Consider the following 115,343-nt stretch of genomic DNA (forward strand, 5'->3'; position numbering starts at 1 on the left):
AGCTATTTTTCGCCACGTCCAAGCACGCCATTGTCGATTCGAAAATCTTGTGCGTGTATGCGTCTGGCCCATCATCTTCTTCAACGTTACGGTTAACGTAAGGAGTACCATTCGCCAAGCTTTGAGCTAGGTGAAGTTTAAAGTCCGGAAAGCCTTTTGTATCCAAGCGGCGGCAAAAACGGTTAACAGTAGGCTCACTTACATCAGCCATTTTAGCCAGTGTAGCGATACTAGAGTGAATAGCCGTCTGAGGAGAGGCCATTATAACTTCAGCGACTTTACGTTCGGACTTACTGAAGTTCTCTAGATTTTTCTGAATTTTTTCTAATGTGTTCATAGTGTTCACGAGGGTATAGAGAACATCTCACTGGATATACCAATCGAATTAATTCGAGAGAAAACAAGATGTTTCCTAAAAGGTAGTCTCAATCCAGCGCCATTGAGTCAGTATAAACCTAAGGCAAAGGTTTACTATAACTTTTCTCTGCTTAATTTAATGAGAATATGACAAGCCTCAAACTAAATTTTATGAAAACTACAAAAAACCGCACCAATAGGCGGTTTCTTGTGAAGATTGAGGCGAATATTTTTGGTCAAATTACAGTTCTAGAGAAAGAAACTTTCAACTTGCGTTGATTTTCTCGACAACTTGTTCGATTTTACCCATCAAGTTTGGCGCTTGTGCCGCGATGCATCTTTGCTCTTCCAGTACCGAGCCAAGGATATCTTTGCCGGTTAACGGGTTGGCAAGCACAACACGAAATACGATGGTGTTTAATCTATCTAAATGAATCGGGTTCAAGCGTGTGCGTGATACAAATGACTTACCCGTTTCACGCTGGCGTTTTTGGATGAACTTCGTCAATTCATTCAACAGTTCGTTGAGTTCCGCTTTCTGCTCTGAATTTGCTGCCATCAACGCTTGTCGAATATGTGCTGGTAAGTAGCGGTAAGTCAGAAGACACAGCTCAGGCTTGGAAACGAGTTCGAAGTCAGGTTGCGCTTCAATTAACTCAGCAAAGTACTTGGCCTTTTCGATACTCTGATTGATCAGTAATTCGTAGCCAGGGCGACTTATGATATGCATCGCCGCATAAACCAACATCGCCATGCCAGAGCGAGAGCCTTCCAACGTGTGGCTACCTAGGTCTTTAGAGCCCTTACGAAGGATGTATTGTGCATGATGTTCAATAGACTTCATCGCTTCAGGATCTTTGAACAACACCATGCCCGCACCCATTGGAATGTAAAGCTGTTTATGTGCGTCGATTGTTACCGAATCTGCCAGCTCAGTACCAGCTAGAAGGTGACGATAGTTGTTTGACATCAACGTCGCACCGCCCCAAGCCGCATCGACATGGAAATGACAGCCTTCTGCTTGGCAGATAGCTGCAATTTCTTGAAGAGGGTCAATTGTCCCTGTTTCAGTCGTACCTGCGACACCAATCACTGCAAATGGTTTGATGTTTTGCTGTTTAAGTTCAGCGATTTTCTCTTTCAGCGCAGCGGGGCAAATACGGTTGTCGTTATCGGTCTTGATCGCCACCAAGCCTTCTTGGCCAATACCCAGAACGTCCGCCGCTTTCTTCAATGAGTAGTGTCCGCGCTCAGAAACCAGTACTGCTAATCCTTCATAGCCGTAATGCCTCATTGCTTTGAATAGGCCTTCCTTTTCAACGCCTTTAAACTCGCCCTGAGCTCTCAGCGCATTATTGCGAGCGACCCAAAGCGCAGTAATGTTTGCAATGGTACCACCTGAGCAGAAAGCGCCAAGTGAGTGATTGGCACTGTGCATCCACTGAGCGTAGAAGTTATCGTCACGTTGATAAATCAGACGATGAAGCATCCCGAGCACTTGACGTTCAAGCGGAGTAAACGCTTTTGAAGTCTCGATTTTGACCAAGTTTTGGTTCAACGCGATCATGATTTTAGACAACGGCATCAAAAAGTAGGGAAGTGCCGACGTCATGTGACCAATAAAGCTTGGTGCAGAGGTATGAACCGAGTGAGAAACCAGAGTATCAAGCAGGTGTTGAGTGTGGTCTGAAACAAACTCAGGTTGTTCTGGAATCGAAGCGTTGGAGAAATCTTTTTCAATCTCTAACAGCGGCTTTTCTTCTGCGACGATATGTTCGCGAAGAAACTGGTTAAGATTGCGAGAGAGTTTTTCTTCGATTTGGGTTAGCGTTGAGTCTGGCCCTTCAGGTATTGTGAAGATTCGAAGCAAGCTCTCGAAGTTCACATCAGCCGTTCTATGTTCAGATACCATGCAGCTATATTGCTCTAATCATTTTTGTTGCAGGCTGGACAATCTAAACGAAAACGGGAGCAAAGTCCCGTCTTAAATTATCGAATCTTAGTTTTACCTAAGTGAAGCTTGTTTAGCTATCCCGTAAAGTTCTTGTTACTAACTATTTACAGGCAATCGATTCTAACTCTTTGATCGATTGGTTGTAGCGCTTAAGTGCTGAGTCGATTTTAGTTGGATGGCTGAGCAAATCTGCGAACGCTGAGCGTAACTCATAGTTCTTCTCATGCGGCTTAGATTGACGATCATTGAACGTTACTTGAGCAATTTGACCAAGTTCGTCGCTGCGAGACGCGAGCGTTTTGATGTCTTTCTGCTCGAGTTGTAACCAAGCTTCTACAGGCTGCTCAGTTGCGACTTTGGTTGCGTCTTTATCTAAGTAGTAGTGCACTGCGGCGCGGTTTAGTTCGAAATGGTTTTTTCTGCCTTCCAAGAACCACTCGCTTACCTCTTTAAGGTCTGGGTATTGCTCGCTAGTCAATTTGGTTAGGTCTTCATACCAATGAAGTGAGGCATCGATGTATGCGTCGTATTTCTTGGAAAGACATGCGTTGTCTGCTGCGGCAACCATGGAAGACGAAGCACCTAGCAATAGTGCAACAATTAGGCGTTTCATAATGAATCCTTTTGAAGAATAGTTATTATATGGGCTATATATTAGCTTTCGCTAAATCTTAAATCATGACTGCTGCCTAATATAGTGAATTTGAGCACAGAATCATGCGATCTAGCCTGCAAGTGAGACAAAGAATAACATCATTACTGGGACAAGCAGACTTAAAATAAAGCCACTGACTATTGCAATTGGCACACAACGTACACCGCCAGTGGTTTGTATGACGGGTAGTGTAAAGTCCATCGCAGTCGCTCCCGCGTATCCGATCGCCGTGCAAGGTTTAGTGCGAATAAACAGCGGAATGAGTACTAAAGCGATGAGCTCGCGTAGCAATTCAATCATAAACGAAGCGCCGCCATACACTGGGCCAAACGCATCACCCATCAAAATACCCGCCAGCGAGTACCAACCAAAGCCTGAAGCCATCGCTAAACCACGGTAGAGGTCAATATCGAGAATCATGGCCGCGATAGCGCCACCAACCATGGAGCTGACGATAATCAGCAGCGCGATAACCATGCCGTGCTTGTTGAGCAAAATTTGGCGAAGCGTGAGGCCGCTGTTGCGAAGCTGGATACCGATAAAGAACAGCAATAGGAAAAGGATCCATTCACTTGCGGTATCCACCCAACTGAGGTCTATAGGGATCAGTAGCCCCGCAATTAAACCGCCACCGACAACCAAAATTAGTTTTGCCGATTCAAGCGCCATGCTAGAGAGTGGTAGCTTAGTGTGAGTGTTGTCGGTTTTGATCGGCATCAGCTTGTCGACAAATGGCAGCACAGCCAAGTTGGCAAGCCCAAGACAAGTGAAGAACACCGCAGTAAACTTTAGGATGATTTGTAGATTCTCACCTAAGTTATCGAGAGCGGCCAGACTCAACCCCATCAAAGCTAAAATGACGTAGATTAAGTTAGATGTGGTGGTGTTGATCTTGTCGAGTAGTGACTTATTTGCAATAGATATTAAATACCCCACAACAAGTGGGGTAAAAATGAATAACATCCCTGAGAACATGGTACTTCCTGTATCGTTATAATCCGCTTGCGCTCATGAGTTCATCGACTTGCGCATTAAACTCAATATCACTTAAATTACTGAGTTTGTACAGTATATCGGCACCTGTTACATCAAATTTTACCGAATGTTCGTCTATTGCATCGTCTTGACGACGGAATAATAGTATGTGGTTGGCGATACGTGCTACATCCAAATAACTGACCGCAACACTGGAACGCTTGCGGAACTTGTTGGATGCCACTTCTATGAAGTCCTCATCGAAGCCCCAGCTATCAAGTACCAACTCACTGGCATTCGAGCAGAGTCGATCAAATACTTGGAAAGCAATGTCTTCAGCCAGATAGTTTCCTTGTTCCAAGTAGCAATGGTATTCGTTGACGATACAGAACAGACCAATGTCTGCAAGTAAACCAGTGAGCAACGCTTTGTCTGCTTCTAGGTTTTGGTAAGTCTCTGTGCCACTATCTCTAAAACCACGTACAACCATCACCATCGTTGCTGCAAGCTCGCGTGAGTTAATCGCGCTATTCATCAAAATGCGGTTACACGCACTGCTCAGGTTTACTGAGTGCTTTAACTGCTCAATGGCTTGGGCTGTCACGATATCGCGCACCCTTAGAATACCCAAACGCGAAACGGCAGTGACCAAATCGGTGCAGGTAATGTTTCGACGGTTGAATATGACCGAGTTGGCTACGCGGATTACAATCGCAGCGAGGCCCGGGTCTTCGAGTAGACAATCTGCCACGTCTGAAACAGTCGTATTATCTTGCGTACATAGTTTTTGAATCTTTAATACGACTTCAGGAATAGGAGGTAGGGCAATTTTTTTGCTAGAAACAGCGTGTTCCACTAATTGCGAAAACTCGGATTCGATACCTTTAACTAATAGGTCTTTGTTTTGAGGAAGCCAGTAAAATGATAAGTGATTCATAAAGTATTAGAAGTTTAAGTTGCCTTAGCTAGTTTAACTTTTATATTGATATATAGGCAATTACTAGCAATAAAATAATGATATTTTTTTCAACTAAATATATGTATCAAAGATAAGTAATATACTAATTTCTTATCTCATCATCGTGATACATGTCGCATATAAATGTGAATTTATTTCGCACGTTGTGACATATGCACAGACTTATTTTTAATCATTAATTATTATTTAGTCCAATTAGGTGATTTACTCACTTTTTACTAATAAATTTACATTACTTAAAGACTTTTCGCTTAAAACTGCTGCTATCTGGTGATCACAAATAATCGGGGTTATATGATTTGAAGGATCAATGGATATGACAGAGCAACATTTTATACAATACGTAAACAAGTTTGGGACGTTCCAAAAACGTTCTATGTTTGGTGGCACGGGGTTGTTCAGAGACGATGCCATGTTCGCTTTAATTAGTGCAGAGAAGATTTTTATCCGTGGTGGTGAACATCTAGATAATGAACTGACCAAGCTTGGATGTGAAAAATACCGTCACGTTAAAAAGCAAACTACTGCCACGGTAAACTACTACGATATTACAGAAATGTTTGAAGCACGTAATTCACGTATCGATGAATTGGTCGAGCAATCAATTAAATATTCTGTATCAGAACGTCAATTTAAACGTTCAGCCGCTAACCGCAGATTACGCGATCTACCCAATATGCAACTCACTTTAGAGCGTATGGTTAAAAAAGCTGGTATTGATGACGTAGAAACATTTGTTGAATTAGGCGCGCCAGCCGTGTTCTCTCGTGTGAAAGAGACTTATGGTAGCGATGTTGACGTTAAACTGTTATGGAAGTTTGCAGGTGCGATCGATGGCATCCATTGGAAACTGATTCAGGAACCACGTAAGCGCCAGCTATTAGCAAACTGCCAGTAATTAAGAACCAGTATTGCAAACAATAAAAACCGAGGCTATTGCCTCGGTTTTTTAATTGTTTTGCAAGGGTAGCGCAAAACTACCCTTAACATTTGCTCAGCGACTAGAACTTAAAGCGTGTAGTAAACATGACCTGTTCGCCGTAGAAATCGTTAATACGACCTTCAACACCGATTGAGAATAGCTCTGTAGAGTGGAAGCGTGCGTAAACAGAACCCAACCAGTCATCATCGTCATCGATTGATACGTAACCGACTTTACCGCCAACTTCTAGTTGAGGACCAAGCCACTGTCTTACACCTAGGTTTAGCTCTAGACCAGAATCTGTACCCGATGTGTCTTCACCATCGACTAAACGGAAAAGCATTTCACCAGTAAAGTCTGCCCAGTTGTTAATAGGAGCATGGAAACCAAAACCAGCGCCTGCATCGTAGTCACCTTCAAACTCAGAGTCGATACGAGCGATTAAGTGCGCGTTCGGGTGGACAGTCTTGCTAAATGCAGTACCGAAAGTAACAGGACTAGCACCGATACGAGCTTCAATGTAGTCATAACTAAAGTTGCTCATTACCGCTGGACTGTTTGGGTCAACCTGAGCAAGAGTTTGGCCAGATGCTAATACGAGTGCAGCAGCTAAGATTGTTTTACGCATACGGACGATAAACCTATATCTTGTTAAATTCCTTGGTCTTAAGCGACAATGCGCTATGGACATTGACCTATCATGATAATGCATCACAGCGGTTGTCACTATAGAAAATGTCGTTGTTTTGTCGAGTTTTAGCGAATCTTTGGTCAGTAAATCGCACTTTGAGTGCTTATTCGCCAAAATTTACGCGATTCTTTGCTAGTGCATCGAAAATTTTCTCAGTATCCAAAACTGAAGCCCAAGGCATCAGCTCTGGTTCATTCTCGATCATGTACTGGGTCAATTGCTCTTTTACCGTTGCTCGCAACGCATCACCTTTCCAAGGCTTAGCGATGTAAAAATCTAAACAAGAGTGATTCACCGCTTCCACTGTATCTTCTAGCCCAGCTTGTCCTGTTAACAGCAGTTTTCTAGTCGCTTGAGTGGCAGGATCCTTGTTCAGTTCAATAAGAAAACTGATGCCAGTTTGGTCGGGCATGATGTGGTCACACAGGATCAGGGCGAGTTTAGTTTCGTCTTGTTTAGCTTCTTCGAGGATGTCTTTCGCTTCCTGGACAGATTCCGCTGCTTCGAGGACAAAGTGCTCTTCAAAGCAATCCAGATCCTGAACAACACTATCTAGGACTTCTCTTTCATCATCGACACATAAGATTAGGTATTTACTCATTGTGATTTCCTCGTCGTGAATTAGGAATGGCCCAAAGGTAGCCAGACTGACATGCGCGTGTACTTACCTTGTTCTGAAGCCACTTCTATGTGGCCACCATGTTGATGAACAATTTGTTGGCAAACCGACAGTCCAATGCCCAATCCAAAATTCCCTTCTTTCTTGGTAGTAAAGTTGAGTTCAAATATTTGTTGTTGCAAATGCTCTGGAATGCCGTGTCCATTATCTTCAATCGACACCACAGCCCATGGTTTACCGTATTTACTCGCCTGTTGTGTAGTGATGGTGAGTTGACCTTTTTCTGGAAAAGCGTCGATCGCATTGGAAATCAAGTTGGTCCAAACTTGTTGTAATCCAGTAGGTAAACAGCGCACAGGAGGCAGCTCTGCGTAGCATTTTTCGACGTTATGCATTTTGAGTTTGTTTTCGAAAATGACCAGCGTATCTTCAATACCTTCGTGGATGTCCGTGGTATGGAAGCGTTCGTCATCGCCACGGGCGTAACCTTTCAGGCTTTTTACCAAGTCTGCAATTCTTTGCGCGCAGACATTAATTGAACGCAAAGTCGCACCAGCAAGTTGATAGTTTTCGAGCTGCTCGAGTTCTTCAAACAGTTGAGTATCTTGATCGCGTGCTCTTTCTATCCATTCGGGTTGGTTGTCTAAACCGAGTTTTACCAGCTTTTTGGTAATACGACGGTTACCAATGTGCTCGTCTACCGCTTTGACTAACTCCCGTTCAGCGGCGGTCGAGCGTGGTTTCGAAACCAATGCGCTGGTTAAGATCGCAATACTCTGGTGATTCGGAGCCGAATGTGGAGCTTCCACCAAAGTTTGGATCTTCTCGGTTAAGGTTTCTGTCCCGCGTAGTATCGCGGCGACTGGATTGTTCAGTTCGTGGGCGACACCAGCAATCAGTTGACCGAGCATGGCCATTTTTTCGCGTTCAATCAGTTGAAGTTGGGCAGTCTCTAAAGACTCCAACGTCTTCTGCAGTTCAAGTTTGGTTGTGATGCTACGTTGCAGTCTGCGGTTAAAATGGCGAAGCAACAAGTTAGTAAACAGAGGTAGCAGGGTAGTGTTGGAGTGCATGACTTTGGCGAACACTTCTCTGTCTAGCTTGATCACTTCAGTCGCAGTGAGGGTCAGAGCGGTCGAGAAAGACGGCTCGCCAGTCACAAATGACATCCCACCAACAATGTTACCTTGGGTGTAACGAACTACTTCACGTTGAACGCCTGTTTCGTCTTTCTTATACAGCGCGACTTCGCCTTTGGTGATAAACCATAAAAAGCGGTTTTCTTCGCCTTCTTTGGTTAGGAGATGGTCGGCTGAATACGTACGGCAGGCTCGGGTTTCATCTTTATCAGCGAAAAATCCAAACAGGGCGTCTGTGACTTGTTGTGCCAGTTCTTGGTCAGATAAACGGTGTTGCTCGGTGATGAAGCCTTCTCGGTAACTGCGCATCTTCTGATCGATATGCGCGCGCAGGAGTCGCTGCTGATCGAGAATTTGGCTATAAATCAGCAGATTTTCTTTATCATTTTCTAGAATAAAAGTAGTCAGTTCTTTTTGCGCGGTTTGCCTGACTAAGTTGTCCTGAAGAGGTTTGGTGAGACAGTGGTCGAGCCGACCGTCATTGACCGCAGAGAGGATAGCTTGAATGTCCTGTCCGCAACTGATTAATATCTTACGTGCACTTTGTGTATGTGGCGTTTTATCCAATTGAATCAAAAAGTCGGCGCCGTTAAAGCTTTCGTGATGACTTGCAATCACTAGGGCTACGACTTGTTTTTGTTCCGAGCAGTAGTCCAGCGCAGCCGTGGCATCTTCAAAAGAGTCCGCGGTATGCAGATCAAAGCGAGAGGCAAAAGGGGTCAGCTCTTTGCGCAGTTGCTCGATGCTAATTGGATTATTGTCTAAACAGAGTATGGCGAATTGATTCACTTGTTCGTCACTTATGGCATATACACACAGGCTACTGTAACAGGGATGCAAACAACTTATTGGGAGCTAGGTTTTAGAATTTTTGTGGATTTCTGTATTAAGACAATACTCTGATTTATCTCAATGTTTTTTGGTGTAAACTGGACAAAACACTCAAAGAAGAACTCTCATGCAGCAGCTTAAAAAAATTGGCGCTATTGGCGGCGCTATTTCACTCGTCTTATGTTGGCCTTTAGCCGTTGGTCAAATCGGCCAAAACGTTATTCGTGATGGTGTTGAACACCTGAATACTCCCGCTGTAACGGCAGAAGTCGTGAGCTACGATAGAGGTTACCTCTCATCTGAAGTGCAAACGCGTTATGTTGTCACTGATCCTGATTTAGCGTACCAGTTGGAGCTTGATGGTTTACCGAGCGAATACCTCGTCAATAGCCATGTAACACACGGACTGTTTAACGTTAGCGCGACGTCTGTTCTTGAAAACGTCAGTGATTTCCCGCTGCAACTTGACACGGTGACCCAGCTAAACGGCAATACTAACTACACCTTGACACTAGATACCTGGAACACCGCGATTAACGGTTCTGATGGTGCGATGGTGTCTGTTTCGGCATCGGAGCTGAAAGGTTATGTCACGGTGTTAGGTGAAATGACCTACGAGTTGACGATGCCATCAGTAGAAGTGGATTTTGTGTCTGGTGAGAAACTGTTGGTGTCTGGAGTTACGGGTTCCGGTGACGGTCGCATGCAAAACGGCTTTTGGCTTGGTGAACAAGAGATGAGTATCGCAGACACGTCTGTGGTTGAAACGTCTCAACAGCCAATCCTGACGATGAAAAATGCGCGCTACGCTTTCTCATCTGCGCTTGAAGAAGTATCAAAGCGCGTAAACAGCCAGCACGTTGTGACGATTGACAATGTCGTTATGCCACAAGGCGAAGCGGATAATCTCACGGTGGACTTTGAACTGGGTGATCTCGACGCAGATTCATTCGAATATTTGGTCAACATGTATCAAGACAACCCTCAGCTTACGCAAGCCGATATTGAAAGCGCTTTACCTTACATCGATACGTTGTTTTCGAAAGGCTTCTATCTTGCGATGAACAAGATGTCGCTGACTTTCGGTGGTAAAGGTGAGTTCGAAAGCAAGTGGAAGCTGCAGATTCCAGAAGGTACGGACAACATTACCCAAAGTCCAGACAGTATCATGACTGTGATGACAGGCAACCTCGAGACATTCTTCTCTGACGGCTTAGTTGAGTTATATCCATTTATCGAACAGGAAGTGGATAGCGCGATGGATGCCGGGTTTGTTCAGAAAATTGAGAAAGGCTATGAAGTCAAAGCAGAACTCAAAGATGGCAGTTTGGTGTTCCCTAACGGGCAGCAAATCCCTCTGCTGGCATTACTTCTTCCTGCGATGATGCATCAATAAGTTAGAGTTTTTCATGTTAACCGGGGAATGAGGTCTGAAGACCTCATTTCTTGCTTTTTATACGTCGGAAAACGTGGTATTAATCCTGTTAGTTGTTTAATTAAAGCATGAGCAAGGAAAGTCGGAATGGATAATGTGTACAACTTTAGTGCTGGCCCTGCGGGTTTGCCAAAAGCGGTTATGGAAAAAGCGCAGGCAGAGTTCATCAATTGGAATGGACTGGGCACTTCAGTGATGGAAATCAGTCACCGTAGTAAGGAATTTATTAAGGTAGCGGAAGAAGCAGAACAGGATCTGCGTGATCTGCTAAATATCCCTGATAACTACAAAGTACTGTTTTGCCAAGGTGGTGCCCGTGCTCAGTTTGCAGCCGTGCCACTAAACCTACTTGGAAGCGCAAAGAAAGCAACGTACATCGATGCGGGCTACTGGGCTGAAAGCGCTATCAAAGAAGCGAAGAAATACTGTGAAGTTGACGTTTACGACGCGAAAGTTGAAAAAGACGGTAAATCAGCCGTTGCGGACGCCAGCGAATGGAAAGTTGATCCAGAATCAGCATACGTTCACTTCTGTCCAAATGAAACTATCGACGGTATTGAAATCTCAGATCTGCCTGTAACAGATAAGCCAATCGTTGCGGATATGTCTTCAAACATCCTTTCTCGTCAAATCGATGTATCGAAATACGGCGTTATTTACGCAGGTGCGCAGAAAAATATTGGTCCTGCAGGGATCTGTATTGCGATTGTTCGTGATGATCTACTCGACCTCGCGAGCGATTTATTGCCAAGTTTCATCAGCTACAAAGTCCTTGCCGAAAAAGATTCAATGTTTAACACACCGCCAACGTTTGCTTGGTACCTGTCAGGTCTAGTGTTTAAGTGGTTGAAAGAGCAGGGCGGAGTACCAGCAATGGAACAAATTAACCGTGAAAAGGCTGAAATTCTTTACGGTTACATCGATAGCTCTAGTTTCTACAAGAACGATATCTACCCGGCGAACCGCTCACGTATGAATGTGCCATTTCAACTAGCAAAACCAGAGCTGGATGCGTTGTTCCTAGAGCAAGCTGAAGCGCGTGGACTGGTAGCATTGAAAGGCCACCGTGCCGTTGGTGGTATGCGTGCCTCTATCTACAATGCGATGACGGTTGAAGGCGTTCAAGCTTTGGTTGACTTCATGAAAGAATTTGAAGCAAATAACGCCTAATTTACCTTACCTTTATCGCAAAAAGCTTAGTCCAAATGGGCTAAGCTTTTTTGTATTTGAAGTATGAGGTTGGAAATAAAAAATCGCAGCGATGGCTGCGATTTTTTCATTTTAGCGACGTTTCGGTTGTCTGTTCGTCGTTGGCTTGTTGCCTTGAGTCGCTGGACGACCACCTTGACTCTTGCCGCCTTGCTTATGTTTCGGTTTGCCTGGCGCATTAGAGTTTTGATTCGCGCTGTTGCCACTTGGTTTGCGATTACCTGGCTTCGTACCAGACTTACGTCCTGAGCCATTCATCTTTTCAAAGCCAGGCTGGCTCTTGGTATGTTTAGTCGCAAAGCGATTTGAACCGTGACGACCAGACTTGCGGCGTTGAGCTGGTGTCAGCATGTCAGCGTCTTCTGCTGGCACTAAACAACTTGGCTTGTCACCGATAAGGTGTTTCTTACCCATGCTGATCAGGGCTTCACGGATAATCGGCCAGTTTGCTGGATCGTGGTAACGCAGCAGTGCTTTGTGCAAGCGGCGTTGACGTTCACCTTTCGCCACAGGAACCACTTCACGCTGTTTGTATTTCACGCGTTTAAGCGGGTTTGTCTCTGAGTAATACATCGACGTTGCGTTACACATCGGCGATGGGTAGAAGTTCTGTACTTGGTCACACTCAAAGTCATTGCTCTTTAGCCACAACGCAAGGTTAAGCATGTCTTCGTCTTCTGTACCCGGGTGCGCAGAGATAAAGTAAGGGATCAGATACTGCTTCTTACCTGCTTCAGCGCTGTACTTCTCAAACATCTCTTTAAAGCGGTCATAAGTACCCATACCTGGTTTCATCATCAAGTTGAGTGGGCCTTTTTCCGTGTGCTCCGGTGCAATCTTTAGGTAACCGCCAACGTGGTGCGTCACCAACTCTTTGACGTATTCAGGTGATTCAATCGCCAAGTCATAGCGTACACCTGATGCGATCATTACCTTTTTCACGCCTTTCACCTGACGAGCTGCACGGTACAAATCAATCGTGTGCTTGTGGTCGGTGTTCAGTTTGTTACAGATCCCCGGGAAGACACACGAAGGACGGCGACAGTTGATCTCGGCTTTTGGATCGCTACAGCCAAGGCGATACATATTTGCTGTAGGACCGCCCAAGTCAGAGATGGTGCCGGTAAAGCCTGGAACTTTGTCGCGGATCTCTTCCAACTCGTTAAGAATCGATTCTTGAGAACGGTTTTGGATGATTCGACCTTCGTGTTCGGTAATCGAACAGAATGAACAGCCACCAAAACAACCGCGCATGATGTTAACAGACGTCTTGATCATGTCATACGCAGGAATCTTCGCTTTGCCGTACATTGGGTGCGGTACACGCGCGTACGGTAGACCAAAGACATAATCCATTTCTTCTGTTGTCAAAGGAATCGGTGCTTGGTTTACCCAAAGCTCACGGTCACCATGACGTTGAATCAACGCACGTCCTGAGTATGGGTTAGTCTCAAGGTGCATGATACGGCTAGCGTGCGCGTAAAGAATTCGGTCGTTGTTCAGCTTCTCGAAAGGAGGTAGGCGAACGGCGGTAGTCGCGGCGTCATGGCGAGAAGGGCGAATCGTAATCGGCTTCGCTTCTGGCTCTTCTGTTTTTGCTTTCGTGTCACACTGTTCTTCCACCGCGTATGGGTTCGGTGGAATGAAGGCTTCTTTGCGCGGCTTTTCAATGCGTGAAGAGTCGACGATTGTGTAATTCTCAGGCTCGGCAGGTAGATTGACCGCTGTACCACGGACGTTAGTCATCGAACTAATCTCTTCGCCATCGGCTAAGCGGTGAGCCACTTCAACCAACGCGCGTTCTGCGTTACCAAACAACAGAATATCAGCTTTCGCATCGAACAGAATTGAACGACGTACTTTGTCAGACCAGTAATCGTAATGAGCTAAACGGCGCAGACTCGCTTCGATGCCGCCTAAAACGATAGGCACACCTTTGTAAGCTTCACGACAACGCTGTGAATACACCAACGTTGCGCGGTCAGGACGTTTACCACCTTCATTATTTGGTGTGTACGCGTCGTCATGGCGAAGCTTACGGTCGGCCGTGTAACGGTTGATCATTGAGTCCATGTTGCCGGCGGTGATACCAAAGAATAGATTTGGTTTGCCTAGCGACATAAAGGCATCTTTGTTGCTCCATTCCGGTTGGGCAATAATACCAACACGGAAGCCTTGAGCTTCAAGTAGACGGCCGATGATCGCCATGCCAAAACTTGGATGATCGACGTATGCGTCACCCGTTACGATGATAATGTCACAGCTATCCCATCCAAGGGCATCCATTTCCTTGCGGCTGGTTGGAAGAAAAGGTGCAGTGCCAAAGCATTCTGCCCAGTATTTCTTATGCTCGTGAATAGGAGTGATTTCGCTGTACATATTTTGTTCTCTGATTCAAGGAGCGCGAATTATAGCGGCTTGCAGCGCATCTATCTACCTCAACATATCCCTAGTTTGTTTAGGTCATTTCGCAGGTCAGTGTGTCACTGATGATAGTTTAATCATCCTTTATTTGTTTACTGTCTTGACCGTCAAATATCTATAGCGGTTGTGTAATCAGTTAATTACCAGAGCAAGTGGTTTGTGTAACCAGTTGCATTTGTGTGTGCCAAGTTCGTTATTGTCCTACAGTTAAATCAAGAGCAGTAAATTAGCTAGAGACAAAGAGGCGCAGCAGATGCTTGTTACTTCTCACAGGGATGCTGAACAAAATCAGCCACTCGACTCAATCGATTGGGTTTGGGACATACAGCAACATAAATTGCAGATCGACAAAGCTCAGTTGGAGCGTTTGCTCTCGACCACATTGCCGAATATCTCAGGCAACTTACTGCTGTCCTATTTGAGCTACGAAGACCAATGTGAATTGAGCTCGATGATCAATGCTGCGGCTCACGACCAACAGCCTCGCGTTTACGCGTGTTGTATGAATGTGCAAGATGGGCGCGCTTGTTGGGTATTGCTGTCCTTCTCCGCCTCGCAATCAGGAGTGGTGGCAGGGCAACTCACACCAATGCTCTGCCTATGCTCAGATTCGATAACCGTCAGTCATCTACTATCGCAACTGCTTGATATACCCGAATGCGGTGTGATTGTCGCAGACGACAACGGTCGTATCTTACAGTGCAATTCCTTATTGTTATCTCAAACGGGATACTCACGCGCGCAGTTACTCAACCACTCGCTGGAAATGTTGGCTTCCGCAAAGCACAGTGAGGCTTTTTATCAACAGATATGGCGAAACTTTGCGGCAAGTGGCTATTGGTCTGGAGTTTTACTCGTGCCTAATGCCGTTGGCGTAAACAACCCGCAAAAGGTTGTCATCAAGCGTATCCAACTTGCAGAGCAATCACTGGTGTTAGTGTTGTTTTATGATTTGTCGAAGCAACTCTATCGAATTGAAGATATCGAGAATGATGGGCTGGATATCAAGACTCAGTTACCGAGCGAAAGTCAGTTCACTCAGTTAGTTGTATCAACTCTAGAAAATGACCCGTTATGTTTGAGTTTTGTGGTTGTGTTTACACCACGGTTTTCTGAGCGTGATGAACTCGAGCAAAAGTTTGCTTTGGCGGAGGCTTTGGTGCAAAGTTCGCTTGTGACGTCGGCGGGTTATCTCGGTAGCAATCATTTTTCCGTGTTATTGCAGAGTAGGGATGTTGACCCTGCGAAACAGACGGAGAACATCCATCAAACCATACGCCGCTTGTGTAATGACGTAGGTCGCAGCGCTGGTCTGTCGTTATACCGTACGTTAATGTCGGGAAAAATCGGTGTATCGGTATATAAATTGGATACTCACAACCCCAAGCTGCTAGTATCACATGCCGTTCATGCAACGTTAGAGCATGTTGAGCAAAGTAAAGGAGCGATTAGCTTTTATCACGGCGCTCTAAGTCAAGAAACCATGCGGATTACTAAGCTCGAAAACAGAATCAGTGATCTGATTAAAGAAAGAAATTTAGAGATATTCTATCAACCGATCGTCGACGTGGCTCACTGGGAAATCGTGCAATTTGAAGCTCTGTGCCGTTTCAGAGGAAAGCGGGGCCAACTGCTGAATACCGCTGAAGCGATTATGGTCGCTGAGGATTTGGATTTAATTGCGGATTTAGACTGGTGTATCGGGCGAAAAGTGCTGCATGACATAGGCGATATACAGCGTCAGTTTGGTCGCAATGTGGGGGTTGCGATTAACCGCTCACTGAATTCCAAGTTGCAAGTGGGCGAGGTATTGGAAAGCTTGCGCACTATGGTTGAACAATCCACGATCAACCGTTCCAGTATTAACGTTGAACTCTCTGAAAGCGACTACTTTAATTGTGAACATCAAGAGTCGCCGCTTATGCGCAACATTAAAAGAAGCGGTTTGCACTTTTCTATCGACCGCTTTGGTTCTGGTCATAGTTGCCTGACTTCACTGGCAAAAGGAAATTTTGACCAGATCAAAATCGACAGACATCTGATTCAGGGTATTGCTGCTGGTAGTGAAAATTATGCAGCGACCAAAGCGATTATTGAATTAGCGCATGCGTTGAATACCAAGGTGGTGGCCGTGGGTGTCGAAACGCAATCTGAACTCGAAACCTTATGTGAGCTCGGCATCGACTTTGTGCAAGGTTACTTTATCTCTGAGCCGCTGGCGTTGGATCAACTACAAAATGCGCTGCGATTTAAAGATAGGTTGAGAAAATCTGACTGGGGATACCACAAAGTCAGACGCACTGGACTTCTCAGTATTACCGATACCAACGTACCGTGTATCTCAATACAAAGCAGCATCGATGAGGCACTGCAAATACTGTATAGCAGCAACGAACTGGAAGTGCTTCCCGTATTGGATGAGAGAAGGTGCGTCGGATTCGTGCGGGCTTCACAGCTCTATCAAACAAAAGAGACAGGGCAAAACTCAATAAGTGACGTGGTGGCAAATGACTTTCAAACCATTTCCTATCGAGTGAATCTGGACGAGTTTACTGCTCTGCTCAAAGACGGCTTTCTACTGCCAGCGATTGTGGTCAGTGAAACTGGCAACTACTTGGGAGTGATCGACCAACATGCGGCATTACGCTACTTACTGAAACGCGAAACGTCATAGCTTCAATCTAATCCAACCGGTTTGTTACGGCGAAAACTTACGTAGTCAGATGAAGTTTGTTATTATCTGCAACCATTAAAAGTAAAACAGATCACTTACACTATGGTTCAGCAACTGTTAGCCGTTTTTGCCCCGATGTTACTCGGCGCGCAACTCATCTTGACGCTTATTCTTATCAAGGGTGACATCTGCCCAGGACAACGCGGACGTATTCACAAAATTCTGCCAGCGATTGCCATTCTATGGCTTGCTGTTGCGTCACTAAAGATTCAAGCGATGATGGTGGTGTTTGCCATCGCTTACTTTTATTCTCAGGTTCAGACTAAGAAAACTCGTGACCAAGGACCAATGTGGGTGATGTATTTGGCCAATGGTCTGGCATTAGCGTATGTCGGTATTGTGGTCGCGGAGCAACAAAGTATCGCTGCTGGGCTAAATGTTTTGGTACAAGTGTTACTGCTGGGTGCGCTCTTTGCTCACTTATTGCTGACCATTGCCAGAACACGTTTACAAGCATTCCACCGAATTTTACCGGTTTCCGGAGTTGTCGCGGCAATGCTGATGTCATTAGCGATATTACTTGAAGCCTCGGGTTTAGGTGACGAAGCACTCGTAAGTGCAACCCAGCCACTGTTGATTGGCCTTGCACTGCTGCTTTCAGCGATTGTTATCTGGTGTTGGCACATGTTGATGTCAAAAGAGATCCAGAAAGTACAACTGTCAATCGCGCTGGTGGTTATGCTGGCTGCGACGACGTTTAACCAAGGATTGTTTGTTCTTTAGAACTGACTCACTTTAAATTTAGCGATTTGTAGCTACGCTTGTTTGTATAGGGTAAGCAGAGGAGTGCAGCTATGGATCTGAGCAATGTAGGCAGTTTGGATAGCATCATCCTATTAGGCATCGTCAATGAGAAGCTGCGTCTAGAATGCGATAGCTTCGAAGAGCTGGCGAGCATGTACGAAATGGATGTTGAAAGCGTGGTCGGTAAGTTAGACGTTCTCGGCTATCAATATGACCCGCTTACCAATCAGTTCAAATCATACGACAGATAACGTTCTGTTGCTGGAATAGACAAAAAGGAGGCCTTGAGCCTCCTTTTCTAGTTTTCGACTAAACCGTCTTTATCCCTTCCAAGTGGCTCTTGGATTGTTGTCTTGCAGTGGTAAAGAACGCCTGTAAATAGCGCTTGTTTCGGTCTGAATGACGAGTGGCTGCAAACAGTCTGCGCCACAAACCGTCGCCTAATGGAATACTAGTGATTAAGCCCTGACGAGAAAACTCACTGATCGCCCAGTTTGGCAACGCGGCAACGCCCAAGCCAGCGGAGACCATCTGCACCAGCATCAAGGTATTGTCGGCCTGTTTCCACTTCGCAGGTTCTACTCCCGCAGGTTGCAAGAAGTGCTTAACCACATCCAAGCGATTTTTCTGAACGGGATAAGAGAGCATGGTTTCTTGACTTAAATCCTGCGGCTCGATGTACGTTTTGTTCGCCAATGGGTGATTGGTCGCTGTAACCAAGCGCATTTCAAAATCAAATAACGGCTCATAGTGGACTTCTGAACGAGGTTGAATGTCTGAGGTGATCACTAAGTCGAGTTCACCGTTCACCAGTGCTGGCAGCGGCTCAAAGCCAAAACCGGAGGAGAAGTCGAGCGTTACGCTCGGCCACGCGACTTGATATTCGCGCAGTGCAGGCATTAACCATTGGAAGCAAGAGTGGCACTCAATTGCCATGTGTAGCCGTCCATTCACGTCTTCTTTCAGACTGGCGAGTTCGTTCTCCGCTTTGGCTAACTTTGGCAGGATATCATCTGCCAGCTTCAATAATATTTCGCCTTCAGAGGTAAACTTTACCGGACGGGTTTTGCGCAGAAATAACTGACCACCAATTCGAGCTTCGAGGTCTTTTATTTGATGAGACAACGCCGACTGAGTGAGATGCAACGAGGTTGCGGTCGCAGTCAAGGAGCCAGTATCGCGCAACGAATTTAGCGTTTTTAGATGTTTAAGCTCTATCATGAATTCCTTTCAACCTTGTCCATTCTTTATGAAGAACTCTTAACTTAACCCGTATTTTAAGATGTGTAAACATCTAGACGTCTAATTGTTCTTTAAGGTGTGAATATTTGAGTAGCTAATGTATGGATTATTCGTCATGAATTTTTTTAATAAACAAGTTGAATAATTGGATGTTGTAGAGAACAGGGTTTAGCGAGATAGTTTAGCCATCCAGACATCTTCGATAATAAGTTTCCAGTGTCGATGCATCGTCTGACCGAACAATAAATGACTTCTAAAAAGGATTATGAACATGGCTATAACAACGCACATTCTTGGCTACCCACGCATCGGCGAAAAACGAGAACTAAAATTTGCTCTAGAAAAATACTGGCGTGGTGAAATCGACCAGGCTGAACTAAAAAATGTCGGTTCAGACCTGCGTCAAAAAAACTGGGATACACAAGCTCAAGCTGGACTTAGCTTTGTTACCGCTGGCGATTTTGCATGGTACGACCATGTACTGACGACAACATTGTTACTTGGTCACGTACCAAAACGCCATCGCAATGGTTTCCCTGACTTAGACACGCTGTTTAAAGTTGGTCGCGGACAATCTCAAGCTAGTTGTGGTTGTAGCACAGGCAGCGCTGCATCAGACATGACTAAGTGGTTCAACACCAACTACCACTACATCGTGCCAGAGTTCAGCAAAGACGATAGCTTTGAAGTAAGTTGGCCGCAACTATTTGAAGAAGTGAATGAAGCGACCAAAGCGGGCCACAAAGTTAAGCCAGTGCTATTAGGTCCGATAAGCTACCTGTACCTGGGTAAAGAAGTTGAAGAAGGATTTGACCGCTTAACGCTGCTGCCACGTTTGTTAACGGCTTACCAGCAGATCCTGGCGAAACTAGCGAAGCAGGGCGTTGAATGGGTACAAATCGACGAGCCAATTCTGTCTCTTGAGCTGGAAAAACCATGGTTAGACTCGTTTAAGCTCGCATACCAAGTGATCCGTAGTGATGTAAAAGTTCTTTTGACCACTTACTTCGATTCGGTAACCGATTCGCTAGACAAAATCGTTGAGTTGGATGTTGACGGTCTGCACGTGGACTTATCGGCAGCGCCAACACAATTACAGCAAGTAGCAGACAAACTGCCAGAAGGTTGGGTACTGTCAGCCGGTGTTGTTAATGGTCGTAACGTATGGCGCGCAGACTTGACTACACTACGCGAAACACTGCAGCCAATTAAAGATAAACTGGGTGACAAGCTTTGGGTGGCAAGCTCGTGTTCACTGCTACACAGCCCGGTAGACCTAGATCTTGAGCCATCTTTATCTGAAGACGTACAAAGCTGGTTCGCTTTCGCCAAACAGAAAGTCACGGAAGTGGCGTTGTTAGGTAAGGCTCTAGATGGCGACCAAGAAGCTATCCTAGCTTGCGATACTTACAGTGCACCGATTCAGGCTCGTAAGACATCGAAAGAAGTGAACAAACCTCAAGTTCAGGCGCGTTTAAGCAAAGTGACTCAAGCGTTGGCAGAGCGCAGTGCGCCATACGCAGAGCGTGCGGCTCACCAAAGCGAAGTGCTTGGCTTACCGCTATTCCCAACCACGACAATTGGTTCGTTCCCACAAACAAGCGAAATCCGCGTGCAGCGTAGTGCGTACCGTACGGGTAAACTGTCTGAAAGTGAGTACGTTGAAGCGTTGAAAGGTCACATTGCAGACGCAGTTAAACGTCAAGAAGCGCTGGATCTGGATGTTCTGGTACACGGTGAAGCCGAGCGTAACGACATGGTGGAATACTTCGCAGAAAACTTAGCGGGCTTCCAAACAACCAAGTTCGGTTGGGTACAAAGCTACGGTTCTCGCTGCGTGAAACCAGCCATAGTTGTCGCGGACATCGAACGTGAAAAACCAATGACAGTTGAATGGTCAACTTACGCTCAGTCACTGACTTCAAAACAAATGAAAGGCATGCTGACTGGTCCTGTAACGATTCTGTGTTGGACATTCCCACGTGAAGATATCTCACGCAAAGAAATTGCCGACCAACTTGCTCTAGCACTGCGAGACGAAGTGTCAGACTTGCAAGATGCGGGAATCAACATTATTCAAATTGATGAGCCAGCAATTCGTGAAGGTCTACCGCTGAAGAAACGTGACCATGCGGAATACTTAAACTGGGCAGTCAACGCATTTAAGATTTCTGCGGCGAGTGCGAAACCAGAAACACAGATCCACACGCACATGTGTTATTCAGAGTTCAACGAGATTATTGATTCAGTTGCCGCGTTGGATGCAGACGTGATTACCATCGAAACTTCGCGCTCGAACATGGAACTGCTGAAAGCGTTCGAAGAGTTTAACTACCCGAACGAAATTGGCCCTGGCGTTTACGATATTCACTCGCCAAACATTCCAAGTGAAGACTGGATTGAAGGTCTTATCAACAAAGCCGCTGAAAAGATCCCTGCGAAGCGTCTTTGGGTAAACCCAGACTGTGGTCTTAAGACTCGTAACTGGGCTGAAACGGAAGCGTCTCTAGCGAACATGGTTTCTGCGGCGAAAAAGCTGCGTAAAGAGTTCGCTGAGCAAGCATAACGTTCACTTACGTTTAACGACCAATGCCGACCTAATTAGGTCGGCATTTTTTGTTTAGGACGATTAAGCTCGTTAAATCGCTTCACCGTTGGCGGTAACTTGAACATCGATGTTGCCACGTACCGCGTTTGAATATGGGCACACTTGGTGAGCAGTACGCGTCAGTTCAAGCGCTTGCTCCATTGGTAGTTCAAGTTCGGCTGCAAGGCTGACAGTGAGTGCAAAACCACCTTTATCATTTGGTCCAATACCGACTTCAGCCGTCACTGGTGCTTGTTTCAATGTCACCTTCGCTTCACGTGCTACGTGTAAAATAGCGTTGGAAAAACACGCGGCGTAACCTGCTGCGAACAACTGTTCTGGGTTAGTCGCTTGGCCGTTACCGCCCATTTCTTTTGGATAAGACAGGCCGACATCCAGTAAGCCATCATCCGTTTTAACTTGACCGTTACGACCAGCAAGAGCGGTAGCTTGAGTTTTGTATAGTGTTGCCATTGGGTATTCCTTAATAATTTAAGTTGTAAACAATCTAATTGTTTGCAATCTTATATCGAAATAATCGAGTAACGCAAGTATATTGTGCACAATTTATTTTTAGAGTGACGTCCAATGAACCAATGCCAAGGTGATACCCAACTACGAGAAGAGGAAAAACTGCGCTTGGATAATCAAGTCTGTTTTCCGTTATACAGTGCAGCGAACGCGGTGATCAGGGCATACCGCCCATTACTGGATGAGCTTGACCTGACTTACTCTCAATATCTAGTGATGATGGTGTTATGGGAACAAAACGGTGTCAGCGTTAAAGATGTGGGGCATCGCTTGCATCTCGACTCAGGGACGTTAACACCGCTGTTAAAACGCCTAGAAGTAAAAGGGTATGTGGAGCGAGCGCGCAGCACTCAGGATGAACGCGTGAGAGTGTTAAATCTCACTGAGCAAGGCAGAGAGTTAAAACTAAGAGCGCAGCAAGTACCGAATGCGATTAAGTGTAAGGTCGATATTGAACTGGAAGAAATGCTCGAGCTTAAGCGCTTGTGTGAAAAAATCCTGACTAAGCTCGACTGAAGAGTTGTGCTTGATTCAGCGTTTATGATTGGGCGTCAGGAGGTGACGCCCACGCTTCGAGGATGAAACCCCACTGGTTTAAAAATGCATGTTTATTCAATAGGGGGTAGCACTCGGTTGTCTCCCGAGCTAAAGGCGATAGTTTGACTAATTTGCGTTAGGCTACGCCCACTTTCCGTTTGCCACTGAGCAAAAGCCTTGCTTGCTGCTTGAAGCGAACGTCTAGTATCTCGACCGCCTTCAATTACTTTGCAGTTGCGTAAATACGCTTCCACGTCACCCGATAAGATAAAAGTATCGACACCTAACTGGCGCAACGAATAAGGGCCTGTATTTCCGCCTAAACGATTGCCGTACTTTTTCAGATGCGCCCATAATTCGGTGATCTCTTCACTTGGCCAGTTGGCAACCATATTGCCGAATGAACCGTGCTTTAATGAGGCTTCATGGATCATTTGTGCGTTTGCGAGAATCGACTTCACTTTTGCGTGATGACGGATAATACGAGTATCGGCGGCTTTGTTGTCCCATTGTTCATCAGACAGCATCAGCAAAGGTTCGATTTTAAAATCAAAGAACACTTCTTCGAAGTTTGGCCATTTGTTTCTCACCACACTCCAAGAGATGCCACTTTGGAAAATTTTCATGCTAAACGCGGATAACCAACGGTCGTTAGGGATGGCAGCAACCTGTTCTTTAGTCAGTGGCGTAGAAAGAAGTGCTTCTAACTTGGCTTCGCCGCCTTTCCGCTCGGCTGCTCGGTGATATATGTCTTCGTATTTTTCTAAAACCACGGTGCTGCTCTCCATCTTGGTGGGCTTAACATTGTCTAAACAAAAGATAACCGGTTAATGACATTCTAAATTGCTCAGCGCTTAAAGTCTGCGACATATATGGAGGATGTTGATTCATGAAGAACATTTTAGTCGCACTGGTGACTGGTGCATTACTGTCTGGTTGTCAGTTGACCCGAGTAGAAGGGGAATACCAGGATGTTGAAGTCAAACTCAATACCAAGGGGTCTGACTACGAATATGAGCGAAAAAGCCGAGGTTCGTTTTGTCCACCAGGACAAGCGAAGAAGGGCAATTGCTAAACAAGGCCAGAGTTGACTCTGGCCTTTCTCTTAGCGTTAACGCGGAGAGTGCTTTAGTGCATTGCTACCATCAACGATCTGGTAGCTGATCCCGGCGATGTCGAACGACCTCATCAGGTGCTCTAGATTGGTATGGTAAGTCACTGTTTTTCCAGTTGGAAAGTACACTTTTAGTTTCATTGCTTTGGCTGACCTTAGATATAATTATTGTTATGCAAAATGATGTCTTTATTTTTTGCGTGAGCATTCTAAAATTATGCATATATATTCTCAAGGTTAATTTTTGTGAAACTGACAAAATGGTGAAAAAAAGCGACTCACTTTCGTAAGCCGCTTCAAATAAATGATTTTCAATAGAACTAATCAGAGGTTTCTGCTGAACTGATTAATCGCATTGACCACCTTGTTGGCACCCGTTTGGATATCTTCCATGGTTTGGCCTGCTTCGGTAGATAACGCGAGCGCTTCACCTGCTTGAGCGTGGCACTTAGCGATGAGTTCGACGGCTTCCGCCATTCTACGAACGTTTTCAGCAACCACACTACCAATCTCTTCTGTGGTCGAGTTGGTTCTTGAGGCAAGGTTTCTTACTTCGTCAGCCACCACCGCAAAACCACGGCCTTGTTCGCCTGCACGAGCGGCTTCGATAGCTGCATTCAATGCAAGAAGGTTAGTTTGGTCTGCAATATCACTGATGCTGTTCACCAATCCGTTTATCTTGTTCGAGTGCTGGCTTAAGGCTTCGATACTTTCGCTGACCTGACTCATCTGTTCGGTTAACGCTGTCATACGTTCAATGGTTGAGCTAACAATTTCACGGCCTTGCTCGGTCTGCTGACCTGTTTCTTGCGACACATCGTGTGCGATAAGAGCGGCTTGAGCCACCGCTTGTTCTTGAATGACTTGGTCAGTAATGACGGTTGCGAACTTAACCACTCGGTACAGTTCACCACGGTCGTTGTGGATAGGGTTGTATGAGGCTTCCAACCAAACGACCTGACCGCGGCTGTCGATTCGCTTAAAGCGTTCGGATACAAACTGCCCACTCGCGAGTCGTTTCCAAAACGCTCGGTATTCGGGAGAGTTGGCTTCCTCTGCATCACAAAACATACGGTGATGTTTACCGACAATCTGTTCACTGGTGTAACCCATAGTATTTAGAAAGTTGTCATTCGCGCGGATGATTTCACCAGACAAGGTAAACTCGATGACTGCCGTGGAGCGGTTCAACGCTTTGAGCATGTCTTCTTGCTCGCGCGAATTTTGAATAGTGCGAGTTAGCTCGGAGGCAAAAATAACAATGGATAGCAGCTTGCTGTTGATATCGCGGATTGGCTGTACAATCGCACGCAACCACGCTTCTTCACCGTTCTCTTTGGCAATTTGCAGTGCACCGTTCCAGTGTTTACCTTCTGCGACCGCTGACTTCATCAGTCTAAAGTGTTCGGTATCTCGAGCAAATTCCGGAACCAGTTCGGTGATATGTCGGTTTAGAACCTTATTCTCGGACAAGTTTAATTCTGAGCAGAACTTTTCATTAACCGAAACCACTTGGCCACGCGGGTCGAGTGAAATTCTCAGCATGTCGAGATCAAGACTTTCTCTAACTTGTGTTAGAGCGTGTAGCTTCTCTTTTAGTTTTTGGTTTTCTAGCAGCAAAGAGCGATTGAAAAACATGTATAGATCCTATTTTTATTGTTGTTGATGGAGTACCAGTGTTGAGCAGCGACAAGCTGAAACTTGATAGGATGTTTTACATCGTAATCGTTTTATCAACATTAATCACTATATACGATGTGATACAAAAAGATGGATCAGGTTACATTTTGTTAAGATTTGGTGGAGCAGGAAAGGCGACACTAAGTCATAAAGAAGGTCAGTTCTGAGCTGGATATAGAGAGTGATTTGTCAGTATTTCATGTACTGACAAATCGCTTTGTCGTTAATGGTTAACCAGAGTTAGACCACTTGGCAGTGCATCACCAAACACGCGTTTCGACTCACTTTCAGAAAGTTCTGATACTTCTTTGACAAGTGTAATCCAAGAAGGCGAGACTTTACTTTGTTTAAGTTTTTCCAATACTTGAACGCGGAACTCATCGGAAATATCGAACAACCTATCACCCGTTTTACGGCATATCATTACCGCAGCAAAGGCGATCATTGGCTCTTTCTGCCAATTCTTATCCAATAGTTTCGGCAACCACTGCTCTGCTTGCTCACGAGGAATAACATTGTGTTGGCTACCGTAAAGTGGTGTACGTGAAGCCAAGCGACCCAAAGCCCACCAATGCGCTTGTTCAAACTGGTTAGAGTTGAGTGCTTTATTTAGGAACCAGCTAGACAGTAACACTTTGTCTTCGACTTCTAGGTGTTCTAGAGAGGCCGCAAGACGTACCATCGATTCGTAACCCATCTCCTGAGCCGCTTTTGCTGACTGAGGATTTTTCATCGCACCTGGATGAAGATACTTAGCGATATCAGCGAGTATTGTCTCTTGCTGTTCTTGGTTCAAACCACCGGCGATACGACGCCAGAACACCCACCAATCGGTCCAGCCTTGATGGTTTTTAAATTGGATGTTTTGTTGGTAGAGCCCCCAAACTTGTTCAATTCGCCAAGAGTCGGTTGCGTCACCAAAACCCGGACGCAATGAGAAACCTGCCAAACGTAACCAGTTCTTTTCATGTTGCTCAGAACGGCGACGGCGTTTGCGACCTTGAGCGAAAGCGTCGAACAAGTGGCGTAGCGTTGCGAAATCCCATTCGTCGCGCTTACCGAGTTTCTTCTCAAGATCTTTGGCGAGCGTTTTGATCTCTTTTGAATCGGCACTCTTCTTGTTGCCGCTGTAAATGCGTGTGATCAGCGCTTTGCATTCGGCAAGGCGAGGGGAGAGCACTTCTTCTTCGCTTTGCTCTGCTTTTTGGTTACGTACCTCAAATTCAAGCGCCCAACGTTTCGCGTCGTCATCGACGCTGACGCATTCCATTTTCAGTGTGCCGACTTCCGTTAACTGACACGCTAGCTGAACTTCAACACGTTCCTTTTGGTTGGCTTGCAGTTCAGCCCCTTCACCTTCTAAGGTGGAAATGTACGGCGGCAGAGGAGCGAATATATCGGGGTCAACGTCTACGATGACGCCGTTTTGAATCTGAGCGTCGTTGGTTAATGTGTCGTGTGTTGAGGTCAATAAGTTAAAACGTACCGGTTCGCCAAGCGTTAACGAGAAGCGGCGACCACTTAAACGAATCTCGTGACCTTCTTCAGTACCTTTGGCGAGTAGGCAGAGTGCTTTGCCCATTTTGTTCTTCTGTTGAAGATGCAAGAAATACGAACGAGCGGCACCACCGCCAATTTTGAGTTGCGCACCACGACGCGCTTTACCAAATGCTACGGCACCCAACGCCACAGACCAGTCTGGGTGCGGGTTGTCTAACACCGTGACAGGAGCTCCGCGCCACTTGCCGAGCAATTGTGTGACACGCTCCGTGACAAGGTCACTATTGAACACGCCGCCGTTGAGAAGAATACCGACCGGGATAGCAGGTTTGCTGGTATCTTCTTGGCCAAGTGCCGCGTAGGAGACTTGTTGGTGTAAGCCCAAAAATTCAGCAACGTGTTTGCTCACCGCTGGATCTGCCACGTAAGGCAGGCCAAATTCAACTACTGCGCTGCGACGTTTATCTGGGGTTTGTGAGAAATCAGAAAGCGGGAAAAAACCATCCAGCGCGATCTGATGAACTTCTTGTTTGGTTAGGCCGATACTCTTAGTGCCACCGAGTAGTTTTGAGCCGCTGCCAAGCATCGTGATCTTGACTTCATCCGGTGCGCCCGAAGAGAGCAACTGCTCTTTGGCTTTACGGGTTTGCTGGATAAGTTTCGTCAGGCTGGCGGCATTGAGTTTTTTGCTCTGGCTGAATCGACTTTCCGCCAAATGGGCTAGGGCTAAGTCAAGGTTGTCACCACCTAGCATTAAGTGTTCGCCAACGCCAATGCGGTCAAGCGCAAGTTCATCTTGGTTGAACTTTGCTTCGATCAGGCTTAAGTCTGTGGTACCACCACCAACGTCACAAACGAGTATCAGTGGCAGGTCTTTTAGCTCATCAGATGCCGTTTGCTGGTGGCGCGCATACCAGTCATAACACACGGCTTGCGGCTCTTCGAGCAAGACAATTTTATGCAGCCCGGCGAGTTGCGCTGCTTCTAGCGTCAGTTTACGCGCGGTCTCGTCAAACGATGCTGGTACTGTAACCACGACTTCTTGGTCTTCAAGCTTGTTGCTTGGGTTGCGATAGTTCCAAGCTTGACGGATATGGTTGAGATAACTCGCACTGGCGATAACCGGAGAAACCTTGTCGACATCGCTTGCGCCTGCCCATGGTAGAATATCGGAGTTGCGGTCGACCGCTTGGTGTGAAAGCCAGCTTTTCGCACTGGATACTTGGCGACCTTCAACTTTTGCGCCCAGCTCACGTGCCCACTCACCGACAATCAAGTGTTTGATGTCGCCTTCGACTGGTTGGTTGTCCCAAGGGAGTGTGAGGTCGTTTGGTGAGATTTGTCCTTCAGCTGGGTGGTAGCGGAAAGAAGGAAGTAGGGGTTTACGTACCACTTCACCTGGACCAATCAGTTGGTCAATGTCGAAGAGGGATACTTTGGATTGTTGTAAATCATCGGTAATTTCACAGAAGGCGACAACCGTATTGGTGGTGCCCAAGTCGATACCGACAAGGAAACGAGGGGATGCCATGACAAAACCTTATTTAAAAACGGCACCCCAAAGGATGCCGCTTGAATTTACTTATTGTTCTTCGTTTGAATCTTGTTTGTTGTCTTCGCGGACATCAAACTCAACGTGCCATTTCTGACCGTTGTCGGCTGCGATTGCCTCTAAGTAGAGTGTGCCAAGTTCAGTAACGCGAGTAGCCAGCGTGACAGGCACTACTTCACCTTCTCGGCGACCTTCAGAAACCGGCAGGGTGACCTGAATCTCTGGCAACTCTTCCAGTTCATCTTGTCCCCAGTGGTCGAGGTGTGTACCTGCTGGGTCATCGCGACGAACCGTCGAACCAAAGAACTGGAAGTTAACAGGTTGACCGATGATCAAACCAAACTCTTGGCTTGGGACTTCAACACTCGAACCTTCTTCCATACCAAATGGAGCGACACAAAGTGCTTCCATCGGTGGTGCCATACCTGGAATTGCAGGCATCGCGCTTTCAATACCAACATAGTAGCTGGATGCAATACCGCCGCGGATACGTACACCCTGCCCACGACGTACAGAACCGTAGTAAGATGCGCCGCATGCAACTGCTAGGTCAAGATCAACGCCCGTTAGGCGTTTCGCCATTTCGCAATCAGCGTCGATAAGCCATTCATTGATGGTCTCTTCAAGGCGATCAGACAACAGTTGTGACTTAAGTACACCACCGTTAAATAGAATTGCAGTCGGTTTGATAAAATCAGTTGATGGCGCTTCACCACCAGGCATACCTGGCATATTTGCGAATGGATTGAAATCTTGTGTCGCTGCCGCGTCGCCGTTATTTCCAGACACAGAAAGTGCATTCGCTTGTTTAGATAAGAATGCGGCGATATGGCGAGTGATACCCGCGTCCTGAGCGTATGGCAGACCCATTTGTGTTAATGCGCCGCGGTTACGTTGAACCGGGTGATCAGTAACAGAAACTTTCGGGAAGAAACCGTCGACCAGTGTTTGCTGGACTTCTTCTTGCGTCAGTTCCGTTTTTAGCGTTGCGCCAAGCAGTTTAGAGCCACGACTAGGTACAACGATTGGCACTGATTGCAATTCGCTATCGTTCAATAGCGCTTCTTTTGCGTCTCGGCAAGCGTGTGTCATTGCCTGAACTTGCCATGGCTGTAGCTCTTTGCCTTCTTGCGCGAGCTTCATTTTCAAGCGGTACGCAAGCGCAAGGTCCATGTTGTCACCGCCAAGTAGAATGTGTTCACCGACTGCGATGCGGTTCAGTGTTAGGTTACCGTTGTCTTCTGTCACTTCGACCAAAGAAAGGTCCGTGGTACCACCACCGATATCAACGACTAGCACGATATCACCAACTGACACTTCGTCGCGCCATTTGTCGTTGCTGTTATCGATCCAGTTGTACAGTGCCGCCTGTGGTTCTTCTAATAGTGTCAAATGCACCAAGCCAACGTTACGTGCGGCTTCTGCTGTTAAGTCGCGTGCTGCTGGGTCAAATGACGCAGGTACGGTAATCGTTACATCTTGGTCAGACAGAGAATCATTTGGATGAGCGTGATTCCACGCGTCTTTTAAATGTTCTAGGTACAGTTCAGTTGCGCGAAGTGGTGATACTTTCTCGACTTCTTCTGGGCTGCCCGCTGGCAAAAATGCGTCACGACGGTTAACACCACCGTGGCAAAGCCAAGATTTAGCACTCGCCACCAAACGAATCGGCGTTTTAGAACCTAGGTTACGTGCAATCGCACCAACCAATGCTTTCGGTTCGCTGGACCACGGCAATACGCGTGATTGAGGGTTCATTTCGTGCTCGTGCGGTTGGTACAGGAACGAGCCTAACTGGCTACGAGTTTCAACCGTGCCCGGTGCAGTAAGTTGCGGAATAGGCATCACTTCCACGCGTGCATCTTCATCGTGAGTATCGACGTAAGACATCACACAGTGCGTAGTACCTAAGTCGATACCAACGCTGAATTTAGGTGTTTGCGGCTGTTTTGCCGCTGGGTTTTGATGTTCCATTACAGCTCAACCTCTGCAGGAGCAATAACTGATGCATCGTAGTTTTCAGTCAGCTTAGGTAGGTTCATCGCGCTCGCTTTCCAACCTTTGTGTACCAGCGTGCCGCTGAATGGTGCTTGACCCGTTACGTTACCGGTTAAGCGAATTTCTTGAGGGTTAAAGCCTGATTCTACGGTAATACGAGTTTCTTCGTCTTCATTGCGAATATGCTCAAGCGTTACGTAGTCGTTTAGGACTTTTTGACCGCCAGTGTGAATAACGCGAGCCGCAGCGCCTACTTCATCATCTGAGAATGAAGTTAGGTCTTCTTTAAGGAAATCAATTAAGCGCGCTTCTTGCTGCATGATAGACAGCAGTTGCATTGCTGAGTCAGTAGATGCCGTCGCAAGTTTCGATTCCACTTCAACAACTTTCTCTACCACTTTTTCTACTTCGACAACTTTCTCAACTTCAACGATCTTTTCGACTGGCTTTTCTACTTCAACGATTTTCTCAACCGGCTTTTCAACGACTTTCTCGATAACTTTAGATTTGCGAGAAACTGCAATCAGCAGCAAAAGAACACTAGATGCCGCTAAGCCAGCATGTAGCATATCGAACGTTTGAGGGATCATTTGTAAATCGAACGTCATGACATTTCTCTTATGGTTACTATTCAGGAGAGATTGACTCAATCTCTAGATTGGCTATCCCTGCAATAGGAGGCCAAATTATGATAATAAATTGGGGCAAATAGTATCACATTCAATCTGTCACGCTTGTAGAAATCTAGCTTTGCGCCCTGTTTTGTCAGTTAACTGATGTATTTTTATGCGCTTTTTGTCAGGATTTTAATCCAGACAGTGAACTCTGCGTCGTTTTTTCATGCAAAAGTTTAGAAACGCTTTATGTTGCTGATTATCTGACTATAAGATTAAGGTGAACGTTAACGAAACGGCTAACTCAAGGTTTATGCGAATCCCGATTCCGAGAAAGATCCTTTATCCAATTTTGGCATTCTTATCGACCGTACTAGCAACTGCGGTTTTGGTTTATTTTGCCTTTCAGTCGCAATTAAGATACGCCAGTGGTTTGTTCAATAACCTTGCTGAGCAACAAGCGGGGAATTTGCAGGAAGTGCTGGAAAGTGATTTGCAGTTCATCGGCACTGGCGCCAATTACTTCCATTCCACCAAACCAGAGAATTGGGATACCTTTCCTGTCTTTGCTAAAACGCTACTGTCATCCTCAGATACTCTAATCGGTTTGCAATGGATGCGCAGGGTAGAGCCGAATCAGCTACCTAAATATACCGCCGAGATGCGAGAGGCGTATCCCGACTTTACGCTCTATACGGTCCCTAAAGACGGACCAAAGACATTTGGCTATATCATGCCGCATAATGAACCGATTTATGTGGTCTCGGATATCTATCCGATGAGCGATGCCAATATCGGTTTATTAGGTTTTTACTCATCTCGCGTTCGTTTCCAACTGGTACTGGATGGGATTCGTGCAACCGGTCAGCCAAGTGTGTCTGATAAAGTACGCTTGTTACAAGACGGCTTAGACCGCTCACTAGAGAAAACTGGCTTGCTGGTTTATCACCCAGTGTTTGACCTAGAATCGCAGCAGAATTTAATTGGTGTTGTGGTCGGCGTGATTCGCACTACCAACTACTTTAAGAATTTGGTGACGAGAACCGCCTCCGGTCAGGATTTACTGATCAAAGTCACCGATATGGGGTTTGATGCCGAAGACGACCCTGTGCTTTATCAAAGTGAAGGCTGGCAAGAAACCCAAGGGATGGAGATCAGTAAAACCGTCAAACTGCCTAACCGCGAATGGATTGTGGATTTTAAGCTCGCAGAGCGCTTTACTAACAACGATTTACTCGTCCAGCGCAGCGTATGGATAGGCGGTTTGGTGATCGCGTGTTTGTTTAGCTACATCGTATTTCTGCAAGTCCGAGGCAAAGAGCGCTTGTCAGTTCTGCTTGATGAACGTACACGCGAGCTGCAATTTATGGTGGATCACGATGCGTTGACGGGACTACTTAATCGCCGCGCGTTTAACGAAGAACTGCAGGCGAGAGTGATGGACGATAAGCTTTTTGCCTTGGCGAGTTTTGATATCGACAACTTTAAGCAGGTCAACGACAGTTTCGGCCATACCACTGGTGACGAAATGTTGGTCCATTTAGCACGCGAAGTGGAAAAGCACCTGCGTCCGGATGAGCTTTTTTTCCGCACGGGCGGCGACGAGTTCAATATTATTTCTAATATCACTGATTATAAAGAGCTGTACGAGCACTTAAATTATATTGGTCGCGCGGTATCATCGTCTTATTTGTCATTTGGTAACTTAAAAGTGCGTAGCTCGCTCAGTATCGGCGGAGTCGTCAGAACAACGGAAAATGCCGAAGATACCGTGCAAATGGCCGATACCCAGCTATATAAGAGTAAGAAAGCAGGTCGCAACTGCGTTACGGTTGCAGAATAGCTAGGGCGTGTTGACCTTTCGCGGTTAAATTTTGTTCGAGATAAAAGCGTTTTAATCGCGGTGAGTGGCGGACGGCTAGTTGTGTGTCGCCTAGCATTCTAAGCAAATACCTCTCAACAATGAGTAAAACGCTTTTAGCGGGGGCGCCCAGCTCGAACCCTTTGGGCAGCGTTTGTGGCTCCTTTCTACTGCGTTATCGGCTTATCAGGTAGAGTAACTACATTTCAAAGCCTCTGCCTTGTATAAAGAATCCACAAACTGCTGCAAAAATAATCTCGAAAGGTCAACACGCCCTAAGACCTGACGCGCAAAATTCGAATTGTGCTGAGTTCTGATGTAGAATCCCGCCCCTTCGAAATAATACAAAGAAAGGCGAGTGATGAACCATAACCGTATAGTTTGCTTCGATCTAGAGATGTGTTGCTGGAATGAAAACGGCGTCGGTACCACTGGTGAAATCATCGAAGTAGGTTTGGCTGAAATCGACTTAGTCAAAGGCGAGATCGTCAAACGCGCGCAATACTACGTTAAGCCAGAGCAAGATGAAGTTTCGCTTTTCTGTTCTCAATTAACGGGAATCACGCCAAGAAAAATCGAGAAACAAGGTCGTCCGTTGGCTGAAGTGATCAAATCTATGATCAAAAACTTTGGCGGCGCGAACAAAATTTATGCGTCTTGGGGGCGAGATGATATTGTGTTGGCACAAGAGTGCGAGCAAAAAGGTATCGAGATGCCGTTTAGAGAGTTCATTAATCTGGCGACGCTTTATCGAGTGCAAAACCGTCTTAAAGACAAGCGCATTGGCCACAAAGCCGCTCAAGAAGCCAAAGGCATTGAATGGGAAGGACGCCAGCATTCTGGATATGTGGACGCTTACAATCTGGCAAAACTCGCGTTAACCATGCTGTAAATGAAAACGTACTGAACATAAAGAAAGGGGAGCTGAAGCTCCCTTTTTACTATCTGGTTGTTGGTGTACCAAGTATCAAGACGAAGGATTGGTCACTGATAATTTAGCGCGAATAAACTCGCTGTGGTCGACGTAAAGCAATTCTGCCGTCTTTCTGATCACCGCATCTTCGAGCGGGTCGATTTTTCCGTCCGCATTGGCCACTTCCCACATCGCTTGAATCAATGCAAAACGCGTTTCCTGGCTCAGCTCTCTCAGTTGTGAGGTAAACTCGTATAACGATGCAGAATTACTGCGAGCCACTTGAGCGCGGTTCAATAATCCTTGTGCAGCTGCCTCGTCGAGACCAAGTAACTTACCTAGCAGACTAAATTTGGCTTTCGTTTCCGCTTCGTCAACTTGGTAGTCTGCGCCTGCGACTTCTGACAATAGGCAAGCAATCGCTAAGTTTGGGTCTGTGGTAGGCTGTTTGCCTAAATCATTGCCGTCCAGCAGTTGCTTAAATAGTTTGGTTATCGAATTGATCATATCGTGTATCTCTTACGCCTTTATCTTTATAGATAGTGATTAATGGTTGAGATCACAAGTGGCTTTACACAACAGTTATACCAATCGTAGTAAATAACTGTTCATTCTAGCTTGTTAAAATACTCGATAACTGCGTTAACTTTTCGTTTAAAGTAAGTTGATTGTAGAATAACTACTTATCGAAAAATTTTGCCTTGTTCTCAAGCATTTTTCCTACGCTATTTCTGACCATTTACTTACTGTGATTGGTATTACTTTTCATTTATCGGCGGGAAGTCGATTTCTTGCCCATCGGCAGTCAGGATTGAAATGCGCTGTGGTTTTCCCTGGCTGTCCAGTTTTAGCTCGCCAATTGCACTGGTGTTCACCAAACGACGCGTACCGGGTGTGTTCGGGTCACGCTTTTTGATCTTCAAACGTTTACGCTTGGTGAAGAAGTTCAGAGGCGAGCGAGGTGAATAGAGCAGGCGGTCTGCATGGTCACAAAACGCCAATAATGGCTCAGGAAAACCATTCTTAAAACCGCTACAGGTGATTTGGTAGATGTTTGGGCTACTTTTACGAAAACGCAATTTAATGTCGTAAGCGAAGGAGTAGTGCACATCACCGGAGAGGATGACAAAGTTAGTCGGGGTTTTGGTATGGGTAAAGATACTCAATAGGGTATTGGCACTGCCCGGATGCGCCATCCAGTTTTCTGCATCCACCACCAAAGGGTGACCAAGGCTGGTCATAGCCCGCTGTAGGGTTTCGATGAACTTAACGCCAAAAATCGGCGCGGCTGATACAACAATCACTTTGTCTTGATGCATGAGCTCTTGCTGGAACTCGATCAATGCTTCCCAATCCATCAAGCCGGATGGTTTGTTCATGCGAGATTCTGAACGCCAGCGTCGTGTCCTGGTATCGAGCACCACCACTTTCGGCGAAGTGTGAATGGTGTAGTGCCACCTCTCAAAGCTATACAGGTATTGAATAAACTCGTCTTGAGTCTCACTGTTTGGCTGCGAGAAATAGGCGCGCGCCAACTCAAGGAACTCATCGTTAAAGTTTTCTGGTTCGTTGCCCCAACCTTGGCATAACCAGTAAGAGATCAATCCGTTGCCAATAATGCGTTTGGAAAACAGGTTAGTATAGGCGGCTTTTTCCCAGCCGATCGTCAGATTCCAGTCATCGGTGACATCGTGGTCATCGAAAATCATATAGGTCGGGATATGAGCACTTAACCTTTGGCTGTTCGGTAAGCCTTGAATAAACCCGTCTAGGTTGTGCTTCTCTTCACGCCAGACTTGCTGCCAATTCGGTTCTATCTGCTTACCGTTGAACTCGAAGCCTTGGTCAAGTAAACGGCTTGAGTTTACCAGTTTCCACAACACAGGCGACCAAGTCAGCAGATACATGGCAAAAAACTCAGCGAAGGTAATCAAGTGGTTTTCGCACTCTTTGGAGCTGAAAATCGGCACATTCCATTTAGGGATAATTTTAGTGATCAGTCGGCCATCGTCGACGTAGTGCGGCAAAATCTTATCGCGTCCATAAATGTAGTCTGGATGCGCGCGCAGTTCATCACTGTTTGCAATTGGTGCATCTTGAAACGATTCCCCAGCCAATCCGAGCAAGTCAATCACTTGATCAATGGCATCCAGTGTTGGGCCCGCTACATGGTCTGCGTAGATTTGGTCACCACTCATCATCAATAAATCCGGACGCTTTTCAAACGGCAGTTGTGCGACCTTTTTGTCGGCGGCAACCAGTGCGTCTGCGCTGGAATGGTGTGGGTTACGGCAAGAACCATGCAGCACGTAATCGGCTTTGTCAGAAATGACGATCGTTAATCGTTTTTCGTTTTCATACAACAGCTCAGGAGAGAGTGTTGATATCGCGCCGTGTTGCGTTTCAAACTCGTACTCTAGTGGTTGATTCAGCGGGAAATCTCCCTCGAAATGCGCCAATGTGACCACCGCATGTTCACCCACTTGAATAGATTCGCATTGGCTTAGGTCAGCACTGAATACTTCTTGCTGTTGTTGATGTCGGTAGAGTTTGAAAGCGCCTTGGATTGGCTCGCGGGTAACGAGCCAAAAGACCAGCTGATTTGAAGTGGTTTTACGCAGTATTGGGCCTGCGATGAGGAAAGGAATCGTTTGTGATGTCATTGATTAATCAGTTGGCTCTTCCATCAGTTCAGGGTTTTCAAGTAACTCGATGACTTCTGAGCTAGAACGCTCGTGAGCCATTAAGAAAAGTGCAAGCATAGCATCTGCTTTGGCGTTTGTATCTGAACCTTCTTCTAGGATTTGTATCAAGCGCTCACGAATAAGTTCTATTTCGTGCTCGACGAAGCCTCGTCCTTCTTCTTCACCTTGGTTTTCCTCCGGCGCAGAGTCAAACTCAAGAAACAGCAGGTCGTTTTCTTGTTGCACGTTAACCAATCGTTCAGGTAGCCAGTATTCGCCGCACACTACCTCAGGATCAGTGTCAATATTGAGTGAATTCAGTAAGTTCTTTAATTCAGATGCTTTCACAATCGTCAGCTTTAGTAGATCATACGCTTTTATATTAACGGCTTAGTACCAAGAAACATAAGTATTAAGACGCTCAGTTGGTTAAAAACTGAGTTGTTGGAAGCAAAAAATGACAAAACAGTGGGACTTTTCTCGCTTCGTAGTAGGGATGTGCGTTGCTTGCTTTGCATCTCAATCATCAGCAACCGAGTTGCTTGATTCAGATGAACAGGAATGGGGAATTGCAGCAATGTATCGCGTTGCGTCAATTCCGTTCGATACCGATGACGGCGACCAAACGGTCAGTACGTTTGTTCCGATGATTTTCTTTGACAATCAATACGTGTTTTTCGACGGCACAGAAGGTGGCTTGCACTTATTTGATAGCGAAGACAAAACTTGGCAACTCAACGCGCTCGCAAGACTCCGATATGTTGACCTACCAGCGTATGTACAGAACGCCAATGAAGGCGACTCTTCAGATTTTGGTTTACAGCTTCGTTATCAATTTGACGAGAACTGGCATGTCGACACCGAGTTGATGACAGACTCGGAGTACCGATTGCACGGCAATTTTAAAGTGGCCGGTGAGTTTGAACAGGGCAGTTGGAACGTAAGACCGCATTTGACTTTACGTTATAAAGAAGCGGATTTTAATAGTGCTTATTACGCGTTTTCAGACCGAACTGGTGACCGCATTGGTGCCGGTGTTGACGTGAAACTTGGGGTAGATGCGCGCTATCACGTGGTGTCGAATCTTTACTTACTCGGCTCGACGAGCGTTACCCGTTTTGATGACAACGCCTACGACTCACCACTGATGAACGACCGTTATCAAGGTGAAATGTTTGTTGGTTTCGGTTTCTTTAACGATAAAACCGCCGAGCGAAAGCGTCAGATTGCTAATAAGTCTTATCTACGTTTTGCCCACGGTTGGGCAACGCCGTCAAATATCGGTGAAATCATTAAGTTCCAAAGTGAGACCGATTCGGAAAACAACCAAATGAGCTCGGTTTTTTATGGTTACCCGTTAACCGACGAGCTTTTTGGCTTACCGATAGACATTTATCTTACACCGGGCGTAGCGCATCATTGGTCGTCGGATTCTCAATCAAGTTCAACCGAGTACGTGGTGGCAATGAAGGCCTATTACACCTTTAACTGGCCGACGCAGTGGCGATTCGGTGTCGCAGAAGGGGTGTCATACGTCGACAGCATCACCAACATTGAGCAGACGGAAATGGATGAGAAGGGCTATACGCCAAGCAACCTTCTGAACTATCTCGACTTTTCACTAGACGTAAACATCGGCGATTTGATAAATGTCTCTGACTTGAAGAATGTGTGGGTGGGATATTCACTCCATCATCGCAGCGCTATCTTTGAAAAAGCGTCTCAGTTTGGCCGCATCAAAGGTGGCAGTAACTACAACACGCTCTATCTTCAGTACCACTTCTAAGCGCACATTGGTTAAACAACGCCCACGGCTATTTGGTTGTGGGCGTTTTTATTTAAATCGTGCCCGTAGCTTATGTTACAATCCGCGCAGTTTTATCGATACAAATGAATAGGAAACGCTTTGACCTCGTCACAGCCCCCAAGAACAGATTCTAAGGCGACTGAACAACAGGTTCAGGCAAACACGCCCGCTTCGTTACGCAAAGCCTTGCAACAATGCATGCTGCGTGACCGCTTTCGTCTGAACAAACGTATTTCCGGAGCAAGTAAAATCAAAAAAGAAGCTTCGCGTAATGCCGTGTACGACGAAATAGCGTTGGATATCGCCAAATCTATGATGGAAGCGGAGCAAAGAGATAGTTTTAAGCCAACTATCGAATATCCAGAAATTCTTCCGGTTAGTCAGAAAAAAGCAGACATTGCCAAAGCGATTGAAGAGAACCAAGTGGTGATCGTCGCGGGCGAAACGGGCTCGGGTAAAACGACCCAGTTACCGAAGATTTGCGCCGAGCTTGGCCGTGGCAAATTTGGCCTGATTGGTCACACTCAGCCGCGTCGTCTTGCGGCGCGTTCGGTCGCTAACCGTATCGCCGAAGAGATGGAAACCAAGCTGGGTGAGTTTGTCGGTTATAAGGTCCGCTTTAACGACCAAATCTCTGAGAATACACAAATCAAGTTGATGACCGACGGTATCTTGCTGGCGGAAATTCAACACGACCGTTTTCTGAACCAATACGACACCATCATTATCGATGAGGCGCACGAGCGCAGTCTGAACATCGATTTTATTCTTGGTTACTTAAAAGAGTTGCTGCCACGTCGTCCCGATCTAAAAGTGATCATCACGTCAGCGACCATCGACCCTGAACGCTTTTCTCAACATTTTAATGACGCACCAATCATTGAAGTGTCTGGTCGAACTTATCCGGTTGAGACGCGCTACCGTCCATTGAGTGGTGATGACGACAGTGACCGCGATCAGCTTGAAGGTATCTTCGAAGCGGTTGATGAGCTCTGCGATGAAGGCTTAGGCGACATTCTGATTTTCATGAACGGTGAACGTGAGATTCGTGATACCGCGGATGCGCTGTCGAAACGCAATCTGAAAAGTACCGAGATCGTTCCGCTATACGCGCGCCTATCAGCGGGCGAGCAAAACAAAATCTTCCAGCCACACGCGGGTCGACGCATTGTTTTGGCAACCAACGTCGCGGAAACCTCGTTGACTGTACCGGGAATTAAGTACGTTATCGACCCAGGTACGGCGCGTATCAGCCGTTATAGCTACCGAACCAAAGTACAACGATTGCCGATTGAGCCTATCTCGCAAGCCAGTGCTAACCAGCGTAAAGGACGTTGTGGTCGTGTTGAAGAAGGTATCTGTATTCGTCTCTACTCTGAGGAAGATTTCGCATCACGCCCTGAGTTTACCGATCCCGAGATCCTACGTACCAACCTAGCGTCGGTTATCTTGCAGATGACGGCACTTGGTCTTGGCGATATTCAGGCGTTCCCGTTTGTCGAAGCGCCAGATAAGCGCAACATCCAAGACGGTGTACGTTTGCTTGAAGAGCTGGGCGCGATTAATGAAAACGCAAAAGACCCGAAAAAGCGCCTGACTGCCGTCGGTCGTCAACTGGCGCGTTTACCGATTGACCCGCGTTTAGCTCGTATGGTGCTTGAAGCGCCGAAGTACGGTGCGCTGAAAGAAGTGATGATCATTGCTTCGGCGTTGTCGATTCAAGACCCGCGCGAGCGTCCGAGTGACAAAAAACAATCGTCCGATGACAAGCACCGTCGTTTCTTCCACGAAGAGTCGGATTTCCTCACATTTGTAAACCTGTGGGACTATATCCAGAAGCAGCAAAAAGCGCTGACAGGTAACCAGTTCCGCAAGCAGTGTAAGCAAGAGTATCTCAACTACTTACGTATCCGTGAGTGGCAGGACGTTTACTTCCAGCTTCACCAGTCAATGCGTGAAATGGATTTCAAACTCAATGATGAGCCTGCGAGTTATCAGGGTGTACACAGTGCAATTTTAGTCGGTTTGCTTTCTCATATTGGTATCAAAGACCAAGAGAAAAACGAGTACCAAGGAGCGCGCAATGCTCGTTTCCACATCTTCCCAGCATCCGGTTTGTTTAAGAAGCAGCCGAAATGGATCATGTCGGCGGAGCTGGTGGAAACCTCTAAGCTGTGGGGGCGTATTATCGCAAAGATTCAGCCTGAATGGATTGAACCGCTAGCGAAGCATTTGATTAAACGCAGCTACAGCGAACCGCATTGGTCGAAAAAGCGCGCCGCAGTCATGGCATACGAGAAAGTGATGCTTTACGGTGTGCCGATCGTGCCTAAGCGTTTGGTTAACTATGGCAATATTGATCCAGCCGTCAGCCGCGAGATTTTTATCCGCAGTGCGTTGGTTGAAGGTGAATGGGAAACCAAACACGCGTTCTTTAAGCAAAACCGTAAACTGCTGCAAGAAGTGGAAGAGTTAGAACACAAGTCTCGTCGCCGCGATATCCTTGTTGATGATGATGAGCTGTTTGAGTTCTACGACCAACGCGTTAGTACGGAAGTGGTTTCAGGTCGTCATTTCGACACATGGTGGAAGAAAGCGTCAAAAGAAAACAGCGAGCTGCTTAACTTTGAAAAGGAGATGCTGTTTAAAGGCGATGCCAGCCATGTCACCGATTTGGATTACCCTAACTTCTGGCACCAGAATGGTCTTAAATTAAAGCTGAGCTACCAGTTTGAGCCTGGCGAAGATAATGACGGCGTAACGGTCCATTTGCCGCTGCCAATATTAAATCAGGTTGAGCCAGCGGGCTTTGATTGGCAGATCCCAGGTTTGCGTCACGAGTTAGTGGTGAGCCTGATTAAGTCGTTGCCAAAGACCATTCGTAAAAACTTTGTTCCAGCGCCGAACTACGCGGATGCGTTTTTAGCGCGCGTGACACCGATGGAAGCGCCGTTGCTTGACGCGTTAGAAAAAGAACTGCGCCGTATGACGGGTGTCGAGGTATTGCGTGAAGATTGGAATCTTGAGCAGGTACCTGATCATCTAAAAGTCACGTTCCGCGCGGTAGACCATCGTAATCGTAAGCTGAAAGAGCACCGTGATTTGCACGAGCTAAAAGATAGCCTGAAAGATAAAGTTCAGGAAACTCTGTCTAAAGTCGCCGATGACGATATCGAGCAACAAGGGCTGCATACTTGGAGCTTTGGTGAACTGCCAAAAGTCTATCAACAGAAGCGCGGTGGTTACGATGTAAAAGCGTTTCCTGCGATTGTCGATAGCAAAGACAGCGTTGAGATTAAGCTCTACGAAACCGAGCAAGAGCAGCTTCAGGCGATGAAAGCCGGTCAGCGCCGTCTGGTTCTACTTAATGTGCCATCGCCGATTAAGTACTTGCACGCCAACTTACCGAACAAGTCAAAACTAGGCTTGTACTTTAACCCTTACGGTAAGGTGCTTGACCTGATTGACGATTGTATCGCTTGTGGAGTCGATAAGCTGATCGAAGAGCAGGGCGGTTTAGTTTGGCAGCCAGATCAATTTGAAGCGTTAAAAGAACATGTTCGCGCAGAATTAGGTGATACGGTTGTTGATATCGCAAAACAAGTAGAAACGATCCTAACGACGGCTTTTAGCATCAATAAGAAGCTGAAAGGGAAAATCGATTTCACCATGGCGTTTGCCCTGTCTGACATCAAAGCGCAAATTGAAGGGCTTATCTTCAAAGGCTTTGCCACCGAATGTGGTTGGAAGCGTCTTCCGGATATTTTGCGTTACATGAAAGCGATTGAGCGTCGAATGGAGAAACTACCTATCGACCCGAACAAAGATCGTTTGCACATGCTTAAGATTGAGTCGGTCGCTAACGACTACAAAGAGCTGTTGAATAAGATTCCAAAAGGCGTTGCGGTACCGGAAAACGTCAAAGAGATTCGTTGGATGTTGGAAGAGTTGCGCGTGAGCTACTTTGCTCAGCAGTTGGGTACGCCATATCCAATCTCCGACAAGCGAGTTAAAAACGCAATTGAATCCTGTTAGGCATAACAATTGCATTATTATAAATAATCATTAAGTAAATTGACTTGATAGGCAGCAATTTGCCGCACAAGCTGCTGCCGAGTAACTAGAGAAGGTTCATTATGAAAAAGACACTATTAGCGCTAGCTCTGATTGGCGCATCAGCAACAGCTTCTGCGGACTCATGGATTTATGGTAGCGCGAGTGTCGGCCAAGCTGACCTAGGTGGTGAATCAGCATCTTCATACAACGTGCACGTGGGTACAGGTATTCTTCCATTTATCGGTTTAGAAGCGGGTTACCAGACTTTTGGCGAGTTTGATAATGCGAAATACGACAACAAAACGCTAGATCTTGACGGTTCAGCGGTTTACTTTGCTGCAAAGCCAAGCATCGACTTCGGTCCTCTGCACGTTTACGCTAAAGCAGGTCTTCACTCTTACAAGCTAGAAGATAAAAGCGCTGGCTTTAAAGAAGAAGAAATCAATACTATGTACGGTGTAGGCGCTGAATACTTTATGATGGGCCCAATCTCTTTAGGTGCTAGCTACAACGTATACACGTTAGAAGAAGACGAAATCGAGAACTTCTCTCTAAACGCAACTTTCCACTTCCTATAATGTGAAAAGTCGTTAATGAAGAAGCCCAGCAATTTGCTGGGCTTTTTTGTGGGTTTTACTCTTCGTAATTGGTCACTATGCACTGCTGGGCAAGTTCGACATACTGCTTTTGCATGGTGCAAAGGAAGTCATCGGCGTCAGCAAATTGCTTGATAGGCTCTCCGAGGACGACATCACAATTAAACGGAACAAACATTGCCGTTCCTTTCGGCAAAGCACGGCCTAACCCTCGCATCACCACTGGAACAACAGGGCAGTTAGAGTGCTCTTTGGTCAGATGGTAAATACCTTTTTTAAGACCGCTCATAACTTCAGGCTCACCACGACTGCCTTCTGGAAAGATAATCAAAATATCACCTTCGTCTAACGCGCGATGACATTCATCGAAGATCGCGTCTCGCTCGCTTTTCGATGGAGAGCGGCGAATCGGAATAATCCCCAATACGTTCAGCGACAGCCAAGCCGTCAGTTTGGTCTTGAGGAAGTAATCCGCTGCCGCTACGGGGCGCACTTTATGCACCAAGCTTATAGGGAACAGTGCGAGTAACACCAAGGTGTCTAAATGGCTGTTGTGGTTGGCGGCAACTACCACAGGTCCTGTTTCTGGTAGGTGTTGGCGATGGATGATATTCAGTCCTAAGCCAACAAAGACTAATGGCTTTACGAAAAATAGGACAAACAGAATCTTAAGTAACTTCATTTTGTCCTCTTAATAGTAAAGGTAATAGATATAGTGGAAAAACAGTGGTGCAGTGAACATCAGGCTATCGATACGGTCGAGAATACCACCATGTCCGGGAATAAACTGGCTGGTGTCTTTGATCTTAAGGTCACGTTTAACCGATGAAATAACCAAGTCACCAATAAAACCACTAAATGCGATGATCATTCCCGCGACAATACCTTCAAGCGATGTTAATGGCGTGAGATAAGGAGCGAAGAAATAGCTGGCAACGATAACCGTTGTTGCACCGCCGATGAACCCTTCCCATGTTTTATTAGGACTGACTTTCGGCACGATTTTGTGTTTGCCAAAGCTCTTGCCCCATACGTATTGGCACACGTCATTAAACTGAGTGAACACCAACAAAAACAGCAACATGCCCATCGAACCCGCATCTGGGTTTTTACTTGGTAACACCAGCAAATACGCCATATGACTGACGCAGAATACTGTCAACATCAGCGCCCAATGAATGATGCCCGCGGAACGAATAAAGCCTTTGGTATCACCAATCAGCACCGCCACCATAGGTAAGTACAGGAACATGTAAACTGGGATGAAGATGATGTACATGCCGTACCAGCCGATGGAAAGCCAGTAGTAGTGGAATGGGATCGACAGGTACGCCCAGAAGATAACCCTGCGGTCTGCCATGCGCGTCGGCACGATAGAGAGGAACTCCTTGAGCGCCATAAAGCTAAGAAAGGCTACAAAAACCAACGTATATTGCAACGGCAAAGCGAGCACGACGAAAACAATCCCAATCATCCACCACCATGAACGAATACGTAGTTTTAGCTCGTGGTAATCTTTGTCCGGATTTTTACGTGAAAGAAACAGATACGTCAGCGTGCCTATAATAAGCACCAAGGTAATGGTCGCCATCATATGCAGAGAGTGAGCCGGAACACTAGTCATTAGCTTTCTCCGCGAGTGCGCCATTTTTGAGCTGATAAATATGAACCAGTCTGCGCCAACAAGTCACGACACAACCAAGCGCCATAATCACGAGCGCGATATCCATCAGGTTCACCGATTCTAGTTTGATAAAGCCAAAGAACTGGTCGAAGAACATGATCAAACTGGTAAAGGTAAGTAGTGCCATGCGATGTTGTTTCGCCATCGGACCACGGAAGTCAGCGGCGCAGCCCATGCTGACGCCCAGCACGCGGATATAGGCAGTAAACACAGCCAAAACAGCCGTTAGCCAAGCTAAGTGAATAGCGTATGGATTCAATGCGATAAAGCTCGCGCCTAAGATAATCAATAGGTCGGCGAGTCTGTCAGGGGCGTCGTTAAACAGTTCACCAGCCGCGGACTGTTTGCCTCCTTCTACCGCGACCATGCCGTCAAACAAGTTACACAGCAGACGCATCTGAATTGCAACAGGGAAGAGTAGCAGCCAAATCGTGCTGGAGTAGTTGAAATACAGCGCACCAAATAACAAGGCGAGCGCAGCAAATACGATGCTGAGCAACGAGATCTGGTTAGGCGTGATATTTTTATCACAAATCCAGACGGCAATTCGTTTGGTGAGGGAAAGGTTTCTGACTGCCAGTGGGCGGCGATTTGCTTCTTCATTCTGTTCCATGACGTGACGGCTCCATTCTAAGTCTGCAGCTATTATAAGCATTGCATATCAAAAGGTAACGACGAAGGATCAGAAAATCAGTGAGTTGTATCGGATCTGGAAGGCAAGTAGTTTTACGAAAGCGAAATAAAAACAGAGCCACTGTAAAAGTGGCTCTGTTATTAAAAATATTCGCAGGAAATTATGCTTCTTGCTTTACTGGTGCAGCTTGCGCTTCTTCTTCAATCAAAGAGTCGACGATTACCGCACATGCTGCATCACCAGTGATGTTTAGCGCTGTACGAATCATATCGAAGATACGGTCAAGTGCGAACAGCAATGGCAGACCTTCGATTGGAATACCAGCCGCTAGTAGTACTGCTACCACTAGGAAAGAAGGACCAGGAACACCCGCTTGGCCAACCGCGCCCAGAGTCGAAGTCACGATAATAGCGATGTACGCGCCCATGCCTAGGTCGATGTTGAATAGTTGTGCAAAGAAGATTGCGACCAAACCGTAGTAAATCGCGTTACCAGACATGTTGATTGTCGCGCCTAGAGGCAGAACAAAAGACGCAGTAGAGTTTCTCACGCCCAGTTCTTTCTCACACGTATCCATAGTGACAGGAAGAGTCGCCATTGAAGATGCGGTAGACAGTGCAACTGCTTGTGGCTTCTTCATCGCGGTTAGGAATTTCTTCGCAGAGGTTTTAGTGAATACGTGCACCATCAGTGGGTAAACTACAAAACCGAAGATAAGAATAGCGGCAACGTAAACAACGAATAGCTTAAACACTACCATTAGCGCGCCAAATCCGAATGTACCAACTGCTTCTGCCATCAGACCAAATACGCCGATTGGTGCGATGATCATTACTTTGTTGATCATCCAAACCATTGCGTCAACGATGCAGTTTACGCCGTTGATGATTGGTTCACGACGCTCTTTCGCTTGCTTAGAAATCGCAATACCAAAGAACATACAGAATACTAGGATCTGTAGGATGTTTGCTTCGTTCAGTGATTGGAAAACGTTGGTTGGGATCATACCAGTGATGGTCGCCCAGAAACTTGGTAGTTCACCTTTTGAAGCGTACTCAGATGAGAACATGCCTTCAACGCCAGAAACGTCGATGCCTGTGCCCGGTTGGAATACTTCGCCCATCAATAGCGCTAGTGCTACCGCTAGAGCAGAAGTTAGGCCGAAGTAGCCTAGTGTTGTTAGACCAACTTTACCTGCTGATTGACTGTTACCTAGGCCAGCTGCACCGGAAATCAGTGCTACTGCAACCAAAGGGATAACCAGCATTTTAATTAGGTTGATAAAAATTGCGCCTAACGGTGCAAACATCGATGCGCTGTGACCCATGAAGGCACCAACGGCAGTACCCGCGATCATAGCAATAACGACTTGTACGCCAATGTTGCTTAGTAAACTCTTATTTTGTAACACTTCCATAACCTCTGTGCTAATAAAATTTAAATTTCCAGAATTACCAACTGAACAAAAACTCGAATTCGGATGATAATTTCGTCTTGCTTTGTACACGTAATTTTTACAATTGGCAATATCAGTACGAGCGTTATTGATAAATAAATCGATGATTCATTGACAGGTGCTAACTTTTTGTACGATAGCAAACGATTGCTATTTGTTTTGCTAATGATTTGCGAGCAATAACACGATTGAAATGGATGAGTTTGAGTTTGTGAAAAACTGGTTAATGTTAACAATTTGTTCAAGTGAGATGAATTATTGAGCATGCAGTGGAGTATGCGTTCCATTGAGTTTTGATGTATTGGGTGGGTCGTTATTTATTCAAGGAGTTTAAGAGCTGCGAATGTTGGGTAAAAGAAAAGCGCCCAACAGAAATATCCTATTGGGCGCTTAGGCATTGATTTATTTGCTTGAGTGTTTTACTTGCCTGTTGCGGCTTTCATTGCAGCGACAAACTCAGACAGTTTTTCTAGCATCTGCTCGGGTTGTTCGACGTGATTCTCAATGATCTTCACAACTGCAGAACCTGAGATTGCGCCAGCCGCACCTGATTGAATTGCCTCCTGTACTTGCTGCGGCTCAGAAATACCAAACCCTAGTAGCGATGGTGGGGCATCAAATTGATTGAGTTTAGTTAACATGTCTCCTACTGGCATGTTGGCTTTTGTTTCTGCGCCAGTCACACCTGCACGAGAAAGTAGGTAAGTGTAACCACCACCAAGCTCTGCGACAGAGCGAAGAGTGTCATCAGACGCGGTTGGCGGAGCGATGAAAATAGGCTCAATACCATGTTTTTTTGCTGCCGCGACAAACTCGCCACTTTCGTTAGTCGGGACATCAGCAATAAGCACTGAATCGATACCCGCTTGAGCGCAGCGCTGATAAAAGTTATCGACACCACGTGCGTACACTAAGTTAGCGTACATCAATAGACCGATCGGTAAATCTGGATTATTAGCACGGATCTTCGCAATAAGCTCAAAACAGATATCTGGTGTTGCACCTGAATCTAGTGCACGGATGTTTGCACCTTGAATGGTCGGGCCGTCTGCTAATGGGTCAGAAAACGGAATGCCTAGTTCAAGCGCATCGGCACCAGCGGAAACCAAGGTTTCCATAATCTTTAGCGATTGCTCAGGGTTAGGATCGCAAACCGTTACGAACGGTACGAACGCGCCTTGTTTTGCTTCATTTAGGCGCTCAAACATAGCTTCATAACGACTCATTAGATCACTCCTTTTTCTTCTAAGATGGCGTGTACGGTAAAGATGTCTTTATCACCACGACCCGATAGGTTCACTACTAGTAATTGTTCTTTCTCAGGGTTTTCACGCGCCATACGTAGAGCGTGCGCCAATGCATGAGAGGATTCCAAAGCAGGAATGATCCCTTCACTGCGAGCCAGTTCTTGGAAAGCGTCTAATGCTTCGTCATCGGTGACGTTGTCATATTCAGCGCGACCGATGGCATTGAGGTGAGCGTGCTGTGGACCGACTGACGGGAAATCAAGGCCAGCAGAAACGGAGTAAGACTCTTCAACTTGACCATTCTCATCTTGCATCAATGGTGCTTTCATACCAAAGAAGATACCGGTTTTACCGTGTTTAAGTGGCGCACCGTGTTGGTCGGTGTCGATACCTTTACCTGCAGGTTCAACACCAATCAAACGAACGGATTCTTCTTCGATGAAATCTGCAAACATGCCGATTGCGTTTGAACCACCGCCGACACAAGCGATAACCGCATCAGGTAGACGACCTTCACGAGCTAGGATTTGATTCTTGGTCTCTTCACCGATCATACGTTGGAACTCACGGACAATCGTTGGGAATGGGTGAGGGCCAGCAGCCGTGCCTAGTAGGTAGTGCGCTTCCTCGTAGCTACCTGACCAGTCACGCAGCGCTTCATTACACGCATCTTTAAGCGTCGCAGAACCTGAGTGCACTGGGATAACTTCAGCGCCCATCAGTTTCATGCGGAACACGTTCGGGCTTTGACGTTCAACGTCTTTTGCGCCCATGTACACACGACATTTCAAACCGAGCAGGGCACAAGCCAGTGCCGTTGCTACGCCGTGTTGGCCTGCGCCTGTTTCCGCAATGATTTCATTTTTGCCCATGCGTTTTGCCAGCAAAGCTTGACCAAGAACCTGGTTAGTTTTGTGCGCACCACCGTGAAGTAGGTCTTCACGTTTTAGGTACAGTTTGGTTTTAGTGCCTTTTGTCAGGTTACGCGTCAGTGTTAGCGCTGTAGGGCGACCTGCGTACTCTTGTAGCAGACCCATAAACTCGCTACGAAACTCTGGGTCAGCTTGTGCGTCGATAAACGCTTGTTCTAGCTGCTCTAAAGCCGGAACTAAGATCTGCGGTACGTACTGACCACCGTATTCACCAAAATAGGCATCTAGTTTTGCCATGTTTACATTCCTTTAATCTGTTTTGGTATGAAGATTCACACCAGTAAAATTCGTTAATCAGTAGTCGCGGATTGCAGCGAAAGCTTGTTGCAACTTGGTGGCGTCTTTTTTACCCGGAGAGCTTTCCACACCCGAGTTAAGATCCAATCCGAGGCAGCCTTGCTGAGATGCTTTTTGTGCATTAAATGGTGTAATGCCACCCGCTAGCATCACCTGCGACGGGTCACCAATTAAACTCCAGTCAAACACCAATCCTGTGCCGCCGGTTTGAGAGCCAATCTTGGTATCGAGCAGGTGGCGGTCAATGTTACCGGTCAATAGAGTGGGCTGTTGGTCGCGTACACCGTAAGCTTTCCAAATCTCTACGTTGCTATCCAGTTGTGCTCTTAGTGTATCGACAAAGTCTTGGTCTTCGTTGCCGTGTAACTGCACTGCTTTTAGTCCCAGTTCTTTTACTGTTTCGAGCACAAAGTCCACTTCTTCGTTCTGGAAGACGCCGACATAGTTAAGTGGTGCGCCACTCATGACCAGTCTCGCATTTTCTCGCTCAACGTAACGCGGTGAGCTTTTGACGAAAATAAGCCCGCCAAAAACTGCGCCAGCTTGATACGCTTTGGCTGCATCGTCAGCGTGGGTCAGACCGCAGACTTTATTTGCACCAAGGGTGATTTTGCGTACCGCTAGCTCCAGGTTGTCTTCAGCCATCAAAGAGCTGCCAATCAGGAACCCGTCGGCATAGTCGACTAAATCACGAACTTGCTGATGGGTGTAAATACCGGACTCGGAGATCACCACCGCCTCTGGGGCCAACTGACGAATAGTTGGTGCAAGCTCTTTAGTGCGATTCAAATCCGTGCTGAGATCGCGTAAGTTGCGGTTGTTAATGCCAATGACTTTTGCTCCTAATGCCACTGCGCGATGCAACTCTTCTTCGTTACTGACTTCGGTCAGAACGCCCATATCAAGCGAATGAGCGACCTCAGCCAGTGTTTGATATTCTTCGTCACTCAATACCGAGAGCATGAGCAAAATAGCGTCTGCAGAATAGTGACGAGCCAGATAGACTTGATAACTATCGACCATGAAATCTTTGCACAACACAGGTTGAGATACCTGATTGCGAACTTGAGGCAAAAACTCGAACTGACCCTGGAAGTATTTTTCGTCAGTCAACACCGAAATGGCGCTGGCGTGTTTGTTGTATACCGATGCGATGTAATCAAGGTCAAAGTCAGCGCGGATTAAGCCTTTCGACGGTGAGGCTTTTTTACACTCCATGATGAATGCCGTTTTATCGCCGCTAAGCGCTTGGTAAAAGCTTCGGTCTGATGGCGTCAAATCCATTTGGAATGTTTCCAATGGCTGGGTCTTTTTGCGCTCAGCTACCCATTGGTATTTATCGCGAACGATTTTCGCCAGCACTTCCGCCATCTGCGCTTCTTTCACAGAGACGTGTTCGGATAAATTGTCTTTTTTCTGAGTCATCTTACTTACCTTTAGCGGAACGAGTTACGCGTGTTGTGCCAATTGCTTGACCAGTTGGTACGCCTTGCCAGAGTTCATCGCGTCGATTGCTTGTTGTGTATTTGCTTTCAGGTCTTCGTGGCCAAACAGACGCATCAGCAATGCGACGTTTACCGCGACTGCGCCCAATTGAGCTTCTGTACCTTTACCCGTCAGGATGTTGGTGATGATGGCTTTGTTCTCTTCCGGAACGCCACCTTTAATCGCCTCTAAAGGATGAGTATTAACACCAAAGTCTGCTGGCGTTAAGGTGTATTCAGTAATTTTGCCATCTTTGATCTCAGCAACGGTGGTTTCACCGTGGATTGCGACCTCATCCAGACCGCTTCCGTGTACAACTGCAGCGCGCTTCATACCCATTTGCAGCATTGTTTCCGCGATTGGACGTACGAGTTCTTTGCTGTACACACCCATCAGCTCAATGTTAGGACGAGCTGGGTTAATAAGCGGGCCTAAAATATTAAAGATGGTGCGCGTTTTCATGGTTTGACGCACAGGCATCGCGTGTCGCACGCCGCCGTGATATTGCGGCGCAAATAGGAATGCCACACCAAGTTGGTCAACCGCAGTACGCGTATCTTCCGCGCTCATTGCTAAGTTGATACCGAATGAGTCCAGCAGGTCAGAAGATCCCGATTTGCTCGAAACGCTGCGGTTACCGTGTTTCGCCACTTTTAATCCGCAAGCCGCAGCCACAAACGCAGCGGTGGTTGAGATGTTAATTGTGTTGTGTCCGTCACCACCTGTACCAACGATGTCGGCGAAGTCATAATCTGGGCGAGGGAAAGGGTTCGCGTTGGCCAGTAGTGCTTTTGCTGCACCAGCGATTTCGTCCGGAGTTTCCCCTTTGATTTTTAGCGCGGTGAGCGCAGACGCCATTAGAATAGGGTCAAGTTCGCCACGAATAATCACGTCAAACAGCTGCTGGCTTTCTTCTTGGGTCAAGTCTCGTTGCTCGTAGAGCTTATTGATGATCGTTTCCATGATAAATTTCCTTATTCTTTCCCTTGAGGTTCCAATGCCCAGTTAATGGCGTTGGCCAACAGAGTCGCACCATACGTTGTCATGATTGATTCTGGGTGGAACTGAAATCCGCATACTTTGTCTTGCTCTTGCACGACTGACATCACCAATCCATCAACTTCCGCGGTCACGGTCAGTATTTCAGGAACAAAAGTCGCAACCAGTGAATGATAGCGAGCGATGGCAAGTGGCGACGGCAAACCTGCGTAAGTGGCGTGGTCTTGGTGTTCCATCATGGAAACTTTACCGTGAATAATTTCTCCTGCGCCAGCGACTGTGCCGCCATAGGCTTCAACAATTGCTTGATGACCAAGGCAGATGCCGATGATTGGCACTTTACCTTTCAGGCGTTGAATGATTTCAGGCATTGAACCGGCTTCAGATGGTGCGCCCGGGCCCGGAGAAAGCAGTACGACAGGATTCTCTAACTCGGCAACCGCGTTTTCAATCGTCTCGGCGGCAATGTGGTTACGGTAAATCGTGACTTCGTGACCTAAAGAACGGAATTGGTCGACCAAGTTGTAAGTAAACGAGTCGAAGTTATCAATAAATACAATATTCGCCATCTCTACTACTCCTTGTGCGCGGCTTGAATGGCAGAGATAACAGCTTGCGCTTTACCGCGCGTTTCGTCTGCTTCGGATTGCGGGTCTGAGTCGAATACAACACCCGCACCAGCTTGTACTTGAGCGATGCCATTCTCAACGTAAGCAGAGCGGATCACGATACAGGTATCTAGCGTCCCTTCGCCGGTTAGGTAGCCAACCGCGCCGCCGTAGCTGCCGCGTCGAGCGCCTTCAACATCACGAATAAGCTGCATGGCTCGAATTTTAGGTGCGCCCGTCAATGTGCCCATGTTCATACATGCTTGGTAAGCGTGCAGCGCGTCAAGGTCATCGCGGAGTTGACCAACGACACGAGAAACCAAGTGCATTACGTGGCTGTAACGGTCCACTTTAAGTAAGTCAGCGACGTGACGAGTCCCTGCCTGAGAAATACGTGCAACGTCGTTACGAGCCAAGTCGACCAGCATCATATGTTCTGCGTTCTCTTTTTTGTCACTACGCAGTTCCAGCTCAATACGGCTGTCTAGGTCAAAGTCGATCGCGCCATTTGGACGTTTGCCACGGCGACGTGTCCCAGCAATCGGGTAGATTTCAACTTGGTTGGTGTCGGTCTCATATTTCAGTGCACTTTCTGGAGAAGCGCCGAACAGAGTGAATAACTCATCCTGCATGTAGAACATGTAAGGGCTTGGGTTACTGATCTTCAGTTCTTTGTATGCCGCTAGCGGAGAAGGGCACGGCAACGTGAAGCGGCGCGATGGGACAACTTGGAAAATATCGCCTTTTACAACGTACTGCTTCAAATCACGCACGATCTGGCAGAAGTCTTGGTCTGAGACACTTGGAACCACTTCAACGTCTTTTAGCTTGTTTGCTTGCGGCAGCGCGGTAAGGTTTGAGCACTGCTCAGCGATAGAATCAATGCGCGTTTGTAGCGTTGCTTTTTGTTCTTGGTTGGCAAACAGCGTCGCTTGTAGGTCGCAGGTTTCGCGCTGGTGGTCAACAACCAGCAAGGTTTCTGCCACGTAGAAAACGTAATCAGGACATTGGTTGGCTTGTTCTGCGTCTCCTAACGGTTCGAAGTTCGCTACTAAATCGTAGGCAAACAGGCCGCCTAAGAAGATCGCGTGTTTGTGCTGGTCTTCTAGGTTGAAGCTATGTTGTACCAGACGCAGTGCGTCGAATGATGATGCTTCGCGCAGTCGAGAGTCTTCATCGAGAGTGTCGCATGGCGCCTCGAATTCAAGGCGAAGCACGGTGCCATCAAACGCGCTGTTTACTTGCGCGTGGATATTTTGGTTCAGATGTGCCAGAAGGTGTTGACCATTCTCTGTCAACGCAGTCATGGTGACCTCGTGGCCGTAGCATACGATACGAACGGCTGAGTCGACGATAAGTAAACTCTTGAGGTTTTGTTTCGAGTCGATTTCAGCAGACTCTAACAACAAGCTATCCGTTTTGTCTGCACAAAGAGTATGGAACAGACGAGTCGGGTCTTGTGCATATGGCGCTGAAGTGTGAATCACTTCCAGTTCGCCTAGCTTTCTGATTTCAATGGCCTTGTTCACAAGACCTCCTTTCCATAGATAATTTCTTCCTTTCACACATACTCGCATAAAGCTTGGTCATGCCCAATCCGGAATTTTCCCAAATTGGTGGTTCTTTAAGCACTTGAATGTGCGGAAGAGGATAAAACAAAAAAAGCCCGCTGAGATAAGCGGGCTTTAGTAACATTAATTCTATAATCTAGAAGTACACGTTAGCCCACCAAGAACTTGTCCAAGTGCGCCACCAAGATAGATCAATTGAGCTTTGACTCGTCGAGCAAGCTGCAACTTTCACTTTCTGGTTTTGGTTAATTTCTTGTAACATGGTGAGCCTTAATTCAGGTACTTCGTATTTATGTACTAGTTAACTAGTGCAGAGGTAAAAAGTCAACTAAAAAAAGATATTTATGAGAATTGATTTACATAGCCATACGACAGCCTCTGATGGACGACTTGCTCCAAACGAGTTGATCGAGCGTGCTGTCAGTTTTGACCTCGATGTTTTGGCTATCACAGATCATGACACCGTCGATGGATTACAACCTGCTCGTGACTACATTGCACAGCAAGGTTATGCGCTAAAGCTAATTAATGGCATTGAAATCTCGACGGTTTGGCAGAATAAAGATATTCATATTGTTGGTTTGAATATCGACCCGCAGTCTGAGGCTTTAAACGCGCTGATCCAGCAACAAAAGGAGCACAGGCAAGGTAGAGCAGAATTGATTGCTCACCGCTTGAGCAAAGCAACCCGTGAAGGGGTGTTGGACGAAGTTAAGTTGATCGCGGGCGATGCGCCTATCACGCGTGCTCATTTTGCTAAATGGCTAGTGGACAACGGTTATGCGAAAACCATGCAGATGGTGTTTAAAAAGTACCTGACGCGAAATAACCCGGGCTATGTGCCCCCTACTTGGTGTTCAATGGAAGAGGCGGTTACAGCAATCCATGCTGCTGGCGGAAAGGCGGTGTTAGCGCACCCAGGACGTTATGACCTTACCGCAAAGTGGCTCAAACGACTGATTTCAGCGTTTGTTGAAGCCGGTGGTGATGCTATGGAAGTGGCTCAGCCTCAACAAGGGCAACAAGAAAGACGCAACTTGGCTGATTATGCTATACAATACAAACTATTAGCTTCCCAGGGCAGCGACTTCCATTATCCGTCCCCTTGGATGGAATTAGGTCGAAACCTTTGGCTGCCGTCAGGTGTTGAACCTGTCTGGAAAGATTGGGGTATTGAGCCTTCACAAACAGACGTATCTATTTGAATTATATCAATACATCGAAATATAGAGTCGCGAGATTCGATAGGGTCTATTGACCCATTAATGAGGAATTACAATGAGCCAGTTTTTTTACGTTCATCCAGAAAACCCACAGGCTCGCTTGATCAATCAGGCTGTAGCAATCATTCGTAATGGCGGGGTAGTGATTTACCCAACGGATTCAGGCTACGCACTTGGTTGTCAGCTAGAAAACAAGCAGGCTTTAGAGCGTATTTGTAAGATTCGTCGTTTGGACGAAAAACACAACTTTACTCTGCTTTGCCGAGATCTATCAGAGCTTTCACTGTACGCACGCGTCGACAACTCAGCGTTTCGCTTGCTAAAGAACAATACACCGGGGCCATACACGTTCATCTTCAAGGGTACAAAAGAAGTGCCACGCCGTCTGATGAACGCTAAGCGTAAGACCATTGGTATCCGTGTCCCGGATAACCGTATCGCGCTGGATCTGCTGGAAGCATTAGGCGAACCGTTGATGTCAACGTCATTGATTCTACCGGGTAACCAAGTAACAGAGTCTGACCCAGAAGATATCCGTGACAAACTAGAACACGCAGTAGATTGCATTCTTAACGGCGGCTATTTAGGTGAACAACCAACCACAGTCATTGATTTCAGTGACGGTGAGCCAGTTGTGGCGCGTATCGGCGCTGGTGATCCCCAACCGTTCGAGTAATCAAAAATACGTGATTTTAGACACAGTATTTGCGATAATGTGCGACCGCGATTTTGGGTCGCACATTTTTATTCGACGTCTGAGAAGACGACACATAGGTAAATAAATGAACGAAAAATTACAGAAAGTATTAGCACGAGCTGGTCACGGATCGCGTCGCGAGCTAGAAGCTTTGATTAAAGCTGGTCGCGTGAGTGTGAACGGAGTAGTTGCTAAGCTTGGTGAGCGATTAGAAGATGAGAACGCAGTCGTTCGTATCGATGGACACATTGTTTCTGCTAAAGCGCAGGAAGAAGTGATCTGTCGCGTACTTGCGTACTACAAGCCTGAGGGTGAATTATGTACTCGTCATGACCCAGAAGGTCGCCGCACTGTATTTGACCGTTTGCCGAAAATCCGCGGCTCTCGCTGGATTTCAGTTGGCCGTCTTGATGCGAACACATCCGGTCTACTACTTTTCACAACGGATGGTGAACTTGCAAACCGTCTGATGCACCCAAGCCGTCAGGTAGAACGTGAATACCTAGTGCGTGTATTTGGTGAAGTGACCGAACAGAAAGTGAAAAACTTGGTTCGTGGTGTTGAACTAGAAGATGGTATGGCGCGTTTCGAAGACGTTGTATACGCAGGCGGTGATGGTATGAACCACACTTTCTACGTAGCGATCAACGAAGGTCGTAACCGCGAAGTACGTCGTCTATGGGAATCTCAAGATACTACGGTAAGCCGCCTGAAGCGTGTGCGTTACGGTGATATCTACCTAGACAAGAAACTGCCTCGTGGCGGTTGGATGGAGCTTGACCTGAAGCAAGTGAACTACCTTCGTGAGATGGTTGATCTTCGCCCAGAGAAAGAAACCTTGTTGGATGAAGACAAAGCGAACACATCACGTAAACGTGAGCGTTCTCGTAGTCAAAAAATCCGTCGCGCCGTGAAGCGTCACGAAGAGCGTATGAACAACGGTGGTGGTCGTAGCAACAACCCATCACGCCGCAAGCCGAAGAAAAGTGCTGGCGAACATGGTGCGCGTAACAAGCAGCAGCGCCAACGTTAATACGATTGAGCATTAGAGAAAAAGCAGCCAATGGGCTGCTTTTTTATTTCGCGCATTTTCGACTGAGTAAATACAAAAAAAGCCGACGCTAAATGCGTCGGCTTTTCGTTAAAGAACTTACGATTACAAGGTTTGGTTTAACTCGAAGTAACGGCCTTTCTGTGCAAGTAAGTCAGAATGGCTACCGTGTTCGACGATTTCACCTTGCTCAATAAGACAGATTGAGTCCATCTTATCGAGATCAACCAGACGGTGGGTAATGAATACCACGGTCTTGTCCTCAAAGTGAGTTTCGAACAGCTTCATAATTTGCTGTTCGGTTTGTTTATCCAAACCTTCAGTTGGTTCATCCAGCAGCAGGATCGGCGCGTTATGTAACAGAGCACGTGCAATGCCTACACGGCGTTTTTCGCCACCAGATAACTGACGACCGCCGTCACCTAACCATGTGTCCAGACCTTGACCTTCAAGCAGCTTAGCTAGTCCAACTTTGTTCAATACGTCGTTGAGCGCTGCATCGTCAGCGTTTGGACTTGCCATTAACAGGTTATCGCGCAGTGAGCCATTTAGAATGTCCACGCGTTGGCTAACCACACTGATTGCTTGGCGCAGCTGGCTTTCGCTCCAGTTTTGAATAGGTTGACCCGCGATTAGGATCTCGCCCTGCTGAACGTCCCAGTAACGATTAAGCAGTTGCAGTAGGGTAGACTTACCTGAACCAGTCTGACCTACAATCGCAATGCGGTGCTGAGCTGGAATGTGGAGATTGATGCCTTTTACAACCTGAGCCTCGCTATCAGGGTAGTGGAATGACATATCGCGATATTCGATAGAGTATTCACCACTATGGCGAGCATCTTCTGCAGGGAACTGCACGTCAGGTTCGGCAAGAATGACTTCGTTCAAGCGACGAGCAGAGGTTAGCGTCTGGCCTAGGTGCTGGAATGCGCCTGCAATCGGCATTAACAGTTCCACACTCGCCATTGTGGCGAATACCACCAAAGCGATCATTGGGTTTGGTGTATTCCCACCCACACCGTCTGCCGCTAACCAAAGCATCAGTACCAATGTCCAACCGTTTGCCAGCATTAACAGTGCTTGAGCTAAGCCAGCAAAATGAGCGTTGAACATTTGATTCTTTAACAGACGCTCCTGCATGGTGAAAATCGCGCTGCGGTAACGCTTTTCGGCACCAAACAGAGTCAGTTCACTGTATCCCTGTAGCCAATCTAAGGTGGCGATACGGAGGTCAGTTTTGTTCTGTGTCAGTTCACTGCCGTTTTGCTTACCGAGTTTGTAGAACAGTACTGGCCATGTGAGCAGTAGCACTAACAAGATCGCGCCAAGCGTTAAACCAAGTTCAACGTCAAACCAACACACAACAGCCGTTAAACCTGCGATGCCGAGCGTACCGACGATCATCGGACTAATCAGTCGCAAGTAGACGTGGTCCATTGCATCGATATCTGCTACCAAGCGGTTGAGCAAGTCCGCATCACGCAAGTTTGATACTCGACCTGGAATCAGTGGTGCTAGTTTCGAAAAGAAGAAAATACGTAGGTCTGTAAGCAGTTTGAACGTCGCGTTGTGGCTGACAACGCGCTCGCCCCAACGACCTGCAGTGCGTCCCATAGCAAAGCCACGCACAAACGCGCCGGGCAACATGTAGTTGAACGTTTCGCGTGCGATGGTCAAACCCGCAATCGCTGCCGCTGATAGGAACCAGCCTGATAATGTCAGTAGTCCGATAGAAGCAAACAGCGTTAGGAAGGCGAGCAACATGCCCAGTGAAAGGCCGAACCAGTGCTTTTTATACAGTTTTAGGTAGGGAATTAAATCACGCATCAAGATTCCCCTTATTCGCTTGTTTTAATGCTTGGTTGGATTGCAGCATTTGTTGGAAAAGGCCATCTTCTGTCGATAGTTGATCGAACGTGCCTGATTGCACAATCTCACCGTTTTGCATCACTAAAATGTGTTCTACGTTCTGTAGTGGCGCGAGTTGGTGCGTCACCATCAGGGTGGTTTTACCTTGAATTTGGCCTGATAAGCCGTCCATCACCAAGCGTTCACTGCGAGCATCTAAGCTCGCGGTTGGCTCATCAAGCAGCCAGAACTTGCCGTTTTGCACCATCGCTCGAGCCAGCGCTAGACGCTGAGCCTGACCAACGGATAGACCACCTGAACGGTCAGACACTAAATAGTCTAAGCCGTGATTATCGACAAACTCGTTCGAGTAAGACTCAGCCAATGCCGTTTCAATGAGGCTGTCGCTTACTTTATCTTTGCCTAGCGTAATGTTGTCACGTATTGAACCATGCAGGAGGAGTGGGTTCTGACCAACCCAACTGATGTTTTGACGCCAGTTTGCTAGGTCCAACTCAGTACGCTCGATTCCGTTAATCGTCAAAGAGCCTTTATAAGGTAAGAAACCAAGGATTGCGTTGATAAGACTCGTTTTGCCTGCGCCACTTGGTCCGACCAAAGCGGTGGTTTGTTGCGCATCCAAGGTAAAGCTGACTGGACCAAGCAGTTTAGTGCCTTCAGGAGAGTACACTTCCAGATCGTTAGCTTGAATCGTGATGTGATCGTCGTCTGCCAGCTTCTTTTCACCAGAACGAACCGCGCTGACATCGGTATCAAGAAATTCTACGATGCTTTCTGCCGCGCCAACGGCTTGTTGTTTGGCGTGGTAGAACGTGCCCAAATCACGCAGAGGCTGATAGAACTCTGGCGCTAGAATCAAAATAAACAGACCCGCGAATAGAGTAACGCCTAGGCCGTAATCGCCAAAGTTAAGCTCACCGATAAACGCAAAACCAAAGTAAACCGCGGTTAGCGCGATGGAAATCGAGGTGAAGAATTCCAGTACCGCGGAAGAGAGGAAAGCAATTTTCAATACATCCATGGTGCGTGTACGGAAGACTTCCGATGCACCGCGCATAACTTCGGTTTCTGCTTTAGTGCGGTCAAATAAGCGAATGGTTGTCATCGACTGCAGGCGGTCGTAAAAGTGACCAGATAAACGCTGTAATGCCTTGAAGTTCTTGCGGTTTGCGTCTGCCGCTTTCATGCCGACCAGCGCCATAAACATAGGCACGAGGGGGGCGGTAAGCAGGAAAATCAACCCGGCAGCCCAGTTGACGGGGAAGACAACAACCAGAATCACGAAGGGCACCAATACTGACAATGACATTTGTGGCAGGTAACGAGCGAAGAAATCGTGCATATCTTCCACTTGCTCAAGCAACAAGGTTGCCCAAGAACCCGCAGGCTTACCCTTAATGTAAGCAGGGCCTAATTCACGTAACTTATCCAAGATTAGTTGACGAATGTATATGCGAATTTGTTCCCCGCAGCGATAACCAGCGATCTCGCGTCCCCATGAGCATAGGGCACGGATTGCAATAATCACCGCTAGGCTGACGAAATATGGGATGAGCTCATACTTGTCGACTTGTTCAATGATCAGTGAATGAAGAATATTGGCGAGCAAGGCCGCTTGAGCCAGCAAGAACACGCTTGAAAGTACGCCAAGGCCGACAGCAAACATTAACCAGCGTTTCGCTAGCTTACTCTGCTGCTTCAGCCACTTGTTCAAGCTGCGCTGTTTCTTTTTATCCATCGTGAAGGCTTAATGATAATTATTATGGAATTTGAGCGGGGCATTATACAAAAGAAAGCCCCACGGGAATACCGCAGGGCTTTAAGGATTTGAGCTAAAAATGAAAAATATTATTCAGCGTCTGATAGTGAATCGAGGAAACGCTCAGCATCAAGTGCCGCCATACAGCCTGTTCCTGCTGAAGTGATCGCTTGACGGTAGTTGTGGTCCATCACGTCACCCGCTGCAAAAATACCAGGAATGCTGGTTTGCGTCGCGTTACCGTCTAGTCCAGATTTCACCACGATGTAGCCATCTTTCATTTCCAATTGACCTTCAAACATACTGGTGTTTGGTTGGTGGCCGATGGCGATAAACGCGCCCATCACGTCGATTTGCTCAATGTTGTCAGATTGAGTGTCTTTGATTCGTACGCCAGTTACGCCCATATCATCGCCAACCACTTCTTCTAGCGTGCGGTCGGTGTGAAGAACGATATTACCGCTTTCTACTTTATCCATCAGGCGTTTAACCAGAATTTTCTCAGCGCGGAAGCTGTCGCGACGGTGGATAAGATGAACTTCAGACGCAATGTTTGAAAGATAAAGCGCTTCTTCAACGGCTGTGTTACCACCGCCAACAACGGCAACTTTCTGATTGCGGTAGAAGAAACCGTCACAGGTTGCACACGCTGAAACGCCGCGACCTTTAAACGCTTCTTCGGACTCAAGGCCTAGATATTTGGCAGAAGCACCGGTAGAGATGATCAACGCATCACACGTGTATTCGCCGCTATCGCCTTTTAGACGGAAAGGTCGCTGGTTAAAGTCAACTTCGTTGATATGGTCAAACACGATCTCGGTTTCAAAACGCTCAGCGTGCTCTTTCATTCGTTCCATCAGCGCTGGGCCAGTCAGGCCTTCAGGGTCACCTGGCCAGTTTTCTACTTCGGTTGTGGTGGTTAGCTGACCACCTTGCTGCATACCGGTAACAAGAACAGGATTTAAGTTCGCGCGAGCTGCGTAGACGGCAGCTGTGTAGCCTGCTGGGCCTGAACCAAGAATAAGTAATTTGCTGTGTTTAACGTCGCTCATTTGTGCTCCATTAGCGGTGACGCGTATTTATTTCTAATGTTAACGATTATATGGGTCTATCAACCGGATTCACAAGGGGAGGAAGTGTAATAAATGGTTATAGGTTAGAACGCAAACGTTCACGCATTGATAATCTAAGTTGTTGAATGATATTGGCAATGTGTGGCTGAGCAGTCAAGTTGACTGGTTTTAGAAGAACTCAGCTTTCTTATCTGAAATGTATCACTGCCAATTTTTAACTTTATGGTTATATGTTTCGTATTTGTGATTATGTTGGATGTAAATCCTAAAATCGTTTGATCTTACGATATAAATGCGCAAATAATAATTGTGAAAAAGATGTTAATTCGATAACACATATGTATATTCATTAAGGAGAAGATGATGTTACATAACCGCGAAACAACCCTTCAACTCACCAAGTTAAGTGAAAACGCGATTGCACAGCTAGCGCCATCATTCAGCAAGCTGCCAAGCACAGAGCACGCGGACGGGAAATACCGTTTACGCCGTTACTCTGTAATCCAGTTTAAGGGTGGTCAAGTGATCGACCTGCAAAAAAACGAGTTTATGCAGACCGACGATATCAACCGTTTTCAAGGTAACGTTGTTCGCCAATTCGAACCAGTCGAAAAATCCACATTAGAATGCGAAGGAATGCGAGAGATCTGCCAAGTGTTTGTTGAGGCAAACAAACTGAGCGATGGTCAAGAAATTGAAATCCATCAGATTCGCATCTCTGCAATTTATGATGAAACGCAAGTCGCACCAGAAGGTGTACACCAAGATGGTTTTGAACACATCGCGTTGATTGGCATGGGACGCCACAACGTGGAAGGTGGTGACATCATGCTTTACAACAGCTTCAATGAAGCGCCTTTCTTCCGTAAAGTGCTGCAAAACGGCGAAATCGCGATGCTGGCTGATAATAAGTTGTGGCATAACGCGACGCCAATCAAATCTGTGATTGATGGTCAAGAAGGCTATATGGATGTATTTGTACTAACCGCAAAGGAAGCAGTGAATGAACTTCACTCCTAATCTAGTCAGAGCGCAGTTTAGCGCTCTGCAGCAAACTCATAATGACTTACCGGTAATGTTTCTTGATGGGCCGGGTGGTTCTCAGGTGCCTCAGTCAGTTTTGGAATCCATGACGGATTACCTAGGCCATTTTAACTCGAACCTTGGCGGTCATTACTTCTCGAGCCAGCATACGACTTCGCTAATGCTGCAAGCTCGTGAACACGCTGCGGCGTTGTTAAATGCAGAATCGAGCGACAATATCGTGTTTGGCGCGAACATGACATCATTGACCTTTCAACTCAGCCGCGCGATCAGCCGTTCGTGGGAGATGGGTGATGAAGTCATTGTTACTTCACTCGATCACTATTCAAATGTTTCAAGCTGGCAACAAGCGGCCGATGACAAAGGTGTGACCGTCCATCAGGCACGTGTTGTCGAGTCAGATTGCACGTTGGATATCGACCACTTGCTATCGCTGATCAACGCCAACACTAAGTTAGTCGCGCTGACGTATGCGTCAAATACCACAGGCTCGATTGTCGACGTTAAACGTGTGGTTGATGCCGCACACGAAGTGGGTGCAATGGTGTATGTTGATGCGGTGCATTACGCGCCTCATCACCTTGTCGATGTGCAAAAGCTGGGCTGTGATTTCCTTGCGTGCTCTGCGTATAAGTTCTTCGGACCGCACGTTGGTATCGCTTACATTGCGCCGAAATGGCTGCAAACGCTGCAACCGTATAAAGTGGAGCCTGCGACAAACCTTGGACCAGGACGTTTCGAAACGGGCACACAGAGTTTCGAGGGCTTGGCAGGTGTTATCTCTGCGATTAAGTATCTTGCTCAATGGGGCAAAGAGGGCGACTCACTGCGTGCGCGTTTAGTCGACTCGTTCAAGCAGTTCAACAACCATGAGTCTGCAATCAGTGAGCGTTTCCTGAAGCGACTGGATGAGCTGGAGGGGGTGAAACTTTGGGGCAGAGAGGACGCTGACAGTGAGTTACGCACGCCTACTTTTGCTTTAACGTTTGATAATCACTCTCCAGGTGAAATCGCCAAAAAGCTCGGCGAGCGAAATATCTGCGTTTGGAATGGACACTTCTACGCACTAGGTTTGGTTCGTCAATTGAACTTAGAAGAGTCAGGCGGCGTGGTGCGTATCGGTTTTATGCACTACAACACGCTAGAAGAAGTAGACATTTTCTTTGAAGAGTTGAAGAGAATTCTTAACTAAAACCACGATCAAAAAAGCTCCCGGTTGGGAGCTTTTTCATTAGGCGCTGACCTCAACTTCGTAAGAGGTAAATTTACGGATATTGATAACGCCAGTATCAAAAATCATGTACTGACCTTTAATACCTTGCAAAACGCCAGTCACCTCTGGATTTTTGTCGAAATTGTGCGAAGTGATTTTGGTCGGGTGTTGATTCACAGGGTAGCTAATCAGTGTGATCTCGCTGCTTAATACCTCGATAGCATCGTCACCAAACTGCTGTTTAATCTCTGCGATTTTTTCTTCCACCAACGGCAGTAATTCTGCGAATCTTTCTTCTAACGCCATTGGCTCACCGTCCCCTTTTAGAAGGGTGCGCCAGTTGGTTTTATCTGCAATGTGTTTTGCCAGTTCCACTTCGATTAGGCCAGAAATGTGACGTGTTTTTACCTTAAAGATAGGTAAACCTTGCGTGGCGCCTTGGTCAATCCAACGGGTAGGAATTTGAGTATGACGGGTAATGCCGACTTTCAAGCTTGAGGTGTTGGATAGGTAGACGTAATGGTCAACCATGCAGTTTTCTTCACCCCATTGAGGCTCACGGCAGGTGCCTTGATCGTAGTGACAAGTTTCCGGCTTCATGATGCACATATCGCAGCTCGCGAGTTTCTTCATACATACGAAGCAGTGGCCTTGCGAATAGCTTTTCTTGGTTTTCTTACCACAAGAGCAACAGTAGATATTGCCAGTGTGAGTTAAAGTCAGTGTTTTGCCGATGAAAGGTTTTAGGTCTACCAGTTCATCGCCAACGGGTAAACGGTAATGGACTTCACCGTCCAGAGAAGCACGCATTTTGTTTAGCGTACCTTTCGCGATTAAAGACATGACATTGCTCTTTTTAGTAATTGTAAAACGTTCGCTTTTTTGAACTCAATCTGAAAAATCTGAACGAGTACTGACGATTGTGGCAATTATGCTACTTTCAACAGAATGCTCAGTAAGACTGATGTAATCACAGCGACTTGGTAGGAGAGTATAACAATAAAACCCCACGCATTGTTAAAGTCTGCCTCAGAGATTTGTTGCTTATATGGGTCAGAATGTTCCGATCAAAACCGTGCGTGAACCTTATCCAGCTCGAGTTTTTGCATGTAATTCATCAATAAGGTTAGGTGTATTTGGGAGTAAGGTTATAAAATTAATGGTCTACCATTCTGTTACTGATTATGTTTTGGGCATAGGTAAAGATTGAAAGCAGCGCACAAAGTTATATTAGGTCTGGTTTTTATTACGCTTGTCGTTATCCAGTTGTACTGGAGTTTCGGCAGTACGCGCGTATATGAAATTGCACCCGACCGTTTTCGTTATATTGCTACCGATGATAGAGAGCAAGGCGGGATATCGACTTCTGAATTGACGTTGAACGACCATTTGGCGACGCTCAACTGTAATCTAAGCAAGTCCGATAGCTACGATTGGCCGTATTGTGGTATCACTATTTTGCTTGGCGATTCCGACTCGCAAGGGCTCGACTTTTCACAGTTTCACACAATTCGACTCAATGTAGACTTTGAGCAGCTAGACAGTGATGCATCACCTTCGCTGCGCTTTTATTTGCGAAATTTCAATCCTGCTTATTCAACATCCGGTGTCGAGTACAGTCTCAAATACAATGGTTTGTCTTACTCGCCTGGCTCGGGTAACGGTGATTTGGATATTCCAATTAACAATTTGCAGGTGTTGACCTGGTGGTTAGCAGATAACTTCATCCCGTTGGAGCATTCTGCGCCAGAATATACCAATGTCAGCCGTATCGATCTTGCGAGTGGCTCGGGGCATTATTCCGGTCAGTATCGAATGACGGTAAGAAAAGTTGAACTGATTGGTCACTATGTTTCTGGTGAACATTTGATGCTGGTGTTACTTATGCTCTGGGTTGCGACCGCGTTAACCATCAGCATTATCGAGATTCGCAGTGCAAGGCGTTTGGTTCGATACTCACAGCGAAGACAAGCGCATTTAAGCGAGCTCAACCGAGAGCTAAAACAGCAAAACGTCAACTTTGCAGAAATTGCCAATCGCGACGCGTTGACTGGGGCGATGAACCGACATTCAATTCGTGACTGGTTGGAGCAAAATTACAACAGTCGCTTAGAAGAGCCGAGAACCTTGTCGATTCTTTATTTAGACATCGATCATTTCAAATCGATCAATGACAGCTATGGCCATTTACTCGGTGACGACGTACTCAAAGAATTCACCATGGTGGTGTTGAGCTGTTTAAATGTTGAAGACCGCTTAGTCCGTTGGGGCGGTGAGGAATTCGTTATCTTTTGCCCAAACCGAGATTTAAATCAAGCTAGCAGTCTGGCAGAAATCATCCGCATCAACGTTGAAAAGCACCAGTGGGTACACGGCGGTGGAGTGACCACCAGTATCGGTGTGACGTGTTTAGCGGACAACGAACGTACGAGTGAAATGCTCGCACGTGCGGATGAAGCGTTATACGCGGCCAAGCATCAAGGTCGCAACCGAGTTGTTGTTAATCAGCCACTGGTGTAGCGGCTGACATTGCCGGTTGGGGGGCGTCAGTGGCAAGTTCGGTGAGTTGCGTTTCGTTAAACGCCTCTTCTTCGGCAATCTGCTCTGGTGTCGGCTCTGTGGTAATGATCGGCTCTTTAGGGCCTAAAAACTTCGGTCGCGCATTGGTGATGTACAAATCCAACACCGCCTTTGCTCTAGCAAATACTTCACGCGCACGTACCTTAATACCAGAATGGCTGGTCGGTCCCGGAACCGCGATACACTTGGCGTTAATGTCGTGGAAATTGGCGATGAATAGCGCGCGCTCGCAATGGAATTTCTGCGAGATAATTAAAAAATCATCGGTATCAAAAATCTCTTTTGCGCGGACTACCGAATCAAGGGTTCTGAAGCCTGCATAGTCCAAGAAAATCTTGTCATCAGGGATGCCTGCTTTAAGTAAGTCACGTTTCATCGTCCAAGGTTCGTTGTAGGAACGATGAGCGTTGTCGCCGCTTAACAAAAAGTTAGCGACTTTACCTTCTTGGTAGAGCGCAATAGCGGCATCGATACGCTGGGTGTAATACTCGTTGAGCACTTTCCCTAGATATTTACTGGTCCCCAACACGACAGCAACATCGAAGTTTTCTACTTCAGCTTGCGACATGTACACTTGGTCACTGGCCTGGTATGAGACCCATCGGTCAATCATAAGCAGTGCGGCAGCCACAACCACCACTGTCAATGCTAGGTATTTAATGACCTTCACGAACAGTGTCGAATTACGGCGATTGGGTTTATGTCGATTTGGATACTTCACTAAATTTGTCGGTTCCGCTGCGCCCATGTTCCTATAAGGATAAAACTAACAATAACAATTGAAAACATCATGCCAGTGTCGATGTTTCTTAATGTCCGAGTTAGGTAAGGTGTTGCTTTTACGATGATTAATCCATAACCAAATGCGTTAACCAAGACAAAGGCCACAGTTCGAACAACGAAATTCTGATTTCTAAGAACGCGTCTTAGGAAGCCGTTTATTTCTCCACCACCCATCACGAGCAGACACGCGATCAGCGCCGTTGAGATTTCTGGCAGATAAGGGACAAGGTATTGCCCGGCAGGGGCTAGATATTCAAACATGATCATCCTGAAAGTAATTCAGCCCCAATTACGGGGCTGAGATTAGGGTCTAAATTAGAACGCTGTGCGCTTGTAGCGGCGGTACACTGGCTGCCAGAAGCTGTTGTCGATCGCTTCTTCTAGTGCTTCGTCGGTGATTTCCAACGCAACACCTTGCTCGATCGCTTTCTTCGCGACGGCAAAAGCAATCTTCTTCGATACCGAATGGATAGCTTCTAGTGGCGGCAGTAGTGCGCCCTGACCGTTGATCGCAAGTGGTGAGCACGTTGCTAGCGCACGGCTTGATTCCATCAGCATCTCGTCCGTTACGCGTTTCGCTTGAACCGCTAATACTCCAAGACCAATACCCGGGAAGATGTAGCTGTTGTTACACTGCGCGATTGGGTAAGTTTTTCCATCGTGGACCACAGGGTCAAACGGGCTGCCTGTTGCGACCAACGCTTCACCGTTTGTCCAACGGATGATGTCGTTAGGTGTCGCTTCTACACGGCTCGTTGGGTTCGAAAGTGGGAAGACAATCGGGCGAGGGCAGTGTTTGTGCATCTCGGTGATCACTTCTTCGCTAAACAGACCCGGCGCACCAGATACACCAATCAGTACCGTTGGTTTTGCGTTGCGCATAACGTCTAGCAGCGAGTAACCGTTACCTTCCGCCTTCCATTTCGCAGTGTTCGTGTGTTTTTGCACTAAACGCTGTTGGAAATCGAGTAGGTTAGGCATGCCTTCTTGTAGTAGGCCCCAACGGTCAACCATGTAAACCTGAGAGCGAGCTTTCTGATCAGAAATACCTTCTGATACCATTTGCGCGATGATTGCTTCCGCGATACCACAACCTGCAGAACCAGCACCCAAGAAGGTAATACGTTGCTCAGACAGTTTGCTGCCTGCCGCTTTACATGCAGCAAGTAGAGAACCAACGGTAACCGCTGCTGTGCCTTGAATATCATCGTTGAAGCAGCACACGCGGTTTTTGTAGCGCTCTAGTAGCGGCATTGCGTTCTTCTGTGCGAAGTCTTCAAACTGAATTAGAGCTTCTGGCCAACGGCGCTGAACCGCTTGCATAAATTCTTCAACAAACGCATCGTACTCTGCGCCTGTGATACGAGGATGACGCCAACCCATGTACATTGGATCTGCCAAACGTTGCGGGTTGTTTGTGCCCACATCCAGAACGATAGGCAATGTGTAAGCTGGGCTGATACCACCACACGCGGTGTATAGCGCTAGCTTACCGATAGGAATACCCATACCACCGATACCTTGGTCACCCAGGCCAAGAATACGCTCACCATCTGTTACAACGATAACTTTTACGTTATGGTTTGAAGCGTTGTTTAGGATGTCATCGATACGGTCGCGGTTTGCGTATGACACAAAAAGGCCACGGCCACGACGGTAAATGTTTGAGAAGTTCTCACACGCAGCACCTACCGTTGGTGTGTAGATGATTGGCATCATCTCTGAAATGTGGTTTTGAACTAGGCGGTAGAATAGCGTTTCGTTAGTATCTTGGATGTTACGCAGATAGATGTGCTTATCCATATCGCTTTCGAAGTTGCAATATTGTAGGTACGCACGTTCAACCTGTTCTTGAATCGTTTCAGTATTTTCTGGTAGCAAACCCTCTAGGTTAAAGGAGCTACGTTCTTCTGCAGTAAATGCACTGCCTTTGTTAAGTAACGGTGTACTTAAAAGAGCGGGTCCCGCATAAGGAATATATAAAGGGCGTTTATCGTTATTCATCACATGCCTTCGGTAGGGTAAATGGTCATTAGACCTTTGGAACTAGGAACCTGAAAATGATAGGGATTCGCTGTCGCGTTGTAAACTGATATTCCTGCAATCTCGACACGTTTCCATATATACTTTCGCGCTAAACCGACAACATTACGCAAACGATGACTAGCTTACCGATTGATCCTCTCAAAAAGCGCTTTCTGGACCACCTTTCTCAGTCTGATTTAATTGTTGAAGCTGACACTGGTTCGGGTAAGTCAACCCGTTTACCTATATGGGCTGCGGAGCAAGGTAGAGTCTTGGTCGTCGAGCCAAGACGCATTGCCTGTACCTCTTTGGCGCAGTTTCTTGCCCAGCAAAAAGGTGAGCAAGTGGGCAAGAATATCGGCTATTCGATTAAGCTGGAAAATCGCTGCGATGAAAATACCCAGATTGTGTTTGCGACACCCGGCGTTGCGCTAAGGTGGTTATCCGAAACAGGATTGGCGGATTTTACGACCATCATCGTCGATGAATTCCATGAAAGACGCTGGGATACCGATCTACTGGTTGCGCTATTAAAGCAGCGACAATCGCATCGCGTTGTTCTAACGTCTGCAACAATAGAAGGTGAAAAACTGGCGAAGTACGTAGGCGCTGAGCGTCTGTACGCAGAAGGTCGAAACTTTGATGTTGCGATTGCGCATCGAGCGACGGATTCTCGCCAACTGCCAGATTCCCGCAATCTTGAACAACGCATCAAGCAAGAAGTAACTGCGCTGTTGGATATGGAAGGGGACATCTTGGTTTTTCTCCCAGGAAGAAAAGAGATTGCCCAATGCCAATCTATGTTGTCTGCACTTGATGGTGTGATTGTTGCGCCGCTACACGCGTCGGTTTCTGATGCTCAGCGCGATGTTGCGCTTAACGTTCAGACAAGCAAGAAGGTTGTGTTAGCGACGAATGTTGCCGAAACATCGCTGACCATTCCTAATATTAGCACTGTGATTGATTCCGGGCTGGAGCGTCGTACAGAGCAGCGGAATGGTAAAACCACACTAAGCCTAAAACATATTTCTAAAGCGAGTGCCAAGCAAAGAGCAGGTCGCGCAGGGCGTGTGATGGATGGCATCTGCGTTAGATTGTACGGTGAGCATGCCGCGCTTTCAGAAGTCACGCCGCCAGAGATGCATCGGGAAGCGTTAACCGAAGCAATGCTTGCGGCTGCGAGTTGTGGTGTCTCTCTAGAAGCGCTCAGTTTTGTAGATCCTCTACCCGAAAAGTCATTACAACAGGCGAAATCAATCTTGTTGGGTATGGATGCCATCACTGCAAACGGGTTAGCTACTGAACATGGGCGCCGAATCTACCCGCTACCGATTGATGCATTGTACGCAGATTTGGTCACGCGTATGCCAAGTAAGGCGCTTCAAGAAGCAATGGTCGATTTAACGGCGGTGCTCGCGACACCCGCAGCATTGTATCGTTACTCAAGCAATGAAGAGCAGCTCGAGTTATTGGCACAAGAAGAGCCGTTTGGCTGTGACGCTCAACTGGCCATTCGGCTTTTACGCGGTGAACAATTAGCTGGAGTGAACGTTGATAAAGATGTGCTACTAGAAGCACAGCGTTTGTCTGCCCAAATGAGAGAAGCATTCGAACTGCCTCAGCTAGAAGTGGCGTCGCGCTATAACCGACAACAACTGATAGAAAACATCGCGCGGCTTCATCCAGAATTGGTGTTTGTACGCCGAGAAAGGCGTCAAGAGGCGCTTGCGAATGGTGAGATGGAAGTGATGTTTGGACGTAACAGTCGCGTCAAGCCAAGCAACCAAGTCGCTCTGGTGCTAGACACGCATAGTCTTCCCGGCCGAGGAGTGAAACAGACGCTCAATTTAGCGACCTTTGTAATGCCGACAGATCTCGCACTGATTGAAACTCTGGAATTGGGGCAGTGGCAGCAAGGCGATGTGGTGACGGTTGATGAACTCCCGTATTTAGAAATGCAGCTTATATACGCAGGGCGAGTAGTCGTGACTAAGCGCGAAGCGGCGTTAGGTGAGTTTGCGCTCAAACCGATATTGGAAGCGGTGAAAGCGAATCAATATCTACCGGGTTTTGCAAAACTGCGTCATCAGCAAATCGAACACTGGAAACTGTACGTTGCACTCGGATTGGCAGAAGGCGCACCTCAAGACTTGGATGTCAGCTTTGATAGCTGGTTTAGTGAACAATTAACCATGCTGGAGCTGAGTGAGCCAAGTGAATTAGAGCTGTTTTCTGACTCAGATTTCGAGTTTCCGGGTATCCCGTATTGGGAGTATGAAGACTTTGCTGAAAGCTATCCGTTTGAGCTAAGCCTTGGAGAGCTCAACTTAGATGTTGAATACATATCGGCTAAGAAATTGGTTTACGTAGTCTATCGAGATGGCTTACGTAAAACCGACCCGAAGCGTTGGGAGTTACCCAAGTGGGCGGGTTGGCGAGTTCAGTACAAGAAGGCAAGTCGAATCGTCGACGTTAAGTGACGAAATTATTTATTCGATAAAATATTAAGCAACTGGTTTTGTATGGGATCTTATTGTTCGTACTTTGTTACTAGATTGGTTTTTATATAGCTTTTTAAAACGGAAAAGGGGCATAAAAGACGATTGTTTTATATCCTATTGCTATATGTAGAAGGTTGTCGGATATTTAGAACACTGTGTTGCCGAAATTACGGGGGCTGATATGGAGCATCAAGGCAAGACAAGTGTGGTATTTGACTATACCTCTTTTCTCGGAGCGTCATGCACTAAGAAATGGACATTCTTAGAGGCCATGAGTACCTTTGCGCCAATCTTTAGTTTGGCGTGGAAAAATACGATAAAAGAAACAATATCGGTTGAAGATCGGTTATGGGATCAGGCATTGAAGTCTTTGTCTGCGAACAGAAGTGATGAATCGAATATTGTTACACTGGTTGAGTTAGCAAAAAGTGAAGGTTTGGCAGAGCTAAAACTAGTGATGCCATACGAACTCGATAGTGAACAAATACAAAGAGTAAGTAGCAAAACCCATGCGAACGTTCAGCGATCGCAACAAGATGAACTCATCATTACTTTTTGAGTAGAGGCCTCGTAAGAGGCCTTTTCTTTTTCCATCTTCAATTCTTGACATTTTTATCGACTTGCGATGAATACGAAAGCTAAGTCGTTAAATTTCAACTATATTAAGTTAACTAAATCTACAACGATTCTTATACTGTCAAACAATCAATACTTCACGTGAGGTCTAAATGGATTTGAAACCCTCTTGGTTGCTTACCCCCGTGGTATTGGCTTTTTCTACCGCTACATTGGCGTTAGACACCGATGCAAATCAAAAGCTGGATTACGGGTATTTCTATGGCCAGGTTGCTGGTGGTTCACTGAATGAAAATATCGGTGAGAACAGTAATGTTACAGCAATCGCCGTTGGTGGTAATTATCACATCTTGTCTGATTTGATGTTGACTGGTGAATACGAAGCACGTTTTATTCATCCCAAAAAAACCACTACGCGCATTTACACATTATTGCCGGGTGTCGCATACCGCTACAGTATTCTTGATAACTTAGATGTTGTCGCAGGCGGGATTGCGGGGCTATTGTGGACAAGCCAAACCGATAACGATACCGACAAGACGATTGAAAAGGACAGTTATTTTATGTGGGGTGGCAATATTACTGTTCGTTATGCATTTAATGAGTACTTAGAGGCATCAGGTGTCGCTGAAGTTCGACGCAGTGACGTATTAGACGAAGAAGTGTATACCGCTCGAGTCGATTACTTTACCTCACCGCGCATTGCGTTTGGTGGATATTACACCCATCGAGATAAGGATGTTGCCACCAGCAACGAAGGTGGCGTGTCAGTACGATTTTTCTATTGAGTGAGTAACGTCGGTCTTTGCATCAATACCGACTCTCCAACCAGTCAAACAAAAAGAGCCAGCAAATGCTGGCTCTTTTCTTACAGTAAATGGATTACATTACTGCAGCAATACCTTGGCATAGCGGAAGCATGTTTGAACGAGTCATACCTGCAACGCTAATACGGCCAGAACCTACGATGTAGATACCGAACTCTTCTTTCAGGCGGTTAACTTGCTCTTTAGTTAGACCAGAGAAAGAGAACATACCGTTTTGACGCTCGATAAAGCTGAAGTCTGCGTCAACACCTTGCTCTTTCAGTGTTGCTACAAACAGTTCACGCATCTGTTGGATACGGTCACGCATTTCTTTTACTTCAAGTTCCCATTCTGCGCGTAGTTCTGGGTTGTTCAGGATATGTGTAACAACCGCACTACCGTGTGCTGGTGGGTTTGAGTAAATTGAACGGATGATAGCTTTTATTTGAGAGAATGCAGTCGTTGCTACGTCTTCTGACTCAGCCACTAATGTGAATGCACCAACACGTTCGTTGTACAGACCGAAGTTCTTAGAGAAAGAGCTAGCGACTAGGATCTCTTTGTTGTACTTCGCAAATACACGCAGACCTGCCGCGTCTTCTTCTACGCCTTTAGCAAAACCTTGGTATGCAAAGTCGAATAGAGGCAGTAGTTTCTTCTCTGCGATAAGTTTAGCCAGTGTTTCCCACTCTTCCAGAGTTGGGTCGATACCCGTTGGGTTGTGGCAGCAGCCGTGTAGAAGAACCACGTCGCCTTCTGATGCTTTCTCTAGATCAGATAGCATTGCAGCAAAATCTTTATCTTTTGATTCTGCGTCGTAGTAGCTGTATTGCGCGGTTTCAATACCTGCAGCGGTAAATACACCGTTGTGGTTTGCCCATGTAGGGTTGCTGATCCAGATCTTAACGTCGCCAAGTTGACGCTTGATGAACTCACCAGCTACGCGAAGTGCGCCAGTACCACCAGGTGCTTGTGCTGTTTTTGCCAGTTTATTAGCAACAATTTCAGAATCTGCACCAAACAGTAGCTTTTGCACAGCTAGACCGTACTCAGCCGTACCTTCAATAGTTAGGTAAGACTTTGTCTTCTCGGTTTCTACCAAAGCCGCTTCTGCTTTTTTAACGGTAGCAAGAACAGGGGTCTCACCTTGCTCGTTCTTGTAAATACCAACACCAAGGTTGATTTTGTCAGTACGAGCGTCTTTTTTAAACTCTTCAGTAAGGCCAAGGATAGGATCTGCCGGAGCAGCTACTACTTTTTCAAACATATTGATCATCCATGTTAGTCGACGGGGACATAGTTAGTAACTCCGTTATTTATACCTTTCTAAAGTGAACGAAACAACACTCAAAGCAAAGAATGTGTTAAAAATAATCGCAAATTATAACGGATTGTCTTCTAACATAGATTTCCATATAAAAAGTCCCTGAAATTAGATCGAGTTGAGGGAGTTTGTTTTGAATGTCGTCGCGATTTTGTCTAGTCGCTTATGCGAGAACAACACCACTCTCCAATGCGTTTTCTTTCGCTTCCATACTGCGATATTTATCAGCAATGGCGACGAACTGATGTTCTATAGCTATAAAGGCTTCGACGACTTGTGGGTCGAAGTGCTTGCCATCGCCTTGCAAGATAATCGCTTTGGCTTTTTCGTGGCTAAATGCTTTCTTGTATACGCGCTCTGAGATAAGTGCATCATAAACATCGGCTAAAGCCATTAATCGCCCTGAAAGTGGAATTTCTGCGCCTTTTAATTGGTTCGGATAGCCTGAGCCATCCCATTTTTCGTGATGAGTGAGAGAGATCTCTTTAGCCAGCTTGAGGAATGAGTTACTACCGAGTTGGTTTTCTGCCATTGATAACGCCTTTGCGCCAAGTTCGGGGTGTTTTTTCATCACTTCGAACTCTTCATCGGTCAATTTTCCTGGCTTAAGTAGAATATTGTCTGGGATAGCCACTTTGCCTACATCGTGTAAAGGCGCTGATTTGTAGAGCAGTTCGATGTAGCTATCGGTCAGCAGGCCTTGGTGTTGCTCAAAGCGAGATAGGTAGCATGCCAGTGCACGTACATATTCTTGAGTGCGCAGAATATGGGCACCGGTTTCATTATCACGGGACTCTGCTAACGCAGATAAGCTGACAATCGCGACGTCTCGAGTGGTTTTCACTTCATTTTGTGATGATTCGAGGCTATCGAGCATCTGGTTAGTTAATGACGCCATAGAGCCCAGTTCGTTATGTTCAAAGATCGGTAAGCGTTTGGATATATTGCCTTGAGTGACTTCCATCAGAGAGCATTCGTGTGAGAGCAAGACGCGACGCATTAGTTTGATCCAAAGTGTCATGATGGCTATGACATAAGCCGCTAACACGATGGCGATAAAGATAAATTCCTTAATCACGCTGATCACGCCAGTGCCATCAAGTACGCGTTGTGGGTTGTGCTCAAGCCAAAAGATATCTTTGACTGCGACCATAGTTAAGGTTGCGGTCAGTGCAACGAATAGCAAGCTGATCAAGAAAATCAGCTGTTTCACTAACGATTGGCGTTGACCACTAAGCTCAAATTGAGCGCGCTGCTGTCGGTCTAAGTTATCAAAACAGTCGGTTTTTGACTTGAGTTGCAGCAGTAATCCGGTAAAGAAGCCGAAAAGTGTCATACCAAATAGGACTTTGAGATTGCTGTCGAGGGTAAATTCATAGTGAAGGTTATAAAACGTCGCCAGTAATACGCTAGAAGAAAACATCAGTAGGGAGTCGAGACGCGCTTGTCGTTGTTGCCGAACGAGATAGTGGTCACGTAACAGGAAGTGCCTGACCAGAAACGTTATGCCAAATGTTGAGGCGATATGACTAAACAGTTGAGTGAAAGAAAGGGTATCTAACATTGGGCATACGCGACCTGCATAGATACCAAATACAACGCCCGCTAACGCATACAGATTGAAAGTTAACGGGGCATTGTAATGTGAATGTGTCATGTTTTGACCTATATCCTTATACGGTATTGCTAAAGTACGATTTGGTAACGAAAGAAGAGAATAACAAATCATTCATCCGTTGAATGTAAGACCCTTGATAATATAGGTTTATTGCACGCACCTGTAAATTTTTGCAACTTTAGTGCTAATTTTATGATGAGTAAAACGGGTGATTCTCGTTTTAGCAACTGATGATGGCGTGATTTGAGATGACTCCAATCGATGATGGCAATAATTGATTGGACATCTAGCTTCGCATTTTAAGCTCAAGTACCTCTGAATACTGGTTAAAAACAATTATTATCAAACACTTTGGGTGGGCACCGAGTTTCACTATTTATGATATGGTGACGCAGTTAACCAGAGGAAGTTATGAGCCGTTATCGACAATTAGCCCAGACAATCAAAGCGCAAATCCAGCAACAAGTGTGGCGTTCAGGGGAAAAAGTGCTGTCTATTCGTGCGGCAAGTAAGAGCTACTCGGTCAGCGCGGCCACTGTTTTACAAGCGTATCAGCTACTGGAAAGTGAAGGGTGGTTAACCGCGAAGCCGCAGTCAGGTTACTTTGTTACCTCAACATTAGTTGCTCCGAGAGATAACGCCTCTTCCGCGCCAAAACTGATACCCTACGATGACGCGCTGTACGAGTATCTCAAAACCTGCAACCAATCAGACGTAGCGTTGGGCGCGGCATTCCCTTCGTCTGATCTGTTTTCTATGTCACTGCTTAATCGCCATTTAGCGAGCGCGGGAAGAAAGCTGCCCGCAGATAGCGTTTTACACAACTTGCCACCGGGTAACGAATCTTTACGTCGAAGCATCGCTCAACGCTATATAGCCAATGGCATCTCTGTTTCTCATCACGATATTGTTATCACCTCGGGCGCGATGGAAGCGCTGAACCTAAGCCTTCAGGTTGTCACGAAAGCAGGGGATAACGTAGTTGTTGAAGCACCAACGTTTTATGGCGCAATAGAAGCGACTAAGCGTAGAGGGCTGAATTTGATTGAAGTCGGCGTGAGTCCAGAGTCGGGTGTTGATTTGATTGAACTAGAGCGCGCTTTTAAGCAACAGAAGGTTCAAGCATGCTGGTTAATGCCAAATTATCACAACCCGACAGGTTCGTTACTGGATGACGAAAGCAAGCAAGCCGTGATGGCATTAGCGAACCAATACGATGTGATGGTGATAGAAGACGATGTCTATGCTGAACTCTATTTCGGTGAGCAAAAGCCTAAACCACTAAAATACTGGGATACGCAAGACAGAGTGTTGCTGTGCGGTTCGTTCTCAAAATCATTGTGTCCAGGTTATCGTATCGGCTGGGTTGTGAATCGCACGTTGAGCGAGCGGTTACAGAAGCAGCAACTGCTATCCACCTTATCCAGCAGTTCACCAATCCAAAGTGGAATCGCACATTATCTGCAATATGAAAGCTTGGATAACCACCTGCGCAAACTGCGCAAAGATCTGAAACAAAGGCAAGCCAAGGTAGTGGCATTGCTTCAACAAGGACTTCCAGAAGAAGTGACACTGCACGTGCCTGATGGTGGCTACTTTGTTTGGTTGGTATTACCCAAAGCGATTCAAACACATAAGATTTATCAGCAACTTTTACGCAGTGACGTTTCTGTCGCCTATGGTGATTTGTTCAGCACTTCAGATCAGTTTGGACACTGCCTAAGACTGAACGTGTCGTATGAACTGACGCCGGAAGTTGAACAAGCTTTGAAACAGCTAGCAAAACTTATTGAAAATGAACTGTTTGGTGATTTTTCGGCGTAACTGTACTGCATTGAAAGTAGGGAAGTGGCGTTTAATGGCGACAGTTTGTCTATTGCAGAGGTTGTTTATGGAAAAGCAGAGTTCGAAACATGAATGTCGCTTAATTGCTGTCGCGATTGTCAGTGCGTTGCTGGTGGTGATTGGTCACCTCATCCTGTCAAAATCTTTTTCCAACATGCCGCTATTGGAATACACCGCCGCGGCGATTCCATTTCTGATGTTTGCCTTGTGTCTCTATGGGATCCGTTACGCGTCAAAGGTGGATATAGGCGAAAAGATGAAAGGGTTTAGAGGCCACTAATTGACTCTCTAAACCCAAATAACATAGGTTATGGCGACATTTTATCTTTGAGATGAACCCCACACGGGTCGGCCTCATCGGGATAAAGCCCTAATTGATCCTCGGCATTTTGTAGCCAATCAGGATGCCAATAGTAGGGCTGCATACCATTTGGGTGGTCCCATTCTATCGGTCTTTCGTGTCTGCCACAGTATGATAAGTCGTCAAGTCTAAACACTCTCATACCTACCTCCTCGCTAGAAAACTCAGCTTAGCTCAGAATAAGTATGGTTGAATTATTGATAGTTTGCGTATTACCGAAATGCAAAGCCAATTTGCAGAAATAGGCGCTTAGCTGTCTTTGTCCTGATCGTTCATTTGGTCGATGATCGCTTGCTTCGCATGCTCTTCGTTGGCGGTTTCTCCCACTTTAATATCGAGATCTTTGCGCCCGTGGAGTCCGGTAATATCTTCGGCAATGTGTAACCAGTCCGGATGCCAATAGTAAGGTTGCTGGCCTTGAGGGTGAATCCAACTGTGCACACCATTTTGAATGCCGTTGTAAGAAAGATCTTCAATTTTAAATACTTTCATTTTGTTACCTCATACTCAAATTACACTCATTAAAACTAGCCGATGTTCGAGTGAGCTTCCAATATATATGGGCATAAAAAAACCTCCACAAGTGGAGGTTTTTATTTACAAACTTTGGATTAGAAGTTTGCAGAGCGTGGAGTACGTGGGAATGGAATTACGTCACGTACGTTGCCCATACCTGTTACATAAGAAACCAAACGCTCGAAACCAAGACCGAAGCCAGCGTGAGGTACTGTACCGTAACGACGTAGGTCACGGTACCAGCCCATGTGCTCAGGGTCGATACCCATTTCACGCATACGATCGTCTAGCACGTCCAGACGCTCTTCACGCTGAGAACCACCGATAATTTCACCGATACCAGGTGCAAGTACGTCCATTGCCGCTACAGTCTTACCGTCTTCGTTCAGACGCATGTAGAATGCTTTGATGTCTTTCGGGTAGTTCTTCACGATTACTGGCGCTTTGAAGTGCTCTTCTGCTAGGTAACGCTCGTGCTCAGAAGACATATCGATACCCCATTCAACAGGGAATTCGAACTCACGACCAGAATCCAATAGGATTTGGATTGCGTCAGTGTAGTCAACTTGTGCGAAGTCAGAAGAAACGAACTGCTCTAGACGAGTAATTGCTTCTTTGTCGATGCGTTGTGCGAAGAACTCTAGGTCATCACGGCGCTCTTCAAGTACAGCATTGAATACATATTTCAGCATATCTTCTGCTAGCTTTGCTACGTCGTCTAGTTCTGCGAATGCAACTTCAGGCTCAACCATCCAGAACTCCGCTAGGTGGCGGCTGGTGTTTGAGTTTTCTGCACGGAAAGTAGGACCGAACGTGTACACTTTGCTTAATGCACAAGCGTATGTTTCTGCGTTTAGCTGGCCAGATACAGTCAGGAACGTTTCTTTGCCGAAGAAGTCTTCGTTGTAATCTACTTTACCTGCTTCAGTGCGAGGTAGGTTTTCCATGTCTAGCGTAGAAACGCGGAACATTTCGCCTGCACCTTCAGCGTCAGACGCAGTGATTAGTGGAGCAGATACCCAAAAGTAACCCTGCTCGTGGTAGAAACGGTGGATTGCTTGAGATAGACAGTTACGAACACGTGCTACCGCGCCGATAACGTTTGTACGTGGGCGTAGGTGCGCAACTTCGCGAAGGTACTCGATAGAGTGACGAGTTTTTGCCATCGGGTAAGTGTCTGCATCTTCAACCCAACCGACTACTTTTACGTCAGTGGCTGCTAGCTCAAAATCTTGACCAGAAGCTGGAGATTCAACAACTTTACCTGTTACTTCAACTGAACAACCTGTTGTTAGTTTTAGCACTTCGTCGTTGTAATTATTTAAATTATTTGGGACCACGGCCTGAATCGGGTCGAAACAAGAGCCGTCATAGATGGCAAGGAAAGAAATTCCAGCTTTGGAATCACGACGTGTACGGATCCAGCCGCGAACAGTCACTTCACTGTCTACTGCTAGCTTACCGCTTAGTACGTCTTTTACAGGCGCGTAAGTCATGTTTTAAATATTCTCCATTGAGTAAAAATACAACCCAATGTTTTTGTACTACTCACTGTTTGAATAATGAGCAAACATTGGGTTGGGTAGAATTCTACATATTCAATGGAACATATTACCTTTCAATTATTATGCTTCAACCTTTATTGTCGTTTCCGCAGGCAAAAAATGGCCAAATCGGCTTAATTCTTACGCGAAAGTGAAAACTGATTGATAAGTGACTCCAAATGTTCAGAAAGTTGCTCAAGATTCATACTGATTTCACGCGTTTGAGCCGCCGACTTAGAGGTGTCATTCGCATGCTCAGTGATGATCTCAACTTTACGTTGTACGTCTTGGCTGATTTCCGTTGTGTTACTGGTTTGACGTTGAATACTTTCCGCGTGGTGTAACGCTTGTTGCATCTCAGAAACAACGTCAGACATAGCAACAGACAAGGCTTCCACTTCATTTGAGCGTTGGTGCGCTGTGCTGCAAACGTTATCAACTGAAACCAGAGAAGTCTCACTGTCGCGCTGGAACTGAGCGATGATGGTTTCGATACTGCCAGTGGCTTCTGAGGTGCGGCTCGCAAGTTGACGAACTTCATCAGCAACCACCGCAAAACCGCGTCCTTGTTCACCCGCTCGGGCCGCTTCAATAGCCGCATTCAGCGCGAGTAAATTGGTTTGGTCTGCAATGCCTTTAATCACTTCAAGGATGCTTGAGACTTCCGAAGTCTGCTCATTAAGCTCTGCGATATTGGTTTTCACCAGCTCGATATCAGAGACAAGGTGTTTGATGTCTGAGCTTGCGTTGTGGGCTTGGCTAGCACTCTGTTCTGCAACGCTGGTGGTGTGTTTAATCAGACTAGACGCATCCTCAGTCGCTTGTTCGACTTGCAGCTGTTGTGACTGCATTTGCTCAATATTGCTTTGTACGTCGGAGGTCTCTTTTTGTTGGTTGTGTGCTGCTTGGTCCGTCACCATCGCAACGTTAGTCAGTTGGGCGGCAGAGCTGGTTAAGTTGTGCGACGTATCCTGAACTTTTTCCAGACTGCTGCTGACCGTGTCCATAAACGAGTTAATCGCTACCGCGAGCTGACCGATTTCATCTTTGTTTTCATGTTCAAGGCGACGAGTCAGGTCTTTACTTTCGCTGACGCCTTGCATGTAGTGAGCGGTTTTTTGAATTGGGCGAACGATAAACTTACGGATCAAGAAAAGAGTCAGTAAGAAGCCAACACAACCTAATGTCGCCATGATAGTGATAGCAATAAAAGTGCGCTGGCTGATCATGCTGGTTACGTGAGATAGGTTGTACTCAAGACGAATCGCGCCAAGCACTTCACCTTCCGGAACCATATGACAAGATACACAGTTGGTACCGCGGTAGTTTTCGCTCGATTTCATCGGTAAGGCAACAACAATGCCTTTACCCCAATCGGCTTGGATTGGTTCAATCACCAATTCACCAGCTAACGCACGTTGGTCGATGTCGTCACTTGGTTTTTGGTTGGCCTGACCTGGGCCATAAAGTTTGCTGACGGCATCGGCGCGCAGCACTTTCACTTGTTCAATACCGTCTTGAGCTAACGCTTTTTGACGCAAAGTTTCTTTTTGCGCCATCGTGCCCGTTAGCATCATCATATTAAGGCTGTCGAAATAGTTACTCGCTTTATCGTGGAGCTGTTCACTCAGCACAGAATTCATTAGCTCTTTCTGCTGCCAATACTGGTATGCAGTCGAGGAGGCGAGAACGAGAGAAAATACGGTAACTAGTGTGACTAGTAGTTTCGCAGTGATCGTTGAGCTCATTTGTAAATGCTTAATTATTAGAATTGGAATAGACGTCCGTATAATGACGAAATTGTTATATAACTCAACCAACTGAACGGCGTATTGTGACCATATTTTAAGTGTGGATTATGTAAATGTGATGTAGGGCTCGTGTAATCAAATCTTTGACGGGTCGCCATTTTTTCGGCGTGCTACAAAGGTCTAATACGGACAGATAAAAATGAAATCAATTTATCGTGACGAGAAACTTGTCACTAGATCACAATTTCCTTAGTATTGCGTGTCTTTTGCAATGCCCGAGAATCGTTATGAGAACTGAACTTTACAAGGAATTCATGTTTGAAGCGGCACACCGCTTGCCACATGTTCCCGAAGGTCATAAATGTGGTCGCCTACATGGTCACTCTTTCTTAGTTCGCCTTTATGTTGAAGGTGAAGTGGATCCGCATACAGGCTGGGTTATTGATTTCTCAGAAATCAAAAGCGCGTTTAAGCCGATTTATGACCGCTTAGATCATTACTACCTTAATGATATTGAAGGTCTGGAAAACCCAACCAGTGAAGTGCTTGCAAAATGGATTTGGCAAGAGCTCAAACCGAGTTTACCGTTGCTGAGCAAAGTAGAAATCAAAGAAACGTGTACAGCAGGTTGTGTATACAAAGGCGAGTAACTCGATTCCGTCTTTAAAATGCAAAAAGCGAAGCTCTTAGCTTCGCTTTTTTAATGACATAAATAACTATGGTTTTACTTACTCTATGGTTAAAAAATCTACATAAGTGAAATTTTGTCCGATTTTTCCATTGCAATCGAGCTTTCAATAGATAATATGAAATGACCTCTTGGTTTGAGAGGTAGATCGCACAAGGAGTGCGATGTGTTATTTATGGATTGATTAGCTGTAATGGATATTTTCATGATTTTCAAAATCACCACACCAATCATTGAGCCGACTGAAGGGTCGCCACACCAAGCTTCAGTATCTCTTTCTCATCTTATTGGCTCGCTTAGCCCATTTGCTTCTTATCTCTCTGCTTTTCCTCGCTTCTTCTCTATTAAAGCCCGCTGTTCGTATTCCTTTTGATTGTTAGCCATCGCGCTAGGCACACGCGCATCTAAATCTTTTATCAATCAAAAATAGAATACGACACTATGAACACTAAACTTTTAGGGAGCTCCCTAATTATCTCTGGCACAGCGCTCGGTGCTGGCATGCTCGCGATCCCGATGGTACTGGCTCAATTTGGCCTATGGTACGGGACGTTATTAATGATTTTTATTTGTTTCGGCACAACTTACGCAGCACTGCTGCTGCTCGAAGCAACGGTAAAAGCGGGTGGTGGGTTAGGGCTTAACTCCATCGCACGCAAAACGCTGGGAAAAGGCGGACAACTGATTTCCAATGGCCTACTGTATGCGTTACTTATCTGCCTATTAATGGCTTACATTCTTGGTGCAGCAGATCTGTTTGGTCAAATGGCGTCAAAGTTAGGTATTGAAATCACAAATACCCAAAGCCAAGTCGGATTCACGTTGATTTCTGGTCTGGTGATCGCCGCAGGCACGGGGATTATCGATAAGCTTAATCGCGCGCTATTTTTTGTGATGATCGCGAGTTTATCCGCCACCTTAGTATTTTTGATGCCTGAATTCAGTGCTAACAATCTTGCGCGAGTGATTAACAATGATCATCTTGAGTTAATCAAAACCAGCGCGGTGTTATTCACCAGTTTTGGCTTTATGGTGGTTATTCCATCTCTGGTTGCTTACAACCATGAAGCGACGGATACACAGCTGAGAAACATGGTGATCGTCGGTTCACTGATCCCACTGGTATGTTACTTGTGTTGGTTGTTTGCGGTGGTCGGCAACTTAAACCCAACACAACTGGGCGAGCTGAAAGGTGTCGGCGATCTTATCGCGGCGTTTGAGCACCACTCTAGCTGGATTGGTTCGTTGCTGGCGGTGTTTACGGGTTTAGCCTTGTTGACTTCGTTCTTTGGCGTTGCGATGTCTCTGTATAACCAGAACCGCGACATGTTCAATAAGAACCGTGTTGTCACATACATTCTGACCTTTATCTTACCTCTGATTGGCTCGTTGTTTGCGGCCGACAAGTTCCTAGCGGTATTGGGCTACGCTGGCATTATATTAGTGTTGTTGGCGGTGTTTGTACCTCTAGCGATGGTTTACAAGCTAAGACAGTCACAAAGTGCCGAGAGCGCAGAGCGTTACACTGCAGAAGGAGGTAAGCCTATGTTGGTATTCTCTTTACTGTTTGGTGTGTTCTTACTTGCCTCGCAACTTGTTTAGTTAAAAAAAAAGCCCGAGCATTTGCTCGGGCTTTTTGATGCTATCGGTAGGATTAACAGATAACTTTCACTGCCAAACCACCTTGAGATGTTTCGCGGTATTTCGCGTTCATGTCTTTACCTGTCTCTAGCATGGTTTCAATAACCTTATCCAGAGAAACAGTTGGAGCCGATGAACGACGTAGCGCCATACGAGTAGAGTTGATCGCTTTTACTGCTGCAATACCGTTACGTTCGATACATGGTACCTGTACCTGACCAGCAACAGGGTCACACGTTAGGCCTAGGTTGTGCTCCATTGCAATTTCAGCCGCCATACATACTTGCTCTGGGCTACCACCCATAAGTTCTGCAAGACCTGCTGCAGCCATAGAACAGGCCACACCAACTTCACCCTGACAGCCAACTTCCGCACCAGAGATAGACGCATTACGTTTGTAAAGACCACCAATTGCACCAGACGCTGCGAAATAACGGATGTAGTCTTTTTCAGTCACTGTCTGAATGAACTTATCGTAGTACGCAAGTACTGCTGGGATGATGCCACATGCACCGTTTGTCGGTGCTGTCACAACGCGGCCACCTGCTGCGTTTTCTTCGTTTACTGCAAACGCAAACATGTTCACCCAATCAACAACAGACATTGGATCGTTTGACGTCTTTTCTGATGTTAACAGTTGCTGGCGAAGTGCTGCTGCACGACGTGGTACACGTAGAGGTCCAGGAAGGATGCCTTCTTCGTTCATGCCACGTTCCATACATTCGCGCATCGTTTTCCAGATGTTCGCGAAGTAAGTACGAGTTTCTTCGTCTGAGTGCTGTGCGTGCTCGTTTTTCATCACTAGCGCACTGATAGACAGACCACTTTGCTTACACTGGTCAACAAGTTGCTCAGCCGTAGTGAACGGGTAAGGTACTTGGATTGGGTTCGCTTCTTCTTTACCGAAGTTTTCTTCGTCAACGATGAAACCGCCACCAATCGAGTAATAAGTCTTTGAGAATACAACTTCGTCATCAATCCACGCGTGGATTTGCATGCCGTTTTCGTGCAGCTCAAGGTTAGTAGTATGGAAGTTCATACCACCGTCTTTAGGGAACGATACTGTATGACAGTGCATGCCAACAGGAAGGCGCTCAGTTTCTTCTACGCGAGCGATAAAGCCCGGAATAGAGTCGATATCTACTTTCTCAGGAGTGTTGCCAGCAAGACCCATGATGATTGCGATATCCGTGTGGTGACCTTTCCCTGTCAGTGATAGCGATCCATAAACGTCAACGGTGATTTTAGTGATGTCGCGCAATTTTCCCATTGAGCGTAGTTCATCAATAAATTCTTTACCCGCTTTCATCGGACCAACAGTGTGTGAGCTTGAAGGGCCAACGCCGATTTTATAGATGTCGAAAACACTAATCATATCGATTACCTCAAAACTAAGCCTCCCAGGGGGTAGGGAGGCTTATTTATAGTCGTTATATTTTGGTTTTAATCACTAGTGATTAAAGAGCGCCGTAGATTACAGAACTAATTGCTGCAAGACCACATATTGTTGTGAAAATCTGTACAGGTGCAGAAGTTTTGTACTTCGCCATCGCAGGCACTTTCTGCATCGCGAAAACTGGCATTAGGAATAGGATTGCCGCAATCATTGGCGCGCCCATTGTTTCAATCATGCCAAGGATGCTTGGGTTAACAATAGCCACAATCCAAGTAGTGATAACGATGAATAGTAGAGAGCCTTTTTCAATCTTGCTTACTGGTGATTTAGAGCGAGATTTGATCAGGCCAACTAGACCTTCGTGCGCACCTAGGAAGTGACCAAAGTAGCTAGAAGTGATCGCTGCGAATGCCACTAGAGGACCCATGTAAGAAATAAGTGGAGACTCGTGAACGTTCGCTAGGTAAGAAAGTACAGAGATGTTTTGCTCTTTAGCCATCGCTAGTTGCTCTGGAGACAGAGATAGAACAACTGAGAATACGAAGAACATAACAAAACCCATTAGCATCATCGCTGCACCAGCAGTGATTGAGTCAGTTTTTTGTACTGCGTTGTCACCGTGTAGGCGGCGTTGCTCTTTAGAGAACTGAGAGATGATTGGGCTGTGGTTGAAAGAGAATACGATGATTGGAATTGCTAGCCATACGACAGTCGGCATTGCTGACCAGTCTGGTGCTACTTCAATCATTGACGTGTTCCATTCTGGAATCAGGTAGAAAGACAGCGCTAAAAGAACCAGTACCAATGGGTAAACCATTGCAGACGTCGCTTTAAGCATTAGCTCTTTACCAAACACTACGCCAGCAGTCATTGCTGCGATCAGCGCACCAGAAAGCAACCAACGTGGAATAGATTCCATACCTACTTGGTTTACTAGGAAAGAATCCACTGTGTTTGTGATACCAACACCGTAGATAAGAACAATAGGGTAGATAGCGAAAAAGTAAGCGAAAGTAATAAGGTTTGCGCCTGTCTTACCAAAGTGTTCTTCAACAGTGTCAGTGATATCTGCTTCAGGATTTTTTGCGGAAAGGACGAAACGCGCCAGAGATTTGTGAGCAAACCAAGTCATAGGCGCTGCGATTAGCGCTAGGATAACTAATGGCCAGAAACCGCCCGCACCAGCTTTGATAGGAAGGAAAAGTACACCAGCACCTACAGCGGTGCCGAAAAGAGACAGACACCAGGTGAAGTCTTGGTAAGTAAACTTACTAGACGATTGTGCGGTAGAAACCGCAGAAGTAGTAGTATTCATTTTGTGATACTCATTTTTGGGAACAGGAAATAAGTCGGGCGCAATTCTGCATAAAAATCTTAGACAACAAATAGATCTAAATCACGAATTGATGTGACTTATTACATGATATTTCAAAAACCTGTTTTTTGTCACGAAAATGGTGTGCCACTGCTGAGTTTTATTAATCTCACGGATTAGTTTTTCTAATTTTACGTAGGAATATTTAGACGTGTCTCACGCGTAACCGTTTGCGTTATTGATGGTTAATATAAGTAATGTGAGCAAATATTGAATGATGATAAAAAGTATTAATACCGATGCATAATGTGATGTTGCATCGCCTGGATGATTTGTGCGGTCATTCCCCAGATAAAATGGTGTTTATAAGAGAGTCCAAACACGCGGTGGTTGTAGTCGTTAAACACAAATTTTTGACTATGTAGTCGGGATTTATCCAGAACTATTCGCGCTGGAATCTCAAAGATTTCATCAACTTCATTGGGATCCACTCGAGACTCATAGTGCTCATCCACAAATGCAAGGAAAGGGGTGACGCTAAATCGACTGATAGTAACTAGCTCGGGCATTTTACCGAAGATATTGATTTGTTCTCTATCGACACCGATCTCTTCAAATGTTTCACGCAGAGCTGTGTTAGCGAGAGTCATATCGGTCGGCTCGAACTTCCCACCAGGAAAACTAATTTGTCCGGGATGGTGTTTTAGATGCTTCGCTCGTCGGGTAAAGATAACGTTCAGACCATCACCACGCTCAACAAAGCCGATCAAGACGGATGCCTTGCGTAGAGAAGTCGTTTCCAAATGCGCAACGCGCTTTAACGCATCCTGATGGTAGTCCACCGTTTGATGCAGCTGAAAATTCTGAATAAGTTTGTCTTTACTGAAAGCTGGTGACACGCAAACTCCCTAACTGATTGGTACAACGTAAGATTTGTTATTTATTTGTAACTTACTTATATCAATAAGGATAGCGTAAATTTGCGGGTTTCTCCGGTTTGGACGAGAAAGGAAGAAGAGCGCGTGAAGCGAAATTCACTTCACGCTACTTACATAAATAACAGTTTTGTTTGAGCTCTAATGATTTGTCGTCAGAAGAATTAGCACTCTAATACGGGTAGGATTCGGCTCAGTTTATCCAATGTTTCTTGGTATTCAGCGTCGCATTGGCTGTCCGCTACTAGGCCACCACCCGCCCAAACATATAGTTTGTTGTGCTCGGCGACTAAGGTTCGAATCGTAATGCTGGTATCCATACGACCATGGCGACTGATATAGCCAATGCTTCCGCAGTACGCGCTACGTCTATGTGGTTCGAGCTCTTCAATAATTTCCATTGCACGTATTTTCGGCGCGCCAGTAATGGAACCCCCAGGGAAACACGCTCTGAGTAAGTCGGTTTCGCTGTACTGCGCGTCAAGCTCGGCGCGAATCGTACTGACAAGATGGTGAACCGCTGGGAAACTTTCTATATCAAATAGCTTAGGGACGTGTACCGAGCCCGGTTTAGCCACTCGTCCAATATCGTTACGTAGCAAGTCAACGATCATCAGGTTTTCGGCCTGATCTTTCTCAGCATTGGCTAAGTCGTTAGCTGCCGCTCGGTCTTGTTCTTGGTTGTTGTACCTTGGACGCGTACCTTTAATCGGTTTAGTTTCAATCGTGCGTTGCTTCACTTCGAGGAAACGCTCAGGTGAAACACTTAAAATCGCACCTTGTTCGGTACGTACGAAAGCTGAAAATGGCCCTTGATTGACCGACTCTAGTTTGTTGTAAGCCTGCCATTCGCTGCCAACATATTCCGCGCAAAAACGCTGCGCCAAATTAATTTGATAGCAATCGCCAGAGCGCAGGTATTCTTGAACTTGAGCAAATTTTTCGCTGTAACTCGCTTTGCTCATGTTCGATTGCCAATCGCCTTGTAGCGTAAAATCAGCGTGCTCTTGTGGTGTGTGCTCTAGTAACCATGCGTAGTGCGTCTCGACCTGTGTACCAACGACAAACGCCGACTGTTGTTGGTGGTCAACCACAACCGCCCAATCATACAACCCTACTGCCATATCGGGAGTTGTTAGGTCATGCTCCGCTATCTCAGGAAGCTGTTCGACGCGGCGACCCAAATCGTAAGCAAAGTAACCGAGCGCACCACCGACGAAAGGCAATTCACCTTCATAGTCCAGTTTAGGCAACCATTGCGTTTGCTGTTGCTGGAGTAGGGAGAACGGGTCTTCATCCGAGAGGAATGTCTCATGTGGATTAACCACTTTGGTTGACTGTCCAGTGGTGGTTAATGTCGTAACCGGGTTTGCCACCAACACGTCGAAACGGCTATCAATATGTGACGTCGAAGCCGAGCGTAACAAAATAGACCAAGGTAAAGATTCGATGCGAGAAAACAGTTGCTGAGCAAGCTCTGAATGATAGGTAATCGGTTTGATTTCTAAGCTATTTGGCGCGTTGTTATTCATTTGTTTAATTTGTGACAAAGAGATCGTTCGCTGCATGGTAACAGAGGGAAAGCAAGAGTATCATATTGCCAACCAAAGCCGCTACAAGGCGTTTAACAATAAAATAGCGTTGTTTTTTCGTCCGAACGCTGAAATAAGCAAACGTTTTGCAGGTGGCTGTATAAGGAAGCATAACTATAACGAGGCATGCAATGACGGTAATTCGTAAGCAAGATGTGATCAGCAGCGTTGCTGATGCACTTCAGTACATCTCCTACTATCACCCTTTAGACTTTGTCCAAGCCCTAGAAAAAGCCTACCACAAGGAAGAAAGCCAAGCGGCAAAAGACGCTATTGCTCAAATCCTAATTAACTCGCGTATGTCTGCTGAAGGCCATCGTCCTATCTGCCAAGACACGGGCATCGTAACTTGTTTTGTTAACGTTGGTATGGGTGTCCAGTGGGACGCTACCGATATGACGGTTCAGCAAATGGTGGATGAAGGTGTTCGTCAAGCGTACACCAACCCAGATAACCCACTACGTGCATCGGTTCTTATGGACCCTGCGGGTAAGCGTATTAACACCAAAGATAACACACCAGCGGTTGTTCATATCAACATGGTTCCGGGCGACAAAGTTGAAATTCAAATCGCGGCGAAAGGCGGCGGTAGTGAAAACAAAACTAAGATGGTGATGCTAAACCCATCAGACGATATCGCAGAGTGGGTAGAGAAGACACTACCAACAATGGGTGCAGGTTGGTGTCCACCGGGTATGCTTGGCATTGGTATTGGCGGTACGGCTGAAAAAGCGGCAGTACTGGCGAAAGAATCACTGATGGAACACATCGATATCCAAGAGCTTATCGAGCGTGGTCCTCAAAACGCGGAAGAAGAGCTACGTTTAGACATCTTCAATCGTGTCAACAAATTAGGTATCGGTGCTCAGGGCCTTGGCGGTCTGACAACAGTTGTCGATGTGAAGATCAAAACAGCGCCAACGCACGCGGCGTCTAAACCTGTGTGTCTGATCCCTAACTGTGCAGCAACCCGTCACGTACACTTCACGCTAGATGGTTCAGGTCCGGCTGACCTAACGCCACCGAAGCTGGAAGAGTGGCCAGATATCACATGGGAAGCGGGCGCAAATACTCGTCGTGTTAACTTAGACGAAGTGACACAAGCCGATGTGGAACAGTGGAAAACTGGCGAGACAGTTCTTCTTTCTGGCAAGATTCTTACTGGTCGCGACGCGGCACACAAACGCATCCAAACAATGCTACAAAATGGCGAAGGTTTACCTGAAGGCGTTGATTTCAAGGGTAAGTTTATTTACTACGTAGGCCCAGTAGACGCAGTGGGTGATGAAGCCGTTGGTCCTGCTGGCCCGACAACATCCACTCGTATGGATAAGTTCACAGACATGATGCTAGAAGAGACTGGCATTATGGGTATGATCGGTAAAGCGGAACGCGGTCCTGCAACAGTCGAGTCAATCAAGAAACACAAAGCGGTTTACCTGATGGCTGTAGGTGGTGCGGCATACCTTGTAGCGAAAGCAATCAAGAAAGCACGTGTAGTTGCGTTTGAAGACCTAGGCATGGAAGCAATCTACGAATTTGAAGTAGAAGATATGCCAGTAACGGTTGCTGTTGACTCAAACGGCGCGAATGCTCACCAAATTGGTCCAGACACTTGGAAAGTTAAAATCCAAGAAATGGAACAACAGGCTTAAGTTTGCTACAGACTGTGAGAAACTGCTGATTTAATTGGCAAACATTTGACAAAGGTGCGGTTCAGTCGCACCTTTAATTTATATATTCTACAACTTTATTATACGTCAGGAGCGCTCATGCCTCGTTTTGTTCAAATTTTACAACTGATTATTGCGGTCGTTGTAGGTGCTTTTGTTGGTTACGACCTCATTCTTCACGGCATTAGTATTTTTGATGAGAAATACGTCACTATCACTTGTGTGTTAGTTGTATTGGTTGAGATTGCGCTATTCGTAATCTACAAACTGATTGAAGACGATTAAATTCCAACGCCACTCGGCGATGTGAAGCATCATCTTGAAAGCCCTTGATTTTTATCAGGGGCTTTTTCGTTCATCTAAGATTAAGATTACATCCAGTAGCATAATCAGCAATCCCTAGATAAGAGAATGTGAATGAAGAAAATTACTCAAGAAGTGAACGATTTTATCAACCGTAGCATGGATACGCATGTGCGTATCGCTGTAACCGGACTTTCCAGAGCGGGTAAAACGGCGTTTATCACCTCATTGGTGAATCAGCTTCTTCATACTTCAACACATGACAACCTTCCTCTGCTTGCCGCCGCCAGAGATAAGCGCTTAATTGGCGCTAAACGCGTGCCTCAATCGAATATGATGGTGCCGCGTTTCGCCTATGACGAAGCGATGGAACATACGCAACAGCAGCCACCGAAATGGCCTGAGCCAACACGAGATGTCAGTGAGATTCGTCTGGCGATAAAATACAAACCAAAGAGCAAAACCAAGAAGCTGATTAGCAGTACTTCGACGCTGCATGTCGACATCATCGACTACCCAGGTGAGTGGTTGCTCGATCTGCCTCTGCTGGATATGAATTTTCACCAGTGGTCAGTATCGCAATTTGCAGCGCTCAAAGGTAAACGGAAAGAATTGGCGCAAGATTGGTTGGCGAAACTCGATGCGCTTGACCTAGACGCGCCGTTGGATGAGAAGAAATTATCGGAAGTCTCTGAAAGCTACACTCAGTATCTGTATGCGTGTAAAGAGGCGGGCTTGCATTGGGTGCAGCCGGGGCGTTTTGTGTTGCCGGGAGAGTTAGACGGTGCACCTGTACTGCAGTTTTTCCCTTGCCGTTTTAACGAAGAGGCAAAATTCGTCAAAGGTTCGAACTTGGAAATGCTCAATGCGCGCTATAGCCAATACCAAAACAAAGTGGTGAAAGCGTTTTACAAACATCACTTTTCCACCTTTGACAGGCAAATCGTTTTGGTGGACTGCTTGCAGCCATTGAATGCAGGTTACGAAGCGTTTCACGACATGCGCCATGCGCTCGAGCAGATCATGCACAGCTTCCGCTACGGGCGTAGCAATATGCTAAAACGCTTGTTTGCGCCGAGGATCGATAAAGTCCTGTTCGCTGCAACAAAAGCGGACCACGTGACGCCTGAACAACATCCTAATTTAGTGTCGTTGTTGCAACAGATGGTGCATCCGGCTTGGCAGAATGCGTCATATGAAAACATCGATATGAGTTGTATGACGATGGCATCGATTCAGGCGACGAAAACGGGTTATATCAATCAGGACGGCCAGTCTATTCCAGCGCTACAAGGTGTCACGTTGGATGAGCGTGCAATTACCGTTTTTCCGGGAGAAGTGCCGAAAAAACTACCGGGTGAAGCGTATTGGGAAAAACAAGGATTTGAGTTTACCGCGTTTAGACCTCAGATCGTCTCGCAAGACGATCCGTTGCCACATATTCGTATGGATAAGGCGTTAGATTACCTAATTGGAGACAAGCTGAAATGAACAAAGCGAAAGAAGTCGCACTAAAACAAAAGCAAGTCTTTGAACAAATGTTGGACTCGGATAGCGAACAACAAACACCAGAACTGACGGCGCAGAGACAGTTTGAAACTGCAGACGCCTTTATTCCGGTTGAGATTGAACACAAAGATACAGAGACCACCCAAGAAGCGAACTTAGAACAAGTCATTCGACCAAGTAAAGGTCCCAAATGGTTGGCAACGGGATTACTTTCTGCATTTGCTGGCTTGGTAGGTTGGCAGGCGATTGATACGGTAATAACCGCTCTGCAAAGCGGCGATTGGCTCACATTAGGCTGGGCTGGCTTTATTTCTACCATTGCTGGTCTAGGTATTGGCGCACTAGGTAAAGAGTTGTGGAAACTGCGGGCGTTACGACGTCACTTTAGTGTGCAAGAGCAGAGTGAAGCCTTGATTCAAGCCAACAGCGTTGGCAAAGGCAAAGCGTTCTGTGAAAACTTAGCCAAGCAAAGTGGCATCCAGCCAGAATCGCCAAGTTACGACCGCTGGAACAACAGCGTCAACGCGTCGCACAGTGACGCGGAAGTGCTCGATATGTACGATGCGATGGTGGTGGCAGAGCAAGACAAACTCGCGACCAAAATTGTATCGCAACATGCGACTGAGTCGGCCGCTTTGGTTGCAATTAGCCCGTTAGCGTTAGCAGACATGATGTTGGTTGCTTGGCGTAACTTTAAAATGATCGACAACTTGGCTGCGGTTTACGGCGTAGAACTGGGTTACTGGTCGCGCTTGAAGTTGTTTAAATCAACCTTAATCAATATGGCAGCGGCAGGTGCAAGTGAACTGGCGATCGATGCCAGTATGGACCTGATGTCGATGGACCTTGCGGGCAAGTTGTCCGCTCGCGCTGGGCAGGGTTTAGGGGTTGGTATCCTTACGGCAAGACTGGGTATTAAAGCGATGTCACTATTGCGACCGATTCCTTGGCATCAGGATCGCAAAGTCAAACTCGGTTCAATCCGTAAGCAGATAGTAGAAAAAATCGCCGCCATTACAATCAAATAACGCGAATGTGAAGCAAGTATTACCCGTTTGCTTGACGGGGATCTAGGCTTAAGGGAAACTACTGTCAACTTTTCGTGACACCTTACGTTAGGAATTCATTAGTGCGTCTAGAAGTATTCTGTGAGGACAGACTGGGTCTGACTCGTGAACTGCTCGATATCTTAGCTTCAAAGAATATCGATTTACGCGGTATTGAAATTGATATCTCCGGCATTATTTATCTCAACTGCCCAGATATTGATTTTGATACCTTCAGCGAGCTTATGGCGGAGATACGTAGAATCTCTGGCGTTAATGATGTGCGCAAGATTCAGTTTATGCCAATGGAAAGGCATAACACCGAGCTTATCTCTTTGCTCAACAGCCTGCCAGAGCCGGTACTTGGTATCGACTTAAAAGGCAATGTTGATATGGCAAACCACGCTGCGCTGAGCTTGTTCAATTCAGAACAAGACGCGGTCATCGGTCATCATATTTCTAGCCTTGTACCGAGCTTCAACTTCACCAAGTGGAGCGAGGGCAAAATTTCACGCCTAAGAGAAAACATCGTCCTTGGTGGATTGGATTACGTGCTTGAGGTGATGCCGGTGTATATTACCGACGAAAGCAACGAATCGATTCTCGCAAGCACGGTAATGATGATTCGCTCTATTCAAGAAAAGCACTTGTTTGACGATACGTTACCGCTGCACAACAACCTCGGCTTTGAGCACTTTGTCGGCATTTCTAACCGTCACAAAGCTTTGATTAGCCAAGCGAAGAAACTCTCTATGCTTGACCAACCTCTGCTGGTGCAAGGTGAAACAGGCACGGGTAAAGAGATGCTGGCGCGCGCGTGTCACAATCGTTCAAACCGTGCAGGAAAACCATTCTTGGTTCTAAGCTGTGCGTCTATGCCGGATGATGTAGCAGAAACAGAATTGTTTGGCCATGCGCCTGGTTCGTTTAACCATGAACAAGGTCATAAAGGCATTTTTGAGCAGGCAAACGGTGGCACCGTATTCCTTGACGAAATCGGTGAGATGAGCCCACACCTGCAAATCAAACTGTTGCGTTTGCTACAAGATGGTACCTTCCGTCGTGTCGGTGAAGAAGATGAAATTCACGTTGATGTGCGCGTGATTGCCTCAACCAGACACCACCTTGCGGATTTGGCCGAGTCGGGCACATTCCGTGAAGACCTTTTCTATCGTTTGAACGTACTTACGTTGGCTATTCCACCACTACGTGAGCGTTCTAATGATATTGCGCCTTTACTTGATTTGTTCGTCTCTAAATACGTTAAACAGCTAGGCATCAATAAGCCAGAGTTGAGCGATGAGTTGATTGATCAACTGATCAGCTATCAGTGGCCAGGCAACATGCGTCAGTTAGAAAACATGGTATTGCGAGCTCTCACTGAGCTTGAGAGCAATGTACTGACGCCGGATCTGTTCCATTTACCGCAGTTAGAATCTACTTCAAACAATCTACCGACGATCAATTTGGATGGCTCGTTAGACGAAATAATGAAAGAGTACGAATCGCAAGTTCTTGAGCGTCTGTACCAGTCATTCCCATCAAGCCGCAAACTGGCGAAGCGTTTGAATGTCTCACATACCTCGGTAGCGAATAAACTACGTGAATACGGGATCAGAAAGAACTAAATGGAAAGAGTAAGCACACCAGTTCAAGTGTTTGAACAGGATGAAGACATCATTCTGCGCACGGCTGAACCTACGGACGGGAAACTGATTTCAGACTACTTTATTGCCAACCGTGACTTTCTCAGAGAGTGGGAACCTAAGCGTGAGGACGCGTTTTTTAGCGAAGCAGGTTGGACTCAACGACTAATTAAGTTGAACGAGTTGCACCGTATGGGGTTGGGCTATTACTTGATCATTCTTGATAGCAACAGCGGAGAGATGCTTGGAACCATTTCTTTTAGTAACATCTCTCGTTTTCCGTTTCATGCCTGTAATGTCGGCTACTCACTGAGTCAGACAGCGCAAGGGCGTGGAGTGATGACGCGTGCGCTGAGAATGGCGGTGGATTACATGTTTAATATCCAAAACCTTCATCGCATTATGGCGGGTTACATGCCAAGAAATAAGCGCAGCGAATCGGTACTAAAACGTCTTGAATTTACCCAAGAAGGTCTCGCGAAAGATTACTTACTCATTAATGGCAAATGGGAAGACCATGTTCTGACCTCTTTAACAAACGCCAATTGGAAGGGATAACACGATGAGTCGTCTCGAACAGCAGCTCGCTTTATTGATTGAGCTAGACCAACTTAAATCTGTTTTACGCCGCACCCGAGTCAAGAGTGCAGAAGGTCGATTGGAGAACTCTGCAGAGCACAGCTGGCATGTCGCGTTAATGGCGATTTTAATGGAAGAGCACGCGAATGAACCGGTAGATGTCGCACGAGTCGTAAAGATGTTATTGCTCCACGATATTGTTGAAATCGACGCAGGTGACACCTTTGTTTATGATGCGGTAGCCTCGGCTGAGCAAGAAGAGAAAGAACTAGCCGCAGCAAAAAGGCTATTCGGTATGTTGCCTGAAGAGCAGGGCAGAGTACTGTTTGAGCTCTGGTTAGAATTTGAAGCGGCGGAATCAGCGGATGCGAAGTTTGCTAAAGCGTTAGATCGTTTGATCCCCATGCTACTTAACTATCACAATGACGGTCAAAGCTGGCAAGAACACGGTGTCACGCGTGAGCAAGCATTGACGATCAACAAACGAATTGGATTAGGTTCTGAGGTGTTGTGGGAGAAAGCCCAACAAGTGATCGCAGAAGCTACAGAAAAAGGCTGGCTCAAGGCTTGATTGCCAGCCACTATGAGGAAAATGAATGTCGTATTTAACTTTGGATGAATACCAAAGAAAATGGATTTTTACTCACCAATCGATGCCAGTCCCAGAAAGTGACTTGGAAGCGATCAAACCGATGACGCAAGCGCGTGCGTCGCAGTTGTGGAAAGAGAACATCAGTGCACAAAGCCCTGACGCGGATCGTTTAAGTTCAAGCGATTGGCCAATGAAAGAGTCTAACTGGAACGAAACCGTAGACTGGATGGCCGCATGGGAATCAGACGACGAATCATTGCCTGAAGAAGTGCTAACATTTATGGATTGGCAAGATGATGTAACGGTTTATTTCTGTTACGAGAAATACAATGTGATCGAAACAAAATGGTCAACGTTTAAGAAGCATTGGAAAAACTTTCTATTCTACGATGATGGACCAATATTAATTGGTCGCAGACGTGCTGAAGCCTTGTGGTTTGATTCTCACGGCAACGTAAAATTAGGTTATAGAAAATAGAATGCAGGCGAAAGCCTGCGTTTTTATCCGTGTTTTCTGGATCGAATAAACAATATTACTTAGATCTATTTATTTTATTCCCCTACCATATATGAATTTCCTGCCATATTTGTAACTCGTTATTTTTAAAGTGTTTTTATTTTTAATCTATACACGTAAAGATAGCAAGAATGATCCCATTCGTTGTCGTGAGTATTAAATGGATCATTTTTATATCCAATATTAATATGAATTGTAAAGTGTAAGATGTTAAATAAATTGTGATTTTATGCTCACTTTTAACATTACTTTTTGCGCGGATTATGTAATTTGGTATCATTTTCTAGACAAAAGCAAAAATGAATTTATATCTATTCAACATATTCAGATGACAGGGAAAGTAGTGGAAACGAACAAATCACAACTGCGAAAAGACTTTTACGCTCAGATTAGTCATCTGCAGGCTTATACGTTGCCTCAGACTAAGCCAACACTTTCTCTGCTAACTGAAGAAGAGCTGCAAGAGCTTGAGGCGATGTGGGTTGAGCATTCCGTTTGGAAAATCAAACAAAACCACTAAGCGCTGGCGTTTAACAAATTCTAAAGACCTCACGATGTTAAGTCGCTGAGGTTTTTTATTGTCTTCGTGTTAAATTGTTATATTATAACAATTGTTAACTAACCATTGATTTATCAGCTGTGAATCCCCATAGTTAGTGACATCAGAGATTTCTACCAAGATAGAAATGGCATAGAAGTAGATTCAAGTGAGTAGAGATATGGCGGAAGTAAGAGCCAGAGTAGATTTTAAAGTCGGTGCTAAAAGCAATATTGACGCTGAGATTTTATCTTTTAAAGGTCTAAAAACCGATAAAGAACACGTTGCCGTCATTTTCAAACAAGCTGACAAAACTCAAGACATTCCTTTAGTTCGCATGCACTCTGAGTGCTTGACGGGCGACGTTTTCCATTCATCTCGATGCGATTGCGGCGAGCAGTTGGACGAAACCATCAATAGCATGGCCGAGTCGGGCGGTATCATTCTTTACCTTCGTCAAGAAGGACGCGGCATTGGTCTTTACAACAAGATTGATGCCTACAAGCTGCAGAGTGAAGGGATGAATACCTATGAAGCCAACAACCATCTTGGTTTTGGTGATGATCTGCGAGACTTTACTGAAGCGGCACAAATGCTTAAGGCGTTGAACGTAAATCAGATCCGTTTGGTGACAAACAACCCGAAAAAGATCAAAGAGCTCAGTGAGCACGGCATTGAAATTAAAGACGTTGTCAATACTTCAGCTCACTTGAAAGAAGGGAACGAAGGTTACCTAAAAGCAAAAGTGTCTCATGGTAAGCATGACTTGAAGCTATAAAGCCTTTTGTAATCAATGTTGATAAAAGCCTCACTTTCGTGAGGCTTTTTTTGTATATAGGTTGAAAAAAAATTGTAACTTTGTATTATTTGCGTCTAATAGTGCAAATGAGAATAATTAGCACTAACTAGTAAGAACAATTATTATCATCAACAAGGACGCCTTCCATGAACTTAAAATCGCTATTAGCCCAATCAGTAGCCACTTCTTTAGTTATTGCTAGCAGCTCAGCAATGGCAGCCAACGTGACTCAAGAGCAAGTCGTTGAGCACTATGCTGATATCGCTCACGCAGTATTTGCTGATGCGTTAACAACAGCCAAAACACTTGATCAATCTATTGAGTCTTTCCTTTCTGCTCCTTCTGCGGCTAAGTTGGAAGAAGTGAAACAAGCATGGCTAGATTCTCGCGTACCATACCAACAGTCTGAAGTTTTCCGTTTTGGTAATGCGATTGTCGACGATTGGGAAGGGCAGCTAAACGCATGGCCACTAGACGAAGGCCTGATTGATTACGTTTCTGCGGATTACCAATACGAATTGGGCAATGAAGGCGCAAACGCAAACATCGTTGCAAACAAACAGCTACAGATTGGCGCAACAACACTAGACGTCGCGAAACTTACGCCACAAACGATTGCTGACCTAAATGAAGTGGGTGGTTCTGAAGCAAATGTAGCATCAGGCTACCATGCGATTGAGTTCCTACTTTGGGGGCAAGACCTTAACGGTACTAATGCAGGAGCTGGCGCTCGTGCGTACACAGATTTTGTGGTTGGCGATGCATGTACAAACGGTAACTGTGACCGCCGTGGTGAGTACCTGAAAGCTGCGGCTGAGCTTCTCATTCAAGACCTAGAGTGGATGGAAAAGCAGTGGTCTGCGGATGAGAAAGGTAACTACCGCGAAGAGTTGGTGAACGGATCTGCGGAAAATGGTCTGCGTAAGATGCTTTTTGGCATGGGCTCGCTATCTCTGGGTGAATTAGCTGGTGAGCGCATGAAAGTCGCGCTGGAAGCGAACTCAACTGAAGATGAGCACGACTGTTTCTCTGATAACACTCACAACTCTCATTACTACAATGAGCAAGGCATCTACAACGTCTACACGGGTATCTACAAGCGTCAAGATGGTTCACTGCTGTCAGGTCCAAGCCTCAATGATTTAGTCGCACAAAAAGACAAACAAGCAGCGAAAGAAATCCAAAAGCAGTTTGACGTCACACGCGCTCAAGTTGGTCAATTAGTGACATCCGCAGAGACAAACGGTCAGTTCTTTGACCAGTTGATCGCTTCAGGCAACACTCAAGGTAATGCCCTGGTGAATGAAACCATCATGTCATTGGTTGCGCAGACCGAATCGATTGAACGTGCGGCGAAGATCGTAGGAATCACTAACCTAAGCCCTGATACGGCTGACCACGAATTCTAATCATTACTTGAATTCTAGAAGGGCTCTATGAAGAGCCCTTTTGCTGTTTTAATACCCTTATATTTAATGAGAGTTTTTCTCATTTAGATAAGGCTTTATTTAGAGCTTTAAGATGAACTTGTATACAAAATCTACTCTGACCGCACTGATGCTTATCAGTACTTCTGCGCTCGCTTACGACGTAAAGTCCGGTGGCGATACTTCCGTGAAAAAAGACGGTGCAAACGCGTACTCGCTGCCTTCTGGAAATCTGCCGATGACTAAGCGCTTAGACTTTAGCGTAGGCAACAGTTTCTTCCGCAATCCTTGGGTTCAAGCTCCTGCTTCAACGGATGCTCGTGACGGATTGGGGCCTTTGTTCAATACCAACGGTTGCCAGAACTGTCATATCAAAGATGGTCGTGGGCATCCTCCTGAAGCGAACGATACTCATGCGGTTTCCATGTTGGTGCGCTTGAGCATTCCGGCAATGACGCCAGAGCAGAAAAAAGCCTACATCAAAGACGGTGTGATCCCTGAACCAACGTACGGCGGTCAGCTACAAGATTTTGCTTTGCAAGATCAAACGCCTGAAGGACAGATCAAAATTACTTACACCGATGTTCCCGTCAAATTCACTGATGGAACCGAAGTGGTGCTTCGTAAACCTAAGCTAGAAATCACTGACTTAGGTTACGGTGACATGCACCCAGATACTCAGTTCTCCGCGCGCGTGGCGCCGCCAATGATTGGTCTTGGCTTATTAGAGAGTATTCCTGATGCAACGCTAGAAGCGTGGACGGACGAACAAGATAAAAATGCCGATGGCATTTCAGGCAAGACAAACCGCGTATGGGACGTACAAAAAAATGATTTTGCGATTGGTCGCTTTGGTTGGAAAGCAGGTCAACCGACATTGATGCAACAAAACGCGGCGGCATTTAATGGCGATGTCGGCTTAACCAGTCGTCTATTCCCGAATGAAAACTGCACTAGCCGCCAAAGTTTGTGTGCCGATCTGCCAAACGGCGGACAGCCAGAAGTCAGCGACAAGATCCTAAACTTTGTTGAGTTTTACTCACAGCACTTAGCGGTACCAATTCGTCGTAACGTCAACGATGAGCAAGTTGTATTAGGACAAAAGCTGTTTGCTTCTGCAGGTTGTGAAAGTTGCCATAAGACCAATGTGAAGACTGCGAAGCGTGAAGGCTTACCTGCGCTTTCTGAACAAACGATTCACCCGTATACCGACATGTTGTTACACGATATGGGAGAAGGTTTAGCGGATCATCGTCCTGAATACCTTGCGAGCGGCACCGAATGGCGCACGCCACCGTTGTGGGGCATTGGTTACACGCAAGAAGTGAATGGCCATACATATTTCCTACACGACGGCCGCGCGCGTAACTTGATGGAAGCGGTGTTGTGGCATGGTGGAGAAGCCGAAGCAGCGAAGAGCAAAGTGCTGACATTTAACCAAAAAGAGCGCGATGCACTGATCGCTTTCTTAAACTCGTTGTAAGGAATGACGATGAACAAAGTTTCTCTATCTTTGCTTGCTGTATCAGTTACCTCATTGCTTGGTTGTCAGTCGACGGGTGAGCAAAACGTGCAAGCAGAACAAACCTCTCATGCGAGTCAAAACGTTTATCAAGTTGAGTTCGACTCAGCGCAACGATTCGCTGCACAGACCAATCAGCTCAACACAACGTTTAATGACTACTGTCAATCGTCTGCATCATTGGAAGAGCTGCAAAGCCAGTGGCATTCGACGATGGCGAGTTGGATGGCGCTTCAAGGTCAGGAACGTGGCCCAGAGCAAGCATTAGCGCAAAGCTGGAATGTACAATTCTGGCCAGATAAAAAAAATACCACAGGCCGCAAAATGGTGGCGTTAGCCAAGCAAAATAAGACTTGGACGCCCGAGGAAATTGCGCAGCAAAGCGTAACTGTTCAAGGTTTGGGTGCTATTGAGTGGCTGTTGTACGACAAAGCTTCGGACTTAAATTCGGCTCAAACGTGTGGTACAGGTGTATCTATTAGTCGCAATTTAGCTAACAACGCCCAGAGTATTTCGGCGGCATGGCAACAAAACCCATGGAAAGCGCTGGATGAAAAAGCTTGGCTGACGGAATACATCGCACTGCTTTCTAATCAGCTTGAATACAGTATGAAAAAGCTCAGTCGACCGTTGGCGAACTTTGGTCATCCACGACCATATTTCGCCGAGTCTTGGCGCTCGCAAACGTCGATGAAGAACTTAGCTGAAAATATCCAAGCGATGGAAGCACTTTATTTTGCACAGGGTAATGGTCTTGACGCCTTACTTAGAGCGCGCGGTGAATCGTCGCTGGCGGACCGGGTGAAGCAACAATTTTCAATGACGAGAGAAACTTGGCCCGCAGAGCAAAGCTTGTTTGATATGTTACAAACCAAGCAGGGTTATCAGCGAGCATACGCGCAGTACAACAAACTGGAACAGCTAAAATACCTGATCCATGAAGAAGTGGCTGTCGAACTTGGTGTTGTTATAGGATTTAATGCAACCGATGGTGACTAATCAAACTCGACGAAAACTACTCAAAGCAGCGCTGTTTAGCGCTGCCATTCCTGCCTTGCCGTTTGGCTGCGCTTCGCTAAGCCAAGTGCAAACTCCGGCATTAATTGGATGTTCAATCAGCGGACGAGACAAGTATTCCGCCGTTGTCGCCGATGAGTTTGGCCGTCCAATCCGCCAGATCGCTTTGCCTGAACGTGGGCACGGCGTTGCGGTGAATGCGACCATGAATCATGCCGTGGCGTTTGCCAGAAGACCGGGTACTTTCTTTGTTGTGTTCGACTACACGACAGGAGAAGTAGTGCGAGCTTTACCCGCGACATCAGAACGACATTATTACGGACATGGCGTGTATTCCAACGATGGGCGATGGCTCTATGCGACAGAAGGCGAGCGTCGAACCAGCAAAGGCATTATTGGCGTTTATGACGTTATCGCTGGCTACAACAAAGTGGCCGAGTTTACCGGCTTTGGCATTGGCCCGCATGAAGTGATTGTTATGCCGGATGACTCCATCGTGATTGGTGTCGGTGGCGTACATACCAATGGTCGCCAGCCACTAAACCTTGATAGCATGTCTCCTAGTTTGAGCTATTTAAACGCCAATGGAGAGTTGCTCGACCAAGTCTCTTTGGCTGACCACCATTTGAGTATTCGCCACTTAGCGCACGACGGCAGTGAAACCGTGTTATGTGGCCAACAATATCGCGGTGAGCCGGATGAATACCCGTCGTTATTGGCGATGCATACGCGCGGTAGCGAAATGGTGTCTCTGGAAGCTGAGCCGGAACAGTGGGCGAGGTTCAATCATTACATCGCCAGTATTGCTGCGACCGAGGATTGGATACTCGCGACCTCACCACGTGGCAACTGCTACGGTATTTGGTCTAAGCACACACGAAAGTTAGTTGAGCTCGAACCGTTGGCGGATGCTTCTGGTGTCGTCACCCATGATGGATTTTTCCGAGTAAGTTCAGGCAGCGGGAGTGTGGTTACTCAGTATCAGCCGGGTGATAAGAAGGCCATTCCCTCTGGTGTGCAGTGGGATAACCACTGGGCGTCGATTCCTAATTAACATATTGAATAGTAAAAACGTTTTTTCAATTCTTAAAAACAAGTCACATCAGTTTCACAGTTCTCTGCCATACTCTATCCTATAAAGAAAAGAATAAGGTTGTCGTGATGGGGAATTGGAAAATCTATCTGTTGCTGGTGTGCTTGTTTCCTTTACCAGCGGCAGCGTCAGGCTATTTTGAACGTCTAGGATGGACATCGCAAGATGACCAAATTCATAAGTTAGTTCATTACCCTGATTTACTGGAACAGATCTACCAAGATAACGGTGATCAGCTGATTTGGTATGACTTACAGCTAGGTAGTAACTTAGAGTTCCGCCTAGAGGTGATTCAGCGTGCCGGTTTCAGTCCTCTATTTACCCGTCAACTTAATTTTCTCCAATACTATCGTAAGAGTAATCGTTGGTACGAGTACGATTTGCTGGCGACAGACACCCTGATTCTGTATCTAAACTATGCTGAGAAAGCCAAGAATGAAGGCCGTTACTGGTTCTTTGAGCAAAAGCTGACTGAGCCACTGACACCACCGCTTGAAAGCACGATTATCGCCCTCAAACGTGCGGTTGCGAGTCAACAACTTGCTGCGCTGATTGATACCTATACTCCCGATAATGACAGCTACCAGCGTTTGATTGATACATATCTAAATTTGGTGCGCTATCAAAAAAACTACATCCCTCGCTACAAACAAACGGGTTTGAAACGAGTCGGTGACACGCTTGATGACCGTAATCTGTTGCTTGAGCGCATGTCGATTGTCGATGTTGATTTAAGCGATGTACGTCGTGACGTGACTTGGTATGACGCCAGCTTAGAAGGCGCAGTGAAGCAGTTTCAAAGATTGCATGGCCTGAAAGCCGACGGCGTGATTGGTCCTTCGACGTTGAAATGGCTTAATTTTCCGATTGAATCGCGGCTAAGTAAACTGGCGCTTAATGCAGAGCGTACGCGCTATTGGCCGACAGAGCGCGATACCATCATCGTTGTCAATGTACCAAGTTACGATATGAAGTATTGGTTGGATGGCGAAGCGGTATTTGAATCGAAAGTGGTAGTGGGACGAAAAGCAAGACCAACGCCAGTGATGCGCACGAACTTGAATGCGTTGATCCTCAACCCGACGTGGAATGTGCCATGGAAAATCATGGTCGAAGACATTATTCCAAAAGTGAAGCGAGACCCGAGTTATCTCAGTCGTCATAACTTTGAGATCTTACCTAAGTGGGGTTCTCCAGATAGAATCAATCCACAAGAAATTGACTGGGCGAGTGTCAATCCAAAAGCGTTCCCATACCGCATGACTCAACGTTCGGGTTATCAAAATGCGCTAGGGCTATACAAGTTCAACACGCCGAATGCCAGAGCCATTTACCTTCACGACACGCCGAGCAAAGGGCTTTTCTACCGCGAGCAACGCGCGTTTAGCTCGGGATGTATCCGAGTTGAACATGCAGACGTATTTGCGGACCGTATCCTCGAATCGCAAGGTATTTCGGCGCAACAAGTGTCGGAATCTCGAGAGTTGTCTAATAAAGCGATTCCATTGCGCCAGAGAATCCCGGTACATATCATTTATCAAACTGCTTGGTATGAGGGTGGCAAAACACATTATAGGGAAGATGTTTACCACCTAGATAACCTCGCAAGCGGCAAAGGGTGAGCTTTACCGAAAAATGACGTTTAGACGATTTCGAGTATTTTATTAATCCTGTCAATAAGTAAGCACAAAATAGCCACAATTTGTGCTTTTTTAGCACGTTTTATGCATTTGCACTTCATATAAGAGTTGGGTAATGTCGCTTTTTGACATTTGAATTAACAAGAATGAAGGCAATTCGCGGTGGATTTTTCTCGAAGAGATTTTCTAAAGTTAACCGGCAGTGGGCTGGTGGTAGCAAGTTGTGCTCCGGGATTAGCATTTGCATCATACCCGGATAAACCTAGAGAATTGGCGCTTAATAACCTTAATACGGGTGAAGCGCTCGAAACTTGCTATTTTGATGGCAAAAACTACCTCAAAAATGAGTTATCTCGACTTAACCATTTGTGCAGAGATTACCGTCGCAACGAAGTTCACGCGATGGACAAGTATCTGTTTGACCAAATTTCTTTGATACAAGCAGAGCTTGGTGTTGAGTCAGAAGTGTTGGTGATTTCCGGTTACCGCTCGCCAGCGACTAACGAAGCGCTGCGCGCCAAGTCCGGTGGTGTGGCGAAAAAGAGTTATCACATGCTGGGACAGGCGATTGATTTCCGCTTAGACGGCGTTAACTTAAAGCAGGTTCGCGACGCCGCGATCAGTCTTAAGGCTGGTGGGGTGGGTTATTATCCTCGTAGTAACTTCATCCACATCGATACTGGTCCGGTCCGCTACTGGGCTTAGCACCAACATACGGTTGTCAAAGACCTTGTCAGATGTCATAGTTCTGCCAGTTATGATTTCTAATAAGGTCTTTTTATGTCGCTGAAGTATCAAGTCGTTCCAGTTACCTCGTTTTCTCAAAACTGCTCTATCGTATGGTGCGATGAAACCATGGAAGGCATCGTGGTTGATCCGGGCGGCGACGTAAAACAACTTGAAATGCTAATTAATGAGCTTGGCGTTAAAGTCGTCAATCTTGTTCTGACTCATGGTCACCTTGACCACGTAGGTGGTACTGAGCCTTTGGCTCAAGCACTGGGTGGTGTAGAAATCGTCGGTCCACACAAAGACGATAACTTCTGGCTACAAGGTCTGGAAGGTCAGAGCCAAATGTTTGGTTTTCCTCTGACTCAAGCGTTCGAGCCGAATAAATGGTTGGAAGAAGGCGACAAGATCCACTTTGGTAAGCAAGTGATGGACGTGATTCACACGCCGGGGCACACGCCAGGTCACGTTGTGCTGTTTAGTGAAGAAGCGAAACTGGCTTTTGTTGGTGACGTTCTTTTCAATGGCTCTATTGGTCGTACCGACTTCCCGAAAGGCGACTTCAATACGCTGATTAACTCTATCAAGTCTAAACTGTGGCCATTAGGTAAAGACGTTCGTTTTGTTCCGGGCCATGGTCCTGAGTCGACGTTTGGCCACGAACGTGCTTCAAACCCATTTGTTGCAGACGAAATGCCACTTTACTAACACTCTACAAAGATGAATAAAAAGGTCGCTCTCGCGGCCTTTTTAATGTCTGGAAGTCTACTCTTCCGGCTCGGCCGCCGCGAGATATCTTCTCGTTAAGCCGACAAACTCTTCTGGCGATCGGTCTAAGTCATGAACGGAAATGAAGATATCGTAATCGTAGTAGCTTCTTTGATGCATCATTCGGTTGGCTAACATCGCTTGTAGTCCCTTAAATTCTTCGCCATTCGAGTTCTTATAGGGTTTGGAGTCTAAGACAATATCTTCAAATGCGGTGGCTTCTTGATTCTGCTTGGCGCCTAAGTAAAGTAGCGCGCGCTGGCTCAGCAATATCTCAGTCGCAATCCTTGGACAGATACTCATCAGATAAGGGGAATAGTGTTTCAGCTTGATGCCAATCCACGGCAGGGGGTGTTGCCAACCATCTTGGTCGTATTGGCAGATACCAATTTTGCTGATGTTGGTCCACTTTACAACCCAACCGCCTTTAAACAGGTGTTGCTGAAAGTGTGTAGGAGTGAGGGTATAGGCGACCGTCGCCTTTTTTATCATTAAATACGCAAAACCAAGCACAGAAGTGATCACCACTAGGGTGAGTAGCGCTTGCTGCCAACCCGGAGAATACATCACCAAAAAAATTAGAGCGATTACCATTATCCATCCAAAAAGTTTCATGGTTGGTGACTTGAGATTGATGGGTTGATTGGTCAGATGTTGCGTTTGCATACGACGTACTCTTAAACGTAAAAAACCTCTGTTTATATATTCAGTAGTCTAGAAAGTATCTTAGCACCCCTTGATTAAATTGTAGTCTTATAACCGCATATCGCGCATTTTTGGCCGAATAAGCGTGGCTTACCCTGTAAATGACGGCAAAATTTTGGTATAAAACGCGCTTCAAATTTTCACCACTGCTCCGTATGCAGTGAACTGGAGAAATACTCGATGAGACTTGCTCATAAGCGTAAAGTGCAGATGAAACTGCAAAAACGCATTAAAGCGACAGTTGCAAACGTAGAAGCAACAAAGAAAGCTAAGCCTGTAGTTGAGAAAAAAGTAGCTGTAGCACCAGCAGCGGAGAAAGTTGTAGTAGCGAAAGCAACTGACGTTGCTTTAACGCCAAAACAGCAACAAGTTCTTGATATCGTTTTAGCGAACGCTGAAGGTATCAACCCTAAAGGTATCGGCCTAGCTGCTGGTCAAGAAGACGCAAAAGCAGCTTCATGGGCAACAGGCGCTCTTAAAAAGCTTCTAGAAGAAAACCTAGTAGTGAAAGAGCAGCTAGCGGGCAACAAAGTTATTTACAAAGCCGTTTAAGTTCCGCGAAATCCTGATTGAGTCAATCGGGTAGATAGCTTTAGAAAGCCTCGACTTGTTCGGGGCTTTTTTGATCGCAAAATCTGAGCAATTAATTTTATATCTATCACATTTATTACAATTCTAATACAAGCCCACTATCGAAAAGTGACTAAGTATTACTCCACTAGTTAAGTGAATCTCCTAAATTTTAACTCAATGATTATTATCGATTTATGAGTTTTATCTCAAATTATCCTACGTAGTTATACGTAAGGCTTTGGTCGAATGAGTCAAATTTATGTAAACATTATTCCGTGTTCTCGCTGATTTTTTCTTGGCGGCGCCTGTTTCATTCTGTATGCGAAACAGAAACTACCTATTGAAGGTATGTCGTTTAACAAAGGACGTGAACATGAGTCTAATCAAGCAATCTTTGAAACGTGTATTGAAAGGAACCGCGATGGCAGCTGCGTTAGCTGTTATGGCGACATCTGCGAATGCGGCAGAAAAAGTTTACCGCCTAAAACTGGCGGAAACATGGGGACCAAACTTCCCGGTATTTGGTGACGCAACCAAGAATATGGCGGCAATGGCTGAGAAAATGTCGAACGGTCGACTACAGATCCGTATTGACTCAGCAAACAAACACAAAGCGCCGCTTGGCGTTTTCGATATGGTGAAATCTGGTCAGTACGACATGGGCCACTCAGGTTCGTACTACTGGAAAGGCAAAGTGCCAAACACGCTTTACTTCACTTCTATGCCTTTCGGTATGACACCAGCAGAGCAATACGCTTGGTTCTATCACGGTGGTGGTATGGAACTGATGGAGAAAGTTTACTCTCCACATAACCTGCTTTCTTTCCCAGGTGGTAACACCGACGTTCAGATGGGTGGCTGGTTCCAAAAAGAAATCAATACAGTTGAAGACCTTCAAGGTCTGAAGATGCGTATTCCAGGTTTTGCGGGCGAAATCTTAGCGGAGCTAGGTGCAAAACCAACCAACATCGCACCGGGTGAGCTGTACACCTCGCTAGAACGTCGTACTATCGACGCACTAGAGTGGGTTGGCCCATCACTTGACCTGCGTATGGGTTTCCACAAAATCGCACCTTACTACTACACAGGCTGGCATGAGCCAGGTTCAGAGCTGCAATTCCTAGTGAACAAACGCACTTGGCAGCGTCTACCTGAGGACCTACGTGAAATTCTACGCGTAGCAATGCGTACAGCGGCTTACGATATGTACACTCAAGCAACGCATGAAAGCGGTAAGAACTGGGCTTCTATCAAAACAGAATACCCAAATGTTCAGGTAAAAGACTTCCCACCAGCAGTAATGCAAGCAATGCGTGACGCAAACGCTCGTCTGCTAGCAAAACACGCAGCGGAAGATGAATTGGCGAAAGAGATCCAAAAATCTCAAGCCGACTACCTAAAACAAGTTCGTGCATGGACGGATATCTCACACCGTGCTTACTTGAACAACCAAGCCGCACAAGAAACTAAATAATAATTAAATTAATCCCTTCGTAGTGACAATGTCACGTAGTGGGGAGGCTCAAGAAAACTCAATATAACGCCACTCAGTTGAGTGGCGTACATCAAGAATTCCATGGAGTAGGGAATGAGAAGTCTGATTTATATCGAGCGATTGTTTAATCGTTTTGGCGACTTTCTAGGGTGGTTGTCCAGCATATTGTTTATTTTGCTACTCGCAAACGTCGTGTATGACGTCGTGATGCGATACGCGTTTAACGATGTGTCAATTGCGTTCCAAGAGATGGAATGGCATTTGTTCTCAGCCGTATTTTTGCTTGGTGTCCCTTATGCGATCAAAGCGGGCGGACACGTGCGAGTCGATTTGTTCTATGAAAGGCTGTCACACAAGGCGCAAGCCGTGATCGATTTGCTTGGCACACTCTTTTTCCTATTCCCATTTTGTTTATTGGTGGCGTGGTACGGCATCGACTTTGCGAAAGAAAGCTACGCATTAGGTGAAACTTCTGGCGATCCGGGTGGCTTACCTTACCGCTGGATCATCAAGGCTATGATTCCTCTTTCCTTCTTCTTTATGGCGATCAGCGGTATCGGTTTATTGCTGCATTCGCTTAACAAAATCATCAATCCCCATTTGATATACGCCAATAACGGCGAACAGAAGTAGGAGCAAATCATGGTCGGTATAGTAATGTTTTTCGTTGCCTTGTTTGCTTTGCTACTTGGCTTTCCAGTTGCCTTTACCTTCGGTGGTATTGCACTGATATTTGGCGTTTGGGCCGAAGGCTTTGATATGTTCGCCTTTATGCCATATCGCATTCAGTCCATTATGGAGAACACGGTGTTGATGGCAGTGCCGTTGTTTGTCTTCATGGGCTTGGTGCTACAAAAAACACGTCTTGCAGAGCAGTTGCTTGAATCGATGGGTAAACTGTTTGGTGGCGTGCGCGGCGGTATCGCGATCTCAACAGTCTTGGTTGGCGCGTTGCTTGCGGCATCTACGGGGGTCGTCGGTGCATCTGTGGTTGCGATGGGACTTATCTCTTTGCCCGTAATGCTTAAGTACAACTACGACAAAGGTTTAGCGTGCGGCACCATTTGTGCGTCTGGTACGTTAGGGCAAATTATCCCGCCATCAATCGTATTGATCTTACTTGGTGATGTACTAGGCGTGCCAGTCGGCGATTTGTTCCAAGCTGCAGTGTGGCCGGGTTTAGTTTTGGTTGGCGCGTACGTGGTTTACATTCTTATCTACGCAAAAATGAATCCAGAAGCGGCTCAACCTATTCCAAGTGATGGTTCGGTCAGCCGTAAAGAAGAAGTGATTACCGCTCTGAAAGCTGTGATTCCGCCACTGGCTCTGATCGTTGTGGTTCTGGGGTCCATCTTTGCTGGTGTCGCAACGCCAACAGAATCTGCTGCGTTAGGTGGCGCTGGGGCGATTGTTCTTGCACTTCTGTATAAGCAATTTAGCTGGAAGATGGTTTACGACGCGTCGAAAGAGACGGTTAAAGTGACCGCGATGGTATTTGCTATTCTGTTGGGTGCGACGGCATTCTCAATGGCGTTTACCTACACGGGGGGTGACTACTTAGTGGAAGAGTGGATGCTGCAGCTGCCGGGTGATAAGTGGGGCTTTTTGATTGTTACTATGTTGGTCATCTTGGTGTTGGGTTTCTTTATCGACTTCGTTGAAATCTGTTTCATCATCGTGCCAATCCTAGCTCCTATTGCAGAGATCATGGGCATCAACATGACTTGGTTTGCGATTTTGATTGCAATGAACCTACAGACTTCGTTCCTGACGCCGCCATTTGGTTTTAGCTTGTTCTACCTTAAAGGGGTCGCACCACAAGGTGTGACGACCAGAGATATCTACCGAGGCGTGATGCCGTTCATCGCTATCCAAATATTGATACTCTCTAGCTTACTGATATTCCCGGGATTCTATGGAATGTGACCGGTTAATTACAGTTAATTAACAACAATTGATATAGTAAAGCTGCTTGTCGAAAGACAAGCAGCTTTTGTTGTATTAAAGGGAATGAAATGCATCTACAAGCGAAACTCATACTATTGAGCTTATTGCCGTTGTTGCTGGTGACCGCGATAACCAGCTGGATATCTATCTACCAAGCTCAGGCGTTAGGTGAGAACGAAGTCAAGCTATTCAAGGAAGGGCTGATCCAATCGAAAGAGACTGCACTGAAAGACCGTGTTGAGCTGGTGATTGGCGCTATTTCTCATATCTATAACGACCCTGACTTGCCGCAAGACGTGGCGCAGCAGCAGGTGAAAGAGATCGTTGATGGTCTGCGCTTTGGCAAAGATGGTTACTTCTTTGTTTATGACGAGAACGGCACCAACCTCGTTCACCCGATTATTCCTGAGTTAATCGGACAAAACTTACTCAATCTACAAGATGAAAACGGTGATTATCTGATTGAAGCCTTGCTGTATCAGGCGCAAAGCGGCGGCGGTTTTCATCGTTACTTATGGCAAAAGCCCTCAACGGGCGAAAACGTTCCTAAGCTCAGTTATGCCGCTTGGCTAGATAAATGGAAGTGGATGATCGGTACTGGTCTTTACATGGAAGATGTGTCGACCGAGGTTGCCAAGCTGCAGTCGGAAATTAACCAAAATATCGAAACCACCTTTTTTACTGTAGTAGTGATTGTGATTGTCACGGTGGCGGTGATTGTGGTGATCACCTTGGCGGTTAATTTACATGAGCACAGACTCGCAGATCGTAGCTTGAAAGAACTGGCGCATAAGACGGTGATGTTTCAAGAAGACGAGAAAAAACATCTCGCTCGAGAGCTACATGACGGAATCAACCAGCTGCTGGTTTCAAGCAAGTGCCACTTGGACTTGCTCAACAGCAAAATAGAGCAGCCTGAATTGCAAAAATACTTGTCGAAATCGCAACACTCTTTGATGACTGCGATTAACGAAGTGCGCAATATTTCACATCAACTGCGTCCAAGCGCGCTTGACGACATCGGTCTGGAAGCGGCAATGAACAGCTTACTTCAAGACTACAAAGCACATTCGGGCGTAGAAATTGAAGCGTCGCTGTCTACTCAACCTGGTCGTTTGCATTCAGAGGCCGCGACAACCTTGTATCGCGTGGCTCAGGAATCGCTCACTAACATAGAGAAACACTCCAATGCGACGAAAGTGAGTGTCATCTTGCAGCAGATGGGTAATATGTTGCAGTTAATTATTCGTGACGATGGCGTCGGCTTTGACGTCAATAGCGCGATGCGCAAAGGCGGAATCGGTCTGCGTAATATGCGTGAGCGAGTAGAGTTTATCGGTGGTGATTTCGAAATCGAGAGTGAACCTGGATTTGGAACGGAAATAACCGTGTTGTTGCAATTGGATGGATTGATTTATGGATAGCACAATTCGCGTGGTCATTGCAGATGATCACCAAGTAGTTTTGGATGGATTTATTGCGCGGTTGCAAATGGAGGCGGGGATTGAAGTCATCGGTACGGCGAGTAACGGTTTGGAAGCGATTAATGTTGTAAAAGAGTTGCAACCCGATGTCGTACTGATGGACGTTAGTATGCCAGTAATGAATGGCATAGAAGCCACCAGTGTGATTCGTGAAGAAAACCCGAATGCAAAAGTGCTGATGCTGACCATGCATGACAACCGCGAATACATTATGAAAGTCATGCAGGTGGGTGCGGTTGGGTACATGCTAAAAGAAATCAGCGCGGAAAAAATGGTTCAGGCGATCAAAACCGTCAACCAAGGCTCGACGTACTTTTGTGAGTCGGTGACACAAACGCTATTTTCTCAGGAAGTGACGCCAGCAGCGCAAAAGCCGAATCCGTTAAGTCGACGAGAAGAGGCTGTACTTAAGTTAGTTGCTCAAGGGCACAGCAGCAAGAAAGTCGCCTCGCTGTTGAACATCAGCTATCGCACCGTCGAAACTCATCGTCAAAACATCAAGCACAAATTGGATTTACACAGCACGGCGGAATTAGCCAAGTATGCAGTGGAAAGAGGGTTAGTGAGTTAGGCGAGAATGAGAATTAATGTTAGTATGACCGCGTTTTTCTCTATGCCACTAAGATAATGAAATATCCAGTCAATCAACACCAAGACTACCATGCTCATATCTACTTTGATGAGCAAACTCGCGATTTCTCTTTTGAGCTACGCGAGCGTATTCAGAACGAACTCGGCTTCGCTGTGGGCAATTTTCACCAGAAACTGGTGGGGCCGCATCTGCGTTGGAGTTTTGCTATCGAGTTCAAACAAGAGCAATTTGACCTGCTGATCCCTTGGCTCGATAACGCGCGAGCAGAGTTGTCTGTACTTGTTCATGCCGTCACCGATGACGACTACAAAGATCACACCGATTATGCTTACTGGCTCGGTTCTGAAGTAGAGTTAAACCTAACTCGGTTATAGTGGTATTAGAATTATTAATCGTAATGACAAATAGGCTGATTTGATACCGTTGGCGAGAGTTCTGTATAAGGCTTCTTTAAAGTTATTCTGGACTCTCCCCACTAATGAACCCGCTTATTGATGCTCTTTTTACCCACGGATACTACGTCTGGGACAACTTTTTAACCCCAGATGAAGTCGCTGAATTGAGAGAGCATCTGCCAAATGAATGGAACAAAGCTCGTATTGGTCGCAGTGAAGAGGCCATTCGAGAAGCTTCTATTCGTAGCGATAAAATCCAATGGTTAGAGCCGTCCATGGGTAAGCCAGTCGAGTCGTTCTTAGACCGAATGGAAGAAATCAGACTGGAAGTAAATCGCCATTTTTTCTTGGGCTTGTTTGAGTTTGAAGCGCATTTTGCTAAATACGAACAAGGCGATTTTTACCAAAAGCACCTCGATAGTTTCCAACACAACCGTAACCGTAGGCTGACGATCGTTTTCTACCTAAATGATGATTGGCAGGATAGCGATGGCGGTGAGTTAGTGGTTTACGATCTCGACGACAACTTGCTAAGCAAGATCTCTCCACAAGCAGGGCGTTTAGCGGTGTTCTTTTCAGAACAATTCCCCCATGAAGTTCTGCCAGCGAACAGAAAGCGTTACAGCATTGCAGGGTGGTTTCGCGTTAACGGCGTTACTGAAAACTACTTAGATATCGCCAGTTGATTCAAAGAAAAGCTCACCAGTGTCGAGCACACTGGTGAACTTGTAATTCATTAGACACAGAAATGGCAGTTTTCTTCGTTGAGACCAAATTGGCCTTTACGAATCGCTAGGTGTGCCTGACCTTCTTCCAACCCCATCTGATAACCCTTATCTAAAATCGTTTTGTTCATCGTCAGGCGTTTCACTTCAAAGTCTTCTCTAGGCGCAATCACTCGAATGACCGCATCGGCTGGTGGATTACGAATAAACTGCAACGATTGATTGTAATTCTCGGCGCGGTTCTTCATCGCCTCTGCAATTTTGGGGTGTTTCGCTAGCAAGCGCTCCAACAACCAAGAATGACGCGTTTTAGGCATCTCATAGCTCAGCGGGTGAGACAAAACCACTGTAATATCGCGTGCGCCTCGACGATAAGCCTCAATTACCGGAATCGAATCCGCTACGCCACCATCGGTGTAACACCCACCAGAGAAACAAGGCGTGCGTTTG

Annotated in this window: 102 protein-coding genes, 1 pseudogene and 1 other annotated feature (2 of these 104 cut by a window edge); of the genes and pseudogenes, 52 read left to right on the top strand and 51 right to left on the bottom strand. The window is 46.2% G+C overall.

Annotated features, from left to right (window positions below):
• The 5 genes from AKJ31_RS06985 to AKJ31_RS07005 all read right to left on the bottom strand — a co-directional run.
• Positions 1–337 carry the start of a MurR/RpiR family transcriptional regulator gene (locus tag AKJ31_RS06985; RefSeq protein WP_053408385.1) on the bottom strand. The gene continues 518 nt to the left of window position 1, outside the view, so the window shows 337 of its 855 coding nt (coding positions 1–337); its start codon is at positions 335–337; its stop codon lies beyond the left edge, outside the window.
• Positions 338–622: 285 nt separating this feature from the next.
• The gene (gene panP / locus AKJ31_RS06990) at positions 623–2,269 is read right to left on the bottom strand and encodes a pyridoxal-dependent aspartate 1-decarboxylase PanP (RefSeq protein WP_053408386.1); all 1,647 of its coding nucleotides are present in this window, start codon (positions 2,267–2,269) and stop codon (positions 623–625) included.
• A 142-nt stretch (positions 2,270–2,411) separates the two neighbouring features.
• Positions 2,412–2,924, bottom strand: a complete 513-nt coding sequence (locus tag AKJ31_RS06995; RefSeq protein ID WP_053408387.1) for a hypothetical protein — start codon at positions 2,922–2,924, stop codon at positions 2,412–2,414.
• 111 nt (positions 2,925–3,035) lie between these two features.
• Complete coding sequence (locus AKJ31_RS07000) at positions 3,036–3,941, bottom strand: LysO family transporter (protein WP_053408388.1); 906 nt, start codon at positions 3,939–3,941, stop codon at positions 3,036–3,038.
• 16 nt (positions 3,942–3,957) lie between these two features.
• Entirely contained in the window at positions 3,958–4,878 is a 921-nt protein-coding gene (locus AKJ31_RS07005) for an HDOD domain-containing protein (protein ID WP_053408389.1), read from the bottom strand.
• Positions 4,879–5,230: 352 nt separating this feature from the next.
• Between AKJ31_RS07005 and AKJ31_RS07010 the strand changes: the two genes are divergently transcribed.
• A complete protein-coding gene (locus AKJ31_RS07010; RefSeq protein ID WP_053408390.1) occupies positions 5,231–5,818 on the top strand; it encodes a TfoX/Sxy family DNA transformation protein in 588 nt (195 codons plus the stop codon).
• Between the two features lie 103 nt (positions 5,819–5,921).
• On the opposite strand, the gene AKJ31_RS07015 is transcribed toward AKJ31_RS07010, so the two are convergent.
• The 3 genes from AKJ31_RS07015 to AKJ31_RS07025 form a co-directional block, all read right to left on the bottom strand.
• Complete coding sequence (locus AKJ31_RS07015) at positions 5,922–6,470, bottom strand: hypothetical protein (protein ID WP_053408391.1); 549 nt, start codon at positions 6,468–6,470, stop codon at positions 5,922–5,924.
• A gap of 166 nt (positions 6,471–6,636) precedes the next feature.
• Entirely contained in the window at positions 6,637–7,134 is a 498-nt protein-coding gene (locus tag AKJ31_RS07020; protein ID WP_053408392.1) for a response regulator, read from the bottom strand.
• Between the two features lie 20 nt (positions 7,135–7,154).
• Complete coding sequence (locus AKJ31_RS07025) at positions 7,155–9,080, bottom strand: ATP-binding protein (RefSeq protein WP_053408393.1); 1,926 nt, start codon at positions 9,078–9,080, stop codon at positions 7,155–7,157.
• Between the two features lie 169 nt (positions 9,081–9,249).
• Here AKJ31_RS07025 and AKJ31_RS07030 point away from each other — a divergent pair, with 169 nt between their 5' ends.
• A complete protein-coding gene (locus AKJ31_RS07030; protein WP_053408394.1) occupies positions 9,250–10,518 on the top strand; it encodes a DUF945 family protein in 1,269 nt (422 codons plus the stop codon).
• Between the two features lie 126 nt (positions 10,519–10,644).
• A complete protein-coding gene (gene serC, locus AKJ31_RS07035) occupies positions 10,645–11,727 on the top strand; it encodes a 3-phosphoserine/phosphohydroxythreonine transaminase (protein ID WP_053408395.1) in 1,083 nt (360 codons plus the stop codon).
• A 111-nt stretch (positions 11,728–11,838) separates the two neighbouring features.
• On the opposite strand, the gene AKJ31_RS07040 is transcribed toward serC, so the two are convergent.
• A complete protein-coding gene (locus tag AKJ31_RS07040) occupies positions 11,839–14,145 on the bottom strand; it encodes a YgiQ family radical SAM protein (RefSeq protein ID WP_053408396.1) in 2,307 nt (768 codons plus the stop codon).
• 298 nt (positions 14,146–14,443) lie between these two features.
• Here AKJ31_RS07040 and AKJ31_RS07045 point away from each other — a divergent pair, with 298 nt between their 5' ends.
• From AKJ31_RS07045 to AKJ31_RS07055, 3 genes are all read left to right on the top strand, one after another.
• Positions 14,444–16,864, top strand: a complete 2,421-nt coding sequence (locus tag AKJ31_RS07045) for a sensor domain-containing phosphodiesterase (protein WP_053408397.1) — start codon at positions 14,444–14,446, stop codon at positions 16,862–16,864.
• Between the two features lie 102 nt (positions 16,865–16,966).
• Entirely contained in the window at positions 16,967–17,647 is a 681-nt protein-coding gene (locus AKJ31_RS07050; RefSeq protein WP_053408398.1) for a hypothetical protein, read from the top strand.
• A 71-nt stretch (positions 17,648–17,718) separates the two neighbouring features.
• Entirely contained in the window at positions 17,719–17,919 is a 201-nt protein-coding gene (locus AKJ31_RS07055; RefSeq protein ID WP_053408399.1) for a DUF4250 domain-containing protein, read from the top strand.
• A gap of 58 nt (positions 17,920–17,977) precedes the next feature.
• On the opposite strand, the gene metR is transcribed toward AKJ31_RS07055, so the two are convergent.
• Complete coding sequence (gene metR / locus AKJ31_RS07060; RefSeq protein WP_053408400.1) at positions 17,978–18,889, bottom strand: HTH-type transcriptional regulator MetR; 912 nt, start codon at positions 18,887–18,889, stop codon at positions 17,978–17,980.
• A 292-nt stretch (positions 18,890–19,181) separates the two neighbouring features.
• On the opposite strand from metR, the gene metE reads away from it, so the two are divergent.
• Positions 19,182–21,476 (top strand): 5-methyltetrahydropteroyltriglutamate--homocysteine S-methyltransferase, encoded by a 2,295-nt coding sequence (gene metE, locus AKJ31_RS07065; protein WP_053408401.1) that lies wholly within the window; start codon positions 19,182–19,184, stop codon positions 21,474–21,476.
• A gap of 72 nt (positions 21,477–21,548) precedes the next feature.
• Here the strand turns inward: metE and ohr are convergent, their stop codons facing one another.
• Positions 21,549–21,971: an organic hydroperoxide reductase Ohr gene (gene ohr, locus AKJ31_RS07070; RefSeq protein ID WP_053408402.1), complete on the bottom strand. Its 423-nt coding sequence runs from the start codon at positions 21,969–21,971 to the stop codon at positions 21,549–21,551.
• 114 nt (positions 21,972–22,085) lie between these two features.
• On the opposite strand from ohr, the gene ohrR reads away from it, so the two are divergent.
• Positions 22,086–22,544 (top strand): transcriptional regulator OhrR, encoded by a 459-nt coding sequence (ohrR, locus tag AKJ31_RS07075; protein ID WP_053408403.1) that lies wholly within the window; start codon positions 22,086–22,088, stop codon positions 22,542–22,544.
• A 92-nt stretch (positions 22,545–22,636) separates the two neighbouring features.
• Here the strand turns inward: ohrR and AKJ31_RS07080 are convergent, their stop codons facing one another.
• The gene (locus tag AKJ31_RS07080) at positions 22,637–23,338 is read right to left on the bottom strand and encodes a DNA-3-methyladenine glycosylase I (protein ID WP_053408404.1); all 702 of its coding nucleotides are present in this window, start codon (positions 23,336–23,338) and stop codon (positions 22,637–22,639) included.
• A gap of 116 nt (positions 23,339–23,454) precedes the next feature.
• On the opposite strand from AKJ31_RS07080, the gene AKJ31_RS07085 reads away from it, so the two are divergent.
• Entirely contained in the window at positions 23,455–23,640 is a 186-nt protein-coding gene (locus tag AKJ31_RS07085) for a hypothetical protein (RefSeq protein ID WP_053408405.1), read from the top strand.
• A 36-nt stretch (positions 23,641–23,676) separates the two neighbouring features.
• On the opposite strand, the gene AKJ31_RS23200 is transcribed toward AKJ31_RS07085, so the two are convergent.
• From AKJ31_RS23200 to AKJ31_RS07105, 6 genes and pseudogenes are all read right to left on the bottom strand, one after another.
• Positions 23,677–23,820: a hypothetical protein gene (locus AKJ31_RS23200; RefSeq protein ID WP_169780624.1), complete on the bottom strand. Its 144-nt coding sequence runs from the start codon at positions 23,818–23,820 to the stop codon at positions 23,677–23,679.
• Positions 23,821–24,003: 183 nt separating this feature from the next.
• A complete protein-coding gene (locus AKJ31_RS23590; RefSeq protein WP_245639033.1) occupies positions 24,004–24,429 on the bottom strand; it encodes a methyl-accepting chemotaxis protein in 426 nt (141 codons plus the stop codon).
• A gap of 108 nt (positions 24,430–24,537) precedes the next feature.
• Positions 24,538–25,317: pseudogene (locus AKJ31_RS23595) on the bottom strand (PAS domain-containing protein); the annotation flags it as partial.
• Positions 25,318–25,582: 265 nt separating this feature from the next.
• The gene (locus AKJ31_RS07095) at positions 25,583–28,390 is read right to left on the bottom strand and encodes an Hsp70 family protein (RefSeq protein ID WP_053408407.1); all 2,808 of its coding nucleotides are present in this window, start codon (positions 28,388–28,390) and stop codon (positions 25,583–25,585) included.
• Between the two features lie 51 nt (positions 28,391–28,441).
• Positions 28,442–30,385: an Hsp70 family protein gene (locus AKJ31_RS07100; RefSeq protein WP_053408408.1), complete on the bottom strand. Its 1,944-nt coding sequence runs from the start codon at positions 30,383–30,385 to the stop codon at positions 28,442–28,444.
• Positions 30,385–31,017, bottom strand: coding sequence for a DUF2760 domain-containing protein (locus AKJ31_RS07105; RefSeq protein WP_053408409.1), 633 nt, complete (start codon positions 31,015–31,017; stop codon positions 30,385–30,387). Before AKJ31_RS07105 ends, AKJ31_RS07100 begins: the two co-directional genes overlap by 1 nt.
• Positions 31,018–31,303: 286 nt before the next feature.
• Between AKJ31_RS07105 and AKJ31_RS07110 the strand changes: the two genes are divergently transcribed.
• Both AKJ31_RS07110 and AKJ31_RS07115 read left to right on the top strand, forming a co-directional pair.
• On the top strand, positions 31,304–32,866 hold the full coding sequence (locus AKJ31_RS07110; RefSeq protein WP_333706563.1) for a CHASE domain-containing protein: 1,563 nt from the start codon (positions 31,304–31,306) through the stop codon (positions 32,864–32,866).
• Between the two features lie 379 nt (positions 32,867–33,245).
• Positions 33,246–33,776, top strand: a complete 531-nt coding sequence (locus tag AKJ31_RS07115; RefSeq protein WP_053408411.1) for a 3'-5' exonuclease — start codon at positions 33,246–33,248, stop codon at positions 33,774–33,776.
• A gap of 75 nt (positions 33,777–33,851) precedes the next feature.
• On the opposite strand, the gene AKJ31_RS07120 is transcribed toward AKJ31_RS07115, so the two are convergent.
• From AKJ31_RS07120 to AKJ31_RS07130, 3 genes are all read right to left on the bottom strand, one after another.
• Complete coding sequence (locus AKJ31_RS07120) at positions 33,852–34,304, bottom strand: tellurite resistance TerB family protein (RefSeq protein WP_053408412.1); 453 nt, start codon at positions 34,302–34,304, stop codon at positions 33,852–33,854.
• A gap of 251 nt (positions 34,305–34,555) precedes the next feature.
• A complete protein-coding gene (locus AKJ31_RS07125) occupies positions 34,556–36,460 on the bottom strand; it encodes a metallophosphoesterase family protein (protein WP_053408413.1) in 1,905 nt (634 codons plus the stop codon).
• Positions 36,461–36,463: 3 nt separating this feature from the next.
• Complete coding sequence (locus tag AKJ31_RS07130) at positions 36,464–36,829, bottom strand: VC1380 family protein (protein WP_053408414.1); 366 nt, start codon at positions 36,827–36,829, stop codon at positions 36,464–36,466.
• A 148-nt stretch (positions 36,830–36,977) separates the two neighbouring features.
• Between AKJ31_RS07130 and AKJ31_RS07135 the strand changes: the two genes are divergently transcribed.
• The 3 genes from AKJ31_RS07135 to AKJ31_RS07145 all read left to right on the top strand — a co-directional run bounded on the left by AKJ31_RS07135 (position 36,978) and on the right by AKJ31_RS07145 (position 42,922).
• Positions 36,978–38,267, top strand: coding sequence for a MipA/OmpV family protein (locus AKJ31_RS07135; protein WP_245639034.1), 1,290 nt, complete (start codon positions 36,978–36,980; stop codon positions 38,265–38,267).
• A 120-nt stretch (positions 38,268–38,387) separates the two neighbouring features.
• The gene (gene hrpA / locus AKJ31_RS07140) at positions 38,388–42,323 is read left to right on the top strand and encodes an ATP-dependent RNA helicase HrpA (protein ID WP_053408416.1); all 3,936 of its coding nucleotides are present in this window, start codon (positions 38,388–38,390) and stop codon (positions 42,321–42,323) included.
• 101 nt (positions 42,324–42,424) lie between these two features.
• Positions 42,425–42,922, top strand: a complete 498-nt coding sequence (locus AKJ31_RS07145; RefSeq protein WP_053408417.1) for a porin family protein — start codon at positions 42,425–42,427, stop codon at positions 42,920–42,922.
• A 55-nt stretch (positions 42,923–42,977) separates the two neighbouring features.
• Here AKJ31_RS07145 and AKJ31_RS07150 read toward each other — a convergent pair whose 3' ends face one another.
• The 11 genes from AKJ31_RS07150 to trpL2 form a co-directional block, all read right to left on the bottom strand.
• Positions 42,978–43,622 carry a lysophospholipid acyltransferase family protein gene (locus AKJ31_RS07150; protein ID WP_053408418.1) on the bottom strand — a complete coding sequence of 215 codons (645 nt, stop codon included), beginning with the start codon at positions 43,620–43,622 and terminating at the stop codon, positions 42,978–42,980.
• Between the two features lie 9 nt (positions 43,623–43,631).
• Positions 43,632–44,564, bottom strand: a complete 933-nt coding sequence (locus AKJ31_RS07155; protein ID WP_053408419.1) for a phosphatidate cytidylyltransferase — start codon at positions 44,562–44,564, stop codon at positions 43,632–43,634.
• Positions 44,557–45,237, bottom strand: a complete 681-nt coding sequence (locus tag AKJ31_RS07160) for a CDP-alcohol phosphatidyltransferase family protein (protein WP_053408420.1) — start codon at positions 45,235–45,237, stop codon at positions 44,557–44,559. Before AKJ31_RS07160 ends, AKJ31_RS07155 begins: the two co-directional genes overlap by 8 nt.
• A gap of 181 nt (positions 45,238–45,418) precedes the next feature.
• Positions 45,419–46,675, bottom strand: coding sequence for a dicarboxylate/amino acid:cation symporter (locus AKJ31_RS07165; protein WP_053408421.1), 1,257 nt, complete (start codon positions 46,673–46,675; stop codon positions 45,419–45,421).
• 458 nt (positions 46,676–47,133) lie between these two features.
• Entirely contained in the window at positions 47,134–47,940 is an 807-nt protein-coding gene (trpA, locus tag AKJ31_RS07170; protein ID WP_053408422.1) for a tryptophan synthase subunit alpha, read from the bottom strand.
• Positions 47,940–49,130 (bottom strand): tryptophan synthase subunit beta, encoded by a 1,191-nt coding sequence (gene trpB, locus AKJ31_RS07175; protein ID WP_053408423.1) that lies wholly within the window; start codon positions 49,128–49,130, stop codon positions 47,940–47,942. The genes trpA and trpB overlap by 1 nt, the downstream gene beginning before the upstream one ends.
• 57 nt (positions 49,131–49,187) lie before the next feature.
• Positions 49,188–50,615: a bifunctional indole-3-glycerol-phosphate synthase TrpC/phosphoribosylanthranilate isomerase TrpF gene (gene trpCF, locus AKJ31_RS07180; RefSeq protein ID WP_053408424.1), complete on the bottom strand. Its 1,428-nt coding sequence runs from the start codon at positions 50,613–50,615 to the stop codon at positions 49,188–49,190.
• 24 nt (positions 50,616–50,639) lie between these two features.
• On the bottom strand, positions 50,640–51,638 hold the full coding sequence (trpD, locus tag AKJ31_RS07185; RefSeq protein WP_053408425.1) for an anthranilate phosphoribosyltransferase: 999 nt from the start codon (positions 51,636–51,638) through the stop codon (positions 50,640–50,642).
• A gap of 11 nt (positions 51,639–51,649) precedes the next feature.
• Positions 51,650–52,243 carry an aminodeoxychorismate/anthranilate synthase component II gene (locus tag AKJ31_RS07190; protein WP_053408426.1) on the bottom strand — a complete coding sequence of 198 codons (594 nt, stop codon included), beginning with the start codon at positions 52,241–52,243 and terminating at the stop codon, positions 51,650–51,652.
• Between the two features lie 5 nt (positions 52,244–52,248).
• Complete coding sequence (locus AKJ31_RS07195; RefSeq protein WP_053408427.1) at positions 52,249–53,811, bottom strand: anthranilate synthase component 1; 1,563 nt, start codon at positions 53,809–53,811, stop codon at positions 52,249–52,251.
• Between the two features lie 127 nt (positions 53,812–53,938).
• Positions 53,939–54,043, bottom strand: a sequence feature (Trp leader region).
• Positions 53,990–54,115: a tryptophan operon leader peptide gene (gene trpL2, locus AKJ31_RS07200; RefSeq protein ID WP_053408428.1), complete on the bottom strand. Its 126-nt coding sequence runs from the start codon at positions 54,113–54,115 to the stop codon at positions 53,990–53,992. It overlaps the preceding feature by 54 nt.
• A gap of 82 nt (positions 54,116–54,197) precedes the next feature.
• On the opposite strand from trpL2, the gene rnm reads away from it, so the two are divergent.
• The 3 genes from rnm (at position 54,198) to rluB (ending at position 56,806) form a co-directional block, all read left to right on the top strand.
• Positions 54,198–55,058 carry an RNase RNM gene (rnm, locus tag AKJ31_RS07205; RefSeq protein WP_053408429.1) on the top strand — a complete coding sequence of 287 codons (861 nt, stop codon included), beginning with the start codon at positions 54,198–54,200 and terminating at the stop codon, positions 55,056–55,058.
• 73 nt (positions 55,059–55,131) lie between these two features.
• Complete coding sequence (locus AKJ31_RS07210) at positions 55,132–55,752, top strand: L-threonylcarbamoyladenylate synthase (RefSeq protein WP_053408430.1); 621 nt, start codon at positions 55,132–55,134, stop codon at positions 55,750–55,752.
• A 106-nt stretch (positions 55,753–55,858) separates the two neighbouring features.
• Complete coding sequence (gene rluB, locus AKJ31_RS07215; protein ID WP_053408431.1) at positions 55,859–56,806, top strand: 23S rRNA pseudouridine(2605) synthase RluB; 948 nt, start codon at positions 55,859–55,861, stop codon at positions 56,804–56,806.
• 123 nt (positions 56,807–56,929) lie between these two features.
• Here rluB and cydC read toward each other — a convergent pair whose 3' ends face one another.
• From cydC to trxB, 3 genes are all read right to left on the bottom strand, one after another.
• The gene (cydC, locus tag AKJ31_RS07220) at positions 56,930–58,651 is read right to left on the bottom strand and encodes a heme ABC transporter ATP-binding protein/permease CydC (RefSeq protein WP_053408432.1); all 1,722 of its coding nucleotides are present in this window, start codon (positions 58,649–58,651) and stop codon (positions 56,930–56,932) included.
• Positions 58,644–60,431, bottom strand: a complete 1,788-nt coding sequence (gene cydD / locus AKJ31_RS07225) for a heme ABC transporter permease/ATP-binding protein CydD (RefSeq protein ID WP_053408433.1) — start codon at positions 60,429–60,431, stop codon at positions 58,644–58,646. The genes cydC and cydD overlap by 8 nt, the downstream gene beginning before the upstream one ends.
• 110 nt (positions 60,432–60,541) lie before the next feature.
• On the bottom strand, positions 60,542–61,504 hold the full coding sequence (trxB, locus tag AKJ31_RS07230; protein ID WP_053408434.1) for a thioredoxin-disulfide reductase: 963 nt from the start codon (positions 61,502–61,504) through the stop codon (positions 60,542–60,544).
• Between the two features lie 381 nt (positions 61,505–61,885).
• On the opposite strand from trxB, the gene AKJ31_RS07235 reads away from it, so the two are divergent.
• Both AKJ31_RS07235 and AKJ31_RS07240 read left to right on the top strand, forming a co-directional pair.
• Positions 61,886–62,545: a 2OG-Fe dioxygenase family protein gene (locus AKJ31_RS07235; protein ID WP_053408435.1), complete on the top strand. Its 660-nt coding sequence runs from the start codon at positions 61,886–61,888 to the stop codon at positions 62,543–62,545.
• Entirely contained in the window at positions 62,529–63,761 is a 1,233-nt protein-coding gene (locus tag AKJ31_RS07240; RefSeq protein ID WP_053408436.1) for a cysteine desulfurase-like protein, read from the top strand. The genes AKJ31_RS07235 and AKJ31_RS07240 overlap by 17 nt, the downstream gene beginning before the upstream one ends.
• Before the next feature lie 39 nt (positions 63,762–63,800).
• Here AKJ31_RS07240 and AKJ31_RS07245 read toward each other — a convergent pair whose 3' ends face one another.
• Positions 63,801–64,625 (bottom strand): DUF2797 domain-containing protein, encoded by an 825-nt coding sequence (locus AKJ31_RS07245; RefSeq protein WP_053408437.1) that lies wholly within the window; start codon positions 64,623–64,625, stop codon positions 63,801–63,803.
• Positions 64,626–64,988: 363 nt separating this feature from the next.
• On the opposite strand from AKJ31_RS07245, the gene AKJ31_RS07250 reads away from it, so the two are divergent.
• Positions 64,989–66,302 carry a GGDEF domain-containing protein gene (locus AKJ31_RS07250; RefSeq protein WP_211263045.1) on the top strand — a complete coding sequence of 438 codons (1,314 nt, stop codon included), beginning with the start codon at positions 64,989–64,991 and terminating at the stop codon, positions 66,300–66,302.
• On the opposite strand, the gene AKJ31_RS07255 is transcribed toward AKJ31_RS07250, so the two are convergent.
• The 3 genes from AKJ31_RS07255 to AKJ31_RS07265 all read right to left on the bottom strand — a co-directional run bounded on the left by AKJ31_RS07255 (position 66,283) and on the right by AKJ31_RS07265 (position 69,149).
• Complete coding sequence (locus AKJ31_RS07255; RefSeq protein ID WP_245639035.1) at positions 66,283–66,975, bottom strand: SanA/YdcF family protein; 693 nt, start codon at positions 66,973–66,975, stop codon at positions 66,283–66,285. The two genes, AKJ31_RS07250 and AKJ31_RS07255, sit on opposite strands and share 20 nt — an antisense overlap.
• A 107-nt stretch (positions 66,976–67,082) precedes the next feature.
• The gene (locus tag AKJ31_RS07260) at positions 67,083–67,406 is read right to left on the bottom strand and encodes a DUF3392 domain-containing protein (protein ID WP_053408438.1); all 324 of its coding nucleotides are present in this window, start codon (positions 67,404–67,406) and stop codon (positions 67,083–67,085) included.
• Positions 67,407–67,460: 54 nt separating this feature from the next.
• Entirely contained in the window at positions 67,461–69,149 is a 1,689-nt protein-coding gene (locus AKJ31_RS07265; protein ID WP_053408439.1) for an NAD-dependent malic enzyme, read from the bottom strand.
• Between the two features lie 155 nt (positions 69,150–69,304).
• Between AKJ31_RS07265 and AKJ31_RS07270 the strand changes: the two genes are divergently transcribed.
• From AKJ31_RS07270 to AKJ31_RS07280, 3 genes are all read left to right on the top strand, one after another.
• Positions 69,305–71,650: a helicase-related protein gene (locus tag AKJ31_RS07270; protein WP_053408440.1), complete on the top strand. Its 2,346-nt coding sequence runs from the start codon at positions 69,305–69,307 to the stop codon at positions 71,648–71,650.
• A 202-nt stretch (positions 71,651–71,852) separates the two neighbouring features.
• A complete protein-coding gene (locus tag AKJ31_RS07275) occupies positions 71,853–72,230 on the top strand; it encodes a hypothetical protein (RefSeq protein ID WP_053408441.1) in 378 nt (125 codons plus the stop codon).
• Positions 72,231–72,399: 169 nt separating this feature from the next.
• Entirely contained in the window at positions 72,400–73,035 is a 636-nt protein-coding gene (locus tag AKJ31_RS07280) for a hypothetical protein (RefSeq protein WP_053408442.1), read from the top strand.
• Positions 73,036–73,129: 94 nt separating this feature from the next.
• On the opposite strand, the gene AKJ31_RS07285 is transcribed toward AKJ31_RS07280, so the two are convergent.
• Both AKJ31_RS07285 and AKJ31_RS07290 read right to left on the bottom strand, forming a co-directional pair.
• Positions 73,130–74,320: an amino acid aminotransferase gene (locus AKJ31_RS07285; protein ID WP_053408443.1), complete on the bottom strand. Its 1,191-nt coding sequence runs from the start codon at positions 74,318–74,320 to the stop codon at positions 73,130–73,132.
• Positions 74,321–74,540: 220 nt separating this feature from the next.
• Complete coding sequence (locus AKJ31_RS07290; protein ID WP_053408444.1) at positions 74,541–76,034, bottom strand: HD-GYP domain-containing protein; 1,494 nt, start codon at positions 76,032–76,034, stop codon at positions 74,541–74,543.
• Between the two features lie 372 nt (positions 76,035–76,406).
• Between AKJ31_RS07290 and AKJ31_RS07295 the strand changes: the two genes are divergently transcribed.
• Together AKJ31_RS07295 and AKJ31_RS07300 are read left to right on the top strand one after the other, a co-directional pair.
• Positions 76,407–77,819 carry an aminotransferase-like domain-containing protein gene (locus AKJ31_RS07295; RefSeq protein ID WP_053408445.1) on the top strand — a complete coding sequence of 471 codons (1,413 nt, stop codon included), beginning with the start codon at positions 76,407–76,409 and terminating at the stop codon, positions 77,817–77,819.
• 67 nt (positions 77,820–77,886) lie between these two features.
• Positions 77,887–78,120 (top strand): hypothetical protein, encoded by a 234-nt coding sequence (locus AKJ31_RS07300; RefSeq protein ID WP_053408446.1) that lies wholly within the window; start codon positions 77,887–77,889, stop codon positions 78,118–78,120.
• Positions 78,121–78,148: 28 nt separating this feature from the next.
• Here AKJ31_RS07300 and AKJ31_RS07305 read toward each other — a convergent pair whose 3' ends face one another.
• The 4 genes from AKJ31_RS07305 to AKJ31_RS07320 all read right to left on the bottom strand — a co-directional run bounded on the left by AKJ31_RS07305 (position 78,149) and on the right by AKJ31_RS07320 (position 82,009).
• Entirely contained in the window at positions 78,149–78,343 is a 195-nt protein-coding gene (locus AKJ31_RS07305) for a hypothetical protein (protein WP_053408447.1), read from the bottom strand.
• 107 nt (positions 78,344–78,450) lie between these two features.
• Entirely contained in the window at positions 78,451–78,693 is a 243-nt protein-coding gene (locus AKJ31_RS07310; RefSeq protein WP_053408448.1) for a hypothetical protein, read from the bottom strand.
• Between the two features lie 119 nt (positions 78,694–78,812).
• A complete protein-coding gene (gene asnS, locus AKJ31_RS07315) occupies positions 78,813–80,213 on the bottom strand; it encodes an asparagine--tRNA ligase (RefSeq protein WP_053408449.1) in 1,401 nt (466 codons plus the stop codon).
• A 182-nt stretch (positions 80,214–80,395) separates the two neighbouring features.
• Complete coding sequence (locus AKJ31_RS07320; protein ID WP_053408450.1) at positions 80,396–82,009, bottom strand: methyl-accepting chemotaxis protein; 1,614 nt, start codon at positions 82,007–82,009, stop codon at positions 80,396–80,398.
• A gap of 290 nt (positions 82,010–82,299) precedes the next feature.
• Here AKJ31_RS07320 and queD point away from each other — a divergent pair, with 290 nt between their 5' ends.
• A complete protein-coding gene (gene queD, locus AKJ31_RS07325) occupies positions 82,300–82,662 on the top strand; it encodes a 6-carboxytetrahydropterin synthase QueD (protein WP_053408451.1) in 363 nt (120 codons plus the stop codon).
• 479 nt (positions 82,663–83,141) lie between these two features.
• Positions 83,142–84,302, top strand: a complete 1,161-nt coding sequence (locus AKJ31_RS07335; protein WP_053408453.1) for an amino acid permease — start codon at positions 83,142–83,144, stop codon at positions 84,300–84,302.
• A 52-nt stretch (positions 84,303–84,354) separates the two neighbouring features.
• Here AKJ31_RS07335 and AKJ31_RS07340 read toward each other — a convergent pair whose 3' ends face one another.
• The 4 genes from AKJ31_RS07340 to pabB all read right to left on the bottom strand — a co-directional run bounded on the left by AKJ31_RS07340 (position 84,355) and on the right by pabB (position 89,519).
• Entirely contained in the window at positions 84,355–85,716 is a 1,362-nt protein-coding gene (locus AKJ31_RS07340) for an L-serine ammonia-lyase (RefSeq protein ID WP_053408454.1), read from the bottom strand.
• Positions 85,717–85,798: 82 nt separating this feature from the next.
• Positions 85,799–87,052, bottom strand: a complete 1,254-nt coding sequence (locus AKJ31_RS07345) for an aromatic amino acid transport family protein (RefSeq protein WP_053408455.1) — start codon at positions 87,050–87,052, stop codon at positions 85,799–85,801.
• Positions 87,053–87,342: 290 nt separating this feature from the next.
• Positions 87,343–87,951, bottom strand: coding sequence for a CoA pyrophosphatase (locus AKJ31_RS07350; RefSeq protein WP_053408456.1), 609 nt, complete (start codon positions 87,949–87,951; stop codon positions 87,343–87,345).
• Positions 87,952–88,151: 200 nt separating this feature from the next.
• Entirely contained in the window at positions 88,152–89,519 is a 1,368-nt protein-coding gene (pabB, locus tag AKJ31_RS07355; RefSeq protein WP_211263046.1) for an aminodeoxychorismate synthase component 1, read from the bottom strand.
• Positions 89,520–89,710: 191 nt separating this feature from the next.
• On the opposite strand from pabB, the gene AKJ31_RS07360 reads away from it, so the two are divergent.
• From AKJ31_RS07360 to AKJ31_RS07440, 17 genes are all read left to right on the top strand, one after another.
• Complete coding sequence (locus AKJ31_RS07360; RefSeq protein WP_053408458.1) at positions 89,711–91,234, top strand: fumarate hydratase; 1,524 nt, start codon at positions 89,711–89,713, stop codon at positions 91,232–91,234.
• A gap of 117 nt (positions 91,235–91,351) precedes the next feature.
• Entirely contained in the window at positions 91,352–91,537 is a 186-nt protein-coding gene (locus tag AKJ31_RS07365; protein WP_053408459.1) for a hypothetical protein, read from the top strand.
• 132 nt (positions 91,538–91,669) lie between these two features.
• Entirely contained in the window at positions 91,670–93,046 is a 1,377-nt protein-coding gene (locus AKJ31_RS07370; RefSeq protein ID WP_053408460.1) for a YcjX family GTP-binding protein, read from the top strand.
• Entirely contained in the window at positions 93,043–94,092 is a 1,050-nt protein-coding gene (locus AKJ31_RS07375) for a YcjF family protein (RefSeq protein WP_053408461.1), read from the top strand. Before AKJ31_RS07370 ends, AKJ31_RS07375 begins: the two co-directional genes overlap by 4 nt.
• A gap of 101 nt (positions 94,093–94,193) precedes the next feature.
• On the top strand, positions 94,194–95,738 hold the full coding sequence (gene tyrR / locus AKJ31_RS07380) for a transcriptional regulator TyrR (protein WP_053408462.1): 1,545 nt from the start codon (positions 94,194–94,196) through the stop codon (positions 95,736–95,738).
• Positions 95,739–96,314, top strand: a complete 576-nt coding sequence (rimJ, locus tag AKJ31_RS07385) for a ribosomal protein S5-alanine N-acetyltransferase (protein ID WP_053408463.1) — start codon at positions 95,739–95,741, stop codon at positions 96,312–96,314.
• Positions 96,315–96,318: 4 nt separating this feature from the next.
• Complete coding sequence (locus tag AKJ31_RS07390) at positions 96,319–96,906, top strand: HD domain-containing protein (protein ID WP_053408464.1); 588 nt, start codon at positions 96,319–96,321, stop codon at positions 96,904–96,906.
• 25 nt (positions 96,907–96,931) lie between these two features.
• Positions 96,932–97,405, top strand: a complete 474-nt coding sequence (locus AKJ31_RS07395) for a DUF2947 domain-containing protein (RefSeq protein ID WP_053408465.1) — start codon at positions 96,932–96,934, stop codon at positions 97,403–97,405.
• A 367-nt stretch (positions 97,406–97,772) separates the two neighbouring features.
• Positions 97,773–97,964 carry a hypothetical protein gene (locus tag AKJ31_RS23205; RefSeq protein WP_053408574.1) on the top strand — a complete coding sequence of 64 codons (192 nt, stop codon included), beginning with the start codon at positions 97,773–97,775 and terminating at the stop codon, positions 97,962–97,964.
• Between the two features lie 199 nt (positions 97,965–98,163).
• Entirely contained in the window at positions 98,164–98,760 is a 597-nt protein-coding gene (locus AKJ31_RS07405; protein ID WP_053408466.1) for a GTP cyclohydrolase II, read from the top strand.
• A gap of 167 nt (positions 98,761–98,927) precedes the next feature.
• Positions 98,928–100,190 (top strand): imelysin family protein, encoded by a 1,263-nt coding sequence (locus AKJ31_RS07410; RefSeq protein WP_053408467.1) that lies wholly within the window; start codon positions 98,928–98,930, stop codon positions 100,188–100,190.
• Positions 100,191–100,302: 112 nt separating this feature from the next.
• Complete coding sequence (locus AKJ31_RS07415) at positions 100,303–101,691, top strand: di-heme oxidoreductase family protein (protein WP_053408468.1); 1,389 nt, start codon at positions 100,303–100,305, stop codon at positions 101,689–101,691.
• Positions 101,692–101,700: 9 nt separating this feature from the next.
• A complete protein-coding gene (locus AKJ31_RS07420) occupies positions 101,701–102,729 on the top strand; it encodes an imelysin family protein (RefSeq protein ID WP_053408469.1) in 1,029 nt (342 codons plus the stop codon).
• A complete protein-coding gene (locus tag AKJ31_RS07425) occupies positions 102,710–103,801 on the top strand; it encodes a DUF1513 domain-containing protein (RefSeq protein ID WP_211263047.1) in 1,092 nt (363 codons plus the stop codon). The genes AKJ31_RS07420 and AKJ31_RS07425 overlap by 20 nt, the downstream gene beginning before the upstream one ends.
• Positions 103,802–103,908: 107 nt before the next feature.
• Positions 103,909–105,462, top strand: a complete 1,554-nt coding sequence (locus AKJ31_RS07430; protein ID WP_053408470.1) for a L,D-transpeptidase family protein — start codon at positions 103,909–103,911, stop codon at positions 105,460–105,462.
• A 180-nt stretch (positions 105,463–105,642) separates the two neighbouring features.
• Positions 105,643–106,185, top strand: coding sequence for a peptidoglycan L,D-endopeptidase MepK (mepK, locus tag AKJ31_RS07435; RefSeq protein ID WP_053408471.1), 543 nt, complete (start codon positions 105,643–105,645; stop codon positions 106,183–106,185).
• Positions 106,186–106,260: 75 nt separating this feature from the next.
• On the top strand, positions 106,261–106,917 hold the full coding sequence (locus tag AKJ31_RS07440) for an MBL fold metallo-hydrolase (RefSeq protein ID WP_053408472.1): 657 nt from the start codon (positions 106,261–106,263) through the stop codon (positions 106,915–106,917).
• Between the two features lie 57 nt (positions 106,918–106,974).
• On the opposite strand, the gene AKJ31_RS07445 is transcribed toward AKJ31_RS07440, so the two are convergent.
• The gene (locus AKJ31_RS07445) at positions 106,975–107,643 is read right to left on the bottom strand and encodes a DUF2982 domain-containing protein (protein WP_053408473.1); all 669 of its coding nucleotides are present in this window, start codon (positions 107,641–107,643) and stop codon (positions 106,975–106,977) included.
• A 219-nt stretch (positions 107,644–107,862) separates the two neighbouring features.
• On the opposite strand from AKJ31_RS07445, the gene AKJ31_RS07450 reads away from it, so the two are divergent.
• The 8 genes from AKJ31_RS07450 to AKJ31_RS07485 all read left to right on the top strand — a co-directional run bounded on the left by AKJ31_RS07450 (position 107,863) and on the right by AKJ31_RS07485 (position 114,854).
• A complete protein-coding gene (locus tag AKJ31_RS07450; RefSeq protein ID WP_053408474.1) occupies positions 107,863–108,234 on the top strand; it encodes a hypothetical protein in 372 nt (123 codons plus the stop codon).
• A gap of 394 nt (positions 108,235–108,628) precedes the next feature.
• Positions 108,629–109,729 carry a TRAP transporter substrate-binding protein gene (locus tag AKJ31_RS07455; protein ID WP_053408475.1) on the top strand — a complete coding sequence of 367 codons (1,101 nt, stop codon included), beginning with the start codon at positions 108,629–108,631 and terminating at the stop codon, positions 109,727–109,729.
• A 114-nt stretch (positions 109,730–109,843) separates the two neighbouring features.
• Positions 109,844–110,383 carry a TRAP transporter small permease subunit gene (locus tag AKJ31_RS07460; protein ID WP_053408476.1) on the top strand — a complete coding sequence of 180 codons (540 nt, stop codon included), beginning with the start codon at positions 109,844–109,846 and terminating at the stop codon, positions 110,381–110,383.
• Positions 110,384–110,392: 9 nt separating this feature from the next.
• Positions 110,393–111,676: a TRAP transporter large permease gene (locus tag AKJ31_RS07465; RefSeq protein ID WP_053408477.1), complete on the top strand. Its 1,284-nt coding sequence runs from the start codon at positions 110,393–110,395 to the stop codon at positions 111,674–111,676.
• An 89-nt stretch (positions 111,677–111,765) separates the two neighbouring features.
• Positions 111,766–113,121, top strand: a complete 1,356-nt coding sequence (locus tag AKJ31_RS07470; RefSeq protein ID WP_053408478.1) for a cache domain-containing protein — start codon at positions 111,766–111,768, stop codon at positions 113,119–113,121.
• Positions 113,114–113,752 (top strand): response regulator transcription factor, encoded by a 639-nt coding sequence (locus AKJ31_RS07475; protein ID WP_053408479.1) that lies wholly within the window; start codon positions 113,114–113,116, stop codon positions 113,750–113,752. The genes AKJ31_RS07470 and AKJ31_RS07475 overlap by 8 nt, the downstream gene beginning before the upstream one ends.
• Before the next feature lie 56 nt (positions 113,753–113,808).
• On the top strand, positions 113,809–114,147 hold the full coding sequence (locus AKJ31_RS07480) for a DOPA 4,5-dioxygenase family protein (RefSeq protein WP_053408480.1): 339 nt from the start codon (positions 113,809–113,811) through the stop codon (positions 114,145–114,147).
• Positions 114,148–114,251: 104 nt separating this feature from the next.
• Positions 114,252–114,854, top strand: coding sequence for a 2OG-Fe(II) oxygenase (locus tag AKJ31_RS07485; RefSeq protein ID WP_053408481.1), 603 nt, complete (start codon positions 114,252–114,254; stop codon positions 114,852–114,854).
• A gap of 50 nt (positions 114,855–114,904) precedes the next feature.
• Here AKJ31_RS07485 and AKJ31_RS07490 read toward each other — a convergent pair whose 3' ends face one another.
• Positions 114,905–115,343, bottom strand: the 3' portion of a protein-coding gene (locus AKJ31_RS07490; protein ID WP_053408482.1) for a patatin-like phospholipase family protein. It continues 428 nt past the right edge of the window; the window shows 439 of its 867 coding nt (coding positions 429–867); its start codon lies off the right edge, out of view; the stop codon is at positions 114,905–114,907.

It is taken from the genome of Vibrio hepatarius (assembly GCF_001274785.1).
Classification (GTDB): domain Bacteria; phylum Pseudomonadota; class Gammaproteobacteria; order Enterobacterales; family Vibrionaceae; genus Vibrio; species Vibrio hepatarius.

Excerpts from the sequence above, each read along its gene's own strand:
- panP (WP_053408386.1), bottom strand. The coding sequence starts at position 2,269 with ATGGTATCTGAACATAGAACGGCTGATGTGAACTTCGAGAGCTTGCTT.
- AKJ31_RS06995 (WP_053408387.1), bottom strand. The coding sequence starts at position 2,924 with ATGAAACGCCTAATTGTTGCACTATTGCTAGGTGCTTCGTCTTCCATG.
- AKJ31_RS07000 (WP_053408388.1), bottom strand. The coding sequence starts at position 3,941 with ATGTTCTCAGGGATGTTATTCATTTTTACCCCACTTGTTGTGGGGTAT.
- AKJ31_RS07005 (WP_053408389.1), bottom strand. The coding sequence starts at position 4,878 with ATGAATCACTTATCATTTTACTGGCTTCCTCAAAACAAAGACCTATTA.
- AKJ31_RS07010 (WP_053408390.1), top strand. The coding sequence starts at position 5,231 with ATGGATATGACAGAGCAACATTTTATACAATACGTAAACAAGTTTGGG.
- AKJ31_RS07015 (WP_053408391.1), bottom strand. The coding sequence starts at position 6,470 with ATGCGTAAAACAATCTTAGCTGCTGCACTCGTATTAGCATCTGGCCAA.
- AKJ31_RS07020 (WP_053408392.1), bottom strand. The coding sequence starts at position 7,134 with ATGAGTAAATACCTAATCTTATGTGTCGATGATGAAAGAGAAGTCCTA.
- AKJ31_RS07030 (WP_053408394.1), top strand. The coding sequence starts at position 9,250 with ATGCAGCAGCTTAAAAAAATTGGCGCTATTGGCGGCGCTATTTCACTC.
- serC (WP_053408395.1), top strand. The coding sequence starts at position 10,645 with ATGGATAATGTGTACAACTTTAGTGCTGGCCCTGCGGGTTTGCCAAAA.
- AKJ31_RS07040 (WP_053408396.1), bottom strand. The coding sequence starts at position 14,145 with ATGTACAGCGAAATCACTCCTATTCACGAGCATAAGAAATACTGGGCA.
- AKJ31_RS07045 (WP_053408397.1), top strand. The coding sequence starts at position 14,444 with ATGCTTGTTACTTCTCACAGGGATGCTGAACAAAATCAGCCACTCGAC.
- AKJ31_RS07050 (WP_053408398.1), top strand. The coding sequence starts at position 16,967 with ATGGTTCAGCAACTGTTAGCCGTTTTTGCCCCGATGTTACTCGGCGCG.
- AKJ31_RS07055 (WP_053408399.1), top strand. The coding sequence starts at position 17,719 with ATGGATCTGAGCAATGTAGGCAGTTTGGATAGCATCATCCTATTAGGC.
- metR (WP_053408400.1), bottom strand. The coding sequence starts at position 18,889 with ATGATAGAGCTTAAACATCTAAAAACGCTAAATTCGTTGCGCGATACT.
- metE (WP_053408401.1), top strand. The coding sequence starts at position 19,182 with ATGGCTATAACAACGCACATTCTTGGCTACCCACGCATCGGCGAAAAA.
- ohr (WP_053408402.1), bottom strand. The coding sequence starts at position 21,971 with ATGGCAACACTATACAAAACTCAAGCTACCGCTCTTGCTGGTCGTAAC.
- ohrR (WP_053408403.1), top strand. The coding sequence starts at position 22,086 with ATGAACCAATGCCAAGGTGATACCCAACTACGAGAAGAGGAAAAACTG.
- AKJ31_RS07085 (WP_053408405.1), top strand. The coding sequence starts at position 23,455 with ATGAAGAACATTTTAGTCGCACTGGTGACTGGTGCATTACTGTCTGGT.
- AKJ31_RS23200 (WP_169780624.1), bottom strand. The coding sequence starts at position 23,820 with ATGAAACTAAAAGTGTACTTTCCAACTGGAAAAACAGTGACTTACCAT.
- AKJ31_RS23590 (WP_245639033.1), bottom strand. The coding sequence starts at position 24,429 with ATGACAGCGTTAACCGAACAGATGAGTCAGGTCAGCGAAAGTATCGAA.
- AKJ31_RS07095 (WP_053408407.1), bottom strand. The coding sequence starts at position 28,390 with ATGGCATCCCCTCGTTTCCTTGTCGGTATCGACTTGGGCACCACCAAT.
- AKJ31_RS07100 (WP_053408408.1), bottom strand. The coding sequence starts at position 30,385 with ATGGAACATCAAAACCCAGCGGCAAAACAGCCGCAAACACCTAAATTC.
- AKJ31_RS07105 (WP_053408409.1), bottom strand. The coding sequence starts at position 31,017 with ATGACGTTCGATTTACAAATGATCCCTCAAACGTTCGATATGCTACAT.
- AKJ31_RS07115 (WP_053408411.1), top strand. The coding sequence starts at position 33,246 with ATGAACCATAACCGTATAGTTTGCTTCGATCTAGAGATGTGTTGCTGG.
- AKJ31_RS07120 (WP_053408412.1), bottom strand. The coding sequence starts at position 34,304 with ATGATCAATTCGATAACCAAACTATTTAAGCAACTGCTGGACGGCAAT.
- AKJ31_RS07125 (WP_053408413.1), bottom strand. The coding sequence starts at position 36,460 with ATGACATCACAAACGATTCCTTTCCTCATCGCAGGCCCAATACTGCGT.
- AKJ31_RS07135 (WP_245639034.1), top strand. The coding sequence starts at position 36,978 with ATGTGCGTTGCTTGCTTTGCATCTCAATCATCAGCAACCGAGTTGCTT.
- AKJ31_RS07145 (WP_053408417.1), top strand. The coding sequence starts at position 42,425 with ATGAAAAAGACACTATTAGCGCTAGCTCTGATTGGCGCATCAGCAACA.
- AKJ31_RS07150 (WP_053408418.1), bottom strand. The coding sequence starts at position 43,622 with ATGAAGTTACTTAAGATTCTGTTTGTCCTATTTTTCGTAAAGCCATTA.
- AKJ31_RS07155 (WP_053408419.1), bottom strand. The coding sequence starts at position 44,564 with ATGACTAGTGTTCCGGCTCACTCTCTGCATATGATGGCGACCATTACC.
- AKJ31_RS07160 (WP_053408420.1), bottom strand. The coding sequence starts at position 45,237 with ATGGAACAGAATGAAGAAGCAAATCGCCGCCCACTGGCAGTCAGAAAC.
- AKJ31_RS07165 (WP_053408421.1), bottom strand. The coding sequence starts at position 46,675 with ATGGAAGTGTTACAAAATAAGAGTTTACTAAGCAACATTGGCGTACAA.
- trpA (WP_053408422.1), bottom strand. The coding sequence starts at position 47,940 with ATGAGTCGTTATGAAGCTATGTTTGAGCGCCTAAATGAAGCAAAACAA.
- trpB (WP_053408423.1), bottom strand. The coding sequence starts at position 49,130 with ATGGCAAAACTAGATGCCTATTTTGGTGAATACGGTGGTCAGTACGTA.
- trpCF (WP_053408424.1), bottom strand. The coding sequence starts at position 50,615 with ATGACTCAGAAAAAAGACAATTTATCCGAACACGTCTCTGTGAAAGAA.
- trpD (WP_053408425.1), bottom strand. The coding sequence starts at position 51,638 with ATGGAAACGATCATCAATAAGCTCTACGAGCAACGAGACTTGACCCAA.
- AKJ31_RS07190 (WP_053408426.1), bottom strand. The coding sequence starts at position 52,243 with ATGGCGAATATTGTATTTATTGATAACTTCGACTCGTTTACTTACAAC.
- trpL2 (WP_053408428.1), bottom strand. The coding sequence starts at position 54,115 with ATGTTACAAGAAATTAACCAAAACCAGAAAGTGAAAGTTGCAGCTTGC.
- rnm (WP_053408429.1), top strand. The coding sequence starts at position 54,198 with ATGAGAATTGATTTACATAGCCATACGACAGCCTCTGATGGACGACTT.
- AKJ31_RS07210 (WP_053408430.1), top strand. The coding sequence starts at position 55,132 with ATGAGCCAGTTTTTTTACGTTCATCCAGAAAACCCACAGGCTCGCTTG.
- rluB (WP_053408431.1), top strand. The coding sequence starts at position 55,859 with ATGAACGAAAAATTACAGAAAGTATTAGCACGAGCTGGTCACGGATCG.
- cydC (WP_053408432.1), bottom strand. The coding sequence starts at position 58,651 with ATGCGTGATTTAATTCCCTACCTAAAACTGTATAAAAAGCACTGGTTC.
- cydD (WP_053408433.1), bottom strand. The coding sequence starts at position 60,431 with ATGGATAAAAAGAAACAGCGCAGCTTGAACAAGTGGCTGAAGCAGCAG.
- trxB (WP_053408434.1), bottom strand. The coding sequence starts at position 61,504 with ATGAGCGACGTTAAACACAGCAAATTACTTATTCTTGGTTCAGGCCCA.
- AKJ31_RS07235 (WP_053408435.1), top strand. The coding sequence starts at position 61,886 with ATGATGTTACATAACCGCGAAACAACCCTTCAACTCACCAAGTTAAGT.
- AKJ31_RS07240 (WP_053408436.1), top strand. The coding sequence starts at position 62,529 with ATGAACTTCACTCCTAATCTAGTCAGAGCGCAGTTTAGCGCTCTGCAG.
- AKJ31_RS07245 (WP_053408437.1), bottom strand. The coding sequence starts at position 64,625 with ATGTCTTTAATCGCGAAAGGTACGCTAAACAAAATGCGTGCTTCTCTG.
- AKJ31_RS07255 (WP_245639035.1), bottom strand. The coding sequence starts at position 66,975 with ATGATTGACCGATGGGTCTCATACCAGGCCAGTGACCAAGTGTACATG.
- AKJ31_RS07260 (WP_053408438.1), bottom strand. The coding sequence starts at position 67,406 with ATGTTTGAATATCTAGCCCCTGCCGGGCAATACCTTGTCCCTTATCTG.
- AKJ31_RS07265 (WP_053408439.1), bottom strand. The coding sequence starts at position 69,149 with ATGAATAACGATAAACGCCCTTTATATATTCCTTATGCGGGACCCGCT.
- AKJ31_RS07270 (WP_053408440.1), top strand. The coding sequence starts at position 69,305 with ATGACTAGCTTACCGATTGATCCTCTCAAAAAGCGCTTTCTGGACCAC.
- AKJ31_RS07275 (WP_053408441.1), top strand. The coding sequence starts at position 71,853 with ATGGAGCATCAAGGCAAGACAAGTGTGGTATTTGACTATACCTCTTTT.
- AKJ31_RS07280 (WP_053408442.1), top strand. The coding sequence starts at position 72,400 with ATGGATTTGAAACCCTCTTGGTTGCTTACCCCCGTGGTATTGGCTTTT.
- AKJ31_RS07285 (WP_053408443.1), bottom strand. The coding sequence starts at position 74,320 with ATGTTTGAAAAAGTAGTAGCTGCTCCGGCAGATCCTATCCTTGGCCTT.
- AKJ31_RS07290 (WP_053408444.1), bottom strand. The coding sequence starts at position 76,034 with ATGACACATTCACATTACAATGCCCCGTTAACTTTCAATCTGTATGCG.
- AKJ31_RS07295 (WP_053408445.1), top strand. The coding sequence starts at position 76,407 with ATGAGCCGTTATCGACAATTAGCCCAGACAATCAAAGCGCAAATCCAG.
- AKJ31_RS07300 (WP_053408446.1), top strand. The coding sequence starts at position 77,887 with ATGGAAAAGCAGAGTTCGAAACATGAATGTCGCTTAATTGCTGTCGCG.
- AKJ31_RS07305 (WP_053408447.1), bottom strand. The coding sequence starts at position 78,343 with ATGAGAGTGTTTAGACTTGACGACTTATCATACTGTGGCAGACACGAA.
- AKJ31_RS07310 (WP_053408448.1), bottom strand. The coding sequence starts at position 78,693 with ATGAAAGTATTTAAAATTGAAGATCTTTCTTACAACGGCATTCAAAAT.
- asnS (WP_053408449.1), bottom strand. The coding sequence starts at position 80,213 with ATGACTTACGCGCCTGTAAAAGACGTACTAAGCGGTAAGCTAGCAGTA.
- AKJ31_RS07320 (WP_053408450.1), bottom strand. The coding sequence starts at position 82,009 with ATGAGCTCAACGATCACTGCGAAACTACTAGTCACACTAGTTACCGTA.
- queD (WP_053408451.1), top strand. The coding sequence starts at position 82,300 with ATGAGAACTGAACTTTACAAGGAATTCATGTTTGAAGCGGCACACCGC.
- AKJ31_RS07335 (WP_053408453.1), top strand. The coding sequence starts at position 83,142 with ATGAACACTAAACTTTTAGGGAGCTCCCTAATTATCTCTGGCACAGCG.
- AKJ31_RS07340 (WP_053408454.1), bottom strand. The coding sequence starts at position 85,716 with ATGATTAGTGTTTTCGACATCTATAAAATCGGCGTTGGCCCTTCAAGC.
- AKJ31_RS07345 (WP_053408455.1), bottom strand. The coding sequence starts at position 87,052 with ATGAATACTACTACTTCTGCGGTTTCTACCGCACAATCGTCTAGTAAG.
- pabB (WP_211263046.1), bottom strand. The coding sequence starts at position 89,519 with ATGAATAACAACGCGCCAAATAGCTTAGAAATCAAACCGATTACCTAT.
- AKJ31_RS07360 (WP_053408458.1), top strand. The coding sequence starts at position 89,711 with ATGACGGTAATTCGTAAGCAAGATGTGATCAGCAGCGTTGCTGATGCA.
- AKJ31_RS07365 (WP_053408459.1), top strand. The coding sequence starts at position 91,352 with ATGCCTCGTTTTGTTCAAATTTTACAACTGATTATTGCGGTCGTTGTA.
- AKJ31_RS07370 (WP_053408460.1), top strand. The coding sequence starts at position 91,670 with ATGAAGAAAATTACTCAAGAAGTGAACGATTTTATCAACCGTAGCATG.
- AKJ31_RS07375 (WP_053408461.1), top strand. The coding sequence starts at position 93,043 with ATGAACAAAGCGAAAGAAGTCGCACTAAAACAAAAGCAAGTCTTTGAA.
- rimJ (WP_053408463.1), top strand. The coding sequence starts at position 95,739 with ATGGAAAGAGTAAGCACACCAGTTCAAGTGTTTGAACAGGATGAAGAC.
- AKJ31_RS07390 (WP_053408464.1), top strand. The coding sequence starts at position 96,319 with ATGAGTCGTCTCGAACAGCAGCTCGCTTTATTGATTGAGCTAGACCAA.
- AKJ31_RS07395 (WP_053408465.1), top strand. The coding sequence starts at position 96,932 with ATGTCGTATTTAACTTTGGATGAATACCAAAGAAAATGGATTTTTACT.
- AKJ31_RS23205 (WP_053408574.1), top strand. The coding sequence starts at position 97,773 with ATGACAGGGAAAGTAGTGGAAACGAACAAATCACAACTGCGAAAAGAC.
- AKJ31_RS07405 (WP_053408466.1), top strand. The coding sequence starts at position 98,164 with ATGGCGGAAGTAAGAGCCAGAGTAGATTTTAAAGTCGGTGCTAAAAGC.
- AKJ31_RS07410 (WP_053408467.1), top strand. The coding sequence starts at position 98,928 with ATGAACTTAAAATCGCTATTAGCCCAATCAGTAGCCACTTCTTTAGTT.
- AKJ31_RS07415 (WP_053408468.1), top strand. The coding sequence starts at position 100,303 with ATGAACTTGTATACAAAATCTACTCTGACCGCACTGATGCTTATCAGT.
- AKJ31_RS07420 (WP_053408469.1), top strand. The coding sequence starts at position 101,701 with ATGAACAAAGTTTCTCTATCTTTGCTTGCTGTATCAGTTACCTCATTG.
- AKJ31_RS07425 (WP_211263047.1), top strand. The coding sequence starts at position 102,710 with ATGCAACCGATGGTGACTAATCAAACTCGACGAAAACTACTCAAAGCA.
- AKJ31_RS07430 (WP_053408470.1), top strand. The coding sequence starts at position 103,909 with ATGGGGAATTGGAAAATCTATCTGTTGCTGGTGTGCTTGTTTCCTTTA.
- AKJ31_RS07440 (WP_053408472.1), top strand. The coding sequence starts at position 106,261 with ATGTCGCTGAAGTATCAAGTCGTTCCAGTTACCTCGTTTTCTCAAAAC.
- AKJ31_RS07445 (WP_053408473.1), bottom strand. The coding sequence starts at position 107,643 with ATGCAAACGCAACATCTGACCAATCAACCCATCAATCTCAAGTCACCA.
- AKJ31_RS07450 (WP_053408474.1), top strand. The coding sequence starts at position 107,863 with ATGAGACTTGCTCATAAGCGTAAAGTGCAGATGAAACTGCAAAAACGC.
- AKJ31_RS07455 (WP_053408475.1), top strand. The coding sequence starts at position 108,629 with ATGAGTCTAATCAAGCAATCTTTGAAACGTGTATTGAAAGGAACCGCG.
- AKJ31_RS07460 (WP_053408476.1), top strand. The coding sequence starts at position 109,844 with ATGAGAAGTCTGATTTATATCGAGCGATTGTTTAATCGTTTTGGCGAC.
- AKJ31_RS07465 (WP_053408477.1), top strand. The coding sequence starts at position 110,393 with ATGGTCGGTATAGTAATGTTTTTCGTTGCCTTGTTTGCTTTGCTACTT.
- AKJ31_RS07470 (WP_053408478.1), top strand. The coding sequence starts at position 111,766 with ATGCATCTACAAGCGAAACTCATACTATTGAGCTTATTGCCGTTGTTG.
- AKJ31_RS07475 (WP_053408479.1), top strand. The coding sequence starts at position 113,114 with ATGGATAGCACAATTCGCGTGGTCATTGCAGATGATCACCAAGTAGTT.
- AKJ31_RS07480 (WP_053408480.1), top strand. The coding sequence starts at position 113,809 with ATGAAATATCCAGTCAATCAACACCAAGACTACCATGCTCATATCTAC.
- AKJ31_RS07485 (WP_053408481.1), top strand. The coding sequence starts at position 114,252 with ATGAACCCGCTTATTGATGCTCTTTTTACCCACGGATACTACGTCTGG.